Below are 115,343 nucleotides of genomic sequence, written 5' to 3' on the forward strand. Positions count from 1 at the left end.
GTATACATCGAGAGATGTACGTACGGTTTGGAGGAAAGTACACGAAAACCTAACATAGTAATATGTCAAGGCGTCGGGTGCTCATCCTACCACTTGCATAGTAAGGGGATTGATTTTAGCAGAATAGCAGAGAAATATGTTCCAGCGACAACATCTATAGCGAAGAGCCAAATATAATTTCGTGATTACTCGATAGAAGAGCTCGTCGTTATTTTATAGAGCATATAGAAGAAGTTTGTTATAGGTTGAGAAGAGAAAAGAAATGCGCTCAAACGATTCATTTTTCAGTTGGATATAGCAAGGAATATGGCGGGGGAATAAGAAAAGCACACATGTTAAACTGGGCAACAAATTTAACGCTGGATATTTATAATGTTTGTACGTATTTTTTATACGAGTGGCATACAAGGGAGCCGATTCGATCGATAAGTATTTCGTTAACAAATTTATGGCTATCTATATCAAAATTACATAACTGTAGTCGATATAAATCCATTAGATGAGACGATTATATGTACGGATTGCTTTTTGCAATAAGCGTACTTTTAAGTTTGTTGATGTAATTGAGATTGATTAAAGCGTGTTTCTATGCAGCAGGTTTATTTCTTCAAGCCAGCTGCATAGAAAGGTCCATTATAGTACTGCACTTATACTAAACCCATCATATCCCTCACTTCCTACAGTTTGTATTACCGTTGAGGATAGTTATGGTTCAGATGCAAGAATATCGAAAAAATGACGAACTCCCTGAACACTAGAGTCAGTACTAACAGCATTTACTATTTCTCCTTTTCGAACTACATTGTCCTCTTTTAATGTGAGTTTTGAGTATATAAGACACACTGCTTCAAACAATATATGAGGAGTAATGACATGAAAAATCAAAACTATGTAAAGGCACTATAAAACACAGGCTATAAGTGTAGTGACTCTTTTATCTCCAGATAATAATTTTATATGTATCACAAAAAATACGTTCATTTTTCACAAATTTCACACAAATCATTGGTATTCTTTTCTATAGTGATACCTAATAGCTTTGAGAGAAGTGAGCTGTATATGAAAAAGATTTGTTCTTCTCTTCTTTTATTGTTAGTTTTTTGTTTTCCAGGAGTAAGTATTCATGCTGAGTCTACATTGCAATCAAAAATTGATGCGGCTGCCCCATATGAAACAATTAAATTAGAAAATAGAGCTTATAATGAAACGATAAAAATATCGAAACCGATTACAATACAAGGGGATAAAAATACTAAAATAATCTCTTGTGGTAAGGATCCTATTATTACAATAAAAAAGGAAAACATTATCCTTAAAGATTTGAAAATAGAACAATGTAATGATAATACAGATCAGCCAGCGATATTTGTAGCGGGAGATAAGCACTACATCAGTGGATTGGAAGTTCACGCGTCATACATGGGGATTAAGTTAGAAGATGCTAGCAATATAAAAATTGAGAACAGTAGGATTGTTGGACAAAGACGGGCTAATGGAATTGATTTATGGAAATCCAATCGCACTCTTATTGAGAACATCAAAATCCAAAATGTCCGTGATGGCATTTATTTAGAACAAAGCGACAATAATACAATAAAGGACAATGCAATTTGGCAGTCTCGTTATGGTGTTCATCTTATGTATTCTGATAAAACGGTTCTTGAAAATAACACATCAAAAGAAAATATAACAGGCGCTATGATTATGGGAACAAAGGAAACATCTGTAGTAGGAAATCACTTTATTGATAATAAAAGTAATGTTCATGCACAGGGTATATTACTATATGATGCTACAAAAACAAAAGTTTTACAAAATGAAATTGCTAATAATAGAGTTGGTATATATGTAGAAAAGGCAAATCATAATATTATTATGAGTAACTCAATTTCTAATAATTTTATTGGTTTACAATTTAAAGATGCCAGTGCAAATGAATTTACTCAAAATGTAATGCTAGGGAATGTTAATGAGTCACAAGCTATACAAAGTAGGGGAAACAACATCTATAAAAATTATTGGGACGCTTCCTTAAAAGTAGATACAGATGGTTCAGGTACTAGTAATATTCCATACAAAGCAGATGCCTATTTTCTTTTGTTAACACAAGATACTCCGGAATATCAGTTGTTCTTTCAATCACCAGGGATGCGTATTTTGCAAAGTTTCATAAAAATTCCAGGCCAATCCTTATTGCTAGACAAAGAGCCTAGTATGAGGCCCGAAATTGTTCCGCAAAAAGGCGGGGAGATGGGATTTCAGTCTAACGTTTTGGTTGTAGGTATAAGCATGTTACTAATGGGAAGTATATTGTTTTTTTTAGGGAGGAAAAATGGATGAGGGTAAAGTATGCGTTATTTACTATTTGTTTATGTTTGGTATTTGCCGTAGTAGGGTGTGGTAAGAAAGAAACGAAGCCGGTTGCTATTAATGAAAAAAATGATAAGTGTGATGTTTGTAATATGGCAGTAATGGATAATCAATTTGCAACTGAGGTTATTTTAGAAAATGGAAAAGCTTTAAAATTTGATGATATTGGCTGTATGTATAAATGGATAGATGAACATAAGAATGAAAAAATACAAGAGAAATTTGTAAGAGATTACAATACAAAAGATTGGGTTGCAGTGGATAAATCTACATATGTATATGACAAATCAATTAAGACGCCAATGGCTTATAATGTAATTTCTTTTAAAGAGAAGAAGGATGCAGATAGCTTTGTAGAAAAACATACTGGGGAAATTCTTTCTTATAAAGAACTAGCAGAACATAAATGGGAAATGAATAAAGAGATGATGGGAAAAGAAAAGAAAGATCATGGTAGTGGACATTCTCATTAATAAGAGACTATTGCTAAATAGTTAGAAAAAGACAACCAACTATGGTTGTCTTTTTCGGTAGAGAGGTGAGTAGGTATGTGGAATATATTATATTCAGAATGGCGTAGTGCAGTAAGAGGTAAATTTGCATACATGTTTTTGTTTCTTTGGATAACTATGTTTTCGTTAATATTTGTTATGGAAAGAAATACCCCGTCTTTAGTAGGTTATACAAATGTAACGGGGACAATGGTAAACCTTATTTTATATATAGTGCCTTTACTTATGTTAATTATAGGAGCATTTTCTATTGCAGGCGAGGTGGAAAATGGGAAATGGAGACTTCTATGTACGTATCCTTTACAGAGTACTTCATATGTAATAGGCAAAATAATCGGTCAATTTATAGCGCAAACAGCTATTTTTTCAATGAGTTTTGGAGTAAGTATAATAATTGGGTTAGTAAGCGGTAGTAATTTTGAAATGTTTTGGGTGGTAGCGACGTATATCTTCTCTGTTTTACTAATCTTTTTATTTCTATTACTGGGAATAACAATAGGTTCTTTTTCTATAACAAGGTGGCAAGCTTTAGCGATAAGTATTGTAGTTTGGTTCATTCTTATTATGATGTGGCCAACGGCTTTAATTAGTGTCCTTAATTTTGTTCCATATTCAATGATTGCACCACTAATAAAAATGTTATTGTTTTGCAACCCAGCTGAATTCCTTCGAATTATATTTGTAATTCAATTAGGTGGTGGAGCAATATTTGGACAAGTATATGATCAACTGATAATGTTTTTGCAAAGTAAAGCTGTTATTTGGGTTCTATTAATATACTTTATTACCTATGCAACCGTGTTCTTGCTTGTGGCGAGTTGGAAAATGGAGAGGAGAAGAAAAAAATGACAGTATTAAATCTCAAAGAAGTATGTAAACGATATAAAAAGAAAATAGCATTATCTCCAATTTCATTTCAAAGCAAAGAAGGAGAGTGTATCGTATTATGTGGTGGGAATGGAGCAGGAAAAAGTACGCTTCTTGATATAATAGCTGGAATTGCAACTCCTACAACTGGTACCGTTCAATTAGGTAATATAGAATTACAGAAAGATAGAAAACAATATGTGAGTAAAATAGGTTATATGCCAGATGATTTTCATGCACAGCAAGATATGACAGTTCAAGAATTTTTGTTATTTTATGCCGCCTTTCGAAAAATAGGAAAAGAAAAAGTACAAGCCGTTATTAAAACAATAGGATTAAATGAGAAACAAAATGAGCGCTTATATAGATTATCTAAAGGGATGAGACAGAGGCTTTTATTTGGACAGGCGTGTCTTGGAAATCCTAAAATTTTGATACTAGACGAACCGACAAATGGGCTGGATCCGTATTGGGTAGATGAGTTTGTAACAATATTAAAAACATTAAAAAGAAATGGTACAATGATTATTTTTTCCACACATATGATGGATGTCGCTGCTGAAATTAGTGATCGGATATTCTTTATGAAAGAAGGAAAAATCATAAAGGAAATTAAAAACGATGGAGACTTAGAAAATTTAACGATAACATTACTACAAATGCATAGGAGATGAATCAATTAGGGAACAGCCACCATTCTTAAAGTAGCTATTATGTTCCTTTTTAGGTGAAGAGGAGATTTTACTTGCATATTACAGAGGTGGCTACTTATATAAAAATTACATAACTGTAGTCGATATAAATCCATTAAATGAGATGATTACTTGTACTGATGCTTTTCGTAATAAAAGAATTTTTAAGTTTATTGATGTAATTGAAGTGAATTAGAGGGAGGGGAAATAAAAATAATTATCTCTTCCTAACTTAATTATATCATGTAATTAACGTTCAAAATAGACTGTTTATTCTCATTTACTCTTGCTACAATCAATAGCACATGAATAGTAAGGAGAGGTGCCGAATGAGTTCTTTCGTTCTCGATTTTCAGGAAATAGAAAAAACGCAGCTTTCGCTCGTTGGCGGGAAAGGCTTGAAGTTAGGGGAGTTATCAAACATTCAAGGTATACAAGTGCCAGAAGGATTTTGTGTTACAACGGGAGGATATGAAAAAGCTATCGAACAAAATGAAGCGTTTCAAGCTTTGTTGAATCAATTAACAAGGCTAAAAATTGAGGACCGAGATCAAATTGGTGAAATCAGTAAGAAGATTAGAGAAACCATTATGGAAGTAGAAATTCCTTCTGATGTAGCGGAAGTGGTAGCTCGTTATCTCTCTCGTTTTGGAAATGAACATGCTTATGCAGTGCGTTCTAGTGCTACTGCTGAAGATTTACCATATGCCTCGTTTGCTGGTCAACAAGATACGTATTTAAATATCATCGGAAAAGAAGCAATCTTGCAGCATGTAAGAAAGTGCTGGGCTTCCTTATTTACAGATCGAGCAGTCATATACCGAATACAAAACAGTTTTAATCATAATCAAGTTTCTATATGTGTTGTCGTTCAAAGGATGGTTTTCCCGCAGGCTTCGGGAATTTTATTTACAGCTGATCCGATTACTTCTAACCGAAAGGTGTTATCAATCGAAGCAAGTTTTGGACTTGGTGAGGCATTAGTATCAGGACTGGTATCTGCCGATAATTATAAAGTAAAAGAAGGCGAAATCGTCGATAAGATGATAGCAACTAAAAAAATAGCTATCTATGGACGGAAAGAAGGCGGAACAGAGACAAAACAAATTGTCCATAATCAGCAAAACGTTCAAACACTTACTGAACAACAAATATTACAACTAGCACGTATCGGAAGGCAGATTGAAGCTTATTTTGGCTGTCCGCAAGATATTGAATGGTGTTTAGTTGATGATACAATTTATATAGTCCAAAGTCGCCCAATCACGACTTTATATCCAATTCCAGAAGCAAACGATCAAGAAAATCATGTGTATATATCGGTCGGTCACCAACAAATGATGACCGATGCAATGAAGCCACTAGGGCTATCTTTTTTCCTATTAACGACGCATGCGCCTATGCGTAAAGCAGGGGGAAGGCTGTTTGTTGATGCTACACAAAGATTAGCTTCACCAGCTAGTAGAGATTTCTTAATAAATACTTTAGGAAAATCGGATCCGCTCATAAGAGATGCATTAACGACTGTAATCGAGCGAGATGATTTTATCAAATTGTTACCGGATGATGAAGAAGAAAAGAATCTTAGTAAAAGTATGCCACCTGCAAGTTCGCAACCACAAATCGAAAGCGATCCGGCAATCGTTACGGATTTAATAAAGAATAGTCAAGCATCAATCGAAGAGTTAAAACGAAACATTCAAATGAAATCAGGATCGGCTGTATTCGATTTTATTTTAGAAGATATCCAGCAGCAATTACAGAAAATATTATTTAGCTCGCAAAGTACGGCTGTAATTATGGCAGGTATGAATGCTTCTTCATGGATTAATGAAAAGATGGAGCAATGGCTAGGTGAAAAAAACGCAGCAGACACACTTTCTCAATCCGTACAAAATAATATTACGTCGGAGATGGGTTTAGCATTAATGGACGTTGCAGATGTGATTCGCCCTTATCCAAAAGTTATTGAGTATTTACAACATGTAAAAGATAATAGCTTTTTAGATGAACTAGTTCAGTTTAAAGGCGGGGAAAAATCTCGAGATGCGATTCAAACTTTCCTGAATAAATACGGAATGAGATGCAGCGGCGAAATCGATATTACGAAAACGCGCTGGAGTGAACAGCCACCTACAATTATCCCGATGATTTTAAATAATATAAGAGAGTTTGAAACTGGTGCTAGTAAACGGAAATTTGAAGAAGGGCTGCAGGAGGCTTTGAAAAAAGAGGAAGAGTTATTAGAACAATTGCAGCACTTGCCGGATGGTAAACAAAAAGTAGAAGAGACGAAGCAAATGATTCGTAACATCCGGAATTTCATCGGTTATCGTGAATACCCGAAATACGGCATGATTAATCGCTATTTCCTATATAAGCAGGCGTTACTCAAAGAAGCTGAACAACTTGTGAAGAGCGGTGTTATTCATGAAATCGATGATATATACTATCTGACTTTTGAAGAACTTCACGAAGTCGTTCGTACAAATAAACTAGATTATAAAGTCATCAATAATCAAAAAAATGAGTACAAATTATATGAAAAACTAACGCCCCCGCGCGTTATCACGTCTGATGGTGAAATCATTATAGGTAAGTACAAAAGAGAAAATTTCCCGGCCGAAGCAATTGTAGGTCTGCCTGTTTCTTCTGGAGTGATTGAGGGGAGGGCGCGCGTTATTTTAAACATGGAAGATGCAAATTTAGAAGATGGAGATATATTAGTTACGGCATTTACTGATCCTGGCTGGACACCATTGTTTGTGTCTATAAAAGGGTTAGTAACAGAAGTCGGCGGACTTATGACGCACGGAGCAGTTATCGCACGTGAATATGGCTTGCCAGCAGTTGTTGGAGTGGAGAACGCTACAAAACTAATAAAGGACGGGCAACGAATACGGGTACATGGAACAGAAGGGTATATTGAGATACTATAGGGTATACTGCAAATCAAAAAAGGATCATCCGCTATAAGTAGTGGGTGATCCTTTTATTTTGCAACAGCTTACTTCTTTAAGCCTGCTGCAAAGAAAGGCCCATGAACTGCGATTGTTGATAAAATACGAGCAATCTCCTCAGGTGATTCTTTTTGACCACTATTTAACCATTGTTGAATGACACCTATATGAGCAGATGCCATATAAGAAACTAAGTATTGGCTTGGGACAAGTAAATTCTCCTTATTAATGAGAGCACCATTCGTATCTTCAAATAGTGTTTTCCACATAAATTCTTTCAATTTTGTTTGGAAAGATAAATCTCCTTTTGGGCTAAGTACAGCTTTCATAAAATCACTATTTTCATTTAGAAATTCAAGAATAGAAGCGACAAGTATAAACGGTGTCGTTGGGGAAGGGTTTGATCCAAGATCAGCAATCACTTCCGGAAATTTCTGTTTAGCAATGCTAGAAAACTCATGCATAAATTCTTCTTGGCATTTCGTCATTAAATCAAATTTATCTTGATAGTGCGCATAAAACGTACCACGATTTATGTTCGCTTTCGTTGTAATATCTTTTACTGTAATGGCATCAAAACCTTTTTCATCGATTAACTCCACTAATGCATTTCGTATTGCCGTTTTCGTTCGAATAACACGTAAATCTAAATTACTATCACGCAAAGCATGTCCCTCCTTAATTTTTTTCAACACATTTAGAAAATATGTCTTATAACCGACACATTCACGATTTTTGATTATTGAATAAGATTTACTCCAAACATATAATTCAAAATATAAATAAACAACGCGTTGTTTATTTATTGTAACCAAAATAAAAGGAGGAGAAAAGAAAATGTTTAAAAATAAACTTTTATATTTTTCACCAGTCATTGCGCTGGTCGTTGTTTTTATTTTTTCATTAACATTATTCCCAACAGTTCAACCTCAGCCGAAAAACTTGCCAATTGCAATTGTAAATGAAGATCAAGGAGTAGAAATTCCGGATCAAGCGAAAATGAATATGGGGCAAACAATCGTTGATACGATGAAAAAATCATCGAAATCAGATGAAGAACCTGCGGTGAAGTGGGTAGAAGTAAAAAATAAAGAAGCCGTTCAAAAAGGTTTAAATAATCAAGAATATTATGCGGCATTAGTCATTCCGAAAGAATTTAGCGCAAAACAGGCATCATTACGAACACCACAGCCAACTTCACCAGAGGTAGAAATATTCATAAATCAAGGAATGAATACAGCGGCATCAACTATGGCAGGGCAAATATTAAATGGTGTAGTTGATAATATGAACAATACTGTTCGTACACAACTATTAGACGGATTGAAAGCAAAAGGAGCTACTTTAACAACAGATCAAGCTTCAAATTTAGTAACACCTATTACTAAGAAAGTGACAAATGTGAATGAAACTGGCAAAAATAGTGCGAACGGTAACTCGCCGGTATCTTTATTCCAACCGTTATGGATTGCAAGTTTAGCGAGTGCAGCAATCATCTTTATTGCGATTCGTAAAATGCCAGTAGGTACACGAAAAGAAAACTTTGTATTGAAAGTAAAACAAATAGTAACAGGAGCTGTTGCGGCACTTGTAATTGGATTTGGTCTTACATGGATTGCAGATGGCATGGTAGGATTAAATATTTCGAATTTTACGGATACAGCGTTGTTCTTATCCATTACATCTTTTAGTTTCTTCTTAATGATATCTGCGGTACTTTCATTAGTTGGACTAAAAGGAATCGGATTATTCGCTTTATTACTGTTCTTCGGAGCACCATTATTATCGTTAGCACCTGAAATGTTGTCTCCGTTTTATCAAGACTGGGTTTACTCATGGTTACCAATGAAATTTATGATCGAAGGACTCAGAGAAATTTTCTTCTTCGGAAAAGGTTTAAGCTGGAATACACCAGTTACTGTCCTCGTTTGGATTGGTGTAGTAAGTATGATTACTATACTAGCAACTGCTTTAAAACGCAGTGCAGTAAAAGGGCATAAAACAGAATTACATGCTTAAAAATAAAAGCCGTTTCACTAGTAGTGAAGCGGTTTTTTGTGGTGAAATTTATAGGGTTTTTCAATGTTTTAAATGTGAGTGAAGAATTAGTATTTGCTGTCCCGTTATATATACATGCTCCTACTATTTCACAATGCATAAAATATTATGCGAAATCATGGAGGGGATACGATGTATAATTCGAATTATCATGATTGGTATAGACAGAATGATAAACTGATTAGTGATATTGAAAAAGCCATAAATGGAGAGTATAGCGCCATAAATTGTTATGCGAATTTAGCTAACATGGCTCCAAATGAGGTAGAACGAAATCAAATTCTTGAAATTCGTAATGATGAAATAAGACATTTTCAAAATTTTGTACAGCTCTATACTAATTTAACGGGTAGGCAGCCTAAACCACAAATCAATGAAGGATGTCCTAATACGTACTTACAAGGATTAGAATTTGCTATACAAGATGAGCAAAAGACAGTAGATTTTTATTTGGAAATTTCAGATGAAACATCAGATGCGAACATGAAAGAGTTATTGCGCAGAATAGCTGCAGATGAACAAAATCATGCGGTGTGGTTTTTATATTTTTTTACGAAATCAAAATGAAAAATATAAAAAATAAATCGAAAGGTTCGAGCTGGATTTTTTGATGGGAAATTTTAATATAATTTATATTAAAATGAGGAATTAAAGCCGTTTCACTAGTGGTGGAGCGGTTTTTTATGATGAAATACAAGTTATAAAGTTAAGATATAGTAGTTAATTCTGGTATATAATGTATAAAACAAAAATCAATAAAGGAAGAAGAAAACATCTGAAAGGGGAAGCGGAAATATGGAGAGAAATACAGTGGAAGAATATACAATTCGAATTGCTTCAGAAGAGGAAAGCGATAACGTTATTACTTTATTAAAAGAAGTAGCACAGTGGTTACAAGATAAAGAAGTGAATCAATGGCAATATCTTTTAGGAGTAGAAGCTACGGCCGAAATACTAGAAGGGATAAGAGAGAAATATACATATGTTGTGATGAAAGAAGATGAAATTGTCGGTACGGTTACAGTATCTCCTAAACAAAATAAATGGGATGAATATATTTTCGGTAAAGAGGAAGTTTCTAATTCATTATATATTCATAGATTTGCGGTGAAACGGGAGTATAAGGGGAATGGAATAGGAGAATGGGTTTTACGGTGGGTAGAAGAGAATGTACGAAGGGATAAAAATTATTTAAAATTAGATTGTGTTGGGCATAATCGTACGTTGAATGATTTTTATAAGAAAAATGGTTTTGCGTATGTTGGAAGTACAGATGGGCTTAGTAAGTTTCAAAAGAAAAGGGATAAGGTTTAAAAATATATAGCATAAGTTTAGATTGGGGTTATTTGGCGTTTACTATGTAATAAAAAGGAGGGAACATAATTGAAAGTCAGGCAAGGAAAATATGAAGAAATAAAATTGCGTGATAGAATTCCAGGCATGGTTGAATATATAGATAGTACAAGGCTTCCGGCTGACTTTCACTACTATATTCCTCCACACTGGCATAGAAGTATTGAAATTAGTTTAGTTATATATGGAGACGTTTTTTTGTATGTAAATGGGCAAAAAAAGAAAGTATCAGCTGGCGAGTTTATTTTTGTAAACAGTGGAGATGTGCACGAATTTGAAAAAGTTGCGAATACAAGTTGTGCAGTAATGATGTTAATTGTTTCTTATGAATTTCTTAAAGAGCTAAATGATGATTTTGATAAATATAGATTTAACCTAAAAGAATCAGTTGCTCAGAACACAAAGCTCCAACAAATATTTTATGAATTAAAGGAGTTAGTCACACATTCTGATGATTTAAGTTATATAAAAATTAATAGTTTAATTTATGAGATTGTTTATATTTTATTGCGCTACTGTAAAGATACGGAGAAAGTAAATAATGATTTTCACCTTGGAGAAAAACAAAAAGAGATGATAACATATATTTATGAACATTACGATGAAGAGCTTAAAATGAAAGATGTAGCGAAACATTTTTTTGTAAGTGAGGAACATTTTTCCCGTATGTTCAAAAAATCTTTCGGATCAAATTTCACCTCTTTTTTAACGAGATACAGGCTTCATAAAGCTTATGAAGATATTATTAGTAGTACAAATTCTATACAAGATATAGCTGTAAAACATGGATTTCCCAATGTAAAGTCATTCATTTCACAGTTTAAAGGAAAATATGGATATACACCATTACAGTATAGAAAAAATATCATATCAAAAAATGACAATAATCGAATCAAATATGAACCACAATAAAAATACGTTCTATGTTACATTTTGTACATGGAACGTATTTTTATTTAGTAACTGGAAATTGACACGGTTATATAATTTTTCGAGAAATGAAAACGTTTAAGCTGAGGTAGGGGGAATAGTAGATGACTAGAAAATATAGCTTAGATTTATTAGAAAAGATTCAAGAAAAACAAGAAGTCATCAATGTACAAGGCGCAGAAGTCTTAGTGAAAAACATACCAGATTGCGATGAAAAGGGAGCGATGGACCCACGTCTTTATAAAGACACAAGGGTTCAAATGAATATAATGAGGTTTATGCCTAAAAATATGATGAAAATGGACGCTTCCGAAAAGTCAGTAAAGAATATGAGAAAGCAATTTAATGGTATTAAAAGCGTTCCAATTGTCACTAAAGATATAAATATTACGAATGAAACAGTTAAAGCGGAAGATGAATATGATATTCCGATAAGGATTTATAATAGTATTTCTAAACGAGAAAATGCGCCAATTTTATACTTTATTCATGGTGGCGGATTCATGGCAGGGTCACCAGATGTGGTAGAAGAACTTGTGAAATTAATCGTAGAAAAAACAGATATACTAGCCGTTTCCGTAGATTATCGATTAGCTCCAGAGCATCCTTTTCCAACTGGGCATACAGATTGTTACACTACTTTAAAATGGATTTATGAGAATGCTGAAGCATTCGGTGGTGATAAGAATAATATCTTTGTTGCTGGTGATAGTGCTGGAGGGAACTTAACCCAGTATTGTACAACGAGAGATATGGAAGATGGTAGAAAACTCGTTAAAGGACAACTACTTCTGTATCCTACACTTAATATGTGTGACTATGAAGACGAGTTTTATTCTTGGAGTATAGATAAGTATGAAATTGCTCCGAAATATAAAAAAGGATTAGAAAAAATACTTAATATGATGCATTCAATGGTCGGAGGGATGTCAGAAATACTTGGTACGCAAGAAATTCATTCGAAGTATTTAAGTCCATATGTTGATGTATCTTCAGACTATCCAAGTACATTTATTACGGTAGGAGAACATGATTTTTTAATGATAGAATGTTTAGCGTATGCAGCTAAATTGACTAAAAAAGGGGTTGATACTGAAACAGTTCTCTATCGTGGTTTGGGGCACGCGTATGGAGATAATGTAGGTGTCTATCCTCAAAGTGAAGATTTAGCGATTGAGATGGGGAATTTTATATTGAAACATAGTAAGAAAGACTCTTACTTCCAGTAATGATTTTATAGTCTACTTTGTGCAGTAAGTGATTCATATAGGATTAAATATGAATCAGTGGAAAGTGATAACCTCTAAAAAGTATATAAAAAAGCCTAATTTGATCTATATGTTTCAAATTAGGCTTTTTTATATGATTAAATATTCAAGATCAAAAGAAGGAATACAACATTATTGTACAGAATATTTAGATAATAGGAGGTGTCGAATTTTGAGTGAAATTGAATTAAAAAGTAATGTAATTAAGACAGGGCGAGAGAAGAGGATTATCCTTCGGTTTATACTCGCAAGTCTAGTTGGGGTGTTTATGTTTTTCGTTCCTGTTACGATAAACGGTGCTTCATCGATTATGATTGATCATATCGTATCGTGGATCCGGGCTTCGGTTCCGAGTGTAGTACCTTATTATGCATTATTAGTTATGGTAATTGGTGCGATTTATCCATTTTATACGAAAAAATGGAATGCATCTATCGTAGACATTTGTTTTTCTATTTTAAAAGTAGTCGGCGTTGTTTTCGGTGTACTCTATTGTTTTAAAGTAGGACCAGCTTGGTTCTTTGCACCAGATGTTGGGCCATTTTTGTATGAGAAGCTAGTTATATCCGTAAGTTTACTCGTTCCTATTGGTTCGGCTTTTTTAGCACTATTAGTCGGATATGGATTGCTAGAATTTATCGGTACATTTTGCCGTCCGATTATGAGACCGTTATGGAATACGCCGGGACGATCAGCAATTGATGCGGTTGCTTCCTTTGTTGGGAGTTATTCGCTTGCGCTTCTTATTACTAACCGCGTTTATAAAGAGGGAAAGTATACAACGAAAGAAGCGGCAATTATCGCTACAGGTTTTTCTACAGTATCCGCTACATTTATGATCATCATCGCAAAAACATTAGACATTATGCATTTATGGAATGTTTATTTTTGGACTACGCTTGTTGTAACATTCATCGTGACCGCTATCACCGTAAGAATTCCACCGCTTAGTAGAAAACCAGATACATATATTACGAAAGAAGGGTTCCCAGAGCCTGTCTATAAAGAGAAAATGCTAGAACGCGCTTGGGAAGATGCATTAGAAGTATCAAAGTCTGCACCGAGTGTTATGAAAAATATTGCAGTGAATTTAAAAGACGGTTTTATTATGACGATGGGAATTTTACCATCGATTATGTCAGTAGGGTTAATTGGTATCGTCTTAGCAAAGTTCACGCCAATATTTGATTGGATCAGTTACATTTTCTATCCATTTACATGGCTATTACAATTACCAGAAGCAGAGTTAGCCGCTAAAGCGGCATCAGTTGGTATTGCAGAAATGTTTTTACCATCACTTTTAGTTGTAAGTGCACCACTTGTGACAAAGTTTGTCATTGCGGTTGTTTCGGTATCATCTATTTTGTTTTTCTCCGCTTCAATTCCTTGTATATTATCAACAGATATTCCGTTAAAAGTATCTGAACTTATTATTTTATATGTGGAAAGAACGATTTTAACGTTGCTTATTATTACGCCGATTGCTTATTTGTTGCTTTAAAGGTTCTAGATATATTCCATTTTCTGGTTTTCGAAATCAGAAAATGGAATAATGTTAACTGTGTTCTAAAGAAAAATGAACAAATGAAATTTTTTATTCAACAAAGCAGCTCTTTAAGACTCGTACAATATGTAATTGCTCATCGCGATCAATTTCCACAAATAATGAGTAAAATACTCATATTTTGGGAGGAGTCAAAGGAAATTGTTTCTTCTGTAATAATCGGCGGTCAGAAAGCGGGAGAACTAATACCGCTAAAACCAAATGTTGTATTTTCTTCCTACTTCTCATATGTAATTGGTACGATATTAACGGTTATCGATGAGCCTTCACACCCTATATGGGAAGATTACATTCGGCAAGGAATTCGTATGTTTGGGCCTAAAGAAGAGATGTTGATTAAAATTGAATTAGGCTAAGAGAAGTTAAAAATGAGATAAAATAATTGTAATTTCAGAGGAAGATAACGGTCAAGGAATGCGCTGGATTGAAATTGCTCCGACGAAAGAAGCTGAAACAAGTATTATTCTCCATAATAAAGAGTTAATTGCTAAAATGCAGCCTGAGTTAAATCTTGGTACACCTTCTTTAATGTTCTTCTCAAAAGACTTCGATCGTCTATATAGCGATTTAGTAAACAAAAACGTTACAGTTGGGGAAATTGTAAATATGCCTACAGGTAGAATATTTAATTTTGCGGATAGCGAAAATAATTACTTTGCCGTAATGGAAAAGAAGTAAATTTTAATTCAAATTATGAGTGCGGTGCTGGAATAAAGGCATCGCATTTTTTATTATTATATTTCTGTAATGGTATTTTCAATATTTTACATAATTATAAAACGATATAAAGTAGTGTGATATAGTAACAACAAAGGGGGAATAGAAATGGAAATTATTCACGAAAGAGCAAAATTACGGTTAATGGATAGTAATGATGTCGAAACTTTGTTTTCGATTGTAGAAGGAAATCGGGATATTTGGGCGTATTTAATTTCTAAAATGGATACTGTTCAAGATATGCAGCAATATGTTCAAAAAGCGATAAAGGGTTATGGAAGGGGAACTCAAGTACCTTTCGTTGTAGTCGATCAACAGACGAATAAGATTGTGGGAAGTACACGTTTATATAATCTTTCCGTAGAAGATAAGACAGTCGAGTTAGGGCAGACATGGTACCATCCAAGTGTGCAACGTACGAGTATAAATACTGAGTGTAAGTATATGCTTCTCGAGTACGCTTTTGAAAAACTACATATGCAGAGGGTGCAAATTAAGACAGATGTAAGAAATGAAAAAGCACAGCGAGCAATTGAAAGGTTAGGAGCAGTAAAAGAAGGTATGCTTAGAAATGAAAGAAGGTTGCCGAATGGTCATGTGAGAGATGCGGTTGTTTACAGCATTATCGCCAGTGAATGGCTAGGCGTAAAAGAAAGGTTGTTAGAAAAATTAGAGTTGTACAAAGAAAAGCTATAATTCGTATTTTGTAAGGTATATAATCGTAATTTGCGAAAAATATACCTTTTTTTCTTACAAAACACTAACTTATTTTATTTACTTTTGTTTCATCATTCCCTTCTGATAAAAAATTCGTTACAATGTAGTTGTATGATAATAAATTTATGAATTACAAAATGTAATGAAAACCGCAAACGAAGAATGAATTGATAATCCTCAATTTTAAATAAAAACCCTTTTATACAAATAAAACAAGCAAAATTCCTTCTTTTAAATAAATTCAAATAAACTGATTTGATAAATACGTTTTTTATAGAAGTATGGATGATGTACGGAGGCAATTACAAATGAAAGAACATAAGAAGAGTAAAAAAAGACGAATCTTCCAAGTATTCTTGTTGATGATTTGTTCTATTATTTTATATGTAAGCTATGCAGCTTATGATATTTGGAGCTATCGCTTTAAAACAGATGATGATGTGAAGACAGATGCTGGTATCGTACTAGGAGCAGCTTCATGGAACGGAAAACCGTCTCCTGTATTTAAAGAAAGAATAAATCATGCGATTTCCTTATATAAAAACGGAAATATTAAAAAGATTATTTTCACAGGTGGAACAAAATTTGAGGCAGAACTTGAGGAAGCCCGTACTGCTAGAGCGTATGCACTAAAAAATGGTGTAAAAGAAGAGGATATTTTAATTGAAACAAAATCTCTTTTCACTGAAGAGAATTTAAAGAATGCAAAGCAGGTTGGAATAGAGAATGGAATCCACACATATACGATTGTGAGTGATCCACTTCATATGAAACGTGCGATGAGAATTGCAAAACATATTAATATTGAAGCGTATGCGTCACCAACGCCAACGTCAGCTTATAAAACGTTAGATACAGAAATTCCATTCTTTTTTAAAGAATTATTCTCGTATATTGGCTATGTAACCTCTTTGCCATTAAAGGCATTGAAGGGAGATTAATATAAGAAAAGAACCTATACTTGAATAGGAACTTTTCTTATTGTTCAAAAACATTGTATTTTTATCGGAATAGTGAAACAATAGAGAGGTAGCTTCATATAATCATAATGACAAAATGAACGGTTTATGAATCGGGCATAAAGGAGATTATAATATGGCACTCTCATTTGTAGAAACAGAAGAACAATCTTTAATTATTGAACAAATAAGTAAATTGATTCCGAAGTTCATGGAAAGGGAGCATCAACTAAGTGAATTAGGATCATTTCCGTATGAAAATATTAATAATTTGAAAGATGTCGGATATACGAAATTAACGTTACCGAAGGAATTTGGTGGCAGTGCGATTTCTTTATATGACTTCGTTTTATTTCAAGAGAAAATTGCAGAAGGCTGTGGAGCTACTGCATTATCGATTGGATGGCACCTCGGTATTGTGAAAGAGCTAGCTGAAAATCGCTCTTGGAATGATGAAATGTTCAAATGGTTTTGCGAAGAAGTGCGTAATGGTGCACTCTTTAACCGGGCAGCAACAGAGCGGAAAACAGGGAGTCCGACGCGTGGTGGCAAACCAGAAACAATAGCGATTCAACAAGGTGAGAAGTGGATTATAAGTGGAAGAAAAACTTTTACGACGATGGCACCAGTGCTTGATTATTTTATTATTTCAGCAAGTATTGAAGGCAGGGAAGAAATCGGAGAATTTGTCATTCCAAAGAATACACTAGGTGTATCAATTGAAGAAACGTGGGATAGTGTTGCGATGCGTGGGACAGCTAGCCATGATCTTGTTTTACAAAATGTAGAGATAGAAAATCGCTTTTTTACGGATGTAAAGGGTGGAAAAGTGAAACAAAAGGGAATTGGCTGGTTGCTACATATACCAGCATGTTATTTAGGGATCGCACAATCGGCAAGAAATTATGCAGTTCAGTTTGCGGAATCATACAAGCCAAATAGTTTAAATCATTCTATTAGTTTATTGCCGAATGTTAGAAGATTAGTTGGAGAATTAGAACTTGAACTTATGCAAGCTCGCGTCTTTTTATATCAAATTGCGAAAAAGTACGATGAAGCAGAAGATAAACTATCACTACAAGCAGAATTAGCAGCAGTGAAATATGCAGTAACAAATGCGGCGATATCTATTGTAGATAAAGCAATACGCATCGTAGGAGCAAAAAGTTTATCAGAAAAAAATCCGCTTCATCGCTACTATTTAAACGTCAGAGCAGGATTACACAATCCGCCGATGGACGATGCAACACTATCTATGCTGGCAGATGCGGCGTTTCGATCGTAATGTTTTAGGTATAGGTCTTATGAACTTAAATTTTATTGTTTATGGACAATATAGTTGTTTTGAAAGCACGTGTTTGATTAGTAATCGAACACGTGCTTTTTATTTGTTTGATGTATTATTTTGAAATGTAGCGTTTTAATATAAGTGATTATTATGATTTTGGGAGTGTTCCTTAATGAAAAAGCATGTATTGTAATGCCAGTTTGGAAACTTTGTAAATACTTACTAGATTTAATCCCAAATTAAGGGTCTTTCTAAATTTATCATTCGTAAATATTGTAAAAATTGACCTGCATGGACCGCATCATGATAGGCAATTCGTAAAAGCATATCTCCTAAATATCGTTGATAGCCAACATCGCTTCGATCAATAAGTCTTGAATCTAACTCTGATACACTTATTGATTGAACATATTCTATGAAGTCCGAAAAATATGATTGTGCCAATTTAATCTCTTTTTTAACACAAGTAATTGGCTCGTTATCATACGGGATATGGATCTCATTAATCGATCCGTTGTTTTTTAAAATCATATGATAGGAAAAAGTTGCACTCCATACATGACGAATCATCTCGCCAAAGGACATAGCCTCATTATCAGGTTTCCAGGTAAGAAAGTTATTGGGGAGAGAACTCCATAATTTTTCTGAGCGTCTTCTCGTTTCTTTTAAATTTAATATACTAAGATCAATTGCATTCATTTTAAACTCTCCTTTGCTATTAAATTCAAAATGATTGTATCAAATTAACAGTTAGGGTATCATCGAAATATGAATGTATATCCGAATATCTCATATATAGCTAAACTAATTGCTGAACCTACAAGAGCAATAATCTTAGATTGTCTAATGAATAATCAGGCACTACCTGCTAGTGAATTAGCTTATATGGCAAAAGTGTCACATCCAACAATTAGTTCTCATCTTTCTAAATTAGTAGAGGGGAATCTACTTACAGTTGAACAACATGGTAGACATCGTTACTATCGACTTGCTAATCAAGAGGTAGCAGAAGTTCTTGAAAAGTTAGGGACAATCGCACCAACAGTTCAAGTTCGCTCTTTAAAACAATCGGATCAGCTAAAACAAGTCCGCTATGCTCGAACTTGTTATGATCATCTTGCAGGCAAACTCGGTGTAGAGATAGCTGGAAAATTACTAGATAGGGAATTTATAACTTTAGAGGACGGAGAATATATTGTAACGGAACAAGGTAAGGGATGGTTTTTGAATTTTGGAATAAATATTGATAAGGCAGATACAAAAAGGAGGGTATTTGCAAAACCTTGTCTTGATTGGAGTGAACGACGCTATCATATTTCTGGTTGGTTAGGGTCTGCAATAGCAAAACTGCTTTTTGAACAGGGATGGATTACAAAAACGGATAAGAATCGAGCTGTTCATCTTACAAAAAAAGGCGTAAAATTATTGGGAGATCAATTAGGCATTGATATGAAAAATGAAGAAAGAAAAATTGGAAAATTATAAAAGTCCGTCAAAATGAAGTGAACCCAAATAGTTAGACACTTTATTTCATATAGATGATATCTTTGCATTAGAACTCTGATTTTTTGTTTTTCTTTATTTTATACTTCGCTAGTCTGCGCATGTATAATGACTGAGAAACGCCTAGTACCTTTACTGCATTATGGGCTGTTCTAAATCGTAAGTCCCAAGTCTAAGTTTTATAGTATACTGTATGTATCCTATAAAATGTGAGGTACAGCCTACAAGAGTATATTATATATGGCAAAGGCAGTGAATATAGTATGTATAAAGTTGGATTAGTCGGTTTAAAAACTTCTATAGATCAGATTTTAGGCATGGTAGAAGAATACAAACATGAATTGGAATTTATCTCGTATACCTATGAACAAATAGAGGAGATAGAGAGAATTGTAATTGAACATGCTTCTCATGTCCATGCATGGCTTTTTTCTGGCCCGCTTCCCTATGAAATTGCAAAAAAATATATAGATACAGATAAAATAATGGTGTATGTTCCTGCTACAGAATCAGGTTTGTATAAATCTCTTTTAGAGATGATCTATGAACAAGGAGGAATTATTGAAAAACTCAGTATCGATACTATGTCTTTAAATAATATTAGTGAAGAAGCTTTATCACAGTTACATATAAAGAAACCACAGATTTATACGAAAGTCTTTGATTTGGATATTGATATGGATGATTTATTGAATTTTCACATAGATTTATGGAAAAAAGGAAAAACAGCAGGAGCCTTAACTTGTTTCCCATCAGTATGTGATTCTCTAAGAGAGCATGGAATTCCATCTTATAGGATGTCTATGAGTAAGATGGAAATACGGCAGACGCTCCGCATACTTTCTGAGAAAGTAAGAGCTTCCTATTTTAAAGATGCACAAATTGGTGTCGAAATCATTGAAGTCGAGTATTTTAATAAAGTGGCGGAGGAAATGAAGACTCCATATCATTTACAATATTTAGAGATTAGATTGAAAGAAATATTGATTCAGCTTGGTGAAACGATTAATGGGTCTTTTTCAGATAAGGGAAATGGTAGATATATGATTTTTAGTTCTCGGGGCGCAATTGAAAGAGAAATACAGACGTTGCAAGATACAGTTCAAAAATTAGCATTTGAAGCAGAGACAACTGTTGCCGTTGGAATTGGTTTTGGTGAGACTGCATATTCGGCAGAAATTAATGCTTTTCGTGCAATTCAACATTCTAAGGGAATGAAGAAGCGTGAAATTGTAATTGTTCAAGATGACGGTAAAATTGTTGAATCACCCGGTGATAAAAAAGAATTATGTTTTACAAGTCGTACCCAAAATGAAGTCCTTTTAGAGAAGTTAAAAAAAGGGAATATCAGTGTGAAAACGTACAAAAAAATATCGGCCCTTATAGATAAAATGAAATGGGATCGCTTCACAACAAAGGAATTGGCAGCACATCTTGAGATGACAGAACGTAATGTACGACGCATTGTGACGGAAATGTGTGAAGTTGATTTGGCACAATGTATCGGTCAAGAGACCTATGCTACACGTGGAAGACCCAGTAAAGTTTATCGATTGTTATAAGCATCCATTATGGGTGCTTATTTATTTTGTAATTAATACACTATTATTTTTCTGAAAATATTGAAATTTAACAAAATAACTAATATACTTCATTTAAGGAATTTTTTCCTTAAATGAACCGAAAATAAAATTTCTAATGAAATTTAAATTAAAAAGGAGTTGAAATATGTGTCTCAAATAGAAAGAATTCATCATTTAATCGAAAATATTCAAGGTGAAGTTGTTAGGTGGAGGAGGCATTTACATAAATATCCCGAGCTATCATTTCAAGAAGAAAAAACTGCACAATTTGTTTTTGAAACGCTACAAACTTTTGGTAATTTAGAAATTTCACGTCCGACAAAAACAAGTGTTATGGCTCGTTTAATTGGTAAGCAACCAGGAAAGGTAATTGCATTACGAGCAGATATGGATGCGCTTCCAATTATAGAAGAGAATGATTTTGACTTTGTGTCACAGAAGACAGGTGTGATGCATGCTTGTGGACACGATGGACATACAGCAATGCTACTGGGTACGGCATGGGTTCTTACACAATTAAAAAATCAAATTAAAGGGGAGGTACGTTTTATATTTCAACACGCTGAGGAACTCCCGCCTGGTGGTGCTCAAGAGTTAGTGCAAGCTGGTGTACTAAATGGAGTAGATATGATTATTGGAAGTCATCTTTCGTCGGCACTTCCTTTAGGGAAAATTGGTTTGAGTTACGGCCCAATGATGGCTGGAGCAGATACTTTTAATATTACGGTGTTGGGTAAAGGAGGACACGCATCGCAACCTGAATTAACCATTGACCCCATTTTAATTGGAACTCAGATTGTTACCAATCTTCAACACATTGTTTCGAGATATCGCGACGCTCAGGAAACTCTTGTCATTTCAGTGACTCAGTTTAATGCGGGAGGTGCGATTAATGTTATCCCAGATAGGATAAGCATTGGGGGATCTATTAGAAGTTTTAATCCAGAACTGAGAGAAAAGGTTCCAACTTATATCGAACGAATAGTAAAAGGAATTACAGAAGCACATGGAGCTACATATGAATTCAATTATCAGTTTGGTTATGCTCCGACTATAAATGATGAAGAAGTAACAAGGTTGATGGATGAGACAGTATGTGAAGTATTTAGTGAAAAAAATCGAGAGATCATAAAACCAATTATGGGGAGTGAAGATTTCTCTGCCTATCAACATATGACTCCAGCATCTTATATTTTCATAGGGGCTCGTAATGAAGAAAAAGGAATTATCTATCCTCACCATCATCCGAAATTTACTATTGATGAACAAGCTTTACAATATGGAGTACAGTTATTTGTCCACGGTACTTATAAGATGTTAAACCTAGCGTATTAGGGGGAGAAAAGTATGAAAATCATACATTGGCTTAGCTTTATTCCATTTTTAGGATTTATTGGAGGTGCTTTGTTTACAAATAAGGTGACTCCTTATGTTTTTGGAATGCCATTCTTCCACTTTTGGATTGTACTCTGGTCACTTATAACCACAGTTATCTTGGCAATTATATATAAAATAGATCCGACTAACCAGAAAGGGGATTCAAGATGAATATTGCCGTGTTATTGATTTTATGTTTTTTCGTCATCCCTATTTTGATTAGTATTCGAGCTAAAAAAGGACAAGAAATGGATTTGGAGCAATGGTCGGTTGGGGGGCGCGGAATGGGAGCTCTGTTGATTTTCCTCCTGTCTGCAGGCGAAATGTATACTACCTTTACCTTTTTAGGGGCAAGTGGTTCAGCTTATGGAGAGGGAGGCTCCATCTTTAGTATCATAACATATGGTTGTCTAGCAACAGTAATCTCCTACTGGACTTTTCCTGTTATTTGGAAGTATGCAAAGAAATATAATTTAGTTTCACAATCGGACTTTTTTGTGAAAAAATATCAAAGTCCTTATCTTGGGGTACTTGTTGCAGTTATTGGTGTTATAGCTTGTACATGCTATTTAGTTCTACAATTGAAGGGACTAGGATATATCGTTGCTGTAACATCTTATGGTGCCATATCTTCTACAACAGCCATTTGGTTTGGAGCGATAGGGGTAACTATTTTTGTAATGGTTTCCGGTATTCATGGCTCTGCTCAAACATCGATTTTAAAGGATATTTTGATTCTTGGTATTGTCGTATTTTTAGGGATTTATTTTCCAATTCATTACTACGGTGGGCTTCAACCTATGTATGAGGCTATTGAAAAAGTAAAACCGAACTTTGCTATACTGCCTGAGCAGGGAATGAGTATATCATGGTATATATCGACGGTAATATTAAGCTGTATTGGATTTTATATGTGGCCACATGGTTTTTCACCCATTTTTGCTGCATCAAGTGAAAAAGCCTTACGAAAAAATGCAGTTTTAATGCCAATGTACCAATTGATTTTACTATTTGCCTTTTTCGTCGGATTTGCTGCAATCTTGCGGATGCCAGGTTTAAAAGGTAGTGATATTGATTCTATTTTGCTGCAGCTCTCTAAACAAGCTTTTGATCCGTGGTTTGTTGGGGTAATTGGCGGAGCGGGAGTGTTAGCAGCACTAGTACCAAGTTCATTATTATTAATGGCAATATCAACATTGCTAGCCAAAAATATATATCAAGTATTTAATCCATCTGTCACGGAAAAACGGCTTGGCAAATTGGTAAAATACTTAGTTCCGTTTATTTCTATTGTCGGAATTTACTTGACCTTTAAAGGAGGGAATACCCTGTTTAGTCTAGCTCTAATTGCTTATAATTTCATTACACAACTTGCTCCAGCATTTTTTGCGAGTTTGATGAGAAAGAACTTTGTGACTAAACAAGGGGCGTTTGCTGGGATTATTACAGGGGGATTGTTAGTCTCAATTATGGACCTAGGAAACCTCAAAATCGGTGAAATATTCCCTCATATTCCTCAGGTAATTAAAGATTTAAATGAAGGAATTATCGCTTTATGTGTGAATATTGTAGTTTTAGTAATAGTCAGTTTGGTGACCAAAAATATCTCAAATGTTCATCAGAATACCACAACTGTAATAGAGAGTAAAATCTAATTTAATAGTAAAGATAATACATGTGAATATATGAAAAAAATCCCTAGGTTATGAAGTGAAGTGAAACCTGAATACGGGACACATATCAAAACACTTTAACCATCTGTTCCCTATATTCTTTAGGCGATAGGTGGTTTGATTTTCTTGAGTATTCACACAAATATAGTAATGAGTATTATTAAGATATAGAATTTTTTATTTTTACGAAAGGGATAACTTGATGTTTTTACAAAAATATAAGGGTTTGATTCGCATGCCTTTCAAATTACTAGATATATATTAACTTAATTTTTATCGCTTACTTTTAGTGAGCATTTATAGAATAAACAATAAAATAGCCGCTACTCAATTTGAATAGCGCTATTTTCCCGTGTCATAATATCTAATAATGCTTTCCCATCTCTGCAATAAAATTATAATATAATAGATTTTGTTGAATGTTTTCATTTTTTGCTTTTAATAAGGAAATTTAAGAACACTTATCGAAAGAAATATGTGTAATCATGATAACTGACAATTAAATTTTTTGTCTCCTTACAAATTGCAACAAAATGTTTCCTTGTTGTGAATCCCTTCTGCTCTCCTAGCCAGAAGGGGTTCTTCCAATATAAATAAAGGATCTATCTTGTTTGCTATCTTATTTTTGCAAACATGAAAAACTTAGATACATGAGATGGGTTATTATTTGAATCATTTTGGATAGGAGATCTATGTGTGCAAATTCCATGACTTAAATTTAATGTTTTGTTACGCTATAAATAGCTTGATTTGTCTTTAACTTAAACATATTAAGAGTACTTAACTATTTTTAGGAGGCTTTTTTGAATGAAGTTATGTAAGGTGAAAACCTGGTTACCACTATCTGCTGCAATGATTACAATCGTATCAAATCCAGTAGGGGCTGCGGCTTCAACAGTTTATAATGTTCAAAAGAATGATACTCTAGAAGCAATAAGTAAACAATATGGGGTGTCCGTACAATCACTTAAACAGGCTAATAACAAAGTAAATAATCAAATTAATATTGGAGAGCGTTTAACAATTCCAGGTTCTCCAACTGCAAACGAGTATATTCAAAAAAATAATTCAACAGCTGGAACGAATTCGTATCAAGCAATTTACCAAGTGAAAAACGGGGATACATTAAGTTCTATATCACAACAATACAAGGTTTCAATACAGTCTATTAAACAAATCAATAATGTGGACGGAAGTCAAATTTTTGTCGGTCAACACTTAAAGATTGATACTGGAATATCATTACAAGAAGTGGACTTAATGGCACGGTTAGTAAATGCAGAAGCGGGAGGGGAGCCATATGCAGGTAAGGTTGCAGTGGCGAAGGTAGTATTAAATCGGGTTAACGCAAATGGTTTTCCAAATACAATTACAGACGTAATTTATGAACCTATTAAAAATGGTTATGCTTTTACTCCTGTTACAGACGGAAGAATTAATCAGCCTGCTACACAGGAAGCAAGAATGGCAGTAGAAGAGGCTCTCACATCAAATGGAACAAATTCTGATTGGCGCTATTTCTATAATCCCAAAACATCGACTGACAAATGGATTACAACACGTCAAACCGTTGCACAAATTGGAAGCCATCTGTTTGCTAAATAAAAATAATAATATATACCAAAATCGCCTATCAATAAATTTGATAGGCGATTATTAAATTTGTTTGAAAGTTGCTTGGCTGCCATCATAAAACGGGATTTCACGAACAGTAAAGTTATGTAAAATTCTTTCGGTAAATTCGTTAAAAAAATCTTTCTTTTCATTCTTCTTTTTATAGTTTTATAGGAGAATGCTATGCTTCTTATTTCACCTACTGTATAATGAGAAAAAAGCACGAAAAGAGGTTATCTCATGCTAGAGGTTATTGCAACATGTTTAGAAGATGTGAAACGAATTGAAAGCGCTGGTGGGAAGCGAATTGAATTAATTTCATCTTATACAGAAGGTGGCTTAACGCCAAGTTATGCATTTATTAAAAAAGCGGTGGAAGCGGTAAATATACCAATTCACGTTATGATTCGTCCGCATGCGAAGTCTTTTACATATACGGAAGAAGAAATTGAAATGATGAAGGAAGATATTGTCATTGCACAGAAGCTAGGTGCAGCTGGTGTGGTATTAGGCGTATTAAATGAACAACATGAAGTGGATGAAGAGAAGCTAGCAGATTTATTATCTGTTGTTGATGGAATAAATGTAACGTATCACCGTGCGATAGATGATATAGAAAATCCAGTTGAAGCGATGAAAACTTTAAAGAAATTTAATAAAGTGACTCACGTTTTAACTTCAGGTGGACAAGGAAATATAGTAGAAAATATTCCAGTGCTTACAGATATGCAAAAGGAAAGCGATGGTCAAATTCAACTTGTTGCTGGAAGTGGTGTAACGAAAGAAAATATAAAGCAACTGCTAGATGAAACTGGGATCACGCAGGCTCATGTTGGTACAGCTGTAAGAGAAGGGAAATCATGTTTTTCTGAAATTGATCCAAATTTAGTGCAAGAATTAGTTGAAATAATAAAATAAGTGCTTAAGAAAGAGGAGAAGCGATGAAGAAAAATACGAAGAAAGAATTATTCTCTTGGATTAAAACGATAGGGTTTACACTTGTACTAATTGCTATTATTCGCGGCGTTTTATTTACACCTTCATTAGTGCAAGGTGAATCGATGATGCCAACTTTAGAAAATAATGAGCGAGTTCTCGTGAATAAGATTGGTTATAGTATAAGTGGATTAGATCGCTTTGATATTATCGTCTTCCACGGAAAAGAAGGATACGATTTAGTAAAACGAGTAATTGGTTTACCAGGTGATACAGTTGAGTATAAAAATGATGTTTTATATGTAAACGGAAAAGCGATGGAAGAACCGTATTTAAAAGAATTTAAAGAAAAAGCAACTGGCCGTGTGTTAACTCCAGACTTTACGTTAGAACAAATCACGGGGAAAACGAAAGTACCAGAAGGGCAAGTGTTTGTTTTAGGAGATAATCGTGAAGTTTCTAAGGATGGTCGTATGTTCGGATTTATTTCAGAAGATGAAATTGTCGGAAAAGGACAAGCTGTTTTCTGGCCGTTAAAACAAGTAAGAGCGTTATAAAGTGTGGAGAAAGTATGGGAGAGGAATTCTTCCATACTTTTTTTATTTGCTCAAAATATATTGATAGAATTGAAAGAATATTTTATAATTTTAAATTATATATTTGTTTCGAAAAACGGAATTTAAGTTCCGAAATTTGGAACATAAAGGAGATAGGATGAGTATAAATAAAACGGCAGTAAAGACAATGGATATTTTAGAATTGTTTTATGAGTATGAAGAGCTAAGTTTAACAGAGATGGTTCAGCTTACAAATATGCCGAAAACATCTGTTTATCGTTTAATTGGCTCATTAGAAGAAATGGAGTTTTTACAAAAAAATGAAAAAGGTAAGTATCGGCTAGGAGTCGTATTTTTACGATTTGGTCAACTTGTTTCTCAAAGGTTATCAGTTAGAACGATTGCAATGCCTTATATGAAAGAACTTAGAGATAGTTTAGGACAGGCAGTTAATTTAATTATTCAAGATGGTAATGATGCGATTTATGTTGAAAAGATGGAAGGAATTCAGCCCGTACGTGTGTATACGGCGGTTGGAAGAAGAGCTCCGCTTTATGCTGGTGCCTGCCCGAGAATTTTACTATCGTATTTTTCTGAGGAAGAGAAAAGGGAGTATGTAGAGGGAACGAAGTTAAAGCCGTTTGCTGATGGAACGATCGTTAATAAAGGGCAATTGCTAGAAGTATTACATATGGCGAAAGTGGAAGGGTACACAATTAGCTACTCTGAATTAGAAAATCATACAGCGGCCATAGCAGCACCAATTTTCGCAAATGATGGAACGGTTGTGGCAGGGATAAGTATTTCGGGATTGGCAATTGAGTATAGCGAAAGTAGTATTCCTTATTTTATTGCGAAAGTGAAAGAAACAGCACATCGTATTTCGAAAGAACTCGGCTTTTTTAAATAGAAAGAGGGAATGGGATGAAATTTTCTGCGTTAGGGGATCAAGCAATTATTGTTACATTTGGTGAAGAAATTAGGATGGGTATATACGAAAAAGTGCAGCGATTATTTCAAGCGCTGCAACAACATCCGTTTGCAGGAATGATTGAATGTGTGCCGTCGTTTACTTCTTTAGCGGTTTACTACAATTTGTATGAAGTATGGAAAGCAAATGGTAGAAATATAAGACCTTATGATTACGTATGCCAGTACATAAATGATTTATATAATACTTACAAAAAAGAGAGGAAACAGGATGTGAAACATATTTCTATACCAGTTTGCTACGGGGGAGACTATGGGCCAGATTTAGAAGAGGTTGCACATTATCAAGGTTTGCAAGTCGAGGATGTTATTCGCATACATAGTGAAACAACATATTTTGTGTATATGTTAGGTTTTACACCAGGGTTCCCATATTTAGGAGGACTATCAAAAGAACTAGAAACACCTAGAAAAGAAACGCCACGTTTACAAATTGCTCCTGGTTCAGTAGGTATCGGTGGAAATCAAACAGGTATTTATCCGCTTGAAACACCAGGCGGATGGAATATTATCGGCCGAACACCGATTTCATTATTTAATCCGAGAGAAGAATCACCTACCTATATTCAAAGTGGTATGTATTTACGCTTTATCCCGATAACAAAGGAAGAGTACGTATCGCTAGAGGGGGCTAAAGAATGGATATAGAGGTTTTGCATGCGGGGATGTTTACAACAGTTCAAGATTTAGGACGATATCATTATCAAAAATACGGTGTACCTGTTGGCGGGGCTATGGATCAGAGTGCGCTCCGTATGATTAATATGTTAGTTGGTAATGAAGAGAATGAGGCAGGACTCGAAGTCACGATAATGGGGCCTAAATTGTTAATAAAGAAAACGACATTGTTAGCGATTGGCGGTGCGGATATGGAACCGTTATTAAATGGAGAACGTATCCCATTATGGCGTCCTATTTTAGCGGAAGAAGGTAGCATGCTTTGTTTCGGAAAAGCGAAAAGCGGATGCAGAGCGTATGTAACCTTTGCTGGTGGTATTCATATTGATCGTACGATGGGAAGTAAAAGTACTTACATACGCGCTTCTATTGGTGGGATAGAAGGAAGAATGCTAAAAAAAGGTGATTATTTTCAAGTTGGTACACGATCAGAAATGGCAAGCCACTTTATTCAAAATTTACAAGAGGAAGAGCGAATAAAAACAAAATGGGCAATTCGTAACAGTGCCTTACCAAAATATAAGAAGCATTCTAAGCTTCGCGTTATAACAGATTTTGAATATGATCAGTTTACAGAAAGAAGTAAAGAGTTGTTTTTTATGAAAGAGTATAAAGTGTCCAATTATGCTGATCGTATGGGATATAGGATTGATGGGGAGGTTTTAAATAGGATTGAAGAAAAAGAAATTCTATCAAGTCCCGTTACATTCGGAACTATTCAAGTTCCAAATGGTGGACAGCCTATTATATTAATGGCTGATAGGCAAACGACAGGAGGCTATCCGAGAATAGGAAATGTCATTTCAGTAGATTTACCTCTCCTTGCTCAGTTAAAACCAGGAGATTATGTAACTTTTGAAAAAATTACGATAGAAGAAGCAGAGCAACTATACATAGAACAGGAAGAAAGTATGAATCTATTAAAGAAATTCATCGCTTTACGAAGCTGAAATTAGGAGGGAAATATCGTGACAACAATCGATTTAAATTGTGATTTAGGAGAAAGTTTTGGAGCTTATAAAATGGGGAATGATGATGAGGTTCTTCCTTTTGTATCTTCTATAAACATAGCTTGTGGTTTTCACGCAGGTGATCCGACTGTTATGCGGCAAACGGTTGAAAAGGCACTTCAGCATAACGTAGCAATAGGAGCACACCCTGGATTTCCTGATTTAATTGGATTTGGAAGAAGAAACATGAATGTTTCAGCAAGTGAAGTATACGATTACGTTTTATATCAAATTGGCGCATTAGACGGATTTGTGAAAGCGGCTGGCGGGAAAATGCAGCATGTAAAACCGCATGGCGCGTTATATAATATGGCGGCAACTGAACTGGAAATTGCAGATGCAATCGCAAAGGCAATTTCTCACATAAATCCAAAGCTATTGCTTTACGGGTTAGCAAATAGTGAGGCATTTAAACGGGCTGCGGAAAAATATAACGTAACATTCATACAAGAGGCTTTTGCTGATCGTACGTATAAGCAAGATGGGACATTAACAAGTCGTACAGAAGAAAATGCGCTTATAAAAAATGAAGATGAAGCAATAAAGCAAGTACTTCAAATGGTGAAAGAAGGCTATGTAGAAGCAGTGAGTGGAGGGGAAGTAGCAGTTCAGGCGCAAACAATTTGTTTACATGGTGATGGAGAGAAAGCAGTACAATTTGCACGGAGAATATACAGAACATTCGAACTTAACGGTATTTCTATATGTGCACCGAAATAAAGTGAAACTTTAATCAGTAGGGGGTTCATCCCCCACTGATTATTAGTTGAACCAATCGGGCGTTTACGGGCAGTTGATCTCCCGCCTAACTTCTTTGTTTCAGCCGAATTTTGAGGTGAGAGTCTTACTGCCCACAAATAGCGGGATAAAAAATGAGGGGAAGTGCTGGAAATGATTAAATTAATTGGGATACTACTTGTTGCAGTTGGCTTTTTATTTAGATTAAATACACTGTTAGTAGTAATGGTTGCAGGTATTGTTACTGGTATGGTTTCTGGTTTAAGCTTTTATGATGTGATCAGCATGTTCGGTAAATTTTTCATAGAAAATAGATATATGTCTATGCCAATCATATTAACTTTACCGGTAATCGGAATTTTAGAGCGTTATGGATTAAAAGAAAGAGCAGAGGCACTTATAACGAAATCAAAAGGTGCAACAACTGGAAGAGTATTAATGTCATATTTTACGATAAGAGAATCATCAGCGGCACTTGGATTGAATATTGGTGGTCATGCGCAAACAGTAAGACCGCTTGTTGCACCGATGGCAGAAGGAGCAGCGCAAGGTAAATACGGTAAACTTCCGGAAAAATTAAGAGAAAAGATTAAAGCAAACGCAGCTGCTGCGGAAAATACAGCTTGGTTTTTCGGAGAGGATATTTTTATCGCAACCGGTGCCATTTTATTAATGAAAGGTTTCTTCGATTCAGTAGGTATGCATGTCGGGGTATGGGATATGGCGCTTTGGGGTATTCCAACTGCAATATCCGCACTTATTGTGAGCTGGATTAGATTTAGAAGATTTGATAAATATATAGCGAAAACGATGGAATCAAAAGAAAAAGAAGAGAAGGAGGCTATATAATATGAACATCATCACAATGGATACAATCTATTATGTATTAGGTATAATTGTTGCCTTTATCGCTGTTCGTATCGCATTTGATCGTGAACATCCAAATCGATTTGGTTCTAGCTTATTTTGGGCATTGTTTGCAGTTACATTTTTATTCGGAAATGTAATACCTTCGTTTTACGTTGGCTGTATTGTACTCGCTATGGTCGTTTTAGCTTCATTGAATAAAGTAACAAAATCTCAGGAGAAAGAAGTACCAGTACAGGAACGTGTGAAACATGCTGAGAAATTAAAAAATAAAATTTTTATGCCTGCACTTTTAATACCTATTTTTACAATTATCGGTACATTGACGTTAGGGAAAATCAAATGGGGGAATGTCTCTCTTGTTGATCCAGATAAAGTAACATTAGTTGCGTTAGCGTTAGGTGCATTACTCGCATTCGTTGCAGCGATGCGTATTACAAAATCGAAAATAACAACGCCTGTACAAGAAGGAAGTAGACTATTACAAGCTGTCGGCTGGGCCGTTATTTTACCACAAATGTTAGCAGCACTTGGAGGTATTTTCGCGAAGTCTGGAGTTGGGCAAGTTGTTTCTGATTTAGTCGGACAAGTGTTACCGACAGAGTATCCATTCGTGGCTGTTATGGCGTACTGTTTAGGCATGATGCTATTCACAGTCGTAATGGGAAATGCTTTCGCAGCGTTTGCTGTCATTACTGGCGGAATTGGCTTACCTTTAATTGTTCAAATGCACGGCGGCAACCCGGCAATTATGGCAGCACTTGGTATGTTTGCGGGATATTGCGGAACGCTGCTTACTCCAATGGCAGCAAACTTTAATATCGTTCCAGCAATGCTTTTAGAATTGAAAGATAAGAATGCGGTCATTAAAGCACAAGTACCAATTGCGATTTCCATTTTCATTATCAATATGTTTATTATGTACGGCTTAGTATATCGTTTCTAACTAGGAGGGCGAAACTATGAAAACAGTATTACTAACAGGATTTGATCCGTTTGGCGGAGAAAACATTAATCCGGCTTGGGAAGTAGCGAAAAGTTTGCATGAAAAAACAATCGGAGAATACAAGATTATAAGTAAACAAGTGCCAACTGTATTTCATAAATCAATAAGAATATTAAAAGAATATATAGAAGAACTGACACCTGAAATGATTATATGTATTGGGCAAGCTGGGGGAAGACCCGATGTTACGATAGAGCGAATAGCAATTAACATCGATGATGCAAGAATTGCTGATAATGAAGGGAATCAGCCGGTGGATGTCCCGGTTGTAGAAGAAGGACCGGCTGCGTATTGGTCTACGCTACCTATGAAAGCAATTGTAAAAAGACTTCGCGAAGAAGGTATACCAGCTTCCGTTTCACAAACTGCAGGTACATTCGTTTGTAATCATATATTTTATGGACTTATGCATGAACTGGAGAAGCATGATAAGAAAATAAAAGGCGGATTTGTTCATATTCCGTTCTTACCAGAACAAGCTAGTAACTATCCAGGTCAACCGAGTATGTCACTTTCTACAATTAATAAAGGGATAGAATTGGCAATTGAGGTAACGACGGAAGTAGAATTAGATATTGTAGAGTGCGGCGGCGCAACGCATTAAGTAAAATGAATTGTACAACACCTTCTGTAAACAACTGGTATAATAAGTATAGGAATATACATAGAGGTGATTTTTGTGCAGCAATTTAAAGAAGTACGTTCAATTTTAGAAAAGGCGAAGAAAATTACAGTATTAACAGGCGCAGGTGCAAGTACAGAAAGTGGTATCCCAGATTTTCGATCAGCAAATGGATTGTATGCTGATGCGAATGTAGAGATGTATTTATCAAGAGGATATTATAATCGAAGTCCAAAGGAATTTTGGAAGCATTATAAAGAAATATTTCAAATTAATACGTTTCACCAGTATAAAGCAAATCGTGGGCATCGCTTTTTAGCTGAGTTAGAAGAACAAGGGAAAGATATTACGGTTTTAACACAAAATATTGACGGATTACATCAATTAGGTGGTAGTAAACATGTCGTTGATTTACACGGTACACTTCAAACAGCGCATTGTCCGAAGTGTAAAGATGGATATGATTTACAGTATATGATTGATCATGAAGTACCTCGCTGTGAAAAGTGTAATTTCATTTTAAATCCAGACGTTGTTTTGTACGGAGACACGTTACCACAATATCAAAATGCGATTAAACGTTTATATGAAACAGATGTACTTCTCGTTATGGGAACGTCATTAAAAGTGCAGCCTGTCGCTTCATTCCCGGAAATTGCAAAAAGGGAAATAGGAGCAACAACAATTTTAGTAAATGAAGAGCTAACAGGACAGGAATATAATTTTGACTTTGTTTTTCAACAAAAAATTGGTGAATTTGTTGAAGGGTTATCTTCAAATAAATAAGTGTTTGTTTTCGTAAAGAAACTGAGGTGTATAGAGACCACCTCAGTTTTTTATTTGAGCAATAAAGAGTAATCGCTGTTTTAAGCCGCATTAAAACATGTTGATAATGTAGTAACCACATCTCTATAATTCATAAAAAAGTGTTTGGTAGGTAAAATGGCAGAGTAGGAAGAAATATTTTTTTTTAGCGAATATACAGTCGTCATAAAGTAAGCTAATATGTAGTTGGTGTAAAGGTTCTATTTGATTTTGTTCAAGGTATAAAATTAAGTCATTATAAAGTTGCTCACTATACTCACTGACAGAACGTTCTAATGAAAGCCTACCTGCTATGCTAGTCCACCATACTTCAAAACTACGTATCAATTCGTTAAATGCTTCTTCATTACATAAATCAGTGTCAAAAAGCTTCTCATAAAATATATGATTCTCCTCATGAAAAATCTGTAATTCGTATCTCTCGTTAGCAATCTGTTTACGAAGTGTATGCCATAATTCTTTAAAATTTGCTTCAAAGTCAGTGGAGAAATTTAATTTTTTTGCTATGTAAGGAAAACTCAAAGGTTCATTTTTCACTTTTTGATTGAGATAAATATTTTGAATATAAATCATGAAGTTTAAACAATGTGACGTGTTAGTATGTATTGTAAACGAATCTGTCATTTTCATTTCCTTCCTTTTTATTTCTGTAGTATACATAGAAATGAAAAAGAATGGTATAAAAAACCAATTGTATACCATCTTTCTTTTTGAATAACATTCATGTTATTACTTATTAAGGGGAATGGTAATAAATAGGATGTTTAGTTTAAAAACTGAAAATTAAATCTTTTCTTTCTTTTGTAACTAATATAAAATTCTATATATATCATATAAATAAATTTGATACATAATGACTTTTGCGTAGAAATGTTAATAGAATGAAGCGAGGGAGCGAAATGAGACAGAAAAAGGAGAAGCAGAAACAGCCGAAAAAGAAAAAGACTCATATTCCATTTCGGTTAAATGTACTATTTTTTATCGTCTTTCTTTTATTTTCAGCTATTATAGTTCAATTAGGTAAAGTACAAATCATTGATGGAGAAACGTATAGAAATGAAGTGAATAAAAAGGAAGATGTGACGGTGAGCACTCCTGTTCCTAGAGGGAAAATGTTTGATCGGCAAGGTCAAGTGGTTGTAAATAATAAACCGCTACGAACCGTTACATATACGAAAATGAAAGGGGTAGACTCGAAAGAAGTTTTAAAAGTAGCGAGAGATTTAGCTCAGCTAATTGAAATGCCGCAAGAGGATCTGGATAAGTTAACAGAAACGGATAAAAAAGACTTTTGGATGCAGTTAAATGAAAAACGTGCCGCAATAAAAGTAACGAAAGAAGATGAAAATAAATTAAGAAAGCAGGAATTAGAAGGGAAAGAATTAGATAAAAAAGTAGAAGCGTTGCGTCGAGAAAGAATTACACCAGAAGAATTAAACGAACTTTCAAAAGATGATATAGAAGTACTAGCAATTAAAAGTAAAATGAATGCGGGGTATAAAATGACGCCGCAAATTGTTAAAAAAGATGTAAGTCAAAATGAATATGCAGTCGTTAGTGAAAGATTGGCAAGTTTGCCAGGGGTAGATACGACAGTGGATTGGGAACGCGAATATCCGAATGATAAAATACTTCGCTCTATCCTTGGGAGCGTTTCTAATGAAAATGAAGGGTTGCCAAGAGAACAACTAGATTATTATTTAGTTCGTGATTATAACCGAAATGATCGTATCGGTAAGAGTTACATCGAAAAACAATACGAAGATGCACTACATGGAACGAAAGAACAGTCTAAAAATATTACGGATAGAGCAGGAAAAATTATTCGGACTGAAAAAGTGACAGAAGGAAAAAGTGGAAATAATTTAATGTTAACGGTTGATATGGACTTGCAGAAAAAAGTAGAGGAAAGCCTTGAAAAGAATTTACGAGCATTTCATTCTTCTGAACCGATGATGGATCGTGCGTTCGTAGTAATGATGAATCCGAAAAACGGTCAAATTTTATCAATGGCAGGAAAGAAAATTGTAAATAAAGACGGCGGGATGCAAATAGAAGATTACGCGTTAGGTACGATGACAAGTTCTTATGAGTTAGGATCAACTGTAAAAGGAGCTACTTTATTAGCCGGATACCAAACAGAAGCGATTAAACTGTTTACGCATTTCTTTGATGCACCAATGTACTTTAAAGGAAGTTCTAAGCCGAAAAAATCGTGGAAAGACTTTGGTGATATTGATGATCTAAGAGCTTTACAAGTTTCATCGAACGTTTATATGTTTAATACAGCACTAAAAATAGCAGGGGTAAATTATGTGCCAAATAATCCATTAGACATTAAACAAGAAGCATTTAATAAAATGCGCTTTTATTTTAGACAATTTGGGTTAGGTGTGCCGACGGGGATTGATTTACCGAATGAATCGCTCGGCCAAATAGGTAGAACTGATAATATACCGGGCTTTTTACTTGATTATGCGATTGGACAATATGATACATATACACCGCTTCAGCTTGCTCAATATATTTCAACGATCGCAAATGGCGGCTACCGGATGAAACCACAAATTGTGCAAGAAATTAGAGAGCAGCCAAACCGCCCAGAGGATGTCGGAAAAGTCATTCGGATGATTGAACCGGTTATTTTAAATCGAGTGGATATGGACACTTCATACATTAATCATGTAAAAGAAGGATTTAGAAGAGTTTTTCAAGAAGCTGATGGAACAGGTACGGGAACATTTAAAGGATTACCGTATAAACCGGCTGGAAAAACAGGAACAGCTGAGACAGTGTATGGTGGAGAAAGTGATATTGGAAGGGATGAAAATTATAACCGAAAAAAATGTTATAATTTAACTCTTGCTGGCTATGCGCCATTTGATGCCGATCCGGAAGTAGCTTTTTCAGTTGTTGTACCATGGGTAAATAATGATAAATCCGGAATTAATTCCGCGATTGGTAAAGAAATTTTGGATGCTTATTTTGAATTGAAAGCGAAAAGATTAAATGCAAATTCAGTCCCAGTAGAACAGCCGAACAAGGCCCAGTAAAAATAGTATCACTGCACAGAACCAAACTGTGCAGTGATATATTTTTTGAGTTATTTTATAAGGTGGGAATGGATATGAAAGCAGAGATTAAGAGAGGCTGGGGGAAGTACATACTATTTATATTTATTATGGTAATAGCCTATCACTCTTTTACGTTATGTAAGGTAGAAGGGAAATCGATGCAGCCGACTTTATATGAAGAAGACTACGTATTTGTAAATAAAGCAGCAGTACATTTTTCGAATTTACAGCACGGAGAAATTGTCATTATTAAAGAAGAGGATGAGTCGAAATATTATGTGAAACGGGTAATAGGGCTTCCTGGTGACGTAATTAACATAACGAATGGAACGGTATATGTAAATGATAAAAAGCAAATAGAGCCATATACAAACAAAGATTTATTCAACAATACACAAGTGTTTTATAACTTTCAAAAAACAAAGATTCCACCAAATAAGTTATTTGTAATGGGAGATAATCGTGAATTTAGTAGAGATAGTCGAAATGGTTTAGGATATATTGAAGAAGATAACGTAATAGGTAAAGTGGAATTTGTGTATTATCCTTTTTCAAAAATGAAATTGATCAAATAGGTTATCGGGTGTATCACGCTATTTGTGGGCTAATAATCAGTAGGACATGAACAAGCCCCTACTGATTAAAATTTCCCTTTAGTGTATTCTCTTTAAAAAACCTTTTGGATTAAAAGATATGAAAAACTTATGTTTAGATTCGTCGATTATGAAATTGTTATTTTCAGTTAAAAATTCTTCCACAGCTTCCATTGGGCCAGGGCCCCAATCAGGAAGGATAGGATTTCCGTTAATACATGTATCCTCTACAATAATATAACTACCAATTGTTACGATAGATTTATACAGAAATAATTCTTTCGAAACATGTTCTTTACTATGATCTGAATCCAAAATAACTAAAATCACATCATCAGGTTTGCGCATACTTAATATTGTTTGGACGGCCTGTATAGAAATAGAAGAAGCTGTTAAATACGTAATCCGATTATGGGATGGCCGATTTGGCTGCGGAGTTATATCGATAGTAAGTACATGACCTTTTCCAATTAAATCTAACATAGAAGCTAAATACAGTGCACTACCACCGTGAAAAGTTCCGCATTCAATAATTAAATCAGGCTTTAATTCGTAAATGATTTCTTGGTACAAAAAAAGGTCAGAGGGAAGTTTGCAGATTGGGACACCGAGCCAGTGTGTATCTTTTAACCAAACATGGCTGTCGTAATATTGTTTTAAAAATTCACTGCTTATGTTATCGATTTTGAACGCTCCTTTCTGAAACGAAAATTGTACAATATATTATGCGAGATATGATTATATGGAGAATGATTTTTAATAAAAATGAGCAAAACACCTCATTTAGAAAATGATTTGTTTTCACTATATATATGAGGTGCTTACATGTTAAATAATGCACTTTATTAATCAAAATTTTAATATGCAATTCTTTCCTTAAAATCGCAGAGGAAGATGTAAATGGAAGATTTAGAAATAGAAAGGAAATGATCGTATGTATAAGTACACAATTTGCTTCATTAAAAAAGGAGATAAAATACTCCTATTAAATAGAAACAAAAAGCCAACAATGGGAATGTGGAATGGTGTCGGAGGGAAAATAGAGAATAATGAAACGCCATATGAAGGTATAATAAGAGAAACCTTTGAGGAAACGGGTATCGAGCTTCAAAGTGTAATGTATAAGGGAAATGTTATTTTTAAAGAGAAAGACGAGCCTCAGAATAGTGAGGGAATGTTTGTATTCCTTGCTGATTTACCAGATGGAGTACATATGGACACACCATTAAGTACGGCTGAAGGAATGTTTCACTTTATTGTGAAGGGAAAGTTATGACTCAATCTATTATCAAATGTATAAAAGGAATGGACCAAATTAAAGCGACGTTTTTATTTTGATTAAAACAATATTAATGAGTGTAGGCGCAACCTTTACCTGGTTAGCGTCTTATTTGTTGTTAAGGAAAGATAGGTAGAAAAAATAGACTAGTAAACAAGCTGTTTTTGTTTTTTAGCATAGAATATGATGAATCCTAGAGTGAAGAGGAGGTAATTATATTTATGGGATGTAATGGTAATTTCAGACGTTTCCGAGATTGTGGTAGATTTTGGGATGATTTAATGTTCTGCAGACGCAGACATAGAGATTGTGATGAATGTCGTCGTAAACGTAATCGTGATCGCGACTGTGATTGCGATAAGCGTCGAGAGTGGTAAATTTCTATTGGAGAGGGCTTTGAAGAAAAGCGCTCTTTTTTTGTACGTAATATCCAACTAGTGATTCGTTGCCAAGTGTCGTTAAATAGATGTCTAATGTAAAACTAGGTTTTAGATTACCTACACGCACTGCATCAGAAGAGTAAAACGAAATAACTTGTAGCTGAAATTGAAGGATATGATCTGTTAACAAGAGCCAAAAATGAAAAGACTACTTTACAGTTAGATAAAAAATGGGATGATATTACTTTTCTCATATTGAAAGAAAAAATAGAAACCTATTGCGCATTTAAATAAAACTATTTGAAAGGGGCAACTTGAATTCTGGAATTCAAAAACAAGAAAGAACGAAACGAAGCTTTCGAGGCGGCTAGGGTGGGTCTAGAAATAGATGAAAAGACTATTACAAAAGAAATGGGAAAAATTATTAAAGGAAATTTAGTAGGAAAGATAACGCACTAGCAATCTATTGCATTAGCTGATGCTATTGCAAGGCGTGAACGAACAATTTTTCTGTAACCCACTTTTTTATCTATGTTGAAGCCACAAACTACAAACACAAACTTTTGTTAATTAAACTGGAACAAAAAAAGAGATGGCATATCCATCCCTTTTTTATTTTCGTATTCTGCATGATTAGCTGCGAATCGCTTTAATCATAAAGCGATGTTGCTTCACATCAAAATAGCCTTTTTGCAAGATGATCTCATGTATGCGATATAATTCCTCATAATATTCTTCGACAGTAAAATCAGGAATTTGCCAAGGAATCGCTTTTAAATAATAGACGATAGCGCCAATGTCATAAAAGCGTTGAAGAGGGAATTCTTCCTTCGCATCTATAATAGTAAATCCATTTTGTTCTAACTCACTACATGCAGTTTTGAGAGACCAATTTGTAAATTCGCTATTCAGCGGTGTGCCAAAATGGTCATTGATTTCTACGCAATCAAGGCCGCCAACTTGTTGTGTAAGAAATATTCCACTAGGAGAAAGTAGTCTATTTACCTCGGAAGCAGTATATGATTCATGTTGATTTATGATTAAATCAAACTGCCCATCTTGAAGTGGTAACACTGTATCATCAATCACTTCTACAACGGCAACCCCTAAAGGCTCTAATTTCTCTCGAGCAATTGGCACGTTTGGAGCATAGCCCTCTGTAGCGTAAATAGTTGGCGGGAACGGTTGTAACATAGATAAAAACTCTCCGCCACCAGTACCCATATCTAGCATTGATTCTGCACGTTGCATAAGCTGGAAAGCGGTACTACCATACGACCACGATAACGGCTCGCTGTTCATTCGACCAGTTTCTGAAATGAAAGAAAAATCCCAGCCAGTAAAGTTTGTCTTTGCACTTTCTAATAGTGCTGAAAATAATGGATCACGTTTCATAATTATATCCTCCTAATTCGTAAATGAATGATATGATGAGCAAAGAAAAGGGAGGACCTCTTATTAAAGGAAAACAGTTTTACGTTTCGTGTTCGAATAGATTCATATAAGTTTGCTCCTTGTGAGAATGATTATTTATATATTCGGGATTGCTGAGTAGAATTCCTTTAAAATATGAAGGGAAGGTAGATATATCATTTGAATCTTTAAGAAAAAAGGAGATAGCCAGAACATTTTCTATTTATTAAATAGGGTTCTACTTTTGTAAAACTTTGTCGTTAAATCGAAATTCACTGTCGACTCGTTGGTATATTGCGAATGTAGAAAAGCAAAAGGGATACCACCTAGCCAAAAGTGTTGACTAGGTGGTATCCCTATGCTTTATTTTTTAACCGACAAACCATAAACTAAAGTCTCACCAGGTGTCGTAATACTAAAACCAGTCGTTTTATAATCAAGTTTCACCGTATCACCAGTGTAGTCTTTCGTAAATGAATCCATTTGTACAATAAGATGTGCATCCTCATATACAACATCATCTGCATTATATGTATCCCAAATTAAATCCACATCAACGAAAATGCTACAAGAGTTTGTCATTGTTCCTCTAATGCGAATGACTTTTTTGTCTTCACGTTCTAGTCTATGTATAGCTGCTTTTGCTTCATCGGTAATACGAATGTTCATGTAATCCCAACCTTTATTTTTATTTCTCATCTCATTATGTCAAAAACAGAAGAAATAGGAAAGGGAGAAGCATTGCAATGAAAAGCGAGCAAACATGAACTGTTTGCTCGCTTTACTTTATTTCAGTTCACATTTATCAAGTGGAATGACTTTCGTTTTCTTAGTAAATTTATATCCTAACCATAGTACTAAGAAGAGTGGTAAACCGATGTAAGAAACGAGTACACCGTTCCAATCGATTGATTCGCCCATAAATGCGCCGTAGTTTTGACCTAAAATTACGATTACACAAAGTGTAAATGCGAAGATTGGACCGAACGGGAACCATTTTGCTCTATAAGGTAAGTCTTTTAAATCTTTTCCTTGTGCGATATACGCTTTACGGAAACGATAATGACTAATTGCAATTCCAACCCATGCGATAAAGCCAGACATTCCAGATGCGTTTAATAACCAAATGTATACAACGCCGTCACCGAATAAAGAAGCAATGAAAGCAATACTACCGACGATTGATGTTGCAATTAATGCATTAACAGGTACACCGCGTTTATCTAATTTTCCTAAAAACTTTGGTGCTTTTCCTTGACGAGCTAAATCCCAAAGCATACGAGTTGATGCATACATACCAGAGTTACCAGCAGAAAGTACTGCAGTTAAAATAACAGCGTTCATAACAGAAGCAGCAAAGGCAACGCCCGCTTTTTCAAAAATAAGTGTAAATGGACTTACTGTTACATCACTTGCGGCAAGGCTATCAGTTGTGTAAGGAATTAATAAACCGATAACGAGAATCGCAAGGATATAGAATAAAAGAATACGCCAAAAGATCGAACGAATTGCTTTCGGGATATTACGTTCTGGATCAGACGTTTCACCAGCAGCTACCCCAAGTAATTCAGTACCTTGGAATGAGAAACCAGCTGCCATAAATACACCGATAATTGCCATAATGCCGCCGTTAAATGGTGCATCTGCAACAGTGAAGTTTTTAAATCCAACAGATTCGCCGCCCATAATTCCGAAAATCATCATAAAACCGACAATTAAAAAGATAATAATAGTAACTACTTTAATAAGTGCGAACCAATATTCAGATTCACCAAACCCTTTAACAGATAAATAGTTTAAAAGGAAAATAATAGCTAAACATAATCCACTCCAAATAAGGGAGGGAGTATTTGGAAACCAAAATTTCATAATTAATGATACAGCTGCCAGTTCAGCAGCTATCGTAATCGCCCAGTTATACCAGTAGTTCCATCCAAGTGCAAAACCAAGTGATGGATCAACAAATTTTGTTGCATACGTACTAAAAGATCCAGTAACAGGCATGTAAGCTGCGAGTTCAGCTAAGCTTGTCATTAAGAAATAAACCATAATTCCAATTGCGGCGTATGCAACTAGTGCACCGCCAGGTCCAGCTGTATGGATGACACTACCGCTGGCAAGAAATAATCCGGTACCAATTGTACCACCGAGAGAAATCATCGTAAGGTGTCGGGATTTTAAACCACGTCTTAATTCACCTTTTCCTTTTGTAGTTTGCGTTTCAGAGGTAGTTGTTTGATTCGTTGCGCTATTCATGTTCAACACTCCTTTTCTTGTAAGATGGGAAGGAGCGGGGGAGAAAAATACAAAAAACCGCCAAAGGAATTTGGCGGAACGTTTCACAAATAACCACCCCATCATACCCTTCCGTTAAGATAGCACCCCACGTTTACACGGTAATTTTGTAAACGTGACAGTTCTGTTCCTTTCGGAGACAGCCCCAGCTTATAGTTCCAGAGAAGAAATATAAACTTCGGCAACTATTCCTTTCAAACGGAGTCGATGACATTCTCTGTGTCTCGTCCGTTCTACTCTTAAAAGTCGCAACCTCTACCTCATCGGATTGATGAGGATTTATATATTGCTAAGATTTTTAATATATGGCAATTGTAATGACTTTCTGAAAATATTGCAAGGAATTTTGTTAGGAAAAGTCAAAAAATATCGGTTATTGTTTAGGAAACGCTTGCAAAACTCCACCCGAGCCTACTTTTATGTAGTGATAGGTAAAGAAAAAAATTGTTATACAAATGTTTCGCAAAAAATACTGAAAAATCCTTTAAAATAAAAAGAAAATTCAGAAAATATAATTCGACATTACTATTGAATGTGTGGCGTGCGTAAAAATAGAGAGTGAATATTCTGCATTTTTGTAGTAAGATTGAAGCATTGTTTAATTGAAAAGGGGAATTTGTGATGAAATTAGAAACGGAAAGGCTATATATAGTGCCATGTACAGAAGAGAAGCTTCGCATTGCTGAAAAGCAAGGATACAATAGCGGTCCGCATATTGTAGGGCATGTAGAAAATGTAAAACAAGAAGTAGCTTTATTACCTTGGGGTGTTTGGTATGTGATTCGAAAAGAAGATGACATCGTTTTAGGTGATATAGGATTTAAAGGGAGACCGAACGAGAGTCATACAGTAGAAATTGGTTATGGATTTATTGAGAAATATTGGAATAAAGGGTATGCTACAGAATCTGTAGATGAATTAATAAAGTGGGCTTTCCAGACAGGAGAGGTAGATGTAATTATTGCAGAGACACTCCTTGAAAATAATAGCTCGATTCGTGTATTAGAGAAATTACATATGAAAAGAGTAAATACTACAGAAACGATGATCAATTGGAAAATAGAAAAATACCGCTCGAAGTAAATCGGGCGATATTTTTTGTAATTATGGTAACATTTGTTTTTGATCTGTTGAGTATCCCCTTGTCGAATGTTTTGAATGGTTACGGACAGCAATGAAAATAGAGATAATAACGACGAGACCCACTGCCACGTAAGAAAGTGAAATAATAGTTGGATCCACTTTAAATGTTGTAAGTAGTGTACGTATATTCGTAAAGATAATAAGACCACCAACTAATACCCCAAGTAAATGAGGTGGAACGATGCGTACTAACCATGCAGCAATTGGAGCAGCGATAATCCCGCCAAGCATTAAGGCAAATACCCAAACCCAGCTTACTTGTTCCCAGCCAAGTGAAATGAAAAATCCAATTGTTGCAGCGAGCGAAACAGGAAATTCACTCGTATCTACAGATCCAATAACTTTTCTTGCTTCATTTCCTCTTGCCAGAAGTACAGGCGTTGTAATCGGGCCCCAGCCACCGCCGCCAGTTGAATCGACGAATCCAGCGAATAAGCCAAGTGGCACAAGTTGTTTGGCAGACATGCGTTTTTTGGAAGTGACAATTTGTTTTTGAATAATGAATCGTAATAAAATATAAACCCCTAAAGTGAATAAAAATATTGAAATGTACGGTTTAATCACATCGCCAGGTAAATTACTTAAAAAACATGCCCCAACAAATGCGCCAATTGCTCCTGGTAATGTAAGTCTAGAAACTATATACTTATCAACGTTTCCAAATTTGATGTGAGATGCGCCAGAAGCCGCAGTTGTAACGACTTCAGCTAAATGAACGGATGCGGAAGCAACGGCTGGTGCAATACCAAACATTAATAATAAAGAGGAAGACGTTATCCCATACGCCATTCCAAGTGCCCCATCAATCAATTGAGCGAAAAATCCAATAATAGCAAAGACAATTAACTTCTGCATAAATAATCCCCCTGTAATAATAAATGAAAAAAGCACTTTTCCCGTATGAGAAAAGTGCCTTTGGTTTTTCCAATCAGCAATATATAAATTTGTTTTATTATAATACATATTAATCTTATAAATCAACTAGGCTTTTAATTTTTTAGAATTGAATGAAAGAAAAATAAAATATACAATAAAAGGATGGAGAGAAAGGGGAGAAAGACATGTTAACTTTTGATCATCTCGTTCATGCAGTGCATTGTACACCGGAGGAAGCGGCAAAACAAATGCAGGCACAAGGATTTCATACTGCGTTAGGTGGACAACATACAAACTGGGGTACGTGGAATAGTTTATGTTACTTTGATTTATCATATATAGAATTTTTAGCAGTTCAGCATGAAGAAAAAGCGAAAGAAGCAGAAAATCCATTAGTACAGGAAACAGTAGTGAAATTACAAAATGGAGAAGGAATGCTGCAAATCGCAATTCGAACAGATGCAATTGAAGAACTAGCAGTTAAGTTTAGTAAGTACGGCATACATACGATAGGACCATTTGAAGGGAAACGTATGAGGAAAGATGGCCGGCTTTTAGAATGGAAAATGTTATTTGTAAAACAGGAAGAGAACGGACCGAAATTACCTTTCTTTATACAGTGGAATGAAACAGATGAAGAAAGAAGAATCGATTTACGTAAAACGGGGACGATCGCTGAACATAAAAACAAAGTGCAACAAATTGAAACGATTCATTATGCAGTAAAAAATGTTCGAGAAACTGTGCGGAAATGGAAAGAAGTAATGGGGCTAACAGTAAGTTCAATTATAAGAAATGAAGAGTGGAATGCTGAGTGTCAAAGTGTATCGTTTGGTGACATTCAAGTACAGTTTTGTGCACCGATTGGGGAAGGATTAGTGAAAGAACGCCTGAAGAAACGTGGTGAATATCCTTTTGCTGTGGAGTTTAAAGGGGAAAATAAACGAGAGCATGAAGTGTTAGGTAGTTTGTACATTTATTAATAGAGGTGAGTTTTGTGGAGACAATTCTAAAGGCGATAGAAAGAAAACTAGACTGGCCTCTTATTTTAAGAGCGATTGTTATTTCAAAAGGTTTTTCGCTTGATGAGAAATATAAAATTGAATTAGAGAGTGGAGAAACGTATTTTATAAAAATATGCGATGCTTCATATTTTGAACGGAAGCAGGAAGAATATGAATATATGAAGCAGCTAGAGTCATTACGTATTCCCATGCCAAAATTAATTCATTTTATAAGCCTTACCGAATTTAAAAAATGTGTACAAGTTTTTGAGTGGATTGATGGATCAGATGGCGAAGACACATTAAAAACTACATCTATCGAAGAACAGTATAGGGCTGGAAAAAGGGCTGGAGAAGTGCTAAAAACGATTCATTTAGTCAAAAAAGTGGGTACAAGTAATTCTTGGGAATTGTCTATATGGAGTAAATATGAAAGATACTTAGAAGCGTTGAAAGAATATGAGATAGACTTTCTAAATTTAAATACAGTGTTAAACTTTGTAGGAAATCATAAAGATTTATTGAAAAATCGTCCAATTGTATTTTTACATGACGATTTTCATCCAGCCAATATAATGGTTGATCAAAATGAGTTTCGGGCTGTCATTGATTTTGCTAGATTTGATTTTGGCGATCCTATTCATGACTTTTATAAAGTAGCGTTATTTACAACTAATATAAGCATACCATTTGCCGTAGGACAAGTTCACGGTTATTGCGGAGGTAAACCATCTCTTCATTTTTGGAAATTGTATTCGCTATACGCAGCAATGATTTTCCCATCCGATATAGTATGGACAAATCGAACGACACCGCATTTAGTAAAGGAAATGAAAGAGAGATTGAACCGAATTTTAGAAGATCATAACGATTTTTCTTCTTATGTTCCGAGATGGTATCAATCATTTCATACGGATATAATAAACAATAAATAATGGAGGGGATTCATTTGGATAAAATAGCGGTAATTTCAGATATACATGGCAATATTCCAGCATTAGAATCTGTACTAAAAGATATTAAATTAAGAGGAATCGAGCGCATTATTTGTCTTGGAGATTTAGTAGGAAAAGGCCCTCATTCCAGCGAAGTAATTGAAATTGTTCGTAAAGAATGTGAGGAAGTCGTAATGGGAAACTGGGATGATTTCATTACAAAACCGACTGAATTTGAAGCGTTAAAATGGCATCAAAAACAACTGTCTGAAGAACAAAATGAGTATTTAAGAAGTTTACCATTTTCAATCGAGTTTTATATGAGCGGAAAACTCATTCGTATGTTCCACGCTTCACCAAGGAGTCTATATGAAAGAATTCAACCACACGCTGCAAGAGAAGAACGTATTAGTATGTTCGAAAATAGTGATCTCACAGAGAATATAGAAGGGGAAAGAAAACCAGATGTCGTTTGTTACGGTGACGTTCACCAAGCGTTCGTTCAAAATTTCAGAGGGAAAACGTTATGTAATGCTGGCAGTGTAGGAAATCCACTTGAAATAACACAGGCTTCCTATTTAATCTTTGAAGGAACATACAATGAAAAAGAAGCAGCGAGCTTTTCCATCCAACTCGTACGTGTACCGTATGATATTGAATTAGCCATTAGACTAGCAGAAGAGCTCGGCATGCCAGAAATAGAGGAATACAAGCAGGAGTTAAGGACTGCTTTGTATCGAGGATTTAAGGGGAAGTAAGGAATATATAAATTAATAAAAAAATAGCTATCGTAACTTAAAATATATCAACGATTCGACAAAAGGATATCGACTTACCGACAAATAGCGACATATTTTATTTAATGTAATTATATTATGTAAACTAATTACAGGAGGAGATATCATGAACCGGAAACAAATCATTAAAGAAGTTACAGATCACATTTTAACGTTAAACTTAACGCATCCAATGAGAGTTGGAGTAAGCGGTATTACAGCATCAGGAAAGACAACATTTGCAAACGAACTAGCAGAGGAAATGAAAAAGCGCGGATTACCAGTAACACGTGCGAGTATGGATGATTTTCATAACCCAAAAGCGATTCGTTATGCACAAGGAAAAGAATCTGCAAGAGGATATTATGAAGATGCACACGATTATACTGCTTTTAAAGAAAGACTTTTAAAGCCTTTAGGACCTAATGGGAATTTGCATTATGAAACAATTTCTCATAATTTAATAACGGACATCCCTGTACATAATGAGCCGCTATTGGCCCCGTCAAATATGGTGCTAATAGTAGATGGAACATTTCTATTGAAAAAAGAAATTGAGTATCTATTGGATTATAAAATTTTTGTAGATACAGATTTTGAGATTGCGAGAAAACGTGGTGCGAAGCGAGAAACAGAAGCTTTTGGAAGTTATGAAGAAGCAGAGAAGATGTTTTTGAGCAGGTATCATGCAGCTTGTAAAATGTATATAGATGAGCATAATCCGAAAGAGTGTGCGGATGTTGTATTTCGGAATAGTGATTTAGAAAATCCAAAAGTTATATTTCATGAACGAAAGTAATACATAATCAGAAATATATGTATAGCCTTTCATTTGTTGTTATACTTCCCGTATAATGAAATTAATTTTATGAAGTGAATAACAGGGGATAAGGCAATTAAAAAAACGAAAAAGGGGACAGGAAATATAATGAATGAAGTACTAGAATTAAAAGAAGAATTACAACAAATTAAAAATAACAACTATGCTGTACCAGAAGACGTAGATGCATATCCATATGCACAGTGGATGCTAGATTATATCGGATCACCTGATGCTGAATTACGTGATGATTTGATATATAGTACGCTTCATACATGGATTACAAATGATGTATTTAGACAAAAAGAATTACGAGGATTAATGTTACAAGCAATTAGTCCTGATTATTTATTTTTTAAAATTGGAGAAAAGGGAACAGACTCTGTTTTCAAACGTGCGTTTTCCGTTTTAATTCCGCCGCTTATTTTATCTGTTCATGAAAAAGAACCGTTGTTATCTGAAGAACAACTGTACAGTGTGGCAGAACAGGTTCTGGAATATGTATATTTAGAAGAAGATGTAAGGGGTTACGTAGAAGGAAAAGGTTGGGCGCATTCTACGGCACATGCGGCTGATGCACTAGATGCTTTAGCACGTACAATACGAAATCGTGAGTTTTCATATGCAATACTAGCTGCTGTTCGTCAGAAGGTTCGTTTGAATGACTATGTATACATAAACTTTGAGGATGAGAGATTAGTAAAACCAATTATGTCGTTACGGGACCAAAAGCTTTTAACTGAAGAAGAGTGGAGCAACTGGCTACATAGTATAGCAATCGTTGAAGACATCCCGCATCCCCAACATGATATTTTAGTACAAAATATTAGATCTTTCCTAAGAAGTTTATATTTCATAGCTTTAGAGAAAGAGGGAAGCACTGCCTTTACAGATGATATATTGGAAACTGTGAAGGAATCGCGTAGGTATTAAAAATGGTCCATACTTAGAAACAAAGAGAAAATATTAATTTTGAAAAATTTATTAGAAATTTATTTTTACATTGTACCCTTTCAGTATAGGCTGAAAGGGGTGTTAAATGAAAAAATTATTGAAGATAGTAAAGATTATATTTTTTGTGTGTAGTAGCATTATTTTTCTTGGAACAGGCGCGGTATTTATATATCATAACTATCAATTAAGAATGGAATCGAAATTTATTAATAATGAAGGTGAACTCGTTAATTTCAATAATAAAAACGTGAATGTTTATAATGAGGGGAGCGGGAAGGATACGTTTGTATTTATGGTCGGATCTGGAATTGCCGCTCCTGTTTATGAATTGAAAGGGTTATATAGTAAATTTTCGAAAGAAAACAAGATTGCTGTAATTGAGAGAGCGGGTTATGGATACAGTGATGTTTTTCAAGATGATAGAGATATTGATACAATACTAGAACAAACGAGAGAAGCGCTTATTCGAAGTGGAAATAAACCTCCATACATTTTAGTACCCCACTCTCTATCGGGTCTAGAGGCTATTTACTGGGCACAAAAATATCCAAGTGAAGTAAAAGGGATTATTGCGTTAGATATTGGTTTACCTAAACAGTACGTAACTCATAAAATAGGCGTGGTTGATTCATTAAAAATAAAAGGGATGAATATTTTAACGAAAATTGGTTTTCAGAGATTAGTTCCTTCTATTACTTATAATCCTGAAGTCATTCGGCAATCCTTTTTAAACGAACAGGAAAAAGATATTTATAAAGCGCTCACATATAAACAAGCTTTTAATGATGATATGAAGCAAGAACTTTTACAAAGCTACAATAACGGTAAAAAATCAAATTCCTTATCAATCCCAAAAGAAACACCTATTTTATTTATAGATGCGATTGCTGGGCAATATAAAGATTCGAAGTATACAAAGCAAAAAAACAAAGATTATAAGGAGTTTGCTAGCAAGCTATTAATAGCTGATGTGAAAATAATTGAAGGTACACATAGTATTTATTTATACGCTCCGGATGAAATATACAAATTTGCTATGGATTTTATTAATAATAAAGTAGTGAAGAACTAAGCTATTGTTATTTTGGCGATGGAAGGTCTACATAATGAAAGAATATAACATATTAATTGTTGAAGACGATTTGATTATAGGAGATTTATTACAAAAAATTTTGCAGCGCGAAAAGTACAAGGTGTATTGGGAGAAAGAAGGAAAGAAAGTTCTTAATGTAATTCATGAAATAGATTTAGTCATAATGGATGTTATGTTACCGGATGAAGATGGTTATCAAATTACAAAGAAAATAAAAAATCTAGGATTAAATATTCCAATTATATTTCTATCAGCTCGGAATGATATTGATAGTAAATTAAAAGGTTTGACTATTGGAGAAGAATACATGATAAAACCTTTTGATCCTAGAGAGTTGCTGTTAAGGATTCAGAAAATGTTAGATAATCAATATGGTACTTTCACACAAATTAAACATTTATTTATAGATGCAGAATATAAAAGGGTTCTAATTAATGGTTTGCGTAGTGAAGTTGCTTTTACTGCGATTGAGCGTAAAATATTCTTCTATTTATATGAAAACAGAGATAGAATTCTAACAAAAGAACACTTCTTTGATTACTTATGGCAACTTGAAGACAGAAATCAAAATATCATGAATGTACATATAAAAAAAATTAGGACCAAAATCAATGATAAAACAGGTGATATTATTCAAAATATTTATGGAGAAGGGTATAGACTAAATACCTTTATGAAGAAATGAACTTAAAGAAGAAATATCAGTTGTTACTATTCTCTGCCATTATAAGCGTACCACTGTTATTGTTGTCGATTAGTGTCCTTGTATCAGTTATTTATAATGTTGTCTTTAAAACTAAAAACAAGAACATTCCTTTCCATGAGTCCTTTGCATACCCTACGATGTTAATCATATTTTTATTGTCATTACTAGTGTTAGCTTTTTTATTTTCAAAATCGATTAATTCATTATTAAATAAAATTAATGTTTTAAATCAAACGATTCGAGAGTTAGCAAGCGATAAAAAAGTCCCTAATTTAATAGATGTCAAAAGCGATGATGAAATGGGGGAACTGATTAAGTCGGTAAACTTGCTTATAGAAAGAACGACTTATCGAGAATTAGAACTACAACAACAGGAACAAATAAAGAAAGAAATATTAAATAAATTACGGCATGATATTAATACACCCCTAACTGCGGTTAGATTACAATTATATTATTTAGAAGGTGAATACGAAGAACAAGCACCAGTATTTGAATCAATGTATAAGCAGATACAATATATAAGTGATTTAACTAACGAATTTAATATCCAATCTACAGAGACATTAGAGAATATTTATATTGTGAATGATGAAGTGAATATACATAAATTAATAGAAAACATGGTTAAAAAATGGAGCTATTTGTATAGTATTCATAAAATTGAATTAGTATATAATCTACAAGATAAAGAGTTGGTATGGAATAGTAATGAGCTATGGATTCAAAGGCTATTTGATAACATTTTTCAAAATGTGCTTAAACATTCGAAAGCTAAAAAACTTGAGATTCTTATAGGCGATGAAATTGTTTACTTTAGAGATAATGGAATTGGGTTTGATATGAACAGTAAAGGAACAGGGCTAGGCTTAAAAAGCATTGAAGATATATCAAAGATGTTTGATATAAAATACACTTTACAATCAAATAGTAAGGGGACTATGTTTTCATTTGAAAATTTTCAAGATAAAAGCAAAATACATAAAACCAATACCTCCCAACCATACTAATAAAATGCTTTGGAGGTGAGTTTTATGGATAAAAAAGACTTTCAAAAAGTTTATAATGAATACTTACAACAAGGGGAAGAGCAAGCTGAATTGGAAGTAGCCCGGGAAGTCGATTCAGGAGTAGAACAAATTGTTGCAGTCCGTAAAAATGATGAAGGTGATTTAATTGCTTTTAAAACAAGTAGCGGAAGAGAATTAGATTATATTACTGCACTTGATGAAGCAAAATCAGGGAAGTTAGCTCATGTGGACGTATTTCATAAGTATGGCAGAGATATTATCCGTAGTGAACCTGATGGTATAAAGGAAAATAACTTAGATAACTTACCGTCTTTTTAAACGGGTAAACCTCAAGAAGAGAATGTTAATTTAGATATTCTCTTCTTTTCTTTGCTAAGCTTTCCCTACAAATAGACCGTTCATTTTTAAAGCGAAATCACTCTTTTAAAAAGCTCCCTAAATTTCTCTTTATCTTCTGCTGTAAATGGTTTTGGCCCCTTTGTACGCTTTCCGCTTTTTCGAGCCATTGCACTTAAATAACGTGTTTGTAACAATTGGTCAATGTTTTCATTCGTATACTTATACCCTTTATGGTGAAGTACTACACAGCCTTTTGCTAAACCGAGAGAAGCAAGACCGTAATCTTGTGTAACGATTAAATCTTCTTTTTTGGCTAACTGCATAATCCGATAATCCGCAGCATCTGCTCCAGAATCAACATAAATCGTTTCCACTCCTGAAGGCTGTTCTGCATTAGAAAAATGAGAAAAGCTAGTAACGAGGGTAACAGGAATTTCCGCCTTCGTAGCTTCAAAGATAATAACATCTTTTACAGGACAAGCATCTGCATCAACGTAAATTTTCATTTTATCACTCCTATAAAGTGAAACTTTAATCAGTGGGGGGCATCCCCCACTGATTATTAGTTGAACCAATCGGGCGTTTATGGGCAGTTGATCCCTCACCTAACTTCTTTGCTTTTGCTGAATTTTGAGGTAGGGGTCTTATTGCCCATTAATGCGGGATAAATAGGTTCGTGTTGATAATAATGGTAGATTTAGCTTTTGTCAAACGAGGGTTCTTGAGCTAAAGTCATTAAAAGCAGCTTTTCTAAAACTACATTAATTGAAAAACTCACTTTTCACAAACCAAAATAGCCTCACGCAAACGAGAAATACCTTCCTCAATTTGATCTATATTTACCTTCCCATAAGACAAACGGATGTAACCATCTTTCGCGCCGAAAATACTACCTGGCATAAAGGCGATTTCTTGTTTTAAGCTTTGCATAATGAGCTGTTTTTCGTTTATCGGTTCTTTTAATTTTCCCCATATGTATATACCGCCGGTTGGGTTTGAAAAGGAAATTTTATCGTGAAGCTGTTCATTTAAAGCACGGACGATAATGTCTCTTTTTTCTGCTAGTTGTTTTCGTAACGGTACGATATGCGACTGAAATGGTACAGTTTCAAAAAATTGCTGCATAAGCCACTGGGGGAATATGCTCATTCCTAATTCCATTTGGTGCCGTGCATCTGACAATCGCTCTACGACAGACTGCGGGGCGACAAGCCATCCAACTCGTAACCCTGGCGCAATCATTTTTGATAAAGAATGTACATAAATGACTGTTCCATTTTCATCAATTGATTTCAAAGTAGGGCAAGGTTGTTTATTTTCTAATGTAAGTAAACTGGATGGATCATCTTCAACGATCGCAATTCGTAAGTCTGCGCAAAGTGATAGCAGTTTTTTTCTACGGTTTGGATGAAGCATTGTTCCTGTAGGGTTTTGGAAATTTGGGTTTAAAAAGATCATTTTAATACGATGTTTTCTATACAACTCTTGTACATCATCCGGATTAATACCGTGCTCATCGACAGGTAATGGGAAAATACGAATACCAGCTGATTGGAATAACGGTAATGAATAACAGTGTGATGGACTTTCGAAAGCGACTGCATCACCTGGATTTAATAAACATTGAACGATAAGATGAAGTGCCTGTTGGGCACCGGATGTAATCATAATGGATTGTTCGGTCGCTTCAACTTTTAAATATTCCCTCATATATTTTACAACCGCTCTTCTTAGCGGGAGATAGCCCTGAGGGTGATCGTAACTTAATGACTGCGTTAACGGTTGTTCTCGTAAAATCGATTGTAGTTGATCGTGAGGATAGAGGTTACAACCGAGCTCTCCGTTTGCGAAGTCAATAATGTTTTCATTTTGCTGTACTTCTGCCCGAATATGGCGAAGTAACGGTAAGTTTGGTAAAAAAGTACCACCTTCTACGAAATTTCTCCAGTTCGGCGTTAGTGTTGGAGAAACGCCCCACATATGTGTACTTACACGTGTACCTTTACCAGTTGTACTTTCTACAATACCCATAGCGCGCAGTTCGTTATAGGCAGTTGTTACCGTACTTCGGTTTACATTTAACTGTGTAGCTAATTTCCGTTCGGAAGGGAGGAAGCTACCAGGAGGAAGCTCTCCGTATGTAATACGTCTTTCGATAAAGTCAACAACTTGCTGATAAATAGGGATTTTACTGTCACTATCTAGCTTCCATTCCATACAAACGCCTCCGTATCTCTTATGTACATCAAGTATAACAAATTGGCTGGGTAAAAAAACAGCCAATTGGACGGTGTTATATCCAGCCAATTTTACTATGCTAAATATGGAAGGGGAGATTCGGATGAAACGATGGCAAATGGAATGGCTCCTAGTATCAGTAGCATTAGTATGGGGAGCAAATTATACAATTGGAAAGTATGGTGTGGCATATATGTCATCCATTCAATTTAATAGTTTACGATTTTTAGTAGCATCACCGGTATTATTACTTATTACATTTTTAATGGAACGCTCATTACGTATTGAAAGAAAAGATTGGTTACGATTACTTGCAGTCGGTATTGTTGGAACGACAATGTATCAAACGATGTTTATGCTATCTGTGAAATATACTTCAGCTACGAACGCCTCATTATTAATTGCGATGTCACCTATTTTTACAGGAATATTAGCAGTATTGCACAAACAAGAACGCTTTTCGATGAAAGTACAAATTGGTTCAATAGTAGCGTTTATTGGTGCAGCATTCGTTTTATTAACAGGGCATACGGGAGGAGCTACTTACGAGTATGCATGGCTCGGAAATGTAATTGGATTAGTCGCAGCAATTGCGTGGGGATGGTATCCGATTTTAGCACAACCTCTCATTACAAAATATTCCGCAATGAGAGTCACATCATGGTCTACTTTAATTGGAATTGTACCTCTTGTTATATACTGTTTATTCAACGTAAACACATTAACGTGGCCAGTAGACATGCCAAGCTGGGGTTCACTAGCATATTCGATCGTCTTTGCGACAATCTTCGGACTTGCAATGTGGTATGTCGGTATTAGTAAAATAGGCTCAACGAAAGTAATGGTTTATATGTATCTCGTACCATTGTTCGCAGTTATCTTTGCAGCTGTAACAATCGGAGAGCAAATTAATATGATGCAACTAGTTGGTGGACTTATTATCTTCATCGGTCTATATGTTGTAAAAAAAGGTGGAATCAAAAAGCCAGCTCTCAATTTGAAAAAAGTAAGCTAAAACAAAAAATGATCTCTTTCATATAGAAGGAGATCATTTTTTGTTTCGTAATAAAAGCACTTGTTCAACGGCCCATTTTTGATGATCATGAATGAGAAGCTCTACAGCAAGTAATGGAGATATCCATTGTAAAACATGATCTGCTTCAGATGTTTCAGTTTGGTTGTTTACCATGTTTGCAATGTAAAAGAATCCATCATTTAAATAATATGTACCTTCATTTTCCGCATAAAAATATCGAGCTGCATTACCGACATACTGATCAATTTCAATTGCCCAACCTAGTTCCTCTAGTAGTTCACGATGTAAACATTCTTCTTTCGTTTCCGTACCTTTCATACCGCCACCAGGTAAAAAGTAACGTTCTCCTTTTTGGATAATAGCCGTTTTTGAAAACGTATCGTTAAAAATAACAGCATAGCAACTAGGCTGTAATACATATTGAATTGTAGGGTTTTTAAAACCAAATGTAAGTTTAGACATCATAAAACACCTCATCTTTCTATAAAATACATAAAAGGAATAATAAGGTAAAAACGAATTATGTAAGTATAATCTTATTAGATTGGAGTGATACCAAAATGATAAATCGAAAATGTTCAAGATGTAAAGAAATAACAGGTACATTGCATGGTGGTAAAAAAATAAATGAAGAATTTTTATGTGAGGACTGTTTGCAAAAAGGAATTGCGAGTGGAGAAATCGAATTATCACAAGTGGAGAAAGAACAAACTTCGTATCTTTCTATAAAAATATTAAAAATAATGAGTGTTATTTATTTAATATCATCCGCTTTAATGGCTGTATACGCTGGAACACTTATACATGATCCAGGATTTGTTGAAATATCATTTTCAGGATCAGGTGCAGTTGCAGTTGGCACTATTATGCTAGGGTCGATATTCCAATCTGTTCTTGTATTTTGTGGTATTTGGGTATTCATTCTTTTAGTAGAAACGGTCATTAAAATTTATGAGAAAATGAAGTGAGTGAGAGGGAGAAACACATGCGAGTAAGAAACATTCAAGGGGAAGATTATGTAAAGATTCATTCTGTATTAAATGATTGGTGGGGCGGGAGAGACATGGCTCATATGTTACCGAAATTGTTCTTCGTTCACTTTCAAGAAACGAGTTTTATCATTGAAGAAGAGGGAGAAACGCTAGGTTTTTTATGTGGATTCTTTTCACAAACACATAAAGAGGAAGCATACGTTCACTTTATCGGTGTAAATCCGAAGTTTAGACGAAAAGGAATTGCATCAACGTTATATTCTTATTTCTTCGATGTTGCTCGTGCAAATAACCGTAAAGTTGTAAAAGCAATCACGTCACCAGTAAATAAAAAGTCGATACAATTTCATCAAGAAATTGGCTTTCGAATTGAAGTTGGAGATGATGAGGTAGATGGTGTATCCGTACATACAAATTATGATGGGAACGGCGGGAGTAGAGTTTTATTTTTAAAATACGTGTAAAGAAAGGCTAATGTGAAGTTAGCCTTTTTGTTGTGAGGAGGTATGAATATGGAGAGTAAACAAAGTAGAAATGAGTATTTACAGCGCATATATAAAGTTCAAGATTATATAGAATCAAACATAAATGATTCACTTTCTATTGAGGTGCTAGCAGATGTGGCAGGATTTTCAAAGTATCATTTTCATAGAATTTTTAAAGGGATGATGGATGAATCGTTATCTCGGTATGTGAATCGTTTGAAATTAGAAAGAGCAACACATCTACTTACTTACCGTCCAGATATGACGATTACAGATATTACGTATTACTTCGGGTTCACAGATTCAGCAGTTTTCTCCCGTACATTTAAAAGTCATTACGGAGTAAGTCCGTCTCACTATCGAAACCACAATAGCAAGAATTGCAAAGACGGAAGTAAAGGTTCTCAATACAATGTATGTAAGAAGGTTCGAGGAGAGGTCGAAATTGTAACAGTGGACTATATAAACGTGGCATACATACGACATGTAGGTACATATAAGGATTTAGCTATAGATTTTCCAAAAATGATAGAAAAACTATTTCATTACGCATCGAAGCAGAACTATCATGTATTCGAGGATACGAAGGTATTAACAATTTACCATGATCATCACGAGTTTACAGAAGACAATCATTTAAGAACAAGTCTATGCATAACAATTCCAAATGGAGTAGTAGAAGGAAATAGCGAAATTGGATTCATGACAATACCTTCAGGAAAATATGTGGTAGGACATTTTGAAATACTCCAAGATGAATATAAAGGAGCATGGGATTTCTTATACGGTGAGTGGTTACCAAATAGCGGATATAAACCGAGAGATTCATATCCTTTTGAAGTGTATAAAAATGATCCAGGGCAACATCCGGAAAATAAACATATAGTTGATATATATGTACCTATCGAACCTTTTTAATCATAGGTTAAGGGGGAAGAACGATGAAAACGGCTGAAAAGTTAGATTGCATTATAAAAGAAGAATACAAAAATATTAATGGTATGTTAGTTGCACAAAAAGGAAATGTCGTTTTTGAAAACTATTATAATGGATACGGTTCAGAGGATGCTTTTCATGTAGCGTCAGTCACAAAAACGATTATTTCTGCGCTAATTGGAATTTGTATAGATAAAGGGTGTATAAAAAGCGTTGATCAAAAAGTAATAGAGTTTTTTCCTGAATATAATCTAAAGGCATCTGAAATAACAGTACAACATCTTCTTACAATGACAGCACCATATCCTTTTGTAGACTGGCAGGAACCACTAGAAGAATTATGTACACAACAGGATTGGGTAGAGTATACGTTAAATAGAATCGGACAAGGTGGGGAAATTGGATCTTTTAAATATTCATCTGCAGGAGCTCATTTACTATCCGCAATCATTACGAGTGTAATAGGGAAAAGTGCTCGTGAGTTTGCAAATGAATACCTATTTCAGCCAATCGGTATGAGAGAAATTCCAAACTACAATATGAAAGCATTTGGATTTGATGACTTATTCGGAAAAGATGTAAAAGGATGGGTTCATGATCCAAATGGTATTTCGACGGGCGGCTGGGGACTTACGTTAATAGTTAAAGATATGGCTAAGTTTGGACATTTATATTTAAACGAAGGTACTTATAATGGGAAACAAATTCTTTCAAAATCATGGATAAAAGAATCGATAGAAATGAACCCGAATCAATATGGGTACTTATGGTGGTTACGAGAAGAAGATGGAATCTTTTCATACTGTGCAATGGGTGATGGTGGGAATATGATTTGCTGTATTCCGGAGAGGGAATTGGTAGTGGTGATTACGTCTAAAGTTATACCGAATGCAGGGGATAGATGGAAGTTAATTAAAGAGTGCATACTTCCTTATTTAAAGGATTAATATGCTTATTTTATGAAAATGAGAATAAAAGGTTTAGTTATACTTGTTTTGTTCTCTATGATAGAAAAAAGTGTTGTGATAACAAAGTTGTACAACTAAGATTATAAAACTTCAACACCTATACGATTATTAAATAATTGCAAGGTGTTGAAGTACTTTATGAGCTATTAAAGGCACTTTCAACTAAAAGTGGAAACAACTTTTTTATTTACTTTTAACTATTCTTTAACTTTGTGATGTATAAGATACATTATGCCGAGTACAATTGCTAGAAATATAAATTTAATTAATTCTATTAGGCTAGCATCCCACTTGTTTTGCAATACATCCGTTAAATAAAATACATTAAACATACCATGTAAAATTGCGGGTGATATTACAGAACCACCATATTCTCTCGTGTACGTCAAAATTATAGATAATATAAACAATAAAGAGAGATAACTTAATACTCCTACAAACAAAAACTCATAATTTTTATAAAAGATTGCTACTGGTAAATGCCATGAAGACCAAAGTGAAGCTGTAATAATAGCTGTTTGCATGAATGAATATTTTTTTCGTAAATAGTAATGAAAATTCCCTCGCCATATAATCTCTTCTAATAATGCAGATAAAGATCCAATTGTAAGACCAACGAGCAAGAGAAATCCTAATTCATTCCAATGATGATATAAGAACTTTATATCATAAATATAAAAATAAAAATGGAGACATAGTCCTAGAAGTAGTGGCAATAATATAGAGAAAATTAGTGTTTTTATTTTTGAACGTGAAAATCCAAATGTAGGAACTATTTTTTGTTTCTTATATAATTTTTGATATAAAATAACAGCTAAAAGCGGAAGAACCATAGTAAATCCTAAATAATTACGACCATTTTCTATGTTTAGCAAGATAATATATACAAGCGATGTGAGAAAATAAATATATAATGTTGAATGATAAACTATGTTTCTATTAATATTTTTCACCTACCTTAGTATGTATAAGTGATTAATCAAATATCCGATATTTTAATTATATATGAAATGGAAATCAACAGAATGAATATTTCTATCTTATTGTTTCTAAAGATAGAAAAAGTATCGAAATTACATATGTTGAACTTGTAGAAGAAAGTTAAGTCATCCCCGTAACTTTTCACAACAAAAAATCGTTAAACAAAAGAAAGGATTTTTAATCACGAATGGGGGAGTACCATGAAAACTCTAATTCTAGGTGGTACACGTTTTTTAGGAAGAGTATTTGTAGAAGAGGCTTTGAACAGAGGTCATGAAGTTACATTATTTAATCGCGGAACAAACAAAGAAATTTTTCCTGAAGTAGAGCAGTTAATTGGTGATAGAAATGGTGATGTATCAAGTTTGGAAAATCGAAAATGGGATGTTGTCATAGATACGTGTGGATTTTCTCCGCATCATATTAGGAATGTTGGAGAGGTATTAAAAGATACTATCCAACATTATATATTCATCTCAAGCCTTTCCGTATATAAAGATTGGATTCCGCTTCACATAAAAGAAGACTATATATTACAACCTGAACCAACGAGTGATCAGATAATGGCTGTAGAGAATGGTGAAATATCTCCTTATGAGCATTATGGTGCGCTTAAAGTATTATGTGAAAAAGAGGCAGAGAAGTATTGGCCGGGGCGTGTTTTACACGTAAGAGCAGGACTTCTTTCGGGAATGTTTGATTATACAGATCGACTACCATACTGGATTCAGCGTGTAGTGAAGGGCGGTAAAGTATTAGTGCCAGGAAGAAAAGAACGTCCAGTGCAGTTCGTTGATATAAAAGATGTCGCGAGCTTTGGACTAAACATGGCAGAAAATAATAAAACAGGTACATTCAATATAACAGGTCCCAATTATGAATTGACGATGGAAGAGCTATTAAATACGTGTAAAAAGGTTACGAATAGCGATGCTGATTTCGTTTGGGTAGATGAATCATTTATGAATGAACATAAAGTAGAGCCATGGACAGAAATGCCTTTATGGCTTCCTGAAACATTTTCATTAGAAGGTGAAACGAAGCCGTGGAGAGGTGGATTTTCAATTAGTATTGAAAGTGCTGTTAAAGAAGGGCTTACTTTTAGAAGGTTAGAAGATACTGTTACAGATGTGTATGTGTGGATGAAGGAAATGGAAGATAGGAAATTAAAGGCAGGTATTTCAAGTGAAAGAGAACGGGTACTTTTAGATAAGTGGTATACAGTAAAGTGAGTTTAAATAAGAATCCTATGAAAAAAAGACTCTGTTTATTTGTTAAACAGAGTCCTAATATTAATCTACCACTCAATCGGTTCTTCTCCATACATTTCCCATAACCTAGGAAACATATTTTTCAATCCTTCTTCGTCATCTTCATCCCAATCGAATTCAATGTCGTCACTAGAAGCTCTTTCATCAGTTAGTACGTGATAAAGTGTAAAGTAAGTATCATCTTCATCCCCGGTTTTTTCTGCATATACAGTGTAACCGAAATATAAAGAAAGTTCTTCAATGTTTGGAACATCATACTCACTCAAATTTTCTAAGATAGGAATTAACCGTTCTGGATCTTCAATACACGCTTTGTAAACGTCTTTTCCTTGGTATAGTAACCATCCACGGAAATAATCAAAACAATCATCCGAACAACCACCTAAAATTATATAAGCCGCTGCCCATAAGCGAGACGTATAGGAAGCTTTTAATATGCGATGCATATGAGTATCAAAAGCTACAATTTCATGTACTGTACGTTTAGCGAGGTGAGAAGTGAGCCATTCTATTTGTTCTTCTTGGTCTTCGCCTTTCGTTTTTGCACGAGCGAGTAGTTCCCAAAATTCTTCTTCTGTTATCGTTTTTTCTTTTATGTAATCTTCCCCAAGGCACGGGTCTGTATATCCTTTTTTACGTTTGGAAGCGATTAGTTTGTTAGCTTCTTTTATGCATTCTTCTTCTGTTTCAAATTCTTTCACTTTCACACTACCAGCTGTGCCAATTTTTCCGTAAAACACAACGTAGTCTTTATCTTTCACAACGATTTTCCAAAACGTATTTGATTTCTCATTTTGTTGGATTAATAACGTTTCCATTCGTACCCCCATTATCTTTTTCTAGTGTGCAATGTGATTGTAACATATGTATATACACTTGTAATGATAAAAAGGAATGTCGAAAATTCAAAAATGATTGAACGGAATAGAAAAATTTAGTAATCTTATTTATACAGTACATACATAATCGTTTTGTAATAATTCGATATTCAATATATAAAGGGGCATTACGGATGGATCTTACGTTTAAAGTTGAGGAAACATGTTTTAATTACCGTGTCGGAGCAATTTGTAAACAGGGTAATAAAATCCTTATTTTGCAAGGTGACGGTGAAGATTTTTGGTACGTACCAGGCGGACGGGTGAAACTGCTAGAAAATAGTGAAGATGCGTTAAAACGGGAGCTTGCAGAAGAAGTGGGTGTTCCTATTGATGTGAAGAGATTAATATGGTCAGTAGAAAATTTCTTTACACTTTCTGAGCAAAAGTTTCATGAGATTAGTTTTTATTATGAAGTAGAGCTACATGAATTACCCGCGAATGGAGCGGATCAATATATTTTGAATGAAGAGGGTAGAACATATATGTTTAAGTGGGTGCCCGTAGAAGAATTACATGCATATAACTTACAACCATCATTTATAAAAGAGAAAGTAAAGGATTTATCAGTTCATACAGAACATATCGTTTTACAAAAGTAAACGTATTCGGAGGGGAAAACGGTGAAGGGGACTAAAAAAGAGATACATATAGATGATAAAGTAATTCGTTACACACATATCGAAAAAGGTTCTAATACAATTTGCTTTATGTTCTCAGGCTCAGGCTACAATTATGATAAGCCGTTATTTTATTATGCAACGATGCTAATGCTTGAAAATAAAATAGATGTAGTACATATTCATTATTCTTATGATGGACAATTAATGAATAAACCAATGGAAGAAGTAACGAAAGTAATGATGGATGATATTAATCCCGTAATAAATGAAGTGTTGAAAAATGGACAATATAGAAAATCGATGTTTTTAGGAAAATCACTCGGAACAATTCCGATTGCAAATGATTTAATGAAGAGAGAAGAATACTTACAGTCGAAGATGATGTTACTCACACCTTTACTAACTTTTGATTCAATTTTTGACTCCATTTTACACAGTCAACACGAAGGGCTTTTAGTAATTGGGGATAAAGATCACCAATACAATGCAAATCAAATGGATCAGTTATATAAAACGAATTTAAAGATCGATGTTGTCAAAAACGCAAATCATTCTGTAAATGTTGGAGAATTTGAAACGGAAAATTCAATTGAAGCTATAGCAAAAGTAATAGAAAAGCTTAAAGAAGTTGTTAGGACAAACTAATTTATCAACACATGCAAAAAGAGGTGCAAATTGCACCTCTTTTTTATTTAATAAGCCTTCAACACATGAAGCAAATAATCCTTACGATTCAGCGGATTAAAGTCAACCCGTTTTCGAGTAGGGAAGGGAGCATTCAGTTTTGTGTAACCAGCCGGCTTTGTTGTAAAGATACCTTCTCCTTCAGTAAATGAATGTAGCATGCGTTTAAAATTCTCTGTTTTCGCAACAGGTAATGACCCTGTTAAATGGTAAGAGTCATTATAGAACATAGGATCTGCGAAAGTTGCAGGAATGACAGCTAGTTTATACATTGCGGTACTAATTGCACGCTCTGGGACAGTTAATTCAAATTCGTTTACTGGTTCATATACATATGTTTCAGCTTGCTTTAAAGCATCCATTAGTACAAGTGGAGTTAAGTTTCTAAAGTCACTCGCTGTTGTAACAGGGCTTGCATAACCAGTATGTGTTAGCGTGACGATAATGTCCGTAACTTCCCATCCGTATAAACCTTGTTTTAACGTTTGAAATACAGTATCTTCAATCGCTTTATGAAATGCTAAAGGCAGTGATCCAAGTTCAACACCTAAGTTATACGTTATGCCAGAGTTAAGCTTACCACGTTCGACTTTGAAGCCGATTGTTGCGTAAAATGGATTCGCTTTTTCACCCATTACTTCAACGCTATTTCCTGTGCCAATTGGCTTTTCAATACAAACAACTCGCGTATTTGAAAAAGTAACTTGTAGCTTGTATTTTTCATGAAGTGTAGTCTCGATAACTTCTTTTTGCACTTCACCGAAAAGGCGAATGTAAAGTTCATTATGAACATCGTCTTTCCAAACTTTAATGAGAGGATCTTCTTCGCATAGTTCCATAAGAGCAGCGTATAAATTATGAATTCGCTCTTTAGGCACTGCATCAATTGCCGCTTCCATTTGTGGTTCGGCAAAGTGAATATCTTTTATATAATCGGTCTGCTCACCGATAATATCACCAATTTTAATATCACTCAGCCCCCACACTTTGCAAAACTCTCCGCTATGAACAGTAGAAACTTGAACTGCATTTCCATTATGAAACAGGCACATTTTTTTAATTTTTTCTTTATGTGATAGGGACTTACTACGCCGAATATCAACATATTTTCTAACGTGTAAACTACCAGAAAAAACTCTTACATAAGCTATCTTTTCGCCAGAAGACTCACGTTCAATTTTAAATACAACACCAGATAATGTTTCATCTTGTACCGATTTATTAGCCGGAATTAGAGCTGAAATATTTTCAAGTAGTTCAGCTACGCCCATACCTGTCATTGCTGAGCCGAAAAAGATTGGATACACATTTGCTTGTTGTATTTGTTTTTCTAGTTCTTTTCTTAATAGTGCATCCGGTACTATTTCATTATTTACATATGATTCAAGCAATGTTTCATTAAACGGTGCTAATTGTTCCATACAATCGTCATATGATTTATATTCAATAATACGAGCTTCCTTTGTTCCTTCGTTTTGGGCAGAGTAGAAGGGGAATGCGTCATTTGAAAGAATCGCTTTTATTTGTTTCACAACTTTTTCAGTGTTTGCGCCACTACGATCAATTTTATTAACAAATAAAACAGTCGGTATGTTTAGTTTCTGTAATGTCCGCATTAAGATCTTTGTTTGTGCTTGCACACCTTCAACAGCAGAGATTACTAAAATCGCACCGTCTAAAACGCGGAATGATCGCTCCACTTCAGCGATAAAATCAGCGTGTCCAGGTGTATCAATGACATTTATTTTTAAATCATCAATAAAGAAAGAAACGACAGATGCTTTAATCGTAATTCCGCGTTGTCTTTCTAATTCCATTGAGTCAGTTTGTGTATTTCCGCTATCTACTCGGCCAACTTCTTTAATTACATTCGTTTCATAAAGAATACGCTCAGTCAAACTCGTCTTGCCAGCGTCTACGTGCGCGACAATCCCTATATTTATTGTTGTCATATGTGAATATCCTCATTTCGTTTTCCATTTTCATTTCCTCTTTTCTATTTGTGAATTGCCGCATTACAATCACTCTCCAGTCATTTGAATTATTACTATTATAATGTAATTAACATTTTTTGTAACGCGACAAAGCCCTTAATTTGGAAAAATATTAATAGGTGAATTTTAAAAAAATAAATAAGAAAAACAAAATGCTTGCATTTTAAATTGTTATCTATTATATTAATTGACATATCAACTATTGATGCATCAAACGTTTTTATTTTGAATGTAAAGGAGGGGTCATTTGACAAGTTCATGCTCAAAAGAAGCAATTATTTTATATAAATTACACTTTCTCAATAAAGAAGTAAGTTCGAAGTTTGAAGGGTGTACGGGTATGAGTCAATCTAGACTAGAACTCATACTTCAGTTATTTGAAGTAGATGAAATTAGTCAAAAAGCACTTCAGCAAGAAGTGAATATTGATAATGCTGCGATTACAAGGCATTTAAAGCAGCTGGAAGCAAACGGAATGATTGTAAGACGTAAAAACCCAGATGATAACAGAATTACGTTAGTTTCTCTTACAGAAGAGGGACGAAATAAAATTCAAGTGTTTCAAGAGGAAAAAGAACGTTTTGCAGCGTCAGCATTTAAAGGATTAGGTGAAGAAGAACGCGACAATCTTTTAGCGATGTTAGAACGCATTCAAGAAAACATAAAAGAATTATAAAAAAGGGAGAATACAACTATGACTAACTTAGTAAAAATAAATGATTTTAACGAAATTTTAACAGGACGCCGTTCTATCCGTAAGTACGATACTTCAGTGAAAATTAGCAAAGAAGAAATGACAGAAATTCTTACAGAGGCAACACTTGCCCCTTCTTCAGTAAACATGCAACCATGGAGATTTCTAGTTATTGAAAGTGACGAAGCAAAAGCAACACTGGCTCCACTTGCGAAATTCAATCAATCTCAAGTAGAAACATCTTCAGCAATGATCGCTGTATTTGGTGATTTAAACAACTTTGATAACGCAGAAGAAATTTACGGTACAGCAGTTGAGCGTGGTTTAATGCCAGCTGAAGTAAAAGAAGATCAAATGAAAAAACTTTCAGCTTACTTCTCAATGGTTACACCAGAAGTAATGAAAGATACTGTTTTAATTGATGGTGGCCTTGTAGCGATGCAATTTATGCTCGCAGCTCGCGCTCACGGCTATGACACTTGTCCAATTGGTGGATTTGAAAAAGATCAAATTGCAGAAGCGTTCGGATTAGATAAAGAGCGTCACGTACCAGTAATGTTAATTTCAATCGGAAAAGCAGCTGACACTGGATACCAATCAGTCCGTCTTCCAATTGAAAAAGTTGCTCAGTGGAAATAATTTTATAAAAGAACAGAAATAAGTGAAAGATGAGAGGGGAAACACCATGATTATTATTCACGCAATATTTCAAGTAGATCCAGCAAAACAACAATCATTTTTAGAAGAAATTCAGCCACTCATTCATGGTTCAAGAGAAGAAAGTGGAAATGTATCTTATGATCTTTATAAAGATACTGAAAAAGAAAGTGTTTATACGATGGTAGAAGTATGGAAAGATGAAGAAGCAGTTGCGAGTCATAATACGAGTGAACACTTCACATCTTTTGTAAGTAAAGCATCACAGTTTTTAACTGCTCCGCTTGATATAAAAGCTTATAATGGAGAGTTAGTAAAATAATTAGGTAGAAAAAGATGACTTTAGCGTATGGCTGAGGTCATCTTTTTTATTTTAATCTGACTTAACATTGAGGGTGTTATATAAGCTAATTCAGCTAAACATTTACTAGTTAATTCTGTACGCTTTCTCAACTTATCGTATCAAAATTTGAACGTAAGTATTTCGTAAGGAATGGATAAGAAAAAAGAGAGTTTTATCATATAGGATTAAAGTATAACTTGAATCAATACGATATTAATAGAGGAGAGGGAGCCTTATGAAAAAATGTAATTCAATTAAGTTAGCAAGTTTGGCAGCTTTATTAATGGGTACTACTCTATTCACGCCCGGCTTTACGGTGAAAGCAGAGTCTGTACAAAATATATCAAGTTCGTCACAATCACATGACCAAAAGAATCAGAATGGTTGGAAACAAGTAATGCAGGAAACAGTACAGCTTGGAACACCAGGGGTATTAGCTAAGACGTCTAACAATGGAAAAACTAGTAGCTATACTGCTGGTTTGGCGGATTTAAGTACAAAGAAACCGATGAAATCGGATTATCGTTTTCGGATTGGTAGTGTGACGAAGACGTTTACTGCTACGACTGTTCTTCAATTAGTAGGAGAAAATCGCGTACAACTTGACGATCCAATTGAAAAGTGGCTACCGGGCCTCATTCAAGGAAATGGGTATGATGGCAATCAAATTACGATACGTCAACTTTTGAATCATACGAGTGGTATAGCTGAATACTTAAAGTCAAAAGACGCTGACATAATGAATTCAAAAAAAACGTATACAGCAGAAGAAATAGTGAAAATGGGACTTTCTCTGCCTCCAGATTTTTCGCCAGGTAAGGGATGGTTGTATTCAAACACAGGATACGTAATATTGGGAATGCTTATTGAAAAAATAACTGGAAATAGTTATGCAGAAGAAATTGAAAAGCGAATTATTGAACCTTTGGACCTTTCAAATACGTTTTTACCAGGGAATTCGACCGTTATCCCAGGAAAGAATCATGCTCGAGGGTATATGAAAATTGACGAAACAAGTGAGTTAAAAGACATAACGTATTATAATCCGAGTTTAGCAAATTCAGCTGGAGATATGATTTCTAATGCGGACGATTTAAATAAGTTCTTTTCATCTTTACTCGGTGGTAAGTTACTGAGGGAAAACCAACTAAAAGAAATGCTTACCACAGTTCCTGTAGAAGGAAAAGGTGTTGGTGATGGATATGGTCTTGGAATCTATGAGACTAAACTTCCAAACGGTGTTTCAATTTGGGGTCACGGAGGGGCAATTCCTGGATTTACAACTTTTGCTGGGGGAGTAATTGGAGGCAAACATACATTGTCTGTCAGTATTAACTCTTTAGGTGCGATTGATAATGGTACGCAGTTTAATAAAATGATGCAAATTGAATTTAATAAATAGAAAAAAGAAAGTGAATTGGATTCTGCTATAGTTGTATATAAAAGAGATGCTTTTTAAACTTTGCAAATATGGATAGTGTTAGCATTTATGATATGGCATCAAGTTTATGTGGAACATAAATACGATATAACTGTATTTCAAAGTGAAAGTCAATCTTATAGCTCTTAGTATAAAAATAAAAAGGATGTCAGTTGCATGACATCCTTTTTATTTTGGAGCAAAGAAGTATACCTTTGATTCTGAAAATTGTTATTTTTAAAATTATTAAATATAATAAAGGTTATAGGGGTTTATACAGGGGAGTTATGAATAGATAATACTTTAGTTAGTTAATTATTTTTCGTTTTAACCAGAATTAGCATGAATTGATTTGGAGTTGAATACAATGGGACAAAATCATTTTAAATGGAGTAATAAACGATTACGAGAACATGTTGAAGTATTAGATGGTGCAAGAAACCCACACCTATTATTAAAGAATGCAACATATTTAAATTCTTACTTACGTAATTGGACAGTAGCAAATATTTGGATCTATGATGACCGAATTGTATATGTAGGAGAAAAACTGCCAGAGCAACTGCATGAATGTGAAGTCATTGATTGTGATGGGAAGTATGTAGTTCCTAGTTATATAGAACCGCATGCACATCCATATCAATTATATAATCCAGAGGCTTTAGCAAATCATGCGATGCAATTTGGGACAACAACTTTTATTAATGATAATTTAACTTTATTTTTTACATTACAACGTGAAGAAGCATTTCGCTTATTAGATGAATTTGAAAAGGTTCCTGCTAGTATGTATTGGTGGTGTCGTTTTGATGGACAAACTGAGCTGCAAAAAGGGAAATCTTTATTTAATAGTGAAGAAATAATAGAGTGGCTAAAGCATGAAGCAGTTCTTCAAGGTGGTGAGTTAACAGCATGGCCAAAACTACTAAATGGCGATGATGAGATGTTAAATTGGGTACAAGAAACAAAGCGATTACAGAAAAAAGTAGAAGGTCATTTTCCAGGAGCATCTGAAACAACTTTAGCAAAGTTAAAGTTGTTAGGTACAGATTGTGATCATGAAGCGATGACAGGACAGGAAGCTTTAACTCGCCTTATGCAAGGTTACACTGTTTCTCTTAGAAATTCTTCGATTCGCCCAGATTTAGTAGTTTTATTGAAAGAATTGCTGGAATTAGGTGTAAAACAATTCGATAGATTCATTTTTACAACAGACGGTTCACATCCGTCATTTTATGAAAATGGAATGACGAATAGGTTGATAGAAATAGCGATTGAGCAAGGAATTCCGACAATAGATGCTTACCATATGGCAAGTTATAATATTGCTCGTTATTATAATATGGAGCATTTACATGGCTCGATTGCGACAGGGAGAATTGCCAATATTAATATTTTGGAAAGTAAAGAAAACCCGGCGCCAATTAGTGTAATTGCAAAGGGAAAATGGGTGAAGCGTGACGGAGTAAACAAACATGAATCATTACATATAGAGTGGAATAAATTCAAAGTAACTCCATTATCATTAGACTGGTCCATAGAAAAAGAAGATATGGTTTTTTCTAATAAAACGGGTATACAATTACTGAATAACGTTATAACAAAACCATATGTAACTGAAATCGACTTAAACTGTGATGAACTTTCTATTAATCATGATGAATGTTTCCTTATGATGATTGCTCGTGATGGTACTTGGCGAGTGAATACAGTTGTGAAAGGTTTTGTAAATGAATTAGGAGGTCTTGCTAGCTCTTATTCTGGTACAGGTGACATTATTCTCATTGGAAAAAGTAAAGAAGATATGCTTACAGCTTTTCATAGAGTAAAAGTGCTCGGTGGCGGAATGGTAATAGCTGAAAAGAATGAAGTGTTACACGAAATTGCATTACCGTTGCTTGGGATTATGTCTAATTTGAAAATGAGTGATTTAATACATGAAGAGAAAAAGATGGTGAAATTACTGCAAGGACGAGGCTACGCTTATAACGACCCATCATTTACGATTTTATTCTTTTCTGCGACGCATTTGCCATTTATACGAGTAACCCCTATAGGATTATATGATGTGAAAAGTAGTAATGTACTTGATTCGCCGGTAAATCTGATAAAGCAATATTAAAAGGAAAGATCCTGTAGAAAGTCTATATTATAGGACCTTTCACATTCCTAGCATAAGAATATCGTGAGCCTCAAATAATATGGTATCTAAATCATTTGAGGTGATACGTAAGTATGAAAAAAATATTGTATATTTTAAGCGTATTTGTTTTATGTGTATCTATTCAACATGTTGTACATTCCCAATCAGATGTACCAAGGTTATCTTCAGATTGTCTTGAAGAAAGAAAAATTCGTGATGAAAAGTATGTGAAGAAAATAATGGAAGATATTAAATCCACTTTTGATTTAACTATTGATGGAGGTAGCTTTTGGGAAGTAAGTAAAAAAGATTTAGAAGCTGCACACTTAATGTATGGTGGTCGGGTTGATGATACTTATTATAATTCGTTAACTAAAATTTTTGAAAGCGGTGGATATAGAGGAGAGCCAAGGTTGTTTGTAAGGGCGCTTGAGGCATTTTTACTTTATAAAGAAATAGACGATACAAATGTTATGAAACGTCTTAAACTTGAAAAAGGGGAATGGGTAGTAATCGAAACGAAAAAGAAACAAGGAAAGATTGTTGAATTCAAGCCGTTACAATGTGAAAAGGATTATATGAAAAAGAGAAATGTGTATCATAACATAAAATGATGTTACAAAATACTAATTCATGTTGTTTTTATCCACTGATAGCTTGCTACAGAAGAAGGTAAGTATACATAGTAATCTTATGTATACTTACCTTCTTTTTTGGAGGTTTTCAACATAATAAATGGTATATATTAGAAAATGATCGCTAGCTTAATGTATTTATAATATTCAACGGATTTTTATGTCATAAAAAGAGAGAGGAGTTTGTGTCAAAAGATTTATACATTGCTGAACCACCTATGTATATTTTATTCTACAGTATTAATAAAGGAATGTTTGCTATTCACAAGAAATATCATTGGCACGGTTTTTGCTTGTATTAAATTTAAGGAGGGAGGATTAAACTTAAGGAATTTGTATTAGTAATAGTAAAATACAAACGACTATTGCATCATTCATCTTGCTTGTATTTATAGCGGAAATGTAAATACATACAAATAAGATTGTTTCGGCTTTAAAATTCAGAATTTTCTTTTAAATTATTAGGGGGTAATGGTATGATTAAATATTCAAAAATTTCTAAGCTGATTCTTGGTGTTGGACTAGTGACAATATCGTGTAATGGTTTGCAAATTCAAGCAGAGACAAAAGAGAAAAATGTGAAGAGCGTATTACAAATGGAGCCAGTAGGAATACAGAAATCCGTTGATGAATTGGCGCACCCTTCAAAAGTACAAGAAAATGCATCTTTTACAAAACGGTTAAAGCTAGCGGATTTATCGCAGCGTCCACTAGCACCAACCGATAATGTTAAACCGTTAGCTGAAGAAAAAAAGTATTCGATGGCCGAACTAAATCAATTAAGCAATAAACAATTAACTGATCTTCTTGTGACGGTTAAATGGTATCAAATTCCGGAATTATTTCAGTTTAATAGTGATAGTCTCAAGTTCTATCAAGATGATAGCCGCATGCAAGCAATCATTGATAAGCTAGCAGAACAAGGACAAGCTTATACGAAAGATGATTCAAAAGGGATTGAAACGTTAGTAGAAACCCTACGTGCGGCATTTTATTTAGGTTTTTACCATGATGAATTAAGCAAATTAAATGAGCGTAGCTATCATGATAAATGTTTACCGGCTTTAAAGACAATTGCAAAAAACCCGAATTTTAAACTCGGTACACCAGAACAAAACAAAGTTATTTCATCCTATGGAAAATTAATTGGGAATGCATCGGCTGATGTTGAAACGGTTTTATATGCAGGTGAAATTTTTAAACAGTATAACGATAATCTTGCAACTTTCATTGAAGATTATACAAAAGGAAATGCTGTATATGAGTTGATGAAAGGAATTGATTATGACATTCAGACGTATATGTATAGTACGGGAAAAGAAGCAAAAGATACGATGTGGTATCGAAACATCGATGGTTTTATTAATGAAATTAGTCGTTTTGCGCTAATTGGTACTGTAACAGATAAAAATGGATGGTTAATAAATAACGGAATTTACTACGCTGGCCGATTGGGCAAGCTTCATAGTACGCCAACAAAAGGACAGCAAGTTGTTACAGATGCAATGCGAATTTATCCATATTTAGGGGAGCAATACTTTGTTGCAGCAGAACAAATTACTACAAATTATGGAGGGGTAGATGCGAACGGAAAAACTATAAATTTAGACCAAATTCGAGAAGATGGTAAAAAGAAATATTTACCGAAAACGTATACGTTTGATGATGGAGCAATTGTCTTTAAAGCTGGGGATAAAGTTAGCGAAGAGAAAATTAAGCGTCTATACTGGGCGGCAAAAGAAGTACGTTCTCAATTTTATCGTACAGTTGGTAGTGATAAACCACTTGAAAGTGGACATGCTGATGATGTACTAACGATGGTCATCTATAATAGTCCCGACGAATATCAATTTAACCGTCAATTGTATGGTTATGAAACGAATAATGGTGGAATTTACATTGAAGGAAGCGGAACGTTCTTTACATATGAACGTACACCAGAGCAAAGTATTTATAGTTTAGAAGAATTGTTCCGCCATGAATTTACACACTATTTACAGGGAAGATACGAGGTTCCGGGATTATGGGGCCAAGGGGAAATGTATCAAAATGAACGTTTAACATGGTTTGAAGAAGGGAATGCAGAGTTCTTTGCAGGTTCAACGCGATTAGATAGCGTAGTACCGCGAAAAAGTATAATTGGTGGATTGTCTTATGACCCTGCAAAACGTTATACAGCAGCACAAACCTTAAATGCAAAATATGGAACGTGGGATTTCTATAACTATTCGTTTGCATTACAATCTTATATGTACAATAACCGTCCAGAAATGTTTGATAAAGTGCATGATTTAATTCGTGCAAATGATGTTCCAGGTTACGACACGTACCGTTCTACATTAAGCAAAGATAATAAATTAAATGAAGAATATCAATCTTATATGCAAATGCTTATTGATAATCGTGATAAGTATACAATTCCACAAGTATCAGATGAGTATATAGCACAGCATGCTCCAAAACCGCTTTCAGATGTTGCGTCAGATATCACCAATGAAGCAAAGTTAAAAGATGTGAAAGTAACAAAGAATAAATCACAATTCTTTAATACATTTACACTACAGGGGACATATACAGGCAGTGCGGCGAAAGGAGAAATTGAGGACTGGAAAGTAATGAATCAAGCAACGAATGATATGTTGAAACATCTCTCTGAAAAAGAGTGGAGTGGATATAAAACATTGACTGCTTATTTTGTAAATTACCGTGTCAATGATGCTGGACAATTTGAATATGATGTTGTATTTAGCGGGCTGAATACGGAAGAAGGTACGGCTGTAGAAAAAGAACCGAATAATTCATTTGATACAGCAAATCCATTATCTTTGAACGCGTTATTAAGAGGAAACTTAAGTGATCAAGATCAAGTTGACCGATTTGTGATCGATGTAAAGGACCCAAAAGATTTACAAATTACCGTTACGAACGAACAAAACCTTGGACTGAACTGGGTGTTATATTCTGAATCAGATCTAGATAATTATGTAACTTACGCAACAAAACGTGATGGAAACAAATTGCTTGGAAATTATAATGCAAAGCCAGGGAAATATTACTTAAGTGTATATAAATATGGTGGTGGAACAGGGAATTATACAATAGAAGTAAAATAAGTTAATATAGTTGTTTTGTAAGGCTGCTAATTGTATTTTTTAGCGAAGTAAAGTATTAAATGTTAAACATGAAACTACTTTAATATACCCCGTTCTAATTTTAGAACGGGGTATATTGGTTTTAGATTTTTTAATTAAATAACTTCATTGGACTTTGACAAGAATACAATTCATATAGATTTGAATTCCTGTCCGTAAAGGATGTTTTAACCTTCTTAATGCTCTTTCATTTCTGTCTCAATGCTTGTTTTCAAATCAGTTGATACCTTATTGAAATACTCCATAACGATCTTTTTAATATCATCAGATATGACTTTCAAATCACTAGCTAAGTTTTCAGCAAGGTGTGCTTTTTCAATTGGACTTAATTGCGTATAAAATTCACCAGCCTGCTCAAAGTCGTCTTGCTTAGTTATAGAAGTTCTTTCAAGTTTACCTTCAACATGTCTTCCGTCACCGCTTGTTGCTTGATTAGCAGGTGTCCAATCTTGCTGTTGGTTAATCGCTATTTTACGAAATTCGGGCCCAATTCTTCTTCTTTGAGAATCACTATAAATGTTAGTGCGGCCTTGCAGCATTTTATCATCTGATAGTTCTGCACCGTCTAGTAAATTAGAAGGGGAGAAGGCAACCTTTTCTACTTGTTCCATATAGTTTTCAGGATTTTTATTTAATACCATTTTGCCTACTGGTATTAGAGGATACGCCTTTTCATCCCATACTTTTGTATCATCTAAAGGATCGTAAGAAAGATGTGCTTCATCTTTCGGGTCCATGAGCTGGACATATAAACCATATTCTACTGGTTTACCATTTGCAATTGCATCATATAAATCTTTCCCGCTATAATCAGGGTTTTCGGCAGCTAGTTTATTTGCTTCCTCACTATTTATGAATTGTACACCTTCAAATGGATACCAATGATACTTTACATACTTTCGATTGCCTTCAGCATTTCTCCAAACGTATGTATTTACACTATGCCCTGGGATGTGGCGAAAACTTTTTGCTGTACCAGTATCAGAGTATAAACGGACAACAAAATGAATGGATTCTGGTGCTCTAGCGACAAAACTCCAAAATCTATCAGGGTCTATTAAGTTATTTTTAGGTGAAGGCAACAACGCTTTAATAGTTTCAGGGAAGCGCATCGGATCACGAACAGAAAAGACAGGAATGTGATTACATAAAAGATCGAAAACGCCTTCATTTGTATAAAATTTTGTAGCAAAACCGCGTACATTTCTAGAAGTATCAGGTGTTCCTTTCGTACTAACAGCGAATGAAAACCGTACCATAACAGGGACTTTCTCATTAGAATGTTGTAAAAAATTCAGTTTTGTATGTTCAGACATCGGATAAATCGTTTGAAAATAACCGAATGCACCGAATCCTTTTACATGAACAGGTCTTTCTAAAATTTTTTCATGAATAAATTCTTGTAACGCCTCGTGCAGTACACTGTCTTGCTTCAGAACAGGTCCACGTGAACCAACTGTTTGGGAGTGAAGTATAGCTGGCTCATTAAGTTCTCGATTTTGATTAAAGTCTTCTCCTAATAAAGATTGTCTCTGTTTATCAAATTTTTTATTCATCGATATAGCCTCCAAATTTTTTTCTTCAATTGTTACTAAATATGATTTTTTAGCCTTGATTATGTATTACTTACAAAGTTCAAGTTAGTAACATACCGCTAGATGAAAAAAACGCACATGTAGTGGACCTGTTGAAATAGAAAAAATTATGGAAAAATGAATATCGGGAAGAGAATTAACACGTTTTTTTAATGAGGGGGAAATAGCGTACTATTAAAATTTCAATCTTAAAAATTAATTTGTAAATGATTATATAGATAATGAACATTAGAAAAGGGAAAATAGCTAGGAGGAATTTAACATGTCGGATTGGATTCAATTAGATAAAGAATATATGATGCCTACGTATTGTCGTACGAAGCTTGCGATAGAAAGAGGGGAAGGATGTAAACTTTATGATGTGGATGGTAAAGAGTATTTAGATTTGTTTTCTGGTGTCGGAGTAAACGTATTAGGGTACAATCATCCTAAAATCGTGCAAACCACAATGGAGCAAGTTAAGAAATCATTGCATCTTCCATTTCATTTTTTAAACCCAGTTGCGATTGAGTATGCAAAAAAATTAGTTGATTCCTCTTTAAAAAATGGTAAAGTCTTTTTTACAAACTCAGGTACGGAAGCGACAGAAACAACGTTAAAATTAATTGATAAATATAGATCCATTACGAATGAAGAACGTGACGGAGTAATTGTGCTGAAAAATAGTTTCCACGGGCGAACGTTAGGAGCGCTTCATTTTACGAGACAAGAAAATGTATATCAAAATTTCCCTAAAACATCTATTCCTGTATATGAAGTGGAGCGTGAGAATATAGGGCAATTAGAAGAAACGATTATTAATGAAAATCCAATTGCGATTATGTTAGAACCTGTATTAGGAAGCGGCGGTGTATATCCTTTATCAAGTAAATATTTACATGGTGTTCAACAACTATGTGATAAATATAATGTCATCCTTATTGTTGATGAAGTTCAAAGTGGTATGGGTAGAACGGGGAAATTGTTCGCTTATCAAAATTTCAATATTACACCGGATATTATTCAAATTGGTAAAGGAGCAGGAGGCGGGATACCGTTAGGAGGAATCATTGCAGGTGAAAAGCTATGTGATGTATTTTCACCGGGAGATCATGGAACAACATTTGCTCATTCATCAATGGGAACAGCTTTAGGTTTAACGGTATTAAAAACATTGATTGATGATGGATTAATGCAAGAAGCTTATGAAACGTCACTATATTTAAATGATAAACTGCAAGCAATTCAGAAGGAAAATTCGTATTTTATTAAGGAAGTACGACATGCTGGGATGATGTTTGGTATTAGTGTGAATGATACGAATGAAAATGTGAAGAAACTACAAATAGAGCTAATGAATAAAGGAATGTTAGTCGATGTAACACAAGGGAATAATATACGACTACTTCCGCCATATATTATTACGAAAGAGGAAATTGACACATTTGTTAATCAGTTTATTTCTTGTATTCATAGTTTAGCTGTATTGGAAAGTGTTTAAGAAAAAGAAGCGAATTGAATCGCTTCTTTTTTTGTTTGAGCTATCTATTAGGATATTTTTCCTTTATTTATACATACTAAACATACTTATAGAAGGCATTTGGAAAGTGAGGAAGTCATGATTAAATTTCTGAAGCGGTTAAAATATAGAGGGAGCCATAAAGGTGATTCAAATCGAGATAATACTCATTTTATGGAACAAAATATAGAGGATTCTCTTTTGGAAAGCGATTTATCGAACAATTTAGCTGTGCTCCAGAATATATTCCGTCAATCACCTGATTTAGTTATTCGCCAGTTTCAAATGACAGTAGATGGATTAGAGGCAGCGTTAGTATATTTATCTGGATTAGCAGATAAACAATTAATTCAAAATAACGTTTTAAGTCCTTTAATGAACAGTGATTTTAATGCTAATACGGGACTTCCCATAACATTAGGTCAAATTAAAATAATTCATACGTGGAATGAGACTGAGACCGCTATTTTAGAAGGTGATAGTGTTCTACTTATTAATGGACGAACTACAGCTCATCGATTGGACACGAAAGGGTGGCCACAAAGAAACATTGAAGATGCTCATAACGAAATAGCTTTAAAAGGGGCGCATCAAGGGTTTATAGAAACGGGAACTCAAAATATTGCAATGATTCGAAGGTACATTCCGCATCGTGAATTAATGATAAAAGAATTAGTAATAGGTATGCGAAGTAAAACGAAAATTTCTATTTTATATTTGAAAGATGTAGCATCTGAAGAGGTACTAAACGAATTAGAAACAAGGATTCAAAGGATTACGGTCGATGCAGTAGCTAATAATAGTGAGTTAATTGAATTCATTGAAGATAACCCGTTTTCACCGTTTCCACAATTTATGTTAACTGAAAGACCTGATTTGGCAGTCTCTCACATACTACAGGGTAGGTTTGTAACTGTAATGGATCATTCGCCTAACGTATTAATTGCTCCAATAAATTTTATATCCTTTTTTCAAGGGGTGGATGATTACGGTACAAGATGGCTAGTTGCTTCGTTTATTCGTATACTTCGTTTTATCGCCTTTATGGTTGCTCTATTTTTGCCTGCAAGTTATGTTGCGTTTATTTCTTTTAATTTTGAAGTTATTCCTGTAGAGCTTTATTTATCTATTGCAGAATCAAGAACGCGCGTACCTTTTGTTCCAGTAATGGAAGCATTACTTATGGAAATAACACTTGAAACGATGAGAGAAGGAGCTTTGCGGCTGCCTACTCCGATCGGTCAGACAGTTGGAATTGTAGGAGGCATAATCATTGGACAAGCAGCTGTTCAGGCTGGAATTGTAAGTAACATTATGATTATTGTCGTTGCTGTTACAGCCATATCTTCTTTTATTATCCCTAACTATGATATGGGATCTGCAGTTAGGCTTTTACGATTCCCAATGATGATCTTAGCTGCATTATTTGGACTTGTAGGACTGGTTATCGGGTGGATGACATTAATTGGACATCTTATCAGTCTTGAGTCGCTAGGAACCCCTTATGGAACACCGTTAGCACCGTTTCGCTTTGCAGATATGAAAGATACTTTTGTACGCTTTCCTTTATGGGCGATAAGAAAACGTTCTAAGGGTACAGGAGCTGTTCAATCTATTCGACAAGGGAAAAATCAAAACAAAAGGTGAAACTATGAAAAAATATGCCTATAATGACATCACGCTTTTGCAGTATATTATCCTAATTAATGGAATACAGGTCGCCACTGGCGTTTTATCTCTTCCACGTGTGCTTGCAGAAAAAGCTGGAACAGATGGCTGGATATCTATAGTGATTGGTTGGTTATTCTCTACAATATCGGGTGTTTTCATCGTGAAAACAGCTGCAAAATATCCCGAGGACACGATTTATGAAATTCTGATACGATTTTTTGGGAAAATAATAGGGAAAGCATTCGTTATTATTTACATGGTGTACTTCGCTTCTTATTCTTGTATTGTTCTTGTGAACGCTATGCTTTATCTTAAGGGATGGCTTCTTCCGAAAACGCCTGACTATCTCGTTATTTTTTTGTTTTTGATTCCTACCTTTCTTGTTGCACGTAACGGCCCTCGTATTATTGGACGGTACTCTGAACTTATTTTTTATATGATGCTTTGGATTCCGTTATTTTTTTTGATACCTCTTAAAGAGGGCGGAAGTTGGTTGCCATTCTTTCCACTCTTAAAAGAGGGCTGGAAACCTATATTAATGGCTGTACCGACCACTATTTATGCTTATTTAGGATTTGATATTGCGTTCTTTTTATATCCTTTTTTACAAAAAAAACAGTATGCAGTCCATGGAATTGTAATTGCAAATACTTTAACGATGCTATTTTATTTATTCGCTACTATTGTTTGCTTTGCTTATTTTAGCCCAGACAGTATTACGCAATTTAACCAACCGGTACTAAATTTACTGAAAGTAATTGAATTTCGTTTTTTAGAACGTTTTGACATGATTTTATTGGCTATCTACTTAACGGTTGTTTCCACATCATGGATTCCTGCTATATACTGCACTGTATTTTGTTCAAGTCAATTACTTGGGAAACAAGATCACAGTTCTCATGTTGTTGTTCTCTTATTGCTCATTATAGGCTTCATATTTTGGACTCGTCCTAGTTGGAATCAAGCCGAAACTTGGCAACAGGTATTATCGAATGCTGGATTAGGGTTAACCTATATATTACCAATCATTTTATGGATGTATGGCTGGCTATATGAGAAGTCTCATCGGGGGAGGATACATTGAAAAAAAAAGTACTATGTTGCATTATGTTATCGGTCTTCATGATGACTGGATGTTTCGATCAAAGAAATATTGAAGATGTTTCCCTTTCTCTTGTTCTAGGTATCGATTTAGATCGCAATAATAATTTATTTGTGTACATGTCAAGCCCTGTTTTTAATAAAGAAGCAAAGGTAAAAGAAGAAATTACAGGTGTGAAATCTGTTACGATTCGAAATTCAAGAGACAAATTTGATGCTACTGTTATGGCGCTTACCTCGGGAAGTAAAACGCAGGTTATATTAGTTGGAAAACGGCTACTGAAACAAAAAAACTGGATGAAATATCTCGATCCATTTTACCGAGATCCAAAAAATACAGTTACCACAAGGGTTGTTGCTGTAGATGGACCTGTTTCGGACGTCATCTATTATCACCCAAAAGATAAGCCGCGTCTTCCTCTATATTTAACAAAACTTGTTGATACCGCCGCTTTAAGAAATATCACAGTAAAAACAACGCTTCAAGAATTACATGAACAAAAAGCAGATAAAGGGTTAACAGCGAATATTACAGAGATGAAAAAAAAGAATAAAATTTTTGTGACAGGTACAGCTTTGTTGGATGAAAAAGGAAGGTATAAATTAAAGTTAAATATTGATGAAAACAAACTGTTGCGAATTTTGCAAAATAATATCACAGGTGAGTTTTCATTTACAATTCCAATTAAACTAAAGTCGGATAGCAAGGATAAAAATTGGATAAGCTTTACTGCCTATAGTATTAAAGCAAAGACAAAGGTAAGATATGATAATAAATTTATATTTAATACAGATATAAAGATGAAGATCGGCGTTACAGAACGGCTTTTTTCGTTCAATACAAGAAAGGATGCAGCAAAATTACAAAAAGCGATTGAAACTAAGTTAGAAGCGGATTTCAAGCAATTAATAAAGAAAATACAGGCTGCCAATATTGATCCTATTGGGTATGGGCGATATGCAAGAACTTATACATATTCAGAATGGAAAAAAGTACAAAATAAATGGAATAGTGCATTAGCAAAGGGAGATGTAAATGTTAAGGTAAATGTTGAAATTGGTGCAATGGGCACAATTAAATAATATATATTCAATTGTTGTTTATACAAAAAAGTAAGCAGATTCGAAAAGAGGGGTTTTTTAATGTGCAAATTATAGGTGTAAAAACAAATTGTATTTTATTGTTTATTTATAAAGTTTAAACATTTGTAAGAAGGATAATTGCAATTGCTAATAATTTGTAAAATGAAAGTTCGGTCATACAAATCAACATGGCTGAACTTTGTTTATTTTTATAGTAAGAGGGCAGTGATTTCAAGTGAAAAGCATCTCATTGGACAAATAATTAATTATGTGAAATAATAATAATAGATGAGGAGACGTTGCTTTTCCTTAAGTGCTTCGAATTAATTTTATTCAATAAGAGAAGGTGTGCTTAAAGAAGTTAAATTAAATAAGGAGCTGTTTTACTATATGCAACAAAATAATGATTTAAATTTTGAACCTCAAGACGTTAATATTGTCAATCCTAAACAAGCCAGGAAAGCAGTTGTTGCTACTGGTATAGGGAATGCAATGGAGTGGTTTGACTTCGGATTATACGCGTATTTAGCGGTTATCTTAAGTCAATTATTCTTCTCAGGTGTGGATAATAGTGGTTTGCAACTTGTACTTACATTTGGTACATTTGCAGCGGCCTTTCTCGTTCGACCAATCGGAGGTGTTTTCTTTGGTAGAATAGGAGATAAGTATGGCCGAAAAATTGTTTTAAGTACAACTATTATTTTAATGGCACTTTCTACATTATTCATCGCATTACTACCAACCTATGAACAAATTGGTGTATGGGCACCAATACTACTTTTAGTTGCTCGAATGATTCAAGGCTTCTCTACAGGCGGCGAATATTCAGGAGCAATGGTTTATATCGCAGAATCTTCTCCAGATAAAAAGCGTGGTATACTCGGTAGTGGTCTTGAAATTGGAACACTCTCAGGTTACATTGCTGCTTCGGTAATTGTTACCATTTTGACGTTATTGTTAACAGATGAGCAAATGCTCAGCTGGGGCTGGCGTATTCCTTTCTTAATAGCTGCACCAATTGGCTTGGTCGGTTTATATTTACGCCGTCATTTAGATGAATCTCCCATCTTTGAAGAGATGGAAAAAGCACAAGAGGAATCTGAAGACAATGAACAATTTTCATTTATGGATATTATTAAATATCACAAAAAAGACTTCTTATTAAGCACAGTAATTGTCGCCTTCTTTAATATTACGAATTATATGATTCTTTCGTATATTCCTTCTTATCTAACTCAAGTACTAAAAGTCAAAGAAACAACTGGCTTATTAATTATTTCCATTACGATGGCACTTATGATTCCACTGGCACTTTATTTCGGTAAATTAAGTGATAAAGTTGGTAATAAACGTGTAGTGCAAATTGGTTTACTTGGTTTAACAGTATGTTCCATTCCAGCATTTTTACTAATAGGTAACGGACATATTGCTGCTATATTTGCAGGCATTTTCGTATTAGGTTTCTTCCTAAGTGTTTATGAAGGAACATTACCTTCGTTATTACCATCACTCTTTTTCACCGATGTACGTTATCGAGCACTTTCGATCTCCTTTAATATTTCTGTATCAATATTCGGTGGAACAACACCGCTCGTATGTTCATACTTAGTTCATGCGACTGGTAATCCGCTCGCACCGGCATTTTATTTAACAGGTGTAAGTATCATTGGATTAGTCGTATTTAGTGTACTTTTCGTTACAACATCAGGACGTGCGCTAAAAGGTTCCTATCCTACAGTAGAAACGAAAAAAGAAGCACACCTAATCGCTAAAAAAGACCCTGAAGAAACACTTTGGTGGCATGAAGAGTCATTAGAAATTGAAGCAGGGAAAAATGCTTCAGTTTGAAAAGTGACGTAGAATTATAGAGCAAAAAACCTCCTAAATTAATAGGAGGTTTTTTGTATATATTATTTTCTTCGCTTCTTCACACTTTTCTGATACGCATATAGCTTATGAATCTCTTCCTTAAATTCATGCAGAAGTACAGTGTTTTCACCATTTGAATAACGTACTGCATTATACGCATCTATAATGACATGCCTCTGAATATTTATATCTTCTTCATGATTTATTCTCTCTAGCCAAGCTTCAACCGTTTCTCCTCGTTTTCTGTTTAAAGGAGGGGCTAACTTACTCTCTAGTTTAAAAATTTCTTTCCGAATTTCGTTATGTGGTGGTTTATTTCGCTTCATTCGTTTTTGACTCATACCTTCTTTATCAGTAATGATTGTAGATTCGAAAGCTGGCATGTTTGCTAAGCTCAAATATTTTCGTTTTTTTACTATTTTCCAAACGACGTAAATAGCGATGGCTGTACAGACTATTATTGTAACGCTATTTATGAGAGTTGGATCAAAAGAACGCGGATGAAGTTCTTCAATTTGAGTTTTTTTTAGATTCCCTTTATTTGACCAAAAATCGTCTGTTTCTTTTAATTCGGCTGCCGAAAATAACGGATTGATAGCGTAACCGAATCCTAATGCAACTACTTGAACGATATAAGAAAAAATAAGGCGGATATAAGGGAATAGCGGAATAAGTAAAGCACTAATTGTTCCAATAGCAATAATAGAGGTAAAACGTAATAGCTGTTGATTACGATTTGAACCTGTTTGCCAAAATGTAATCATAATGTGTAAAACTAATAGTAACAATTTCCATAACGGTGGAAAGGGTGCATAAAATATAGCGATAGCGACAAACCATACAATGCCGCCTAACGATTTTTGTACCGGATACCCAGGTCCGACTGCGTGTATGATAAAGAAGAAAAGCGGTAACATAATTGTGCCAAAAAGAGAAAAAGGTAGAATGAAAGAACAACCAATTATTTGAGTAACAAATAGTATTACAAAACCTGTTGTTTTTTTCTTCAAAAATTTATGAATAAGAAATACTCCTACATAACCTGTTGCTAAAAATATAGCAATAGCAACTAGTTCATCCCTTTCTGTTAATAATGCAAGGAGGAGGAGAAGAATAAAGTCATTAACGTGATAGAGGCATGTTCTCAACAGGTTCCACCATCCCTTCGTTATTAATGAGAAACGTAGGCTGCGATAGAAGAGGGAGCTCATCCTTCTGCAAACCAATGCATATCATTGTAGACGATCGTTCTCTTTTTCTCGTTACATAATGAAGGAAACCTTGTTTCGGAAGTAACGTACTATCATCTGAAATACGTGCTAATTCCTCTAAAGCTTTTGCATATTGCATTTGTCCTTCATTTAACGATAAATGTAATGGACCACTTTCTGCTAATACACTAATAAACAATTCAAACGGTATTTGCTGCTTCGTTGCGTACTGGCAAATGTATGTTGTAAATGAAATAAGGTCTTCTATATTATCTTTCCAACCAAATCCGCGATCAGCGGCTAAAGAAAGACAAATCGTCCAACTATAATTTTTTACAGGTTCATATTGCTTCGCTTGTAACGCCTGCATTTTAGCAGAAGCTTTCCAATGAATAGAGCGGAAAGATTCACGCTCGTATCGCTTTACTCCGATAATAGATGTTTCATCATTGTAAAAAGAAAAATTCGTTCGATAAGAACCATTTAATAGTTGCTGTAGTTCTTGCAAACCTGCTACTTCTTTAGGAGAAGGATACACAATAATTTCAGTCCTTAATTTATCGAAAACAGGTAAATGTACAGTTAACAAATGAAAAGGATCTTTTAATACACACTCGAACTGTTCAATTTGAAACACACCACGCTTCGTTGCAGTTAATGTTAAATCCCATTTTTGTGCTGAATGAGCAGGTTGCGAAAATGGGAAAGAAAATAACGTTTTTGATATTTGTTCAATTCCTTGATCCTTATGCGGTATAAGGGAAGAATTTAAATGAAAATAACAGATGCCATTAACGAGTGGTATGCTTGCCCCATTCTTTAAATGAATAAAAAACTGTCCAGATTCATCAGGGAAAAGCCGAGTCATTTGCTTCTCATTTATAACTTGAAACTTTTTCTCTATGTAAGCGACATATTTGTAAATGAAAATCGCAAATAAATAGTAGAAAAAAAAGAGAAACATAATCATTCGTTGTGGTAGAAAAAAGGTAAATAATATAGCGCCTGGCACAGTTAATTGAATAATATGGAGTTGAAAAAATAAAGGTACAGTTACAACACGCTGTCCATTCATGCTTGCTCAATCTCCACAGGTACGTCAACTTCTTTTAAAATCCTTTGCATGATTTCATTTTTTGTCGTGCGTAATGCACCTTCCATTGATAAGACGATACGGTGATTCCAAACAGAAGGGACTAAAAATTGTATATCTTCAGGCGTACAATATTCTCTGCCACGTAAAAAGGCTAATGCTTGAACTGCGCGCACTAAAGCTAAAGTGGCACGTGGGCTTACACCGTTAGCAATGTAATCGTGATTTCTTGTAGCGTGAGCAAGTTTAATAATGTAATGTTCTAATGGTTCTGATACGAATATTTCTTTTACTCGTTTCTGTGCTTCTAAAATATCTTCTAAAGAGATTACAGATGTGACACTTTCTAAAGGTGTATCGTTACGAAAACGTCGCATCATTTGTAGCTCATCTTCTGGAGTCGGATAACCAATTGAAATCGTCATTAAAAAGCGATCAAGCTGTGCATCTGGAAGAGGAAAAGTTCCTTGTGATTCAATTGGGTTTTGCGTCGCAATAACGAAAAATGGTTTTGGAAGAGGAGTTGACTGCTTTTCAAGCGTCACTTGTCGTTCTTCCATCGCTTCTAACAAACTAGACTGTGTTCTCGGCATTGCACGGTTAATTTCATCAGCAAGTAAAATGTTTGTTACGACTGGTCCGAGTCTTAACTCGAATTCGCTCGTTTTAGGATTGAAATATTCAATGCCTGTTACATCACTTGGAAGTACATCAGGGGTAAACTGAACGCGAGAAAAATTACCACCAATACTTTTTGAAATTGTTTTCGCCAGTAACGTTTTCCCAGTACCAGGCACGTCTTCAAGCAGTACATGCCCATCAGCAAGTAGTGAAACGAGGAGTAGATCAATAACATTTTCCTTACCAATAAACACAGACCCTATATTTTCTTTTAATTTATTTATCATATGTAACATTCCTTTCATAATAAAAGAGTTAATATTTCTATATTTTAACAAATTGTTCTGAAAATTGGTATGATTTTTCAATTTAAAGAAATAGATATTTAATTATTAAATTATACTTGTATATTTTGGGATATGATTGTACAATATCGGTATACGATGTATCGTAAGTCGATATATCATTAAACGATGTATCGGAGGTAGTTATAATGAATGCGAAAGTACAAAAATATATTCCGTTAACAGAGGCGACATATTACATACTATTGTCACTAGTGAAGCCAATGCATGGTTACGGAATTATGCAAATGGTAGAAGAGATGACAAATGGGGAAGTAAAGCTCGGTCCGGGTACTTTATACGGGAATACGACGAAGTTACTAAAAGAGAAGTTAATTGTTGAAGTTGCCTCTACAGACAGAAAGAAGTGTTATGAGTTAACACCACTTGGTAGAGAAGTGTTAGAGCTAGAGTATAACAGGCTGCAGAGATCTGTAAGGAATGGAAATAGTATGTTAGGGGAGTGAATGGAAGATGGAGACAAAGAAGATATTCAAACCTTTCGCGGTATGGAGTTTAGAAAAAGAAGAAGCTTTTTTAAGAAAAATGCATCAAAAAGGTTGGGCTTTACAAAAGTATAACGTAATGTATACGTTTAAAAAAGCTAAGCCGAAAGATGTAGTATATAAAGCGGATTTTAGATTGGTTTATAGAGATTCAAAAGAAAAACAACAAGAGTACTTTGAAATATATGAAATGTCTGGTTGGAAACGTGTCACAAGTTTTACAAGATGGAATTATTTTTGTAAGGAAGTAGAAGAGGGAAATGAGTTACCTGACATATATTCAGAGAAGGACACGAAGGTGCAAAAAATGAAGGAGTTATTACAATTTTTCGCATTGATTTCAATAACTATATTACCCTCAATGTATAGCGTATTTTTAAGTTCAACAGAATCAAGAGTGCCAATTTGGGCGGAAGTTATGACAGGGCTTGTAGGTTGTATGTATGCTTATTTCTTTATAAGAATCTTTTGGAAAATCAAGAAATTGAAAAGTGAAATATTATAATAAAGATTGGATTTTTAAAGAAGATGATACCGGAATCATCTTCTTTAATTTTTACGTAATTCTATTTTGTTCACTCTTTTTTATATAATAAAAACTATATATTTAAGGCATAGAACTAACAGTTACAAAGATAATTCCAGTAACAAAACCCAAGAAAATCATAAATGATGAAGAGATTAATAATAATGAACTACCAATTACTACTATTTTTTTTGAGTTTTGATTTTTAAAATGGTAATACAGTAAAAAACCACAAATAGTAGAAACGATCCATAAAGCCAGACCATACGATGTCGTTAATTTCTTCCAATCAAAAATCCAAAAGTAAAAAATAGCTATGTGACAAGAAAATAATAGAAATGTAAATGGAAGAAATAGTCTTTGATTAACTATCATTTATTTCACCTCTTTTATGTGAATATTACCAAAAGAGTGTGGAGTTTAAAATATAATAAGGAAGAAATACGTTTTTTATAAACGTATTTAACGGAAAAATCTATTTCTATAAGGGATAGTAACAATTTTATGAGAAAGACTGATTTTGAGCAGGTTTAATAAATTGTTCAGGGCTTTCAACGAGTCTGAATACAGCGCATTTGACTCTGTATGTAGGTCCTTGATAAGTCATATGAAAATCGCTCATCATTCATTTGTTTAATATATTTAAGGCGTAGAACTATGAGATCTGTAAATACCCAGAAAATTCATAAATAACGATGAAGCTGCTAAGTAGCAATTAAGTAGTTTTAAAAACGCCAGTCATGCTATTCAATAAACGGATGATATAGTGGAGAAACGTTTTTGAAAATAAATTAGATATATGTTGATAACATCATGGAAGTTATTAAGGTTTTCGCTTGAAGAAATTACAAGGAGAGTAGTATTTACTGTTAAACCAATTTATATTTTCTTGCGAATTTAAATGGCAAAAGGGTCATATAAAATTATGAGGGGAGGAAGGGCATAAAATGCAGAGAATGAACAATTATTTTCGTGCGCGTGCGAGTATGGTGTACATGATGACTAATAATGAAGTAATGAACCACATTGTTGCTTTTCACATGAACACGAATGGAATGCTCACTTTTGTGGGTTCTTACCGAACTTACGGAAGAGGTACTGGTATAAAGGAAGTTTCTACAGAAACGGCAAACGATGGTATAGATCCTCTAGCATCACAAGGTTCTCTGACTTTGTCTCGTGATGGTCGTTTCCTATTTGCAGTTAACGCAGGCAGTCATAGTATCAGTAGTTTTATCATAGCAGATAATGGGGTACCGATTTTTGTAGATACAAAGCCATCAGGAGGTGCTCAACCCAATAGTATTGGTGTGTATGGTAATCTTCTTTATGTCTCTAATGTAGGTAATGCTGCAAACAATTTTGCATCAAATATTACTGGATTTCACATAGATGATAAGGGAAACCTTACACCTATTCCAGGATCCACTCATGCTCTCAGTACCTTTAATGCTCAGCCCGCACAAGTTCTCTTCACCCCGGATGGTAGTAAAATCGTTGTCTCCGAGCTTACATCAAACCATCTCAGTGTATTCCATGTAAATAAAAATGGTACGGTTACAGGACCAATTGTTAATGATTCTTACGGTAAAGGCCCATTGGGTGCTTACTTTCTTTCGTCTGGAATTCTCTTAGTTACAGAAGCAGTTTCAAATGCGTTGTCATCTTATTCATTGAGCAACGACGGTACTCTCCGTGTAATCAGCGGTTCTGTACAAAACGGATATAAAACTGCTTGTTGGGTTATAACAACAAAGGATGAACGTTTCGCATACACTACGAACACTTTAAGTGGCACCATATCGACCTATCAAATCGCCCCCAATGGAGTACTGTCGGTAGTAAGGCATATTACTAGTACACCTCCAGGGACAGCACCAGGTCTTCCGATGGATGTTGGAGTGAGTAAAGATGGACAACATTTTTACACCCTTAACGGAAATCAGGGGACAGTGTCAGCATTTAATATTCAAAGTGATGGTAGTCTAGTAAGATTGCAGGTTGTTGCTTCATCAAATATTCCTTACTTTGGGTCGCAAGGCTTAGCTGTTCTTTAATTGTATTGGGTCCACTTTATTTGTGTGAAACAGAAACATATATGGCAGTGTACGAATGGTAGACATGTACTTGAATTAGGAACCTTTGATGAAACAGAAATTGTTCACCTTGCTTATGTATAAAACAGAAAAACCCCCTGTAAAAAATGGATAGGGGGTAGTGAAAATGTTTAAGAGAAAGACTGATTTTGCGCAGGTTTAATAAATTGTTCTGGGTTTTCAACAAGACCACAAACAGCGCATTGGACTCGGTATGTAGGCCCTTGATAAGCCATATGAAAAGCGTTCATCGTTTCATTTGTGTATTCTTCTTCTACTTGACCAGTTTGTGGATTTAACTTTACTGGTTTTACTTGTTGCTCAAGAATATTAAAGCGAGTACGGTTCGTTTTACAGCTTGGACAAAGCATTGGTTCCATAAGTATACACCTCCATTTGTAGCATTTCTTAAACGGTATGATTTTATGCAAGCAAAAAAACTTTCTCAATATGAATAGGTGTTTAATACGTTTAAAATTCAGAAAAAATAAAATATAATAAATGTAAGAACTGGTTATGTCCAAACCAAATCTCCTGTTTTATGCCAATGTGCTGGGGGGCCGAGAAATCGGCCTCATTTTTTTGTACTTATATAACAAGGTTATTTGAAACATTTGTCGAATTTTTAGGGATATAGATAAAGGGGGATTTAAAATGGATTTGAAAATGAAATACATTATTTTATATGTAGAAAAGTTTGAGGAATGTTTAAAGTTCTATAAAGATATTTTACAGTTACCAATAAAAGCAGAGCATGGTACATATATTGAGTTTGAGACTGGATCGACAATTTTAGCGATGAATACGCGAGAAGACGTGAAGGAATTAACAGGACTACCGCTTACAGAAGGGGAGTTACAGTCTTCACATTTTGAATTAGGATTCGTTGTTGAGAATGTACAAGAAACGATCGAGCAATTCAGAGAACAAGGTATTAAAGTTTTAGTTGAACCAATTGTAAAGCCTTGGGGACAAACAATTGCATACATTGCTGATCCAGATGGAAATTATATTGAAATTTGCAGTTCATTAGAATAGAAGGAGAAAAAGAGATGGGGTTTCCGAAATTAGAAACAGAACGTTTACTATTAAGAGAACTTACACTATTAGATGCAGGAGTGATGTTTCGTTATTTTTCGAAAGAATCTGTTATACGTTATTTTGGAATGGATTCTTTCGAAAATATTGAGCAAGCGAAAACAACAATTCAAACGTTTAAAAATCGTTATGAAGAGGGAAGTGTGTTTCGCTGGGGAATTGAGAAAAAGGGAACGGATCAATTAATCGGAACATGTGGATTTCATTTAATTAACAATCACCATAAACGAGCTGAAATTGGTTATGAATTGGATGACACATATTGGGGACAGGGATATGCAACTGAAGCACTACAGGCCATTTTAACTTACGGATTTGAACAATTGCAACTTATAAGGATTGCAGCTGTCGTATATGTAGAAAATAAAGCTTCTCAAAAATTGTTGGAAAAAGCAGGGTTTCAAGAGGAAGGATTACTTCGAAAACATATGATTCAAAAGGGAGTTGCTCATGATACAATTTTATACTCTTTATTAAATGAAGAGTGGAAGAAGTAATGAGTACGAGTAAAATTATTAATGCTATGAAGAAACATAAAGAAAACAGATTCATTTTAGGGATAGATGGTTTAAGTCGTTCGGGAAAAACGACATTCGTAACACATTTAAAGGAAAATATGAAACAAGAAGGCATTCCGTTTCATATTTTTCATATTGATGATCATATAGTGGAACGTAATAAACGATATCATACAGGATTTGAAGAATGGTATGAATATTATTATTTACAATGGGATATTGAATGGCTTCGGCAAAAATTTTTTCAAAAGTTACAAAATGAAACGAAATTGAAATTGCCTTTCTATCAAGAGGATACAGATACATGTGAAATGAAAAAAGTACAGATTCCTATAGTAGGCGTAATTGTAATTGAAGGAGTCTTTCTGCAGCGAAAAGAATGGAGAGATTTCTTTCATTATATGGTGTATTTGGATTGTCCAAGAGAGACAAGGTTTCTTCGCGAGAGTGAGAAAACGCAGAAGAACCTTTCAAAGTTTGAAAACAGGTATTGGAAGGCAGAGGATTATTATTTGGAAAGTGAAACACCGGAGAAGAGAGCGAATTTAGTTATACAATGATTCGAAAATAGAAGGGTGAATGGAATGAATATTTTGTGGGACTTTGATGGGACGCTATTTGATACGTATCCTGCTTATACAATGATGTTTTCTGAAGTATTAGGTGATACAGTAGACAAACAAGAAATATACGGAAAATTGAAAATATCATACTCTCATGCAATTCATTATTATAATATTTCATGTGTGCAAGAAGAAAAGATTAAAATTTTGAAGAAAAAATTCACCCCAAAAGATATGAAACCTTTTGTAGGTGTTGAAGAAGTTTTGAAATTTGCGGATAAAAATGTGATTATGACCCATAAACATAGGGCAGGGGTTATGGAAATTTTAAAATATTACGGATGGGACAAATACTTCGTCGATATGGTTACAATTGACGATGGTTTCCCTCGAAAACCGCACTCTTTAGCGTATGATCATTTACATAAAAAGCACAATATTGATTTAGCTATTGGAGATAGAGAGTTAGATTTAGTACCCGCAAAGGAATTAGGTATTTTCACATGTATGTTTCAAGGTGAAAGTGATGTAGCAGATTATTCTTTATCACATTACTCGGAATTTTTTAAGGTAGTGATTGATAGAGGGGTTTCTTTATAAATAAGCATTTGTGAAAGACTGTATCTTAAAAGGTACAGTCTTTATATTTTAGAATTATTACTTCTTTATTTTCTATATACTTCAATACGTTCTTTCCACCATGTAATTAACAAGTTTTCCATATGTACCAATTGCCATGGATTAAAGAATGATTGGCCATCCTTATTAAAGAAATAGCCGTCGCCTACATGAAAAGAAGCGTGTATTACTTTGTTATTTTCATTTTTCCACACAAGGATATCGCTAGGTAGTAAAGAATCGATAGAAACTAATGTTAATCCATATCTTTTCATTTTTAAACCATTTAGAAAGCTATTATCAACATGAGATGACCATTTATGATGAAACTGAAACCGAATAGGAAATAACTACATACTTTCTTCACTTGTTTTTATACACTTCAAGTAAGAGATGAAGCGAGATGAATGGTCTTATTTTTACAGCGTTTATCAGCATAGGATTACCGTTTGTTGCACTTATATATGCCTTTTGGAAGAAACAATACATTCCATATATATTAGGTACATTGGCTTTTGTTGTATCACAAGTGTTGATTCGCATACCAATATTAAATTATTTAAATGGAAATAGCACAGCCTTTCAAATGTTTAGTGTCATGCAGCCTATATTATTTGTCATTGTGCTTAGCTTGTCAGCTGGAATTTTTGAAGAGATCGCTCGTTTTATTGCAATGCATTATTTTATGAAACATCGAGATTGGCAGTCTGGTTTTTTATTTTAACCAAATTATGGTTATTCGTGCTAATATGAACTCATAGCTATAAAAAAGGAGGGGTATTATGAAAAACGAAATAGTTCCCAAAAAGAAGTACAGTATAATAAGTTATATATCTTTACTCATCGGAATTATGTGTTTTTTATTTGTTTTTGTAACTCCGACAAGGATAGCGAATGCGGGTAATATAGTGGGAGATTATATTACAATTACCCTGACAGGTGTAGGTATGATACTTTCAATAATCACAATGACGAAAAAAACGGAGAAGAAGGGGATTGCTATCATATCATTAATACTGTCCTCATCGTTCTTTATATTTTGGATTATCGCGATTACATTATTGTTTACTGGTCAAATTAATTTCGCACCGTAATGAGCAATAAAAAGAGTCCTTCATACGAGAAGGACTCTTTTTATTCGGTATCTTCATGTTGATATTCTAAAATATCCCCAGGTTGGCATTCTAATGCTTTACATATTGCTTCTAAAGTTGAAAATCGAACCGCTTTTGCTTTTCCGTTTTTTAAAATAGAAAGATTAGCCATTGTAATTCCAACTTTCTCTGAAAGCTCTGTTACACTCATTTTCCGTTTAGCAAGCATCACATCAATATTAATTATAATTGCCATATGTATCACCTCAGACTGTTAAATCATTTTCTGATTTTATATCTATAGCATCTTTTAATAGTCTTTGGAGAACGGCAGCAAAGACCGCGATAACCATGGAAGCAAAAATCATAATCATCCCAATAATTATTATACCAGGAGCGTCATCTCTTTCTGCCAAAAGATAGAAGAGAGGCATACCTAATACATATAATACACTAATTGTTAATGCACAGTATTTAATATTTTTTAAAGCTTTAACAGACAGACCTGAGAATGCGTTATTTTTGTCAATATAGTTTAAAAGTTTAAATGTTTGGTACAGAACTAAGTAAAAAGGTATAGCTGTTGCGTATAAGTGGACAAAAATCAAATATTTTATATATGTAATATCAGGATATAACTCTGCAGCATAATTTCCTATTTTAGGAACTAAAAATATACACATAGCAAGAACAGGAATTCCAATCAGAATCACAACGGTCTTTAAAAAGAGTGTTGATCCTTGTTTCATAAAAAGCACCTCATTTATTTAATGTCTATTTAATTTAACATGAAATTTATCGTTTAACAATAAACTTTTATTCATTTTGATTTTGTTTTTATTGTTAAACAAATATTGATGGTAGATGAATATAATAACTATTTTTCTGTTTACAAAAAGATTGGGATGAATGAATTTTCTGTTATTAAAAGTATGGTGAATATAGAAAAATTATATATAACATTTTTCTAAAGTAAAGATAATCGTTCCCTCTTTCTGTAAATGATGTTATGTTAAAAGTAATGATTAAGTCTTTTTTATCCCGCTATTTGCGGAAAGTAAGACTCCCGCCTTAAAATTCGGCTGGGGCAAAGAAGTTAGAACTACCCATAAACGCCCGATTGGTGTGGGCTAATAATCAGTGGGGATGAACAAAACCCCCACTGATTAAAGTTTCCCTTTATAAAAAGAGTTTTTAGAAAATCAATATTTTGCGTAATTTGATGAGGTGTTAATGAAATGAAATCGTACACACAATTTGAACGAAGAAAACACATACTAGATGAGTTAGAAAAGTATAACCGAGTTATGGTAAATGATCTAGCAAAGGTATTAAATGTTACGACAGAAACGATTCGAAGAGATTTAGATATGTTGCACAAGGAAGGGAAGCTTACGAAAATACATGGTGGTGCAATTAAGAAAAAAGATCTAACACTAGAATTTCATTTTGATAAACGTCGATCTGAGAATATTGAAGAAAAACGAAAAATTGCAATGGAAGCAAGTAAACTCGTAGAAGATAATGATATTATCGCAATTGAAATTGGGACAACCACCATGCAAATTTTGGATTACATACACGATAAAAAGAATTTGACGATTTTAACAAACTCGATACCAGCTGTTAATAAAATAATTGAGCTTAAAGAACAATATGATTCCTTTGATTGTAGGTTAATAGTTATTGGTGGAATATTGAATACGAATTCCTTAGCATTGTCTGGAGAGATGACGTTAAACTATTTGGATCATTTTACTGTTAATAAGCTATTTGCTTCGTGTGATGGAATTTCATTAGAAAAAGAACTGACATGTTCGTATATTGAAGATGCACAAATATATAAGCAGTTAAAGAACAACGCAAAACAAGTTGTAATGATGGTAGATGAGTCAAAGTTTAATTTAACAAAGTTTTATAAAAGCGGGAATTTTAGTGATATAGATGCATTATATACAAACGCTAAGCTCGATGAGGTGTGGAAAGATATGTTAATAGGTAATGGGGTAGAAGTAATAACAGTATAGAATAACCGAAAGAAGGCTATTTCTTAGTAAGTTGAGAAATAGTCTTCTTTTATTGTTTATATGTTGTTTTATTTTGTTTATTTGTTGTTTTTACAATTAGTTAACAAATTAACAACATTGTGTTAATAATGTACTCGTACAATATGAATTAGGAGGTGGCAAGAATGCAAATAAAACTATCAAAAGCTGTGTTCTTTTTAATACCAGTTGGAATACCTCTAATATTGTTTTGGATTATTCCGAATTTCATTAGTTTAGGTATTAGTTTTACTGATTGGGATTTTATGACGAATGATTTTAACTTTGTTGGTCTAGAAAACTATTTCAATTTATTTACACAAGATTCTTTTATGCAAGCGTTGTTAAATACGTTTTATTTCGGAATTGGAACAGTCATTCCAACGATTGCATTAGGATTAGGATTCGCATTATTCTTCCGAAAGAAATTTAGGGGTTCTGCATTATACCAATTAATGATTTTTTCACCTTGGGTAACGCCAACAATAGCTGTATCTATTGTGTGGTCACTCTTATATGAACCTCAATTTGGAGTTATTAATAAAGTTCTAAACTTTTTCGGGATACCGGGTTTGGACTGGCTTCAGAGTAGTCAAACAGCGATGTTAGCAGTCATTATTATGACAGTTTGGAAATTAGTTGGTTGGACGATGATCTTCTATATCGGCGCATTAGAAAAAGTTCCAGATAGTTTATATGAAGCAGCTAGTATTGATGGGGCAAATTCATGGCAGAAATTTCGATATGTAACACTGCCAATGGTTTCATCAACAACTTTCTTCTTAGTTGTTGTCAATACAATTTCTTCAGTGCAGGCTTACGATCAAATAAAAATTTTAACACAAGGTGGACCTAGTGGTTCGACACGTACGTTACTTTATTTATTCTTCCAACAAGGGTTTGAACAGTTTGATATGGGATCTGCAACAGCAATTGCATTTATCATACTAATTATTACAATTCTACTATCTGTTATTAATAAAATAATAGGTGACAAGTGGGTGAACTATTAAGGTGAATAATATGAAAAAAGGTCCATTAATTGTAAAGCATCTCTTTTTAGCATTATCAAGTATGTTATTTGTTTTTCCATTCATATGGATGGTACTTGGTTCGTTTAAAACATCTAGTGAAGTATTACAAGGTGGTTTTTGGCCTAAAGAATTTCACTGGGAAAATTATCGGCAAGTATTAGATATACTTCCATTTAACACATATTTATTTAATAGTTTCTATACTTCTTTCATCATTACAATATATGTGCTTGTTTCATCTGCACTGTTTGCTTATATGTTGGCATTTTATAAATTTAAAGGTAAAAATATTACATTTAGTGTTGTGATGGCAACCTATATGATCCCTGGGGCTGTTTCGTATGTACCTGTATATGTAATGTTAGGGAAATTCGGTCTACTTGATTCGCATTTTGGATACATGATTTCTATGGCAGTTAGCGTATTCGGTATTTTCTATTTAAAACAATCATTTCACAAAGTTGGTTTTGAAATTGTAGAAGCAGCCAAAATTGATGGAGCAAGTGATTGGCGTATTCTTTGGAAGATTATTTTCCCAATGACGCGATCATCATTTGTAACACTAGGATTGGTCACATTTATTGGTAATTATAATAATTACATCTGGCCAGCTCTTATATTGAAAGATAATACGCAAAAGTTAATTACAAATGGAATTGCTGATTATTTCATTAATAGTTCTTTAGGACGAGATTGGTCACACATTATGGTTGCAAGTACAATCGCAGCAGTGCCACTCTTAATCGTATTTTTAATTCTACAAAAATGGTTCTTATCTGGTGTTACTGATTCAGGAATAAAGGGGTAATTAAACGTTAAAGGAGATTTGTGGGATGAAAAAACTATTCATGCTTCTAACAGTTATAACATTGTTTGTTAGTGCACTTGCGGGTTGTTCAGGCGGAAAAGGAAGTACGGTTAAAGCGAGTAAAGAGGGCGAGAAGGTTGTTGTTCCATTCATTAATGGAGTAGGGGGTTCTCTTGCAGATCGTGTAGATAAAATTGTGGAAGAATACAATAAGAGTCAGGACAAATATGTAGTGAAAACGACAAAAGCGGGTAGCTACGATGAGTCTTATCAAAAGCTGCAAAGTGGATTTGCAGCAAATAACCAAGAAGCAATTGCATTACTAGGTTCAGATGTCATTCAAGAATATGTTAAAAAACAGTTAATCGTACCTTTGGATGAATATGTTAAAGATGATAATGAATTTAAAAAAGAAGATTATGGAAAAGGATTTATGGAGCAAGCAACAATTGATGAGAAGTTGTATGGAATTCCGTTTTACGGTACAACGCAAGTTTTTTATTACAATAAAAAAGCATTAGCGGAGAATGGCTTTACAAAAGATGATTTAAAGACGTGGGAAGGTGTAGAAAAGGTAGCAAAAACAGTCGCAAAACGTGGTGAAAATGGAAATGTGACATATGCTGGCTGGATGCCAATGTGGGGGACGTCAAATTTAATTGATGCAGTTCGCAGTGCTGGTGGAAACGTATTAAGCGAAGATGGTAAAAAAGTATTAATTAACGATGACACTTGGGTTACGGTATGGGATAAATTCCGTACATGGTTACATGAAGATAAAATTATGAAAATACATTCAGGTGGTACCGGGTGGGAATATTGGGATAAAACAGTAATTGATTTAGTTGAAGGTAGAACGCTAGGATTTACAGGGTCATCTGGTGACCAAGGATTTGTTTTTAAATCATTAGGTAAAGGAATGACAGAAGAAGAACGCATTAACACATTTGAAGCATTACCCCAACCTGCTTGGGGTAATAATAAACCAGCGCCAAAATTAGAAACATATTTGTTCACATTAACGAGAAATATTGACCCAGAAGTAGCAAAAGGTGCATATGACTTTATGAAATTTGCAACAAGCACTGAGAAAACGGCTGAATGGTCAATGGCAACAGGCTATATCCCTGTTCGTAACAATGTAATAGATTATGGCCCATATGCTGAATTTGTCAAAAAACAACCACAAGCATTAGTTCCATTAGAACAAGCTAATAATTATGGAGTGGGACCATTTGTAGATCCAACGGGCGGGAAAATCAATGACGCCTTAAATGTAGCTAAAGATAAAGTAGAGATTGAAGGAGTTCCAGCAAAGAAAGCATTAGATGAAGCAGCTAAAGTTGCGCAAGAAGAATTAGATAAAGTTCTGAAAAAGAAGAAGTAAACCTGTTTGTGGTACTAACGGGAGGTGCTTTTTAATGAAGGAAGTGCCTCTAAAATCCCTTCATTAAAACTTAAAAAGGTGTGAGAACGATGATCGAAATAACAAGTACGATAACACTCTCTCCATTCGTAAAAAATAAACATTGTTTCCAAATGGATGAAACCGCAATTACAAATTTTACATTAACTATTGATCAAGGAGACAGCCGGAAAATTCCACTTTTATTAATCTTAAGAGATCCTAACGGTTATGTACGTTTACAATATCAAACTCCAATTGTACATGAAAAATTAGTCGTATCGAAAGATTCAAAGTTTTGTTCAGCTGGTTGTATTGGAGGGGACATACAGTCAGGTAATTGGAAATTAGAAGTCGTGTATATACCACATTGTGCAAAGAAAGTAGTAAAGTTTACTGGGGAAAAAGTTGACTATACAGTAAATATAGAAGTGAATGATCATTTGGAACGAAAATATAATAGAGAGCATTTTTGTAAGGGAAATGTTTTTATCGATGAAGAACGTTTTAATAAGGTAATAAATGAAGAACATCGCTGGTACAAAGGTGATTTTCATGAACATACAGATTTAACAGATGGCGAAATAGATGATGAACTTGGAATGAAAGTATGTGAAAAACAAGAATTAGATTTTTTATATGCGACGGAACACAATATCGTTATGCCATCTTATGAAAAAGGAAACACATTAATTATACCATCTATGGAACTAACAACTCCTTTCGGTCATTACAACATTTTTGGAATGAGGGAATACGTTGATTTTACAGAGTATGTAGATGATTCATTTAGCGCTGAAAAAATGAATACACTATTTTCACTCATGAAAGAAAAAGGGTATTTAGTTAGTGTGAATCATCCATTTATGAAGCCTTGGGCGAACCAAGTTAATATTAACTTAGAAAATGTTCATACGATGGAAATTATGTGCGATCCAACTTATAAAAAAAGTAAATCATCTACTTTAGAAGCTTTGCGTTGTTTCGATCAAATGTGGTCAAATGGTCTTAAGATCTGGGGAATAGGAGGAAGTGATTCTCATTTACATCCGTCTAAAACATTCCCAGGATCAAAAGACCCATCAATTTACGGTGATCCAGGAACATATGTATTATGTAACGGTTTATCAATTAAAAACTTAAAATTTGCGATCAAAAACGGAAGAATTTATTTCTCTCGATTTCGAAATCTAGTGATAGATATTCAAAACGAAGGTGAAACGATTTATGTCGGAGATGAGGCTAAAGGAAACATTATTTATAACGTTCAAACAGATAAATCGTGTGAGTGGAGACTACTTATAAATGGACGAACGGTTGAAAAAGAATATGGCAGCGATGTAACCTTTGCATTTTCTTTAAATGAAGGGACGTACGCTAGAGTTGAAGGATGGGAAGAGAACGAATTAGTAGCGTTTATTAATCCTATTCATAATAAAGTTCAGTATAAAAATATGAAAACATGGAATGAAGTTTTAGGGGGAATAAAAGGTGAATAAAGCGATTATTTTTGATAAAGATGGAACATTAATACAGTTAGATTCAGTTTGGTACAAAATTGTGCATCGTGTGTTGGATGATATATTTCAAACGTATCCAAATGAAAAAAGTAAAAGAGATGATTACTTAACGATTATTGGCATGAATGATAAGGACTTTGAGAGTACGAGTTTACTAGCTTGTCGCACAAATTACTTTATTGCGGCTGCATGGTATCCGTTGTTAGAAAATCAACATGTGGATAAGGAGAATTTTATTCGTAATGTATGTCTTCTATTCAAAAAGTACTCTACAGCAGATGATCTTGTATTTACAGAAGTGGAAGGTGCAAAGGAAACGTTACGATATTTAAAAGACAATAAATATATTATTGGGGTTGTTACAGCAGACGATGTTGATGCAGCTATTCATTCTCTGAAAATGACTGAGTTATATGATTACGTAGATTTTTTAGGTGCAGATGATGGTGTGAATAGAACAAAACCTGAAAGTGATTTTTATCATATGTTTAAAGAAAAATTTTCACTAACTGAAGAAGATGTGCTTATGGTAGGTGATACATTAACAGACGTTACATTTGCAAGAAATAGTAACATTAAAGTAGTGGGCGTCTTATCGGGTGCGAGTAGGAAGGAAGATTTAGAAGGGAAAGCGGATTATATTTTAGACAGCATGAAGGATATTTCGAAGATTTTATAATTCATGTCATCATAATTTTTAACAATATCTATAAATATAGCTCAAATTCTAGGAGGATATTATGGCGCAATTATCATTCAAAAACATTTACAAAAAATATGATCATGATGTGACAATCGTAAAAGATTTTAACCTAGAAGTAAATGATGGAGAATTTATCGTTTTGGTTGGCCCTTCAGGGTGTGGGAAATCTACAACATTACGTATGATTGCAGGACTTGAAGAGATTTCAGAGGGTGACTTTTATATTGACGGAAAACGTGTAAATGATATTACACCGAAAGATAGAGATATAGCAATGGTATTTCAAAACTATGCGCTTTATCCGCATATGAGTGTTTATGAAAACATGGCATTTGGATTAAAACTACGAAAATATAGTAAAGAAGAAATGGACCAGCGTGTGCAACATGCAGCAAAAATTCTTGGGCTTGAGCAGTATTTAAGCCGAAAGCCAAAAGCACTTTCAGGTGGGCAGCGCCAGCGTGTTGCCTTAGGCCGAGCGATTGTTCGAAATGCAAAGGTATTTTTAATGGACGAGCCTTTATCAAACTTAGATGCGAAGTTGCGTGTTCAAATGCGTGCTGAGATTACAAAATTACATCAACAGCTACAAACAACAACAGTGTATGTTACACACGATCAAATAGAAGCTATGACGATGGCAACACGCTTGGTTGTACTAAAAGATGGTATTGTACAACAAGTCGGTACACCGAAAGAAGTGTATGAAAATCCTGAGAATGTATTTGTTGGAGGATTCATTGGCTCTCCTGGAATGAATTTTTTCAAAGGAGTATTAACAGATAATGCAGTTATGATTGATAAGTGGAAAATTGAAGTGTCTGAAGAGAAGATGAAATGTTTGCGAAATAATGGTTATGCAAATAAAGAAATCATAATAGGAATACGTCCAGAAGACTTTTATTATGGAAAAGCAATCGAGGATTTACCATATAACGCAAAAGTAACGGTATCTATTGATGTAGCAGAATTAATGGGGGCAGAAATATATCTATATTCTAACCTAAATGGCCAATCCTTTGTAGCTCGTGTGGACACTTCTTTAGATGTGCAAAGTCAATCAAATATAGAGCTCGGTTTAAACATGGACAAAGTTCATTATTTCGATTCAGAAACTGAAAAACGGATTGTTTTATAGATAATAATAAAGGTGACTATATTTTTAAAGTTTCTGCAAATAATACAATTAAATGAATAGTAAAAAAGTCGAGTATCCTTTAATTTACAGGATATCGGCTTTTTTTACTGTTTTAGGGAACTAGTTGTTGTTAGCTTCATGAAAAAGGGGGATTACTATTATCAACTTGCATAAATGCAAATGGAAATTAAAGTCTTGTATACATACAAATATTAGATTGTGGATGTCGAAACAGCCTATGGAGGGACAGTGATGATGAACCTTAGTAAAAAGGTGATGGGACTAACGATAGCCTTAAGTTTATTAGGAACAGGAATAATAATGAAAGATAGCGAGGTAAGAGCTGAGAAGAAAAAAGCAGGACACCAACCGAAAAATGTAATTATGATGGTTATGGACGGAACGAGTTCTTCAGCAACAACATTGACGCGCTGGTATAAAGGGGCACCGCTTACGATAGATCAAATCTTATCAGGGGGTGTTCGTACGTATTCGGCGGAATCAGCTATTACAGACTCAGCCCCAGCAGCTACAGCTTTAGCGACAGGGAATAAATCAAATTCAGGATATGTAGGTGTATTACCTTCTATTGTAAATTCACCTAGTTTAAAGTCAATTAAAGAAGAGGACAAGCTACGGCCAGTTGCGAACGTTCTAGAAGGCGCAAAACGTACTGGTCGTGCAACAGGAATTGTTGCTACATCTGAAATTCAGCATGCTACTCCAGCTGGTTTTTCGGCTCATCATGCGAATCGTAAACACTTCGAGGTACTTGCAAAGCAGCAAGTGTATCAAAATATAGATGTCGTATTAGGCGGGGGGAAGGCGGCACTTCTACCTGTGAAAAGTAATGGAATTCGAAAAGATAACGAAGATTTAGTGAAAGTGATACAAGGCAAAGGATATGACTTTGTTGAAACAAACGATGCATTATTGAATTCTAAATCTAATAAAATTTGGGGCTCTTTCTCACATAATGCCCTTGTATTCGATATGGATCGTGAAGCAACCAATCCAGAACAACCAACACTTTCTCAAATGACGGAAAAAGCAATTCAAACATTATCAAAAGATAAAGATGGCTTCTTTTTATTTGTGGAAGGTAGCAAGCCAGATTGGGCAGCTCATGCGAATGACACAATTGGAATCATTAGCGATGTATTGGCATTTGATAAAGCGGTTGAAAAAGCGCTGCAATTTGCGAAAAAAGACGGAGATACACTGCTCATTGCTTTAACAGACCATGGTAACAGCGGTATTTCTATCGGGAATAGGAATACGACAAAAGGATATAATACAACGCCGGTAACTGCTTACATAGATCCATTGAAAAAGGCGAAATTGACACTTGAAGGTGCTTTGAAAAAATTAAATGGTGATTTATCTAATGTAGAAGATGTAGCTACACTTTACGGTTTAGATAACTTAACTCGTAGTGAAAAAGAAAAGTTAAAAGTTGCAAAAAAGAAATCGGATGTGGGTCCAACCCTTACTACATTATTGGCTAATCGTGCGAATATAGGTTTTACGACAGGAGGGCATACGGGTGAGGATGTATTTTTATATTCCTATGGCCCTCAAAAACCAAAAGGCTTCGTTCAAAATACGGACATTGCGAAGACGATGGCAAAAGCGATGGGCTTTAACCTAGAAGAAGTAACAAACCAATTATTTTTAGAGAGTGAATCAGCCTTTAAACAAATAGGTGCAACTGTAACAAGCGACAAAACTGATGTATCAAACCCGGTGCTTGTAGTAAAGCATAATAAAGTAGAAGCTCAATTATTTGTTAATAAAAATATAATTCGTATCAATGGTAAAGAGTATGAATTAGGAAGTGTTGTTGTAGAAAGCAATGGAAAGGTTTATGTACCAGAAGAAGCGATCCATTTATTCAGAAAATATTCTCGTTAACAAATTGCCAATCACTTATCCTAGCTAGGCTAAGCGATTGGCAACTTGTTTTGCCGCAAAGCTTTCTAGATGAGAATACACTCTAGAAAAAATATTAAAGAGAATCATAGATTATAAAATATACTTTCTGTAAGTTAAAAAAGAGATTTTTATTGTATATAATATTTATTATATCTGAACATAACACCTGATACTAATAGTATGTTATAATGTAAAAAAGCAACATAAAGGAAAGGAACTAGCAAAAATGACCTTACAAAATACTAAAAATCTGAAAAAACAAGTTGCTCCTTTTGAAAAATCAATGACTAAAAAAAGTGTTTGGCAAATCATCAACACAATTGTGCCATTTATTATCTTATGGTACCTTGCTTATAAAAGCTTGTCCGTTTCTTATTGGTTAACATTAGTTCCGTCTCTGTTAGCCGCTGGATTTATGACACGGATTTTCATTATTTTTCATGATTGTACCCATCATTCTTTTTTTAAAAGTCGCCGTGCAAATAGAATAATTGGGACGTGTATGGGTGTTTTAACTTTATTCCCGTTTGATCAATGGGGGCATGAACATTCCATTCATCACGCTACAAGTGGTAATTTGGATAAGCGAGGTACAGGAGATATTTGGACGCTTACAGTGAATGAATATTTAGCAGCGCCATTTAGACGCCGTTTAGCATATCGTTTATATCGCAATCCATTCGTTATGTTTGGATTAGGTCCGATTTATGTTTTCCTGCTTAAAAATAGATTTAACCGAAAAGGTGCTAGAAAGAAAGAACGTATGAATACTTATTTGACGAACGTTTTAATCGTTGCTTTAGTAGGATTACTTTGCTGGGCAATTGGATGGCAATCGTTTCTTTTCGTACATGGTTCCATATTCTTAATATCAGGTTCAATAGGTATTTGGTTGTTTTACGTACAGCACACATTTGAGGATTCTTATTTTGAAGAAGATAAAGAGTGGGAATATGTGAAAGCGGCAGTGGAAGGAAGTTCGTTTTATAAACTTCCAAAGATCCTGCAATTTCTAACTGGTAATATTGGATTTCATCATGTTCACCATTTAAGTCCAAGAGTACCTAACTATAAACTAGAAGAGGCACACAATAATACGTTGCCTTTAAAAAATGTACCAACGATTACTCTTGCTACTAGCTTGCGGTCAATTCGTTTCCGTCTTTGGGATGAGCAAAGTAACAATTTTGTTAGTTTTAAGGATTTAAAAAATTTAGTGAAAAACAATGTTTCTATTCGAGTGAAATCTGAACTATAACTTCATCATATATGACTGACTCCCCTTAATCATTTTCGATTTAAGGGGAGTTTTTGTTTAAATAGTAGATGCGAGATAAGGAGAAAACTTAAATAATTCAAATTGTAATTGTGGAGGATTAGGAAATGCTCATGCGTAGGCATAAATATAAGATGACAGTAAATATATTATGTTAACAAATTGAAACGTCATGAATTTTCTATATATTATTGTGACTGTTCATGAATCCTCTGAAAATTAATATCCAAGGGGGATTATAGTACAAAATTACTTGTAGAGTTATATCTAAAAATAAGGAAAGATTTGAACGGAAATTTTGAAATATGTATAATCCTAGTAATGTACATCTATATCCGATATACCTAATTACTATTATATCGAAATTGAAATATGTTAAATCCAACTGAGGTAGCAAGTTCAAATGAAAATCCTACTACTTTTGCAGGAGAAATATCCATTAAATTCAGATGAAATCATATTTAAATAATGAAAAAATGATCCTCTTTTGGTAAGAATATCATTTTTTATAATTAGGGGTAGTTGATGGACATGGGGTAAAATCTGAAAAATGAGGATTTATAAAGTTAATAAGTTTTAATCCATAAAAAAAGCGATTTCCTATGGAGCTAAGAAATCGCCTTTTGTATTTACCTTGTTGAACTAAAACACCCGTTAGCTTAATAACAAATGATTATACTCCACTATTTCTCCCAAAGCTCGATCAGTCGCCCTTCAGGATCTTTAATCCAAATAAACTTTCCAAATTCACTAATCTCTTCTTTCTTTTCAAGAGGTACACCAATATTTTCAAGATGCTTAATAGTCTCGTTTAGATTATGTACTTGAAAATTTAACATGACTTGTTGTTCTGTTGGAAAATAATTGTCATTCTCGGTAAAGAAAGAAAAGATAGTTTCATTTCCTAATTGGGGTTTAATAACAGTCCCATTCCAATTTTCTATTTCAATCTTCAATACTTCGCTGTACCATTTTTTTATAACATCAAGATTCCTAGTTCTCCAAAATATTCCTCCGAAACCTTTTATCATCGTAGCTAACTCCTGTCTATTTTTTAATTTTTAATGTGACGTAGTATATATTTAATATATCAAAACAAAACAGTAATAGTAAGGAGAATCATCCATCAACTTATGAACGGTAAAAAATCATAATTGCTAGTATTGTAGCATTTACTATACTAACACTACCGACATCATCATTCGCAGAACTTGAGAAACAAAAGCAAGATACAATTGAAATCCAAGCAAAGGAGTATAGTAATACTGACTCGCTTCAGGATAACTCTTCAACTCAAAGTGCTATAAATAATCCTTCCAATAGTATGGAGAAAATAGGGGGCTGTTCCTGGGAAAATGAATGAAAGAAATGATATAAAGGTAATAGAACAAGCATCAATGATAAAAGACCGCACATGGAGTAAAAGTCATGTGCGGTCTTTTATATATCGTACAGTATTACAAAGTTTCGCTAATTTTAGTCTCTGTATAAGTGTTAGTAGCAGTTCTTTTCTTTATCTTAAAGTGATAGTAGCTGTAGCAAAAGATAATAAATGGTACAGTGCAATAGATTCCTAGTCTTTGATCTGGGATAAAGATAAGACTTATTAATATAATGCCATATAATCCAAAACCAAGAATTGGTACAAGAGGATAAAGTGGAGTTCTGAATTTTAAGTCTTCTAACTTTCCACCTTCAGCTAAATAACGTTTACGGAAAAAGAATTGAGAAACACAGATTGACATCCAAACAATGATTGTAATGACTCCAGAAATTGAAATTAACCATAAGTAAACCGTTTCAGCAGCTACGACGCTTGTCAAAAGAGAAAAAGCAGAAATAGCTATCGTCATGATTAAAGCGTTTAAGGGTATTCCTCGAGATGATAATTTCTTTAAAAAGGCTGGAGCCATTTCATTTTTTGATAATGACCAAAGCATTCGAGTTGCGGCGTACAGTCCTGAGTTTGCGACAGAAAGAACAGCAGTAAGAATGACAAAGTTCATAATATCAGCTGCATATGGAATACCGATATTATCAAATACAGCAACAAACGGGCTCTTTGTTAATCCTGCTTCTTCCCAAGGAATTAAAGCTACGAGAACAAAGATTGCTAAGACGAAGAAAAACATTGTGCGCCATATAATATTTCTAATAGAACGAGGTAAAGTTTTTGCTGGATCTTCACTTTCACCTGCTGCAATCCCAACAAGTTCTGTACCTTGGAAGGAATAATTGACTGTAACCATTGTTAATAGGATAGCCGCAAGTCCATTTGGGAATAAACCACCATGATTTATGAAATTTGAAAATAGCGGAGCTGGTTCGTTTCCTTTTAAATCAATAAAACCGAACATAGCGGCGCCGCCAAGAATAATGAAAGCGATAATAGCAGATACTTTAATACTTGAAAACCAAAATTCTGTTTCTGCATAACTACGAGCAGATAATGCGTTTATAGTGAATATGGTAACACCAAATATTAAACACCAAACCCAGACAGGAATATCAGGAAACCAGCGCTGCATTGTAATGCCGGCAGTTGTAAATTCAAGACCGGTCGTATTCGCCCAGCTTAACCAATACAACCATCCGATTGTAAACCCAGTTGCAGGATTAATGAACTTGGTGGCATATTCCTGGAAAGAACCTGAGACAGGCATGGCTACAGCAAGCTCACCAAGACATAGCATAACGAAATACATTAATAATCCACCAGCAATAAAGGCAAGTACGGATCCACCAGGCCCAGCTTGTCTTATAATAAAGCCAGATCCGTTAAATAACCCCGTTCCAATCACACCACCGAGTGCAATCATAAATAAATGTCTACTTTTCATCGTACGTTTTAATTCATTGTTTGTATTGCTTACTTGCGTCATTGTTTTCCTCACTTTCATAATTGGTAGTATGAAAATTGATGTTTTTCCGTATTGTGGAATGTATTCCGTGATGTGAAATCTTGTTATAATTTTCAGATAATTAAAAAGAAAAGTCAATGTTTTTTTGTTTGCGTTTTCATTTTTTTGATAGTGTTATATCTTTATTTTTAGAAAATTAAATAAATTAATTGATTTAATTTTGGATTTTTGATAAATTGATAGTTAATTAAGCTTACTAACATATCACAAGTAAAGTTGAGGCGAATTATGGTACAGTCCATTGATCGAGCGATAAGTATAATTAAGTTATTAAATTCTACAAATGAAAAAGAGTACTGGGCTATTTCTGATATAGCTGATAGAACACATCTCCCGGTTAGTACAGTACACAGGTTACTGAACTCTTTAATGGAGCATGGATTAGTTACGCAAATTTCAGAAACAAAACAGTACAAGATCGGACCAATGTGGATGGAAATAGGATTACGTCAGTTGGAGAAGGTAGACTACAGATCTGTTGCAAGAGAAGTGATGAAGCGATTGGCCGCTGAAGTGGAAGAAAGTGTCTATTTGAACATTCCAAATGGAACTCATTCTATTATCATTGAAAGAATTGATAGCCCTTTAAAAATTCGAGTTATCGATAACTTAGGGGAACAGATTCCACTTTCGATTGGCGCCGCAAATAAAACGATGCTTGCCAATATGAAAACGAATGAAATGGAATACATTGTAGAACAGTTACTTTCTTCTTTACCAGAACAAAAGAAAATTCTTCTTAATCAAATAAAACAAATAGAAAATGAAGGATATGCTGTAAGTTATGGTGAAAAAACAGAAGGGACAGCCTCAGTAGCTGCACCTATTATCGGATTCAATCATAAAGTAGTAGGAGCATTAAGTGTTGGGTTAATTAGTCATCGCATTAATGATGATCGACTATCTTTTCTTATTAGTAAGGTAAAAGAAGCAGCGCATGAAATTTCAATAAAAATCGGCAGTACATCAGAATTATAATTTTGATAACTGTCGTCATTTTTTATTCATATATTGGAATTGATTTTCATAATGCGGAAAAATAGGGGGATTAATATGTCAAAGTGGCAATCAAAAGAACAATTGATTCAGTTATTAAGCAATCTTGTTGAAATTCCTAGTATTACAGGCTCAGAAGCTGAAGTTATATTACCAGACTTTGTTGTAGAACAATTATCTGACTTACAGTATTTCAAACAAAATCCGCATCATTTGCAAAAAAATCCGACGGGGGATGGACGATATTTTGTTACCGCCCTAGTAAAGAAAAGTGATAGTACGAAAAATACTGTAATTCTTGTTAGTCACTTTGATGTTGTAGATGTACAAGATTATGGAGTGTGGAAAGAAGATGCATTTAATCCTAAAAAGTTAACATCTATGTTTTACGCTCATAAAGATGAACTACCAGACCATGTACGTGAAGATATAGAACAGGGAGATTGGCTATTTGGAAGAGGGACAATGGATATGAAATGTGGTCTAGCTTTACAAATGGCGATGGTTGAGCAAGCTTGTGAAGGAAGATTTGATGGGAATGTTCTTTTATTAGCGGTTCCAGATGAAGAAGTGAACTCTGTAGGAATGAGAGCTGCTGTTCCGAGATTATTAGATTTAGCAAGAGAACATGACTTAGATTATAAAACAGTCTTAAATTCAGAGCCGATGTTTTCACGACACCCTGGTGACCAAAATAAGTATATTTATACTGGTTCAATTGGTAAAGTGTTACCTGGTTTTCTTTGCTATGGAAAAGAGACACATGTAGGCGAACCTTTTGCAGGTTTAAATGGGAGTTATATGGCGGCATTATTAACAGCTGAATTAGAGTTGAATACGGACCTTTGTGATATTGTAGAAGGAGAAGCGAGCCCTCCACCAACTAACTTACTTCAAAGGGACTTAAAGGAGGATTATTCTGTACAAATTCCGCATCGTGCAGTCACATTATTTAATTTGTTTTTACTAGAAAAATCGATGACAGATGTAGTTTCATTGCTGCGTCAAAAAGTAACGAAAGTAGCAGAGAAAATTGAAGAGTCGTATGAAAAACATGCATATCGTTTTTCTAAATATAATCCGTTCATACCACCTAATCTCAAAGTAAATGTATTAACGTATGAAGAGCTTATCACTTATGCAATAGAACAACATGGACAAGAAAAAATAGATGATATTCAATCTAATATTATAAAAAATAGAGAAGATAAGGATGATCGTGCGGTAACAATTGATTTAGTTGATAAATTAGCTATCTTATGTAAAGAAAAAGCGCCGATGATTGTACTTTTCTTTGCCCCGCCGTACTATCCAGCTGTGAGTTCACGCAACAATCCTTTAATTAAAGAGGTAGTTGTAGAAATGGAAAAGTATGCCCACTATAATCATAGAATTACATTTGAAAATCAAAATTATTTTGGAGGGATTTCAGATTTAAGCTATGTGGGCTTGCAGTACCCATTGGATTCAATGAGTTCTCTTGTAGACAATATGCCATTATGGGATAAAGGTTATTCGATTCCACTTCAAGAATTAGAAGAGTTCGACGTTCCGGTATTAAATATGGGGCCGGTAGGAAAAGATGCACATCAATGGACGGAACGTCTGGACGTAACTTACGCATTTGAAACGCTATTAGATATGTTACCGATATGCATTGAAAAATTACTTGTTTCTAATAAAATTACACAGTTATGAAAGAAATATAAATTGAAATTTTAATTTGAATGAAGAAAAGGATAGAAACTGTAGCGTTCTGTTGCAAAGTTTCTTAACACATATAAATGTTAGAAAATAGGGGATTGTAAAAATAGAAAGGTATAAAGTTATTTTAGGATATAAAAATGTAAAACGGACAAACTCCATTACCTATGAATTTGTCCGTTTATTTTTTGTGAAAACAGAGGAGTATGTAAACCACTATTTAAAGATATGTGCATTTAGTTAAAGTGGTCTTTTTTACATGTATTTATTACTTTTTAGTTTGATTAGATAGTTCAATAGACTTTTGCGTACAACGCTGCATAGCTGAAATGATGGCTGTTCGTAAGCCTTTTTCCTCTAATGTTGCTACAGCTTCTATTGTTGTTCCGCCTGGAGAACATACCATATCTTTCAATGCACCTGGATGTATTCCTGTTTCCAGTACCATTTTTGCAGAGCCTAATACAGCTTGAGCTGCGAATTTATATGCTTGATTTCTTGGCATACCATCTAGTACAGCAGCGTCGGCCATCGCTTCAATAATCATGTATACATATGCTGGAGAAGAACCACTTACAGATGTTACAACATCCATTAATTTTTCACTTACGATCTCTGTTTGACCAAAACTATTGAAAATGTTTAGTATATCCTCTAAATCTTTTTCTGTCACCATTTCATTAGGACATAACGCAGACATTCCTTCACCAACAAGAGCAGGTGTATTAGGCATTACTCGTACAACCTTTACCTTTTTACCAAAGGCATCCTCAGTACTTTTTATACTTTTTCCTGCAGCGATCGTTACGATGATAACATCGTTTTTTATCACTTCGTTTATTTCATTAATTACTGATGCGTATAAGTCTGGCTTAATTGATAAAATTAAAATCTCAGCATTTTTAGCTACTTCATTGTTGTCAGTTGTTGTAGTTAGCCCATATTTTTCACTAACATGTTTTAAATTAGTAGTGTTTAAATCTGAACAAATGATTTTATTTGAAGACACTATTTTTTTGTTTATCATCCCGCCAATCATAGCCATCCCCATATTTCCGCATCCGATGAATCCAATTTGTTTGTCCATAATAACTCGATCTTTCTCCTTTTATAATAAATTATATCAATTAGAAATTATTATTCTAAAATAACAATATCCTTTTCATGCAATATAAAGAAACATTCTAAGAGAATATATTCTTTTTTGCAATAGTAAAAGATAAAAAGCAATAATATTAGCCATTAAGTAAGTACATACACTATAATTTAATATTTTGTGTTACATATCTTGGGATTGAGGATAACAATTTATGTTATCGATCATTTAAGGAGAGGGTAGATTTATTGAGGTTTTATGTTTATGAATTATAGTTATATCAATTTTTACTCTCATCCAGTATGTCCATAATTTCATACATGAAACAGGTCACTCTATTCATTTTTTAAAATACCTCTTGACACAAAAACAAACTATATCGCATAATATAAAAAAATTAAACCGAAAATCGTTGAAGGGAAATAGTACATATGTCTTCTTGCGAAAGAGAGTGGAATTCACCGGCTGAAAGATTCCTCGTATCGAACGTATCGAACCTATCCCTGAGTCTTAAATGAAAGTTTAGGCGTACGCCTGCGTTATAGGCGCCAAGTGGATATCTATGTATATCAATGAAGGTGGTACCGCGGAACAATGACCGTTTCGTCCTTTTTATTTTATTAAGGGCGAAGCGGTCATTTTTATTTTGCTCTTAAATACTTAAGTGCAGCATTGATGAGAACAGAGATAGCTGCAAAGTGAATGAATAGAAGTGTAATTTATAAAAAACTTTGATTTTAGACTTGGGGGTACAAAAATGAAAAAACAACGAATTGTTGTAAAGATTGGGAGCAGTTCTCTGGCAGCTAGTCATGGAGGCATCTCTAAAGAACAACTTTCAGATCACGTTGCCGCATTGGCACGACTGAAACAGGAAGGGCATGAAGTTTTGCTGATTACATCTGGGGCCGTTGCTGCAGGGTTCACAGCTCTAGGGTATCCTAGTAGGCCTGTGACAATTAAAGGGAAACAGGCTGCAGCGGCTGTCGGGCAAAGTTTATTAATGCAGGCGTACACGGAGGAATTCCGTAAATATGGTATCGTTACTGCACAACTTTTGCTAACGAGAATTGATTTTTCTAGAAAAGAACAATACAGTAACGCTTACGCCACTTTAGGAGAGTTACTAAACCGTTCCGCTCTTCCTATCATCAATGAAAATGATTCCATTTCTTTAGAGGAGCTGACGTTTGGTGATAATGATATGCTGTCTGCTTTAGTAAGCGGACTTGTGTCGGCAGATATGCTTATGATTTTTACGGATGTGAACGGTTTATATGATCAAAATCCTCAGAAAAATTCGGATGCGAAAAAATATTATTTCCTTCCTGAGGTAACGGAAGAAATCGCTTCTCTTGCAGGAGATGCTGGCTCAAAACTTGGGACCGGCGGCATGAAATCAAAAATCGATGCTGCAAAGACGGCACTATCTCTTGGGGTAAGTGTATTTATCGGAACAGGACGTGGACAGGAGAAGTTTTTAGATGTTTTGAAGGGCAAGGGTGATGGAACGTATATCGGTAATGATCCTCAAAAAGTGATTAAGATGAACAAGCAATGGATCGCGCTACATTCGCTTGTTAACGGACAAATTGAAGTAGATGCCGGGGCAGCTACTGCCATCATTCAGCATGGGAAGAGCCTTCTTCCTGCTGGCGTTACGAATGTGTCAGGATTTTTCCAAGTAGGAGAAGTTGTAGAGGTAATCACGCAACAAGGGCGCGTAATAGGAAAAGGACAATGCACATATAGTGCAGAGGAACTAAGGGATTTAAAAGGTATGCAGAGCCATGATATTCAAGCAAGAGGCAAAAGGCATAGTTATGAAGTCATCCATAGGGATCATTGGGTTTCATTTTAAGAATAGAGAGCGCTCAAATCCTAATAGGGAGGAAATATTTGGACACTAGTGTTAAATGGCTTTCAAATAATATACTGATTAACTTTTAAAAAGGAGGAAATGAAAATGAATGAAGTGTTGGCAAAAGGTAAAAAAGCGAAAGAAATTGCTAGAGAACTTGTGCTTAAATCTACAGATCAAAAAAACGAAGCACTTGCTGCGATTGCTGATCAGCTGTTATTAGAAACAGCTTATGTTTTAGAGGAAAACAAAAGAGATATCGAAGAAGGTAAGGTGAAAGGATTTTCTGATTCTCTCCTTGATCGCCTTATGTTGACTGAGCAGCGAATTGTTGATATGACAGAGGGGATTAAGCAGTTAATTGATTTACGTGATCCTGTTGGAGAATGTGTAAGTGCATGGGAACGGCCGAATGGACTATCTATTCAGGAGATGCGTGTACCACTTGGTGTTGTCGGAATGATTTACGAGGCAAGGCCGAATGTGACAGTGGATGCTGCTACAATTTGTTTAAAAACAGGAAACGCAGTAATATTACGTGGTAGTTCTTCCGCTGTTCATTCTAACAAAGCTATCGTTGCTGTTATTCACCGAGCACTTAAACAAACAAGCTTGCCTCCAGAAAGTGTACAGCTCATAGAAGATACGTCACGAGATAGTGCAAAACAGCTGTTTACATTGAATGAGTACTTGGATGTTCTTATCCCAAGAGGTGGCAAGC

111 protein-coding genes, 8 pseudogenes, 1 riboswitch and 1 other annotated feature (1 of these 121 running past the window's edge) are annotated in these 115,343 nt (G+C 34.5%); of the genes and pseudogenes, 91 read left to right on the forward strand and 28 right to left on the reverse strand.

Annotated features, from left to right (window positions below; genetic code table 11):
* Window positions 1-87 precede the first annotated feature (87 nt).
* The 8 genes and pseudogenes from ACQKNR_RS23405 to ppsA all read left to right on the forward strand — a co-directional run.
* Window positions 88-449 (forward strand): annotated as a pseudogene (locus ACQKNR_RS23405) (hypothetical protein); the annotation flags it as partial.
* Between the two features lies 1 nt (window position 450).
* Window positions 451-577, forward strand: a pseudogene (locus tag ACQKNR_RS23410) (YolD-like family protein); the annotation flags it as partial.
* Window positions 578-1,059: 482 nt separating this feature from the next.
* Window positions 1,060-2,340 carry a right-handed parallel beta-helix repeat-containing protein gene (locus ACQKNR_RS23415; protein ID WP_427321068.1) on the forward strand — a complete coding sequence of 427 codons (1,281 nt, stop codon included), beginning with the start codon at window positions 1,060-1,062 and terminating at the stop codon, window positions 2,338-2,340.
* On the forward strand, window positions 2,337-2,843 hold the full coding sequence (locus tag ACQKNR_RS23420) for a nitrous oxide reductase accessory protein NosL (protein WP_427321070.1): 507 nt from the start codon (window positions 2,337-2,339) through the stop codon (window positions 2,841-2,843). The genes ACQKNR_RS23415 and ACQKNR_RS23420 overlap by 4 nt, the downstream gene beginning before the upstream one ends.
* Window positions 2,844-2,918: 75 nt before the next feature.
* A complete protein-coding gene (locus ACQKNR_RS23425; RefSeq protein WP_427321072.1) occupies window positions 2,919-3,731 on the forward strand; it encodes an ABC transporter permease in 813 nt (270 codons plus the stop codon).
* The gene (locus tag ACQKNR_RS23430) at window positions 3,728-4,423 is read left to right on the forward strand and encodes an ABC transporter ATP-binding protein (RefSeq protein ID WP_427321074.1); all 696 of its coding nucleotides are present in this window, start codon (window positions 3,728-3,730) and stop codon (window positions 4,421-4,423) included. The genes ACQKNR_RS23425 and ACQKNR_RS23430 overlap by 4 nt, the downstream gene beginning before the upstream one ends.
* Before the next feature lie 34 nt (window positions 4,424-4,457).
* Window positions 4,458-4,637, forward strand: a pseudogene (locus ACQKNR_RS23435) (YolD-like family protein); the annotation flags it as partial.
* 133 nt (window positions 4,638-4,770) lie between these two features.
* On the forward strand, window positions 4,771-7,380 hold the full coding sequence (gene ppsA, locus ACQKNR_RS23440) for a phosphoenolpyruvate synthase (protein WP_427321076.1): 2,610 nt from the start codon (window positions 4,771-4,773) through the stop codon (window positions 7,378-7,380).
* A 68-nt stretch (window positions 7,381-7,448) separates the two neighbouring features.
* Here the strand turns inward: ppsA and ACQKNR_RS23445 are convergent, their stop codons facing one another.
* The gene (locus ACQKNR_RS23445) at window positions 7,449-8,066 is read right to left on the reverse strand and encodes a TetR/AcrR family transcriptional regulator (RefSeq protein ID WP_427321078.1); all 618 of its coding nucleotides are present in this window, start codon (window positions 8,064-8,066) and stop codon (window positions 7,449-7,451) included.
* Window positions 8,067-8,238: 172 nt separating this feature from the next.
* On the opposite strand from ACQKNR_RS23445, the gene ACQKNR_RS23450 reads away from it, so the two are divergent.
* The 11 genes from ACQKNR_RS23450 to ACQKNR_RS23500 all read left to right on the forward strand — a co-directional run bounded on the left by ACQKNR_RS23450 (window position 8,239) and on the right by ACQKNR_RS23500 (window position 18,252).
* Entirely contained in the window at window positions 8,239-9,420 is a 1,182-nt protein-coding gene (locus tag ACQKNR_RS23450; RefSeq protein WP_427321080.1) for a YhgE/Pip domain-containing protein, read from the forward strand.
* 171 nt (window positions 9,421-9,591) lie between these two features.
* On the forward strand, window positions 9,592-10,026 hold the full coding sequence (locus ACQKNR_RS23455; RefSeq protein ID WP_427321082.1) for a ferritin-like domain-containing protein: 435 nt from the start codon (window positions 9,592-9,594) through the stop codon (window positions 10,024-10,026).
* Window positions 10,027-10,254: 228 nt separating this feature from the next.
* Window positions 10,255-10,773 carry a GNAT family N-acetyltransferase gene (locus ACQKNR_RS23460; RefSeq protein ID WP_427321084.1) on the forward strand — a complete coding sequence of 173 codons (519 nt, stop codon included), beginning with the start codon at window positions 10,255-10,257 and terminating at the stop codon, window positions 10,771-10,773.
* Between the two features lie 69 nt (window positions 10,774-10,842).
* Window positions 10,843-11,724, forward strand: coding sequence for an AraC family transcriptional regulator (locus tag ACQKNR_RS23465; RefSeq protein WP_427321086.1), 882 nt, complete (start codon window positions 10,843-10,845; stop codon window positions 11,722-11,724).
* A gap of 122 nt (window positions 11,725-11,846) precedes the next feature.
* Window positions 11,847-12,971, forward strand: coding sequence for an alpha/beta hydrolase (locus ACQKNR_RS23470; RefSeq protein WP_427321088.1), 1,125 nt, complete (start codon window positions 11,847-11,849; stop codon window positions 12,969-12,971).
* Window positions 12,972-13,182: 211 nt separating this feature from the next.
* Window positions 13,183-14,511 carry a YjiH family protein gene (locus ACQKNR_RS23475; protein WP_427321090.1) on the forward strand — a complete coding sequence of 443 codons (1,329 nt, stop codon included), beginning with the start codon at window positions 13,183-13,185 and terminating at the stop codon, window positions 14,509-14,511.
* An 83-nt stretch (window positions 14,512-14,594) separates the two neighbouring features.
* On the forward strand, window positions 14,595-14,930 hold the full coding sequence (locus ACQKNR_RS23480; protein ID WP_427321092.1) for a hypothetical protein: 336 nt from the start codon (window positions 14,595-14,597) through the stop codon (window positions 14,928-14,930).
* Window positions 14,931-14,952: 22 nt separating this feature from the next.
* The gene (locus ACQKNR_RS23485) at window positions 14,953-15,252 is read left to right on the forward strand and encodes a VOC family protein (protein ID WP_427321290.1); all 300 of its coding nucleotides are present in this window, start codon (window positions 14,953-14,955) and stop codon (window positions 15,250-15,252) included.
* A 147-nt stretch (window positions 15,253-15,399) separates the two neighbouring features.
* Window positions 15,400-15,987 carry a GNAT family N-acetyltransferase gene (locus ACQKNR_RS23490; RefSeq protein WP_427321094.1) on the forward strand — a complete coding sequence of 196 codons (588 nt, stop codon included), beginning with the start codon at window positions 15,400-15,402 and terminating at the stop codon, window positions 15,985-15,987.
* 329 nt (window positions 15,988-16,316) lie between these two features.
* Window positions 16,317-16,949, forward strand: a complete 633-nt coding sequence (locus tag ACQKNR_RS23495) for a YdcF family protein (RefSeq protein ID WP_427321096.1) — start codon at window positions 16,317-16,319, stop codon at window positions 16,947-16,949.
* A 154-nt stretch (window positions 16,950-17,103) separates the two neighbouring features.
* Window positions 17,104-18,252, forward strand: coding sequence for an acyl-CoA dehydrogenase family protein (locus ACQKNR_RS23500; RefSeq protein WP_427321098.1), 1,149 nt, complete (start codon window positions 17,104-17,106; stop codon window positions 18,250-18,252).
* 231 nt (window positions 18,253-18,483) lie between these two features.
* Here the strand turns inward: ACQKNR_RS23500 and ACQKNR_RS23505 are convergent, their stop codons facing one another.
* The gene (locus tag ACQKNR_RS23505) at window positions 18,484-18,954 is read right to left on the reverse strand and encodes a DinB family protein (RefSeq protein ID WP_427321100.1); all 471 of its coding nucleotides are present in this window, start codon (window positions 18,952-18,954) and stop codon (window positions 18,484-18,486) included.
* Between the two features lie 69 nt (window positions 18,955-19,023).
* Between ACQKNR_RS23505 and ACQKNR_RS23510 the strand changes: the two genes are divergently transcribed.
* The 16 genes from ACQKNR_RS23510 to ACQKNR_RS23585 all read left to right on the forward strand — a co-directional run bounded on the left by ACQKNR_RS23510 (window position 19,024) and on the right by ACQKNR_RS23585 (window position 34,195).
* Window positions 19,024-19,740: an ArsR/SmtB family transcription factor gene (locus ACQKNR_RS23510; RefSeq protein ID WP_427321102.1), complete on the forward strand. Its 717-nt coding sequence runs from the start codon at window positions 19,024-19,026 to the stop codon at window positions 19,738-19,740.
* 281 nt (window positions 19,741-20,021) lie between these two features.
* The gene (locus tag ACQKNR_RS23515) at window positions 20,022-21,320 is read left to right on the forward strand and encodes a hypothetical protein (RefSeq protein ID WP_427321104.1); all 1,299 of its coding nucleotides are present in this window, start codon (window positions 20,022-20,024) and stop codon (window positions 21,318-21,320) included.
* A 168-nt stretch (window positions 21,321-21,488) separates the two neighbouring features.
* Entirely contained in the window at window positions 21,489-22,676 is a 1,188-nt protein-coding gene (locus ACQKNR_RS23520) for an amidohydrolase (RefSeq protein ID WP_427321106.1), read from the forward strand.
* A 12-nt stretch (window positions 22,677-22,688) separates the two neighbouring features.
* Window positions 22,689-22,889, forward strand: coding sequence for a DUF3311 domain-containing protein (locus ACQKNR_RS23525; RefSeq protein WP_427321108.1), 201 nt, complete (start codon window positions 22,689-22,691; stop codon window positions 22,887-22,889).
* Window positions 22,886-24,373 carry a sodium:solute symporter family protein gene (locus ACQKNR_RS23530; RefSeq protein ID WP_427321110.1) on the forward strand — a complete coding sequence of 496 codons (1,488 nt, stop codon included), beginning with the start codon at window positions 22,886-22,888 and terminating at the stop codon, window positions 24,371-24,373. Before ACQKNR_RS23525 ends, ACQKNR_RS23530 begins: the two co-directional genes overlap by 4 nt.
* 825 nt (window positions 24,374-25,198) lie before the next feature.
* The gene (locus ACQKNR_RS23535) at window positions 25,199-25,996 is read left to right on the forward strand and encodes a cell wall hydrolase (RefSeq protein ID WP_427321112.1); all 798 of its coding nucleotides are present in this window, start codon (window positions 25,199-25,201) and stop codon (window positions 25,994-25,996) included.
* Between the two features lie 249 nt (window positions 25,997-26,245).
* Entirely contained in the window at window positions 26,246-26,923 is a 678-nt protein-coding gene (locus tag ACQKNR_RS23540) for a copper homeostasis protein CutC (RefSeq protein ID WP_427321114.1), read from the forward strand.
* A gap of 23 nt (window positions 26,924-26,946) precedes the next feature.
* Window positions 26,947-27,498: a signal peptidase I gene (lepB, locus tag ACQKNR_RS23545; protein WP_427321116.1), complete on the forward strand. Its 552-nt coding sequence runs from the start codon at window positions 26,947-26,949 to the stop codon at window positions 27,496-27,498.
* Between the two features lie 157 nt (window positions 27,499-27,655).
* A complete protein-coding gene (locus ACQKNR_RS23550) occupies window positions 27,656-28,408 on the forward strand; it encodes an IclR family transcriptional regulator (protein ID WP_427321118.1) in 753 nt (250 codons plus the stop codon).
* Window positions 28,409-28,422: 14 nt separating this feature from the next.
* Entirely contained in the window at window positions 28,423-29,136 is a 714-nt protein-coding gene (pxpB, locus tag ACQKNR_RS23555) for a 5-oxoprolinase subunit PxpB (RefSeq protein WP_427321120.1), read from the forward strand.
* Window positions 29,127-30,116 (forward strand): biotin-dependent carboxyltransferase family protein, encoded by a 990-nt coding sequence (locus ACQKNR_RS23560; protein ID WP_427321122.1) that lies wholly within the window; start codon window positions 29,127-29,129, stop codon window positions 30,114-30,116. The genes pxpB and ACQKNR_RS23560 overlap by 10 nt, the downstream gene beginning before the upstream one ends.
* Window positions 30,117-30,134: 18 nt before the next feature.
* Window positions 30,135-30,896, forward strand: coding sequence for a 5-oxoprolinase subunit PxpA (gene pxpA / locus ACQKNR_RS23565; protein WP_427321124.1), 762 nt, complete (start codon window positions 30,135-30,137; stop codon window positions 30,894-30,896).
* Window positions 30,897-31,067: 171 nt separating this feature from the next.
* Window positions 31,068-31,763 (forward strand): DUF969 domain-containing protein, encoded by a 696-nt coding sequence (locus tag ACQKNR_RS23570; protein ID WP_060631398.1) that lies wholly within the window; start codon window positions 31,068-31,070, stop codon window positions 31,761-31,763.
* A 1-nt stretch (window position 31,764) separates the two neighbouring features.
* A complete protein-coding gene (locus ACQKNR_RS23575; protein WP_193411824.1) occupies window positions 31,765-32,727 on the forward strand; it encodes a DUF979 domain-containing protein in 963 nt (320 codons plus the stop codon).
* A 16-nt stretch (window positions 32,728-32,743) separates the two neighbouring features.
* Window positions 32,744-33,391, forward strand: coding sequence for a pyroglutamyl-peptidase I (gene pcp, locus ACQKNR_RS23580; protein ID WP_427321127.1), 648 nt, complete (start codon window positions 32,744-32,746; stop codon window positions 33,389-33,391).
* Between the two features lie 66 nt (window positions 33,392-33,457).
* Entirely contained in the window at window positions 33,458-34,195 is a 738-nt protein-coding gene (locus ACQKNR_RS23585; protein WP_427321129.1) for an NAD-dependent protein deacylase, read from the forward strand.
* Between the two features lie 80 nt (window positions 34,196-34,275).
* Here ACQKNR_RS23585 and ACQKNR_RS23590 read toward each other — a convergent pair.
* Window positions 34,276-34,858, reverse strand: a pseudogene (locus ACQKNR_RS23590) (hypothetical protein).
* Window positions 34,859-35,133: 275 nt separating this feature from the next.
* On the opposite strand from ACQKNR_RS23590, the gene ACQKNR_RS23595 reads away from it, so the two are divergent.
* Entirely contained in the window at window positions 35,134-37,287 is a 2,154-nt protein-coding gene (locus ACQKNR_RS23595) for a peptidoglycan D,D-transpeptidase FtsI family protein (protein ID WP_427321131.1), read from the forward strand.
* Between the two features lie 74 nt (window positions 37,288-37,361).
* Window positions 37,362-37,883, forward strand: a complete 522-nt coding sequence (gene lepB, locus ACQKNR_RS23600; RefSeq protein WP_427321133.1) for a signal peptidase I — start codon at window positions 37,362-37,364, stop codon at window positions 37,881-37,883.
* 78 nt (window positions 37,884-37,961) lie between these two features.
* Here lepB (ACQKNR_RS23600) and ACQKNR_RS23605 read toward each other — a convergent pair whose 3' ends face one another.
* The gene (locus ACQKNR_RS23605) at window positions 37,962-38,585 is read right to left on the reverse strand and encodes a cephalosporin hydroxylase family protein (protein ID WP_427321292.1); all 624 of its coding nucleotides are present in this window, start codon (window positions 38,583-38,585) and stop codon (window positions 37,962-37,964) included.
* Window positions 38,586-38,835: 250 nt separating this feature from the next.
* Between ACQKNR_RS23605 and ACQKNR_RS23610 the strand changes: the two are divergent.
* Together ACQKNR_RS23610 and ACQKNR_RS23615 are read left to right on the forward strand one after the other, a co-directional pair.
* A pseudogene (locus tag ACQKNR_RS23610) lies at window positions 38,836-39,156 on the forward strand (NUDIX hydrolase); the annotation flags it as partial.
* Window positions 39,157-39,401: 245 nt separating this feature from the next.
* Window positions 39,402-39,557: a hypothetical protein gene (locus ACQKNR_RS23615; RefSeq protein ID WP_427321135.1), complete on the forward strand. Its 156-nt coding sequence runs from the start codon at window positions 39,402-39,404 to the stop codon at window positions 39,555-39,557.
* 636 nt (window positions 39,558-40,193) lie between these two features.
* Here the strand turns inward: ACQKNR_RS23615 and ACQKNR_RS23620 are convergent.
* From ACQKNR_RS23620 to ACQKNR_RS23630, 3 genes are all read right to left on the reverse strand, one after another.
* A complete protein-coding gene (locus ACQKNR_RS23620; RefSeq protein WP_427321137.1) occupies window positions 40,194-40,955 on the reverse strand; it encodes a class I SAM-dependent methyltransferase in 762 nt (253 codons plus the stop codon).
* 381 nt (window positions 40,956-41,336) lie between these two features.
* Window positions 41,337-41,642, reverse strand: a complete 306-nt coding sequence (locus tag ACQKNR_RS23625) for an iron-sulfur cluster biosynthesis family protein (RefSeq protein WP_427321139.1) — start codon at window positions 41,640-41,642, stop codon at window positions 41,337-41,339.
* Between the two features lie 117 nt (window positions 41,643-41,759).
* Window positions 41,760-43,229, reverse strand: coding sequence for an amino acid permease (locus ACQKNR_RS23630; RefSeq protein ID WP_427321141.1), 1,470 nt, complete (start codon window positions 43,227-43,229; stop codon window positions 41,760-41,762).
* A 112-nt stretch (window positions 43,230-43,341) separates the two neighbouring features.
* Window positions 43,342-43,534: riboswitch (Lysine riboswitch) on the reverse strand.
* A gap of 355 nt (window positions 43,535-43,889) precedes the next feature.
* Here ACQKNR_RS23630 and ACQKNR_RS23635 point away from each other — a divergent pair.
* On the forward strand, window positions 43,890-44,351 hold the full coding sequence (locus tag ACQKNR_RS23635) for a GNAT family N-acetyltransferase (RefSeq protein ID WP_427321143.1): 462 nt from the start codon (window positions 43,890-43,892) through the stop codon (window positions 44,349-44,351).
* A 21-nt stretch (window positions 44,352-44,372) separates the two neighbouring features.
* Here ACQKNR_RS23635 and ACQKNR_RS23640 read toward each other — a convergent pair whose 3' ends face one another.
* Window positions 44,373-45,266 (reverse strand): sulfite exporter TauE/SafE family protein, encoded by an 894-nt coding sequence (locus tag ACQKNR_RS23640; RefSeq protein ID WP_427321145.1) that lies wholly within the window; start codon window positions 45,264-45,266, stop codon window positions 44,373-44,375.
* 206 nt (window positions 45,267-45,472) lie between these two features.
* Between ACQKNR_RS23640 and ACQKNR_RS23645 the strand changes: the two genes are divergently transcribed.
* The 9 genes from ACQKNR_RS23645 (at window position 45,473) to ACQKNR_RS23685 (ending at window position 52,924) form a co-directional block, all read left to right on the forward strand.
* Complete coding sequence (locus ACQKNR_RS23645; RefSeq protein WP_427321147.1) at window positions 45,473-46,270, forward strand: VOC family protein; 798 nt, start codon at window positions 45,473-45,475, stop codon at window positions 46,268-46,270.
* A gap of 14 nt (window positions 46,271-46,284) precedes the next feature.
* Window positions 46,285-47,226 (forward strand): aminoglycoside phosphotransferase family protein, encoded by a 942-nt coding sequence (locus ACQKNR_RS23650; protein WP_427321149.1) that lies wholly within the window; start codon window positions 46,285-46,287, stop codon window positions 47,224-47,226.
* 14 nt (window positions 47,227-47,240) lie between these two features.
* Window positions 47,241-47,984 (forward strand): metallophosphoesterase family protein, encoded by a 744-nt coding sequence (locus ACQKNR_RS23655; RefSeq protein WP_427321151.1) that lies wholly within the window; start codon window positions 47,241-47,243, stop codon window positions 47,982-47,984.
* Window positions 47,985-48,129: 145 nt separating this feature from the next.
* Window positions 48,130-48,801: a hypothetical protein gene (locus ACQKNR_RS23660; RefSeq protein ID WP_427321153.1), complete on the forward strand. Its 672-nt coding sequence runs from the start codon at window positions 48,130-48,132 to the stop codon at window positions 48,799-48,801.
* Window positions 48,802-48,930: 129 nt separating this feature from the next.
* Window positions 48,931-49,755, forward strand: coding sequence for a DUF2785 domain-containing protein (locus ACQKNR_RS23665; protein ID WP_427321155.1), 825 nt, complete (start codon window positions 48,931-48,933; stop codon window positions 49,753-49,755).
* Window positions 49,756-49,861: 106 nt separating this feature from the next.
* Window positions 49,862-50,848, forward strand: coding sequence for an alpha/beta fold hydrolase (locus ACQKNR_RS23670; RefSeq protein ID WP_427321157.1), 987 nt, complete (start codon window positions 49,862-49,864; stop codon window positions 50,846-50,848).
* Window positions 50,849-50,882: 34 nt separating this feature from the next.
* A complete protein-coding gene (locus ACQKNR_RS23675) occupies window positions 50,883-51,554 on the forward strand; it encodes a response regulator transcription factor (RefSeq protein ID WP_427321159.1) in 672 nt (223 codons plus the stop codon).
* The gene (locus ACQKNR_RS23680; RefSeq protein ID WP_427321161.1) at window positions 51,551-52,585 is read left to right on the forward strand and encodes a histidine kinase dimerization/phospho-acceptor domain-containing protein; all 1,035 of its coding nucleotides are present in this window, start codon (window positions 51,551-51,553) and stop codon (window positions 52,583-52,585) included. The genes ACQKNR_RS23675 and ACQKNR_RS23680 overlap by 4 nt, the downstream gene beginning before the upstream one ends.
* A 24-nt stretch (window positions 52,586-52,609) precedes the next feature.
* The gene (locus ACQKNR_RS23685; RefSeq protein ID WP_427321163.1) at window positions 52,610-52,924 is read left to right on the forward strand and encodes a DUF3892 domain-containing protein; all 315 of its coding nucleotides are present in this window, start codon (window positions 52,610-52,612) and stop codon (window positions 52,922-52,924) included.
* An 86-nt stretch (window positions 52,925-53,010) separates the two neighbouring features.
* Here ACQKNR_RS23685 and ACQKNR_RS23690 read toward each other — a convergent pair whose 3' ends face one another.
* Together ACQKNR_RS23690 and ACQKNR_RS23695 are read right to left on the reverse strand one after the other, a co-directional pair.
* Window positions 53,011-53,451 carry a YaiI/YqxD family protein gene (locus tag ACQKNR_RS23690; protein WP_427321165.1) on the reverse strand — a complete coding sequence of 147 codons (441 nt, stop codon included), beginning with the start codon at window positions 53,449-53,451 and terminating at the stop codon, window positions 53,011-53,013.
* 268 nt (window positions 53,452-53,719) lie between these two features.
* Window positions 53,720-55,162, reverse strand: a complete 1,443-nt coding sequence (locus ACQKNR_RS23695; RefSeq protein ID WP_427321167.1) for a PLP-dependent aminotransferase family protein — start codon at window positions 55,160-55,162, stop codon at window positions 53,720-53,722.
* A gap of 124 nt (window positions 55,163-55,286) precedes the next feature.
* Between ACQKNR_RS23695 and ACQKNR_RS23700 the strand changes: the two genes are divergently transcribed.
* Window positions 55,287-56,198: a DMT family transporter gene (locus tag ACQKNR_RS23700; RefSeq protein WP_340813415.1), complete on the forward strand. Its 912-nt coding sequence runs from the start codon at window positions 55,287-55,289 to the stop codon at window positions 56,196-56,198.
* Window positions 56,199-56,231: 33 nt separating this feature from the next.
* Here the strand turns inward: ACQKNR_RS23700 and ACQKNR_RS23705 are convergent, their stop codons facing one another.
* Window positions 56,232-56,684 carry an NUDIX hydrolase gene (locus ACQKNR_RS23705; RefSeq protein WP_427321169.1) on the reverse strand — a complete coding sequence of 151 codons (453 nt, stop codon included), beginning with the start codon at window positions 56,682-56,684 and terminating at the stop codon, window positions 56,232-56,234.
* 95 nt (window positions 56,685-56,779) lie between these two features.
* Between ACQKNR_RS23705 and ACQKNR_RS23710 the strand changes: the two genes are divergently transcribed.
* Genes ACQKNR_RS23710 through ACQKNR_RS23725 form a run of 4 tightly spaced genes read left to right on the forward strand, consistent with a single transcriptional unit; the run spans window position 56,780 to window position 59,579 of the window.
* Complete coding sequence (locus ACQKNR_RS23710) at window positions 56,780-57,187, forward strand: DUF3980 domain-containing protein (protein WP_427321171.1); 408 nt, start codon at window positions 56,780-56,782, stop codon at window positions 57,185-57,187.
* A 17-nt stretch (window positions 57,188-57,204) separates the two neighbouring features.
* Window positions 57,205-57,675: a GNAT family N-acetyltransferase gene (locus ACQKNR_RS23715; RefSeq protein WP_427321173.1), complete on the forward strand. Its 471-nt coding sequence runs from the start codon at window positions 57,205-57,207 to the stop codon at window positions 57,673-57,675.
* Window positions 57,676-57,723: 48 nt separating this feature from the next.
* Complete coding sequence (locus ACQKNR_RS23720; protein ID WP_427321175.1) at window positions 57,724-58,614, forward strand: AraC family transcriptional regulator; 891 nt, start codon at window positions 57,724-57,726, stop codon at window positions 58,612-58,614.
* A 23-nt stretch (window positions 58,615-58,637) separates the two neighbouring features.
* Window positions 58,638-59,579, forward strand: coding sequence for a serine hydrolase domain-containing protein (locus ACQKNR_RS23725; RefSeq protein WP_427321177.1), 942 nt, complete (start codon window positions 58,638-58,640; stop codon window positions 59,577-59,579).
* Window positions 59,580-59,797: 218 nt separating this feature from the next.
* On the opposite strand, the gene ACQKNR_RS23730 is transcribed toward ACQKNR_RS23725, so the two are convergent.
* On the reverse strand, window positions 59,798-60,553 hold the full coding sequence (locus ACQKNR_RS23730; protein ID WP_427321179.1) for a CPBP family intramembrane glutamic endopeptidase: 756 nt from the start codon (window positions 60,551-60,553) through the stop codon (window positions 59,798-59,800).
* 228 nt (window positions 60,554-60,781) lie between these two features.
* Here ACQKNR_RS23730 and ACQKNR_RS23735 point away from each other — a divergent pair, with 228 nt between their 5' ends.
* A complete protein-coding gene (locus ACQKNR_RS23735; protein WP_427321181.1) occupies window positions 60,782-61,813 on the forward strand; it encodes an SDR family oxidoreductase in 1,032 nt (343 codons plus the stop codon).
* 65 nt (window positions 61,814-61,878) lie between these two features.
* Here ACQKNR_RS23735 and ACQKNR_RS23740 read toward each other — a convergent pair whose 3' ends face one another.
* Window positions 61,879-62,670 (reverse strand): DUF4240 domain-containing protein, encoded by a 792-nt coding sequence (locus tag ACQKNR_RS23740; protein WP_427321183.1) that lies wholly within the window; start codon window positions 62,668-62,670, stop codon window positions 61,879-61,881.
* Window positions 62,671-62,864: 194 nt separating this feature from the next.
* Here ACQKNR_RS23740 and ACQKNR_RS23745 point away from each other — a divergent pair, with 194 nt between their 5' ends.
* Together ACQKNR_RS23745 and ACQKNR_RS23750 are read left to right on the forward strand one after the other, a co-directional pair.
* Window positions 62,865-63,332, forward strand: a complete 468-nt coding sequence (locus ACQKNR_RS23745; protein ID WP_427321185.1) for an NUDIX hydrolase — start codon at window positions 62,865-62,867, stop codon at window positions 63,330-63,332.
* Window positions 63,333-63,353: 21 nt separating this feature from the next.
* Entirely contained in the window at window positions 63,354-63,998 is a 645-nt protein-coding gene (locus ACQKNR_RS23750; protein WP_427321187.1) for an alpha/beta hydrolase, read from the forward strand.
* 47 nt (window positions 63,999-64,045) lie between these two features.
* Here ACQKNR_RS23750 and ACQKNR_RS23755 read toward each other — a convergent pair whose 3' ends face one another.
* Window positions 64,046-65,989, reverse strand: a complete 1,944-nt coding sequence (locus tag ACQKNR_RS23755; protein WP_427321189.1) for a GTP-binding protein — start codon at window positions 65,987-65,989, stop codon at window positions 64,046-64,048.
* Window positions 65,990-66,278: 289 nt separating this feature from the next.
* Between ACQKNR_RS23755 and ACQKNR_RS23760 the strand changes: the two genes are divergently transcribed.
* From ACQKNR_RS23760 to ACQKNR_RS23770, 3 genes are read left to right on the forward strand one after another with little or no spacing between them, the layout of a single operon-like run.
* Complete coding sequence (locus tag ACQKNR_RS23760) at window positions 66,279-66,707, forward strand: MarR family winged helix-turn-helix transcriptional regulator (RefSeq protein WP_427321191.1); 429 nt, start codon at window positions 66,279-66,281, stop codon at window positions 66,705-66,707.
* Window positions 66,708-66,725: 18 nt separating this feature from the next.
* A complete protein-coding gene (locus ACQKNR_RS23765; RefSeq protein WP_427321193.1) occupies window positions 66,726-67,364 on the forward strand; it encodes a nitroreductase family protein in 639 nt (212 codons plus the stop codon).
* Between the two features lie 46 nt (window positions 67,365-67,410).
* The gene (locus tag ACQKNR_RS23770) at window positions 67,411-67,704 is read left to right on the forward strand and encodes a putative quinol monooxygenase (RefSeq protein ID WP_427321195.1); all 294 of its coding nucleotides are present in this window, start codon (window positions 67,411-67,413) and stop codon (window positions 67,702-67,704) included.
* A gap of 50 nt (window positions 67,705-67,754) precedes the next feature.
* Here the strand turns inward: ACQKNR_RS23770 and ACQKNR_RS23775 are convergent.
* Window positions 67,755-67,835: pseudogene (locus ACQKNR_RS23775) on the reverse strand (MerR family transcriptional regulator); the annotation flags it as partial.
* Between the two features lie 125 nt (window positions 67,836-67,960).
* Here ACQKNR_RS23775 and ACQKNR_RS23780 point away from each other — a divergent pair.
* The 4 genes from ACQKNR_RS23780 (at window position 67,961) to colA (ending at window position 75,036) form a co-directional block, all read left to right on the forward strand.
* The gene (locus tag ACQKNR_RS23780) at window positions 67,961-69,127 is read left to right on the forward strand and encodes a serine hydrolase domain-containing protein (RefSeq protein WP_427321197.1); all 1,167 of its coding nucleotides are present in this window, start codon (window positions 67,961-67,963) and stop codon (window positions 69,125-69,127) included.
* A 385-nt stretch (window positions 69,128-69,512) separates the two neighbouring features.
* Entirely contained in the window at window positions 69,513-71,267 is a 1,755-nt protein-coding gene (locus ACQKNR_RS23785) for an adenine deaminase C-terminal domain-containing protein (RefSeq protein WP_427321199.1), read from the forward strand.
* Between the two features lie 113 nt (window positions 71,268-71,380).
* On the forward strand, window positions 71,381-71,902 hold the full coding sequence (locus ACQKNR_RS23790) for a hypothetical protein (RefSeq protein ID WP_427321201.1): 522 nt from the start codon (window positions 71,381-71,383) through the stop codon (window positions 71,900-71,902).
* 497 nt (window positions 71,903-72,399) lie between these two features.
* Window positions 72,400-75,036, forward strand: a complete 2,637-nt coding sequence (gene colA / locus ACQKNR_RS23795) for a collagenase ColA (RefSeq protein ID WP_427321203.1) — start codon at window positions 72,400-72,402, stop codon at window positions 75,034-75,036.
* 215 nt (window positions 75,037-75,251) lie between these two features.
* Here colA and ACQKNR_RS23800 read toward each other — a convergent pair whose 3' ends face one another.
* A complete protein-coding gene (locus ACQKNR_RS23800) occupies window positions 75,252-76,661 on the reverse strand; it encodes a catalase (RefSeq protein WP_427321294.1) in 1,410 nt (469 codons plus the stop codon).
* A gap of 271 nt (window positions 76,662-76,932) precedes the next feature.
* Here ACQKNR_RS23800 and ACQKNR_RS23805 point away from each other — a divergent pair, with 271 nt between their 5' ends.
* The 5 genes from ACQKNR_RS23805 to ACQKNR_RS23825 all read left to right on the forward strand — a co-directional run bounded on the left by ACQKNR_RS23805 (window position 76,933) and on the right by ACQKNR_RS23825 (window position 83,871).
* Window positions 76,933-78,150, forward strand: a complete 1,218-nt coding sequence (locus tag ACQKNR_RS23805; RefSeq protein WP_427321205.1) for an aspartate aminotransferase family protein — start codon at window positions 76,933-76,935, stop codon at window positions 78,148-78,150.
* Between the two features lie 117 nt (window positions 78,151-78,267).
* The gene (locus tag ACQKNR_RS23810; RefSeq protein WP_427321206.1) at window positions 78,268-79,815 is read left to right on the forward strand and encodes a spore germination protein; all 1,548 of its coding nucleotides are present in this window, start codon (window positions 78,268-78,270) and stop codon (window positions 79,813-79,815) included.
* 4 nt (window positions 79,816-79,819) lie between these two features.
* The gene (locus ACQKNR_RS23815; RefSeq protein ID WP_427321208.1) at window positions 79,820-80,923 is read left to right on the forward strand and encodes a GerAB/ArcD/ProY family transporter; all 1,104 of its coding nucleotides are present in this window, start codon (window positions 79,820-79,822) and stop codon (window positions 80,921-80,923) included.
* Complete coding sequence (locus ACQKNR_RS23820; RefSeq protein ID WP_427321210.1) at window positions 80,920-82,023, forward strand: Ger(x)C family spore germination protein; 1,104 nt, start codon at window positions 80,920-80,922, stop codon at window positions 82,021-82,023. Before ACQKNR_RS23815 ends, ACQKNR_RS23820 begins: the two co-directional genes overlap by 4 nt.
* Before the next feature lie 390 nt (window positions 82,024-82,413).
* A complete protein-coding gene (locus ACQKNR_RS23825) occupies window positions 82,414-83,871 on the forward strand; it encodes an MFS transporter (RefSeq protein WP_427321212.1) in 1,458 nt (485 codons plus the stop codon).
* Window positions 83,872-83,933: 62 nt separating this feature from the next.
* On the opposite strand, the gene ACQKNR_RS23830 is transcribed toward ACQKNR_RS23825, so the two are convergent.
* From ACQKNR_RS23830 to ACQKNR_RS23840, 3 genes are read right to left on the reverse strand one after another with little or no spacing between them, the layout of a single operon-like run.
* A complete protein-coding gene (locus ACQKNR_RS23830) occupies window positions 83,934-85,040 on the reverse strand; it encodes a DUF4018 domain-containing protein (RefSeq protein WP_427321214.1) in 1,107 nt (368 codons plus the stop codon).
* On the reverse strand, window positions 85,015-86,178 hold the full coding sequence (locus tag ACQKNR_RS23835; protein ID WP_427321216.1) for a DUF58 domain-containing protein: 1,164 nt from the start codon (window positions 86,176-86,178) through the stop codon (window positions 85,015-85,017). The genes ACQKNR_RS23830 and ACQKNR_RS23835 overlap by 26 nt, the downstream gene beginning before the upstream one ends.
* Window positions 86,175-87,104: an AAA family ATPase gene (locus ACQKNR_RS23840; RefSeq protein ID WP_427321218.1), complete on the reverse strand. Its 930-nt coding sequence runs from the start codon at window positions 87,102-87,104 to the stop codon at window positions 86,175-86,177. The genes ACQKNR_RS23835 and ACQKNR_RS23840 overlap by 4 nt, the downstream gene beginning before the upstream one ends.
* Window positions 87,105-87,310: 206 nt before the next feature.
* On the opposite strand from ACQKNR_RS23840, the gene ACQKNR_RS23845 reads away from it, so the two are divergent.
* Both ACQKNR_RS23845 and ACQKNR_RS23850 read left to right on the forward strand, forming a co-directional pair.
* Entirely contained in the window at window positions 87,311-87,628 is a 318-nt protein-coding gene (locus ACQKNR_RS23845; protein ID WP_427321220.1) for a PadR family transcriptional regulator, read from the forward strand.
* 7 nt (window positions 87,629-87,635) lie between these two features.
* Window positions 87,636-88,172, forward strand: a complete 537-nt coding sequence (locus tag ACQKNR_RS23850) for a DUF2812 domain-containing protein (RefSeq protein ID WP_427321222.1) — start codon at window positions 87,636-87,638, stop codon at window positions 88,170-88,172.
* Between the two features lie 102 nt (window positions 88,173-88,274).
* Here the strand turns inward: ACQKNR_RS23850 and ACQKNR_RS23855 are convergent, their stop codons facing one another.
* Both ACQKNR_RS23855 and ACQKNR_RS23860 read right to left on the reverse strand, forming a co-directional pair.
* A complete protein-coding gene (locus ACQKNR_RS23855; RefSeq protein ID WP_427321224.1) occupies window positions 88,275-88,568 on the reverse strand; it encodes a hypothetical protein in 294 nt (97 codons plus the stop codon).
* 127 nt (window positions 88,569-88,695) lie between these two features.
* A pseudogene (locus tag ACQKNR_RS23860) lies at window positions 88,696-88,815 on the reverse strand (DNA alkylation repair protein); the annotation flags it as partial.
* Between the two features lie 325 nt (window positions 88,816-89,140).
* Between ACQKNR_RS23860 and ACQKNR_RS23865 the strand changes: the two are divergent.
* Window positions 89,141-90,250: a lactonase family protein gene (locus tag ACQKNR_RS23865; RefSeq protein ID WP_427321226.1), complete on the forward strand. Its 1,110-nt coding sequence runs from the start codon at window positions 89,141-89,143 to the stop codon at window positions 90,248-90,250.
* A gap of 170 nt (window positions 90,251-90,420) precedes the next feature.
* On the opposite strand, the gene ACQKNR_RS23870 is transcribed toward ACQKNR_RS23865, so the two are convergent.
* On the reverse strand, window positions 90,421-90,669 hold the full coding sequence (locus ACQKNR_RS23870) for a hypothetical protein (RefSeq protein WP_000433610.1): 249 nt from the start codon (window positions 90,667-90,669) through the stop codon (window positions 90,421-90,423).
* A 274-nt stretch (window positions 90,670-90,943) separates the two neighbouring features.
* Here ACQKNR_RS23870 and ACQKNR_RS23875 point away from each other — a divergent pair, with 274 nt between their 5' ends.
* Genes ACQKNR_RS23875 through ACQKNR_RS23890 form a run of 4 tightly spaced genes read left to right on the forward strand, consistent with a single transcriptional unit; the run spans window position 90,944 to window position 93,068 of the window.
* Window positions 90,944-91,327 carry a VOC family protein gene (locus ACQKNR_RS23875; RefSeq protein ID WP_427321228.1) on the forward strand — a complete coding sequence of 128 codons (384 nt, stop codon included), beginning with the start codon at window positions 90,944-90,946 and terminating at the stop codon, window positions 91,325-91,327.
* A gap of 14 nt (window positions 91,328-91,341) precedes the next feature.
* Window positions 91,342-91,884 (forward strand): GNAT family N-acetyltransferase, encoded by a 543-nt coding sequence (locus ACQKNR_RS23880; RefSeq protein WP_427321230.1) that lies wholly within the window; start codon window positions 91,342-91,344, stop codon window positions 91,882-91,884.
* Window positions 91,884-92,465: a kinase gene (locus tag ACQKNR_RS23885; RefSeq protein WP_427321232.1), complete on the forward strand. Its 582-nt coding sequence runs from the start codon at window positions 91,884-91,886 to the stop codon at window positions 92,463-92,465. The genes ACQKNR_RS23880 and ACQKNR_RS23885 overlap by 1 nt, the downstream gene beginning before the upstream one ends.
* 24 nt (window positions 92,466-92,489) lie before the next feature.
* A complete protein-coding gene (locus ACQKNR_RS23890) occupies window positions 92,490-93,068 on the forward strand; it encodes an HAD-IA family hydrolase (RefSeq protein WP_427321234.1) in 579 nt (192 codons plus the stop codon).
* 65 nt (window positions 93,069-93,133) lie between these two features.
* On the opposite strand, the gene ACQKNR_RS23895 is transcribed toward ACQKNR_RS23890, so the two are convergent.
* Window positions 93,134-93,361 carry a hypothetical protein gene (locus ACQKNR_RS23895; protein ID WP_427321236.1) on the reverse strand — a complete coding sequence of 76 codons (228 nt, stop codon included), beginning with the start codon at window positions 93,359-93,361 and terminating at the stop codon, window positions 93,134-93,136.
* A 128-nt stretch (window positions 93,362-93,489) separates the two neighbouring features.
* Here ACQKNR_RS23895 and ACQKNR_RS23900 point away from each other — a divergent pair.
* Window positions 93,490-93,807, forward strand: a pseudogene (locus ACQKNR_RS23900) (YhfC family glutamic-type intramembrane protease); the annotation flags it as partial.
* A 61-nt stretch (window positions 93,808-93,868) separates the two neighbouring features.
* Entirely contained in the window at window positions 93,869-94,180 is a 312-nt protein-coding gene (locus ACQKNR_RS23905; protein WP_427321238.1) for a hypothetical protein, read from the forward strand.
* 40 nt (window positions 94,181-94,220) lie between these two features.
* Here the strand turns inward: ACQKNR_RS23905 and ACQKNR_RS23910 are convergent, their stop codons facing one another.
* Together ACQKNR_RS23910 and ACQKNR_RS23915 are read right to left on the reverse strand one after the other, a co-directional pair.
* Complete coding sequence (locus ACQKNR_RS23910) at window positions 94,221-94,436, reverse strand: helix-turn-helix domain-containing protein (protein ID WP_427321240.1); 216 nt, start codon at window positions 94,434-94,436, stop codon at window positions 94,221-94,223.
* A gap of 10 nt (window positions 94,437-94,446) precedes the next feature.
* Complete coding sequence (locus ACQKNR_RS23915; RefSeq protein ID WP_427321242.1) at window positions 94,447-94,929, reverse strand: DUF2975 domain-containing protein; 483 nt, start codon at window positions 94,927-94,929, stop codon at window positions 94,447-94,449.
* Window positions 94,930-95,418: 489 nt separating this feature from the next.
* Here ACQKNR_RS23915 and ACQKNR_RS23920 point away from each other — a divergent pair, with 489 nt between their 5' ends.
* From ACQKNR_RS23920 to ACQKNR_RS23960, 9 genes are all read left to right on the forward strand, one after another.
* Complete coding sequence (locus tag ACQKNR_RS23920; protein ID WP_427321244.1) at window positions 95,419-96,207, forward strand: DeoR/GlpR family DNA-binding transcription regulator; 789 nt, start codon at window positions 95,419-95,421, stop codon at window positions 96,205-96,207.
* A 164-nt stretch (window positions 96,208-96,371) separates the two neighbouring features.
* Window positions 96,372-97,238: a carbohydrate ABC transporter permease gene (locus ACQKNR_RS23925; protein WP_427321246.1), complete on the forward strand. Its 867-nt coding sequence runs from the start codon at window positions 96,372-96,374 to the stop codon at window positions 97,236-97,238.
* A 10-nt stretch (window positions 97,239-97,248) separates the two neighbouring features.
* The gene (locus ACQKNR_RS23930) at window positions 97,249-98,067 is read left to right on the forward strand and encodes a carbohydrate ABC transporter permease (RefSeq protein ID WP_427321248.1); all 819 of its coding nucleotides are present in this window, start codon (window positions 97,249-97,251) and stop codon (window positions 98,065-98,067) included.
* A gap of 25 nt (window positions 98,068-98,092) precedes the next feature.
* Complete coding sequence (locus tag ACQKNR_RS23935) at window positions 98,093-99,454, forward strand: extracellular solute-binding protein (protein WP_427321250.1); 1,362 nt, start codon at window positions 98,093-98,095, stop codon at window positions 99,452-99,454.
* A gap of 89 nt (window positions 99,455-99,543) precedes the next feature.
* The gene (locus ACQKNR_RS23940) at window positions 99,544-100,971 is read left to right on the forward strand and encodes a CehA/McbA family metallohydrolase (RefSeq protein ID WP_427321252.1); all 1,428 of its coding nucleotides are present in this window, start codon (window positions 99,544-99,546) and stop codon (window positions 100,969-100,971) included.
* A complete protein-coding gene (locus ACQKNR_RS23945; protein WP_427321254.1) occupies window positions 100,964-101,671 on the forward strand; it encodes an HAD family hydrolase in 708 nt (235 codons plus the stop codon). The genes ACQKNR_RS23940 and ACQKNR_RS23945 overlap by 8 nt, the downstream gene beginning before the upstream one ends.
* A 61-nt stretch (window positions 101,672-101,732) precedes the next feature.
* The gene (locus ACQKNR_RS23950) at window positions 101,733-102,833 is read left to right on the forward strand and encodes an ABC transporter ATP-binding protein (RefSeq protein WP_427321256.1); all 1,101 of its coding nucleotides are present in this window, start codon (window positions 101,733-101,735) and stop codon (window positions 102,831-102,833) included.
* 252 nt (window positions 102,834-103,085) lie between these two features.
* Window positions 103,086-104,747 (forward strand): alkaline phosphatase, encoded by a 1,662-nt coding sequence (locus ACQKNR_RS23955; protein WP_427321258.1) that lies wholly within the window; start codon window positions 103,086-103,088, stop codon window positions 104,745-104,747.
* Window positions 104,748-104,994: 247 nt separating this feature from the next.
* Window positions 104,995-106,026, forward strand: a complete 1,032-nt coding sequence (locus tag ACQKNR_RS23960) for a fatty acid desaturase (RefSeq protein WP_427321260.1) — start codon at window positions 104,995-104,997, stop codon at window positions 106,024-106,026.
* 701 nt (window positions 106,027-106,727) lie between these two features.
* Here the strand turns inward: ACQKNR_RS23960 and ACQKNR_RS23965 are convergent.
* A complete protein-coding gene (locus ACQKNR_RS23965) occupies window positions 106,728-107,075 on the reverse strand; it encodes a VOC family protein (protein WP_427321262.1) in 348 nt (115 codons plus the stop codon).
* A gap of 426 nt (window positions 107,076-107,501) precedes the next feature.
* Window positions 107,502-108,926 carry an amino acid permease gene (locus ACQKNR_RS23970; protein ID WP_427321264.1) on the reverse strand — a complete coding sequence of 475 codons (1,425 nt, stop codon included), beginning with the start codon at window positions 108,924-108,926 and terminating at the stop codon, window positions 107,502-107,504.
* Window positions 108,927-109,193: 267 nt separating this feature from the next.
* Between ACQKNR_RS23970 and ACQKNR_RS23975 the strand changes: the two genes are divergently transcribed.
* Window positions 109,194-109,943, forward strand: a complete 750-nt coding sequence (locus ACQKNR_RS23975) for an IclR family transcriptional regulator (RefSeq protein ID WP_427321266.1) — start codon at window positions 109,194-109,196, stop codon at window positions 109,941-109,943.
* 75 nt (window positions 109,944-110,018) lie between these two features.
* A complete protein-coding gene (locus tag ACQKNR_RS23980) occupies window positions 110,019-111,659 on the forward strand; it encodes a M20/M25/M40 family metallo-hydrolase (RefSeq protein WP_427321268.1) in 1,641 nt (546 codons plus the stop codon).
* A 274-nt stretch (window positions 111,660-111,933) separates the two neighbouring features.
* On the opposite strand, the gene proC is transcribed toward ACQKNR_RS23980, so the two are convergent.
* Entirely contained in the window at window positions 111,934-112,752 is an 819-nt protein-coding gene (gene proC / locus ACQKNR_RS23985) for a pyrroline-5-carboxylate reductase (RefSeq protein ID WP_427321270.1), read from the reverse strand.
* Between the two features lie 412 nt (window positions 112,753-113,164).
* Window positions 113,165-113,375 (forward strand) — a binding site (T-box leader).
* A 143-nt stretch (window positions 113,376-113,518) separates the two neighbouring features.
* On the opposite strand from proC, the gene proB reads away from it, so the two are divergent.
* Window positions 113,519-114,622 (forward strand): glutamate 5-kinase, encoded by a 1,104-nt coding sequence (gene proB / locus ACQKNR_RS23990; RefSeq protein ID WP_427321272.1) that lies wholly within the window; start codon window positions 113,519-113,521, stop codon window positions 114,620-114,622.
* 105 nt (window positions 114,623-114,727) lie between these two features.
* Window positions 114,728-115,343, forward strand: partial view of a glutamate-5-semialdehyde dehydrogenase gene (locus ACQKNR_RS23995; RefSeq protein ID WP_427321274.1) — the beginning only. 632 nt of this gene lie beyond the right edge of the window; 616 of the gene's 1,248 nt are visible here — the first part of the coding sequence; it begins with the start codon at window positions 114,728-114,730; the stop codon falls past the right edge of the window.

This window comes from Bacillus sp. NPDC094077, from assembly GCF_050279465.1.
Classification (GTDB): domain Bacteria; phylum Bacillota; class Bacilli; order Bacillales; family Bacillaceae_G; genus Bacillus_A.

Excerpts from the sequence above, each read along its gene's own strand:
- ACQKNR_RS23415 (WP_427321068.1), top strand. The coding sequence starts at position 1,060 with ATGAAAAAGATTTGTTCTTCTCTTCTTTTATTGTTAGTTTTTTGTTTT.
- ACQKNR_RS23420 (WP_427321070.1), top strand. The coding sequence starts at position 2,337 with ATGAGGGTAAAGTATGCGTTATTTACTATTTGTTTATGTTTGGTATTT.
- ACQKNR_RS23425 (WP_427321072.1), top strand. The coding sequence starts at position 2,919 with ATGTGGAATATATTATATTCAGAATGGCGTAGTGCAGTAAGAGGTAAA.
- ACQKNR_RS23430 (WP_427321074.1), top strand. The coding sequence starts at position 3,728 with ATGACAGTATTAAATCTCAAAGAAGTATGTAAACGATATAAAAAGAAA.
- ppsA (WP_427321076.1), top strand. The coding sequence starts at position 4,771 with ATGAGTTCTTTCGTTCTCGATTTTCAGGAAATAGAAAAAACGCAGCTT.
- ACQKNR_RS23450 (WP_427321080.1), top strand. The coding sequence starts at position 8,239 with ATGTTTAAAAATAAACTTTTATATTTTTCACCAGTCATTGCGCTGGTC.
- ACQKNR_RS23455 (WP_427321082.1), top strand. The coding sequence starts at position 9,592 with ATGTATAATTCGAATTATCATGATTGGTATAGACAGAATGATAAACTG.
- ACQKNR_RS23460 (WP_427321084.1), top strand. The coding sequence starts at position 10,255 with ATGGAGAGAAATACAGTGGAAGAATATACAATTCGAATTGCTTCAGAA.
- ACQKNR_RS23470 (WP_427321088.1), top strand. The coding sequence starts at position 11,847 with ATGACTAGAAAATATAGCTTAGATTTATTAGAAAAGATTCAAGAAAAA.
- ACQKNR_RS23480 (WP_427321092.1), top strand. The coding sequence starts at position 14,595 with ATGAAATTTTTTATTCAACAAAGCAGCTCTTTAAGACTCGTACAATAT.
- ACQKNR_RS23490 (WP_427321094.1), top strand. The coding sequence starts at position 15,400 with ATGGAAATTATTCACGAAAGAGCAAAATTACGGTTAATGGATAGTAAT.
- ACQKNR_RS23495 (WP_427321096.1), top strand. The coding sequence starts at position 16,317 with ATGAAAGAACATAAGAAGAGTAAAAAAAGACGAATCTTCCAAGTATTC.
- ACQKNR_RS23500 (WP_427321098.1), top strand. The coding sequence starts at position 17,104 with ATGGCACTCTCATTTGTAGAAACAGAAGAACAATCTTTAATTATTGAA.
- ACQKNR_RS23505 (WP_427321100.1), bottom strand. The coding sequence starts at position 18,954 with ATGAATGCAATTGATCTTAGTATATTAAATTTAAAAGAAACGAGAAGA.
- ACQKNR_RS23510 (WP_427321102.1), top strand. The coding sequence starts at position 19,024 with ATGAATGTATATCCGAATATCTCATATATAGCTAAACTAATTGCTGAA.
- ACQKNR_RS23515 (WP_427321104.1), top strand. The coding sequence starts at position 20,022 with ATGTATAAAGTTGGATTAGTCGGTTTAAAAACTTCTATAGATCAGATT.
- ACQKNR_RS23525 (WP_427321108.1), top strand. The coding sequence starts at position 22,689 with ATGAAAATCATACATTGGCTTAGCTTTATTCCATTTTTAGGATTTATT.
- ACQKNR_RS23530 (WP_427321110.1), top strand. The coding sequence starts at position 22,886 with ATGAATATTGCCGTGTTATTGATTTTATGTTTTTTCGTCATCCCTATT.
- ACQKNR_RS23535 (WP_427321112.1), top strand. The coding sequence starts at position 25,199 with ATGAAGTTATGTAAGGTGAAAACCTGGTTACCACTATCTGCTGCAATG.
- ACQKNR_RS23540 (WP_427321114.1), top strand. The coding sequence starts at position 26,246 with ATGCTAGAGGTTATTGCAACATGTTTAGAAGATGTGAAACGAATTGAA.
- lepB (WP_427321116.1), top strand. The coding sequence starts at position 26,947 with ATGAAGAAAAATACGAAGAAAGAATTATTCTCTTGGATTAAAACGATA.
- ACQKNR_RS23550 (WP_427321118.1), top strand. The coding sequence starts at position 27,656 with ATGAGTATAAATAAAACGGCAGTAAAGACAATGGATATTTTAGAATTG.
- pxpB (WP_427321120.1), top strand. The coding sequence starts at position 28,423 with ATGAAATTTTCTGCGTTAGGGGATCAAGCAATTATTGTTACATTTGGT.
- ACQKNR_RS23560 (WP_427321122.1), top strand. The coding sequence starts at position 29,127 with ATGGATATAGAGGTTTTGCATGCGGGGATGTTTACAACAGTTCAAGAT.
- ACQKNR_RS23570 (WP_060631398.1), top strand. The coding sequence starts at position 31,068 with ATGATTAAATTAATTGGGATACTACTTGTTGCAGTTGGCTTTTTATTT.
- ACQKNR_RS23575 (WP_193411824.1), top strand. The coding sequence starts at position 31,765 with ATGAACATCATCACAATGGATACAATCTATTATGTATTAGGTATAATT.
- pcp (WP_427321127.1), top strand. The coding sequence starts at position 32,744 with ATGAAAACAGTATTACTAACAGGATTTGATCCGTTTGGCGGAGAAAAC.
- ACQKNR_RS23595 (WP_427321131.1), top strand. The coding sequence starts at position 35,134 with ATGAGACAGAAAAAGGAGAAGCAGAAACAGCCGAAAAAGAAAAAGACT.
- lepB (WP_427321133.1), top strand. The coding sequence starts at position 37,362 with ATGAAAGCAGAGATTAAGAGAGGCTGGGGGAAGTACATACTATTTATA.
- ACQKNR_RS23615 (WP_427321135.1), top strand. The coding sequence starts at position 39,402 with ATGGGATGTAATGGTAATTTCAGACGTTTCCGAGATTGTGGTAGATTT.
- ACQKNR_RS23620 (WP_427321137.1), bottom strand. The coding sequence starts at position 40,955 with ATGAAACGTGATCCATTATTTTCAGCACTATTAGAAAGTGCAAAGACA.
- ACQKNR_RS23625 (WP_427321139.1), bottom strand. The coding sequence starts at position 41,642 with ATGAACATTCGTATTACCGATGAAGCAAAAGCAGCTATACATAGACTA.
- ACQKNR_RS23630 (WP_427321141.1), bottom strand. The coding sequence starts at position 43,229 with ATGAATAGCGCAACGAATCAAACAACTACCTCTGAAACGCAAACTACA.
- ACQKNR_RS23635 (WP_427321143.1), top strand. The coding sequence starts at position 43,890 with ATGAAATTAGAAACGGAAAGGCTATATATAGTGCCATGTACAGAAGAG.
- ACQKNR_RS23640 (WP_427321145.1), bottom strand. The coding sequence starts at position 45,266 with ATGCAGAAGTTAATTGTCTTTGCTATTATTGGATTTTTCGCTCAATTG.
- ACQKNR_RS23645 (WP_427321147.1), top strand. The coding sequence starts at position 45,473 with ATGTTAACTTTTGATCATCTCGTTCATGCAGTGCATTGTACACCGGAG.
- ACQKNR_RS23660 (WP_427321153.1), top strand. The coding sequence starts at position 48,130 with ATGAACCGGAAACAAATCATTAAAGAAGTTACAGATCACATTTTAACG.
- ACQKNR_RS23665 (WP_427321155.1), top strand. The coding sequence starts at position 48,931 with ATGAATGAAGTACTAGAATTAAAAGAAGAATTACAACAAATTAAAAAT.
- ACQKNR_RS23670 (WP_427321157.1), top strand. The coding sequence starts at position 49,862 with ATGAAAAAATTATTGAAGATAGTAAAGATTATATTTTTTGTGTGTAGT.
- ACQKNR_RS23675 (WP_427321159.1), top strand. The coding sequence starts at position 50,883 with ATGAAAGAATATAACATATTAATTGTTGAAGACGATTTGATTATAGGA.
- ACQKNR_RS23680 (WP_427321161.1), top strand. The coding sequence starts at position 51,551 with ATGAACTTAAAGAAGAAATATCAGTTGTTACTATTCTCTGCCATTATA.
- ACQKNR_RS23685 (WP_427321163.1), top strand. The coding sequence starts at position 52,610 with ATGGATAAAAAAGACTTTCAAAAAGTTTATAATGAATACTTACAACAA.
- ACQKNR_RS23690 (WP_427321165.1), bottom strand. The coding sequence starts at position 53,451 with ATGAAAATTTACGTTGATGCAGATGCTTGTCCTGTAAAAGATGTTATT.
- ACQKNR_RS23695 (WP_427321167.1), bottom strand. The coding sequence starts at position 55,162 with ATGGAATGGAAGCTAGATAGTGACAGTAAAATCCCTATTTATCAGCAA.
- ACQKNR_RS23700 (WP_340813415.1), top strand. The coding sequence starts at position 55,287 with ATGAAACGATGGCAAATGGAATGGCTCCTAGTATCAGTAGCATTAGTA.
- ACQKNR_RS23705 (WP_427321169.1), bottom strand. The coding sequence starts at position 56,684 with ATGATGTCTAAACTTACATTTGGTTTTAAAAACCCTACAATTCAATAT.
- ACQKNR_RS23710 (WP_427321171.1), top strand. The coding sequence starts at position 56,780 with ATGATAAATCGAAAATGTTCAAGATGTAAAGAAATAACAGGTACATTG.
- ACQKNR_RS23715 (WP_427321173.1), top strand. The coding sequence starts at position 57,205 with ATGCGAGTAAGAAACATTCAAGGGGAAGATTATGTAAAGATTCATTCT.
- ACQKNR_RS23720 (WP_427321175.1), top strand. The coding sequence starts at position 57,724 with ATGGAGAGTAAACAAAGTAGAAATGAGTATTTACAGCGCATATATAAA.
- ACQKNR_RS23725 (WP_427321177.1), top strand. The coding sequence starts at position 58,638 with ATGAAAACGGCTGAAAAGTTAGATTGCATTATAAAAGAAGAATACAAA.
- ACQKNR_RS23735 (WP_427321181.1), top strand. The coding sequence starts at position 60,782 with ATGAAAACTCTAATTCTAGGTGGTACACGTTTTTTAGGAAGAGTATTT.
- ACQKNR_RS23740 (WP_427321183.1), bottom strand. The coding sequence starts at position 62,670 with ATGGAAACGTTATTAATCCAACAAAATGAGAAATCAAATACGTTTTGG.
- ACQKNR_RS23745 (WP_427321185.1), top strand. The coding sequence starts at position 62,865 with ATGGATCTTACGTTTAAAGTTGAGGAAACATGTTTTAATTACCGTGTC.
- ACQKNR_RS23755 (WP_427321189.1), bottom strand. The coding sequence starts at position 65,989 with ATGACAACAATAAATATAGGGATTGTCGCGCACGTAGACGCTGGCAAG.
- ACQKNR_RS23765 (WP_427321193.1), top strand. The coding sequence starts at position 66,726 with ATGACTAACTTAGTAAAAATAAATGATTTTAACGAAATTTTAACAGGA.
- ACQKNR_RS23770 (WP_427321195.1), top strand. The coding sequence starts at position 67,411 with ATGATTATTATTCACGCAATATTTCAAGTAGATCCAGCAAAACAACAA.
- ACQKNR_RS23780 (WP_427321197.1), top strand. The coding sequence starts at position 67,961 with ATGAAAAAATGTAATTCAATTAAGTTAGCAAGTTTGGCAGCTTTATTA.
- ACQKNR_RS23785 (WP_427321199.1), top strand. The coding sequence starts at position 69,513 with ATGGGACAAAATCATTTTAAATGGAGTAATAAACGATTACGAGAACAT.
- ACQKNR_RS23790 (WP_427321201.1), top strand. The coding sequence starts at position 71,381 with ATGAAAAAAATATTGTATATTTTAAGCGTATTTGTTTTATGTGTATCT.
- colA (WP_427321203.1), top strand. The coding sequence starts at position 72,400 with ATGATTAAATATTCAAAAATTTCTAAGCTGATTCTTGGTGTTGGACTA.
- ACQKNR_RS23805 (WP_427321205.1), top strand. The coding sequence starts at position 76,933 with ATGTCGGATTGGATTCAATTAGATAAAGAATATATGATGCCTACGTAT.
- ACQKNR_RS23810 (WP_427321206.1), top strand. The coding sequence starts at position 78,268 with ATGATTAAATTTCTGAAGCGGTTAAAATATAGAGGGAGCCATAAAGGT.
- ACQKNR_RS23815 (WP_427321208.1), top strand. The coding sequence starts at position 79,820 with ATGAAAAAATATGCCTATAATGACATCACGCTTTTGCAGTATATTATC.
- ACQKNR_RS23825 (WP_427321212.1), top strand. The coding sequence starts at position 82,414 with ATGCAACAAAATAATGATTTAAATTTTGAACCTCAAGACGTTAATATT.
- ACQKNR_RS23835 (WP_427321216.1), bottom strand. The coding sequence starts at position 86,178 with ATGAATGGACAGCGTGTTGTAACTGTACCTTTATTTTTTCAACTCCAT.
- ACQKNR_RS23840 (WP_427321218.1), bottom strand. The coding sequence starts at position 87,104 with ATGATAAATAAATTAAAAGAAAATATAGGGTCTGTGTTTATTGGTAAG.
- ACQKNR_RS23845 (WP_427321220.1), top strand. The coding sequence starts at position 87,311 with ATGAATGCGAAAGTACAAAAATATATTCCGTTAACAGAGGCGACATAT.
- ACQKNR_RS23850 (WP_427321222.1), top strand. The coding sequence starts at position 87,636 with ATGGAGACAAAGAAGATATTCAAACCTTTCGCGGTATGGAGTTTAGAA.
- ACQKNR_RS23855 (WP_427321224.1), bottom strand. The coding sequence starts at position 88,568 with ATGATAGTTAATCAAAGACTATTTCTTCCATTTACATTTCTATTATTT.
- ACQKNR_RS23865 (WP_427321226.1), top strand. The coding sequence starts at position 89,141 with ATGCAGAGAATGAACAATTATTTTCGTGCGCGTGCGAGTATGGTGTAC.
- ACQKNR_RS23870 (WP_000433610.1), bottom strand. The coding sequence starts at position 90,669 with ATGGAACCAATGCTTTGTCCAAGCTGTAAAACGAACCGTACTCGCTTT.
- ACQKNR_RS23875 (WP_427321228.1), top strand. The coding sequence starts at position 90,944 with ATGGATTTGAAAATGAAATACATTATTTTATATGTAGAAAAGTTTGAG.
- ACQKNR_RS23880 (WP_427321230.1), top strand. The coding sequence starts at position 91,342 with ATGGGGTTTCCGAAATTAGAAACAGAACGTTTACTATTAAGAGAACTT.
- ACQKNR_RS23885 (WP_427321232.1), top strand. The coding sequence starts at position 91,884 with ATGAGTACGAGTAAAATTATTAATGCTATGAAGAAACATAAAGAAAAC.
- ACQKNR_RS23890 (WP_427321234.1), top strand. The coding sequence starts at position 92,490 with ATGAATATTTTGTGGGACTTTGATGGGACGCTATTTGATACGTATCCT.
- ACQKNR_RS23895 (WP_427321236.1), bottom strand. The coding sequence starts at position 93,361 with ATGAAAAGATATGGATTAACATTAGTTTCTATCGATTCTTTACTACCT.
- ACQKNR_RS23905 (WP_427321238.1), top strand. The coding sequence starts at position 93,869 with ATGAAAAACGAAATAGTTCCCAAAAAGAAGTACAGTATAATAAGTTAT.
- ACQKNR_RS23910 (WP_427321240.1), bottom strand. The coding sequence starts at position 94,436 with ATGGCAATTATAATTAATATTGATGTGATGCTTGCTAAACGGAAAATG.
- ACQKNR_RS23915 (WP_427321242.1), bottom strand. The coding sequence starts at position 94,929 with ATGAAACAAGGATCAACACTCTTTTTAAAGACCGTTGTGATTCTGATT.
- ACQKNR_RS23920 (WP_427321244.1), top strand. The coding sequence starts at position 95,419 with ATGAAATCGTACACACAATTTGAACGAAGAAAACACATACTAGATGAG.
- ACQKNR_RS23925 (WP_427321246.1), top strand. The coding sequence starts at position 96,372 with ATGCAAATAAAACTATCAAAAGCTGTGTTCTTTTTAATACCAGTTGGA.
- ACQKNR_RS23930 (WP_427321248.1), top strand. The coding sequence starts at position 97,249 with ATGAAAAAAGGTCCATTAATTGTAAAGCATCTCTTTTTAGCATTATCA.
- ACQKNR_RS23935 (WP_427321250.1), top strand. The coding sequence starts at position 98,093 with ATGAAAAAACTATTCATGCTTCTAACAGTTATAACATTGTTTGTTAGT.
- ACQKNR_RS23940 (WP_427321252.1), top strand. The coding sequence starts at position 99,544 with ATGATCGAAATAACAAGTACGATAACACTCTCTCCATTCGTAAAAAAT.
- ACQKNR_RS23950 (WP_427321256.1), top strand. The coding sequence starts at position 101,733 with ATGGCGCAATTATCATTCAAAAACATTTACAAAAAATATGATCATGAT.
- ACQKNR_RS23955 (WP_427321258.1), top strand. The coding sequence starts at position 103,086 with ATGATGAACCTTAGTAAAAAGGTGATGGGACTAACGATAGCCTTAAGT.
- ACQKNR_RS23960 (WP_427321260.1), top strand. The coding sequence starts at position 104,995 with ATGACCTTACAAAATACTAAAAATCTGAAAAAACAAGTTGCTCCTTTT.
- ACQKNR_RS23965 (WP_427321262.1), bottom strand. The coding sequence starts at position 107,075 with ATGATAAAAGGTTTCGGAGGAATATTTTGGAGAACTAGGAATCTTGAT.
- ACQKNR_RS23970 (WP_427321264.1), bottom strand. The coding sequence starts at position 108,926 with ATGACGCAAGTAAGCAATACAAACAATGAATTAAAACGTACGATGAAA.
- ACQKNR_RS23975 (WP_427321266.1), top strand. The coding sequence starts at position 109,194 with ATGGTACAGTCCATTGATCGAGCGATAAGTATAATTAAGTTATTAAAT.
- ACQKNR_RS23980 (WP_427321268.1), top strand. The coding sequence starts at position 110,019 with ATGTCAAAGTGGCAATCAAAAGAACAATTGATTCAGTTATTAAGCAAT.
- proC (WP_427321270.1), bottom strand. The coding sequence starts at position 112,752 with ATGGACAAACAAATTGGATTCATCGGATGCGGAAATATGGGGATGGCT.
- proB (WP_427321272.1), top strand. The coding sequence starts at position 113,519 with ATGAAAAAACAACGAATTGTTGTAAAGATTGGGAGCAGTTCTCTGGCA.